This window comes from Holdemania sp. 1001095H_141210_F2, assembly GCF_015558105.1.
GTDB lineage: Bacteria > Bacillota_I > Bacilli_A > Erysipelotrichales > Erysipelotrichaceae > Holdemania.
The window spans coordinates 57672-145571 of sequence record NZ_JADNPO010000008.1 but is presented as its reverse complement, the minus strand read 5'-3'; the positions used below and the strand labels follow the sequence as shown (position 1 = coordinate 145571).

At 51.1% G+C, this 87900-nt stretch carries 75 protein-coding genes (1 of these 75 cut by a window edge); 13 read left to right on the top strand and 62 right to left on the bottom strand.

Features of this window, described 5'->3' with window-relative positions:
* Window positions 1-488 precede the first annotated feature (488 nt).
* The 8 genes from I2G61_RS07425 to I2G61_RS07390 form a co-directional block, all read right to left on the bottom strand.
* On the bottom strand, window positions 489-1661 hold the full coding sequence (locus I2G61_RS07425; RefSeq protein ID WP_072685067.1) for a phosphoribosylaminoimidazolecarboxamide formyltransferase: 1173 nt from the start codon (window positions 1659-1661) through the stop codon (window positions 489-491).
* A 215-nt stretch (window positions 1662-1876) separates the two neighbouring features.
* Entirely contained in the window at window positions 1877-2452 is a 576-nt protein-coding gene (locus I2G61_RS07420; RefSeq protein ID WP_072685068.1) for a TetR/AcrR family transcriptional regulator C-terminal domain-containing protein, read from the bottom strand.
* Between the two features lie 11 nt (window positions 2453-2463).
* Window positions 2464-3036, bottom strand: a complete 573-nt coding sequence (locus tag I2G61_RS07415) for a manganese efflux pump (protein ID WP_072685069.1) — start codon at window positions 3034-3036, stop codon at window positions 2464-2466.
* Window positions 3037-3335: 299 nt separating this feature from the next.
* The gene (locus tag I2G61_RS07410; RefSeq protein ID WP_072685070.1) at window positions 3336-3752 is read right to left on the bottom strand and encodes an Hsp20/alpha crystallin family protein; all 417 of its coding nucleotides are present in this window, start codon (window positions 3750-3752) and stop codon (window positions 3336-3338) included.
* A gap of 69 nt (window positions 3753-3821) precedes the next feature.
* Window positions 3822-4241, bottom strand: a complete 420-nt coding sequence (locus I2G61_RS07405) for an Hsp20/alpha crystallin family protein (protein WP_072685071.1) — start codon at window positions 4239-4241, stop codon at window positions 3822-3824.
* A 132-nt stretch (window positions 4242-4373) separates the two neighbouring features.
* Window positions 4374-4799 (bottom strand): YdeI/OmpD-associated family protein, encoded by a 426-nt coding sequence (locus I2G61_RS07400; RefSeq protein ID WP_195548094.1) that lies wholly within the window; start codon window positions 4797-4799, stop codon window positions 4374-4376.
* A gap of 266 nt (window positions 4800-5065) precedes the next feature.
* Window positions 5066-5698 carry a hypothetical protein gene (locus tag I2G61_RS07395; protein WP_195548093.1) on the bottom strand — a complete coding sequence of 211 codons (633 nt, stop codon included), beginning with the start codon at window positions 5696-5698 and terminating at the stop codon, window positions 5066-5068.
* A gap of 128 nt (window positions 5699-5826) precedes the next feature.
* On the bottom strand, window positions 5827-7200 hold the full coding sequence (locus I2G61_RS07390; protein WP_072685074.1) for an MATE family efflux transporter: 1374 nt from the start codon (window positions 7198-7200) through the stop codon (window positions 5827-5829).
* 208 nt (window positions 7201-7408) lie between these two features.
* Between I2G61_RS07390 and I2G61_RS07385 the strand changes: the two genes are divergently transcribed.
* On the top strand, window positions 7409-8017 hold the full coding sequence (locus I2G61_RS07385) for a YigZ family protein (RefSeq protein ID WP_072685075.1): 609 nt from the start codon (window positions 7409-7411) through the stop codon (window positions 8015-8017).
* Between the two features lie 221 nt (window positions 8018-8238).
* Complete coding sequence (locus tag I2G61_RS07380; RefSeq protein WP_072685076.1) at window positions 8239-9618, top strand: MATE family efflux transporter; 1380 nt, start codon at window positions 8239-8241, stop codon at window positions 9616-9618.
* A 251-nt stretch (window positions 9619-9869) separates the two neighbouring features.
* Here the strand turns inward: I2G61_RS07380 and I2G61_RS07375 are convergent, their stop codons facing one another.
* The 3 genes from I2G61_RS07375 to I2G61_RS07365 form a co-directional block, all read right to left on the bottom strand.
* Complete coding sequence (locus I2G61_RS07375) at window positions 9870-11111, bottom strand: alpha-L-fucosidase (RefSeq protein ID WP_072685077.1); 1242 nt, start codon at window positions 11109-11111, stop codon at window positions 9870-9872.
* Window positions 11112-11310: 199 nt separating this feature from the next.
* Window positions 11311-11874 carry a chromate transporter gene (locus I2G61_RS07370; RefSeq protein ID WP_072685078.1) on the bottom strand — a complete coding sequence of 188 codons (564 nt, stop codon included), beginning with the start codon at window positions 11872-11874 and terminating at the stop codon, window positions 11311-11313.
* Window positions 11871-12476, bottom strand: coding sequence for a chromate transporter (locus tag I2G61_RS07365; protein ID WP_229056729.1), 606 nt, complete (start codon window positions 12474-12476; stop codon window positions 11871-11873). Before I2G61_RS07365 ends, I2G61_RS07370 begins: the two co-directional genes overlap by 4 nt.
* Window positions 12477-12591: 115 nt before the next feature.
* Here I2G61_RS07365 and I2G61_RS07360 point away from each other — a divergent pair, with 115 nt between their 5' ends.
* The gene (locus I2G61_RS07360) at window positions 12592-13482 is read left to right on the top strand and encodes a LysR family transcriptional regulator (RefSeq protein ID WP_072685079.1); all 891 of its coding nucleotides are present in this window, start codon (window positions 12592-12594) and stop codon (window positions 13480-13482) included.
* 275 nt (window positions 13483-13757) lie between these two features.
* Here I2G61_RS07360 and I2G61_RS07355 read toward each other — a convergent pair whose 3' ends face one another.
* From I2G61_RS07355 to srtB, 6 genes are all read right to left on the bottom strand, one after another.
* A complete protein-coding gene (locus I2G61_RS07355) occupies window positions 13758-14888 on the bottom strand; it encodes a toxic anion resistance protein (RefSeq protein WP_195395563.1) in 1131 nt (376 codons plus the stop codon).
* Between the two features lie 311 nt (window positions 14889-15199).
* Window positions 15200-17323 (bottom strand): AAA family ATPase, encoded by a 2124-nt coding sequence (locus I2G61_RS07350; protein ID WP_195548092.1) that lies wholly within the window; start codon window positions 17321-17323, stop codon window positions 15200-15202.
* A gap of 10 nt (window positions 17324-17333) precedes the next feature.
* Window positions 17334-17921 carry a hypothetical protein gene (locus I2G61_RS07345; RefSeq protein WP_072685081.1) on the bottom strand — a complete coding sequence of 196 codons (588 nt, stop codon included), beginning with the start codon at window positions 17919-17921 and terminating at the stop codon, window positions 17334-17336.
* An 8-nt stretch (window positions 17922-17929) separates the two neighbouring features.
* Window positions 17930-18880 (bottom strand): hypothetical protein, encoded by a 951-nt coding sequence (locus I2G61_RS07340; RefSeq protein ID WP_195548091.1) that lies wholly within the window; start codon window positions 18878-18880, stop codon window positions 17930-17932.
* Window positions 18881-19127: 247 nt separating this feature from the next.
* On the bottom strand, window positions 19128-20393 hold the full coding sequence (locus tag I2G61_RS07335) for a hypothetical protein (protein WP_195395560.1): 1266 nt from the start codon (window positions 20391-20393) through the stop codon (window positions 19128-19130).
* A gap of 224 nt (window positions 20394-20617) precedes the next feature.
* Window positions 20618-21391 carry a class B sortase gene (gene srtB / locus I2G61_RS07330; protein ID WP_072685084.1) on the bottom strand — a complete coding sequence of 258 codons (774 nt, stop codon included), beginning with the start codon at window positions 21389-21391 and terminating at the stop codon, window positions 20618-20620.
* 129 nt (window positions 21392-21520) lie between these two features.
* Between srtB and I2G61_RS07325 the strand changes: the two genes are divergently transcribed.
* Window positions 21521-22066, top strand: a complete 546-nt coding sequence (locus I2G61_RS07325) for a signal peptidase I (RefSeq protein ID WP_159432814.1) — start codon at window positions 21521-21523, stop codon at window positions 22064-22066.
* A 174-nt stretch (window positions 22067-22240) separates the two neighbouring features.
* Here I2G61_RS07325 and I2G61_RS07320 read toward each other — a convergent pair whose 3' ends face one another.
* From I2G61_RS07320 to I2G61_RS07290, 7 genes are all read right to left on the bottom strand, one after another.
* Window positions 22241-23200, bottom strand: coding sequence for a MucBP domain-containing protein (locus tag I2G61_RS07320; protein WP_195548090.1), 960 nt, complete (start codon window positions 23198-23200; stop codon window positions 22241-22243).
* A 1-nt stretch (window position 23201) separates the two neighbouring features.
* Entirely contained in the window at window positions 23202-23972 is a 771-nt protein-coding gene (locus tag I2G61_RS07315; RefSeq protein ID WP_072685086.1) for a hypothetical protein, read from the bottom strand.
* Between the two features lie 13 nt (window positions 23973-23985).
* Window positions 23986-24702 carry a hypothetical protein gene (locus I2G61_RS07310; RefSeq protein ID WP_072685087.1) on the bottom strand — a complete coding sequence of 239 codons (717 nt, stop codon included), beginning with the start codon at window positions 24700-24702 and terminating at the stop codon, window positions 23986-23988.
* 3 nt (window positions 24703-24705) lie between these two features.
* Complete coding sequence (locus I2G61_RS07305) at window positions 24706-25218, bottom strand: hypothetical protein (RefSeq protein ID WP_195548089.1); 513 nt, start codon at window positions 25216-25218, stop codon at window positions 24706-24708.
* A gap of 12 nt (window positions 25219-25230) precedes the next feature.
* Window positions 25231-29961 (bottom strand): Cna B-type domain-containing protein, encoded by a 4731-nt coding sequence (locus tag I2G61_RS07300; protein WP_072685089.1) that lies wholly within the window; start codon window positions 29959-29961, stop codon window positions 25231-25233.
* A gap of 79 nt (window positions 29962-30040) precedes the next feature.
* Entirely contained in the window at window positions 30041-30400 is a 360-nt protein-coding gene (locus I2G61_RS07295; protein WP_195548088.1) for a hypothetical protein, read from the bottom strand.
* A 385-nt stretch (window positions 30401-30785) separates the two neighbouring features.
* Window positions 30786-31592, bottom strand: coding sequence for a hypothetical protein (locus I2G61_RS07290; protein WP_072685091.1), 807 nt, complete (start codon window positions 31590-31592; stop codon window positions 30786-30788).
* A 170-nt stretch (window positions 31593-31762) separates the two neighbouring features.
* Between I2G61_RS07290 and I2G61_RS07285 the strand changes: the two genes are divergently transcribed.
* The 4 genes from I2G61_RS07285 (at window position 31763) to I2G61_RS07270 (ending at window position 39731) form a co-directional block, all read left to right on the top strand.
* Window positions 31763-32101: a PadR family transcriptional regulator gene (locus I2G61_RS07285; RefSeq protein WP_072685092.1), complete on the top strand. Its 339-nt coding sequence runs from the start codon at window positions 31763-31765 to the stop codon at window positions 32099-32101.
* Window positions 32079-33737, top strand: coding sequence for a DUF1700 domain-containing protein (locus I2G61_RS07280; protein WP_072685093.1), 1659 nt, complete (start codon window positions 32079-32081; stop codon window positions 33735-33737). The genes I2G61_RS07285 and I2G61_RS07280 overlap by 23 nt, the downstream gene beginning before the upstream one ends.
* A gap of 113 nt (window positions 33738-33850) precedes the next feature.
* Complete coding sequence (locus I2G61_RS07275; RefSeq protein WP_072685094.1) at window positions 33851-36520, top strand: PD-(D/E)XK nuclease family protein; 2670 nt, start codon at window positions 33851-33853, stop codon at window positions 36518-36520.
* Complete coding sequence (locus I2G61_RS07270; protein WP_195548087.1) at window positions 36501-39731, top strand: exodeoxyribonuclease V subunit beta; 3231 nt, start codon at window positions 36501-36503, stop codon at window positions 39729-39731. The genes I2G61_RS07275 and I2G61_RS07270 overlap by 20 nt, the downstream gene beginning before the upstream one ends.
* A 570-nt stretch (window positions 39732-40301) precedes the next feature.
* Here the strand turns inward: I2G61_RS07270 and I2G61_RS07265 are convergent.
* The 27 genes from I2G61_RS07265 to I2G61_RS07135 all read right to left on the bottom strand — a co-directional run bounded on the left by I2G61_RS07265 (window position 40302) and on the right by I2G61_RS07135 (window position 68780).
* The gene (locus I2G61_RS07265; protein WP_072685096.1) at window positions 40302-41345 is read right to left on the bottom strand and encodes a transaldolase family protein; all 1044 of its coding nucleotides are present in this window, start codon (window positions 41343-41345) and stop codon (window positions 40302-40304) included.
* 5 nt (window positions 41346-41350) lie between these two features.
* Window positions 41351-42013 carry an aspartate/glutamate racemase family protein gene (locus I2G61_RS07260; RefSeq protein WP_195395552.1) on the bottom strand — a complete coding sequence of 221 codons (663 nt, stop codon included), beginning with the start codon at window positions 42011-42013 and terminating at the stop codon, window positions 41351-41353.
* Window positions 42010-42885 carry a ketose-bisphosphate aldolase gene (locus I2G61_RS07255; protein WP_195395551.1) on the bottom strand — a complete coding sequence of 292 codons (876 nt, stop codon included), beginning with the start codon at window positions 42883-42885 and terminating at the stop codon, window positions 42010-42012. Before I2G61_RS07255 ends, I2G61_RS07260 begins: the two co-directional genes overlap by 4 nt.
* Before the next feature lie 22 nt (window positions 42886-42907).
* Window positions 42908-43999: a PTS fructose transporter subunit IIC gene (locus tag I2G61_RS07250; protein ID WP_195395550.1), complete on the bottom strand. Its 1092-nt coding sequence runs from the start codon at window positions 43997-43999 to the stop codon at window positions 42908-42910.
* Between the two features lie 150 nt (window positions 44000-44149).
* Window positions 44150-44467 carry a PTS fructose transporter subunit IIB gene (locus tag I2G61_RS07245; protein ID WP_072685100.1) on the bottom strand — a complete coding sequence of 106 codons (318 nt, stop codon included), beginning with the start codon at window positions 44465-44467 and terminating at the stop codon, window positions 44150-44152.
* A complete protein-coding gene (locus tag I2G61_RS07240; RefSeq protein ID WP_195395549.1) occupies window positions 44464-44925 on the bottom strand; it encodes a PTS sugar transporter subunit IIA in 462 nt (153 codons plus the stop codon). Before I2G61_RS07240 ends, I2G61_RS07245 begins: the two co-directional genes overlap by 4 nt.
* A gap of 14 nt (window positions 44926-44939) precedes the next feature.
* Complete coding sequence (locus I2G61_RS07235) at window positions 44940-46460, bottom strand: PRD domain-containing protein (protein WP_072685102.1); 1521 nt, start codon at window positions 46458-46460, stop codon at window positions 44940-44942.
* A 292-nt stretch (window positions 46461-46752) separates the two neighbouring features.
* A complete protein-coding gene (locus tag I2G61_RS07230; RefSeq protein WP_195395548.1) occupies window positions 46753-47376 on the bottom strand; it encodes a DUF4230 domain-containing protein in 624 nt (207 codons plus the stop codon).
* 198 nt (window positions 47377-47574) lie between these two features.
* Entirely contained in the window at window positions 47575-48531 is a 957-nt protein-coding gene (locus I2G61_RS07225) for a ribose-phosphate pyrophosphokinase (RefSeq protein WP_006058059.1), read from the bottom strand.
* An 11-nt stretch (window positions 48532-48542) separates the two neighbouring features.
* Window positions 48543-49910 (bottom strand): bifunctional UDP-N-acetylglucosamine diphosphorylase/glucosamine-1-phosphate N-acetyltransferase GlmU, encoded by a 1368-nt coding sequence (gene glmU / locus I2G61_RS07220; protein ID WP_195395547.1) that lies wholly within the window; start codon window positions 49908-49910, stop codon window positions 48543-48545.
* Between the two features lie 585 nt (window positions 49911-50495).
* Entirely contained in the window at window positions 50496-51368 is an 873-nt protein-coding gene (locus I2G61_RS07215) for a 4-(cytidine 5'-diphospho)-2-C-methyl-D-erythritol kinase (protein WP_072685105.1), read from the bottom strand.
* Complete coding sequence (gene rsmA, locus I2G61_RS07210) at window positions 51340-52215, bottom strand: 16S rRNA (adenine(1518)-N(6)/adenine(1519)-N(6))-dimethyltransferase RsmA (RefSeq protein ID WP_072685106.1); 876 nt, start codon at window positions 52213-52215, stop codon at window positions 51340-51342. The genes I2G61_RS07215 and rsmA overlap by 29 nt, the downstream gene beginning before the upstream one ends.
* Window positions 52208-52756 (bottom strand): ribonuclease M5, encoded by a 549-nt coding sequence (rnmV, locus tag I2G61_RS07205; protein WP_072685107.1) that lies wholly within the window; start codon window positions 52754-52756, stop codon window positions 52208-52210. Before rnmV ends, rsmA begins: the two co-directional genes overlap by 8 nt.
* 209 nt (window positions 52757-52965) lie before the next feature.
* Window positions 52966-53724 (bottom strand): response regulator, encoded by a 759-nt coding sequence (locus I2G61_RS07200; RefSeq protein ID WP_072685108.1) that lies wholly within the window; start codon window positions 53722-53724, stop codon window positions 52966-52968.
* Window positions 53717-55399 carry a sensor histidine kinase gene (locus tag I2G61_RS07195; RefSeq protein ID WP_072685109.1) on the bottom strand — a complete coding sequence of 561 codons (1683 nt, stop codon included), beginning with the start codon at window positions 55397-55399 and terminating at the stop codon, window positions 53717-53719. The genes I2G61_RS07200 and I2G61_RS07195 overlap by 8 nt, the downstream gene beginning before the upstream one ends.
* 39 nt (window positions 55400-55438) lie before the next feature.
* Window positions 55439-57094 (bottom strand): iron ABC transporter permease, encoded by a 1656-nt coding sequence (locus I2G61_RS07190; protein WP_072685110.1) that lies wholly within the window; start codon window positions 57092-57094, stop codon window positions 55439-55441.
* Window positions 57095-57097: 3 nt separating this feature from the next.
* On the bottom strand, window positions 57098-58183 hold the full coding sequence (locus tag I2G61_RS07185; protein WP_072685111.1) for an ABC transporter ATP-binding protein: 1086 nt from the start codon (window positions 58181-58183) through the stop codon (window positions 57098-57100).
* 81 nt (window positions 58184-58264) lie between these two features.
* Complete coding sequence (locus I2G61_RS07180) at window positions 58265-59311, bottom strand: extracellular solute-binding protein (RefSeq protein ID WP_072685112.1); 1047 nt, start codon at window positions 59309-59311, stop codon at window positions 58265-58267.
* A gap of 281 nt (window positions 59312-59592) precedes the next feature.
* Window positions 59593-60834: a hypothetical protein gene (locus I2G61_RS07175; protein WP_195548086.1), complete on the bottom strand. Its 1242-nt coding sequence runs from the start codon at window positions 60832-60834 to the stop codon at window positions 59593-59595.
* Window positions 60821-61678, bottom strand: coding sequence for an ATP-binding cassette domain-containing protein (locus I2G61_RS07170; protein WP_195395536.1), 858 nt, complete (start codon window positions 61676-61678; stop codon window positions 60821-60823). The genes I2G61_RS07175 and I2G61_RS07170 overlap by 14 nt, the downstream gene beginning before the upstream one ends.
* A complete protein-coding gene (locus I2G61_RS07165) occupies window positions 61675-62073 on the bottom strand; it encodes a GntR family transcriptional regulator (RefSeq protein WP_195395535.1) in 399 nt (132 codons plus the stop codon). The genes I2G61_RS07170 and I2G61_RS07165 overlap by 4 nt, the downstream gene beginning before the upstream one ends.
* Before the next feature lie 312 nt (window positions 62074-62385).
* Complete coding sequence (locus tag I2G61_RS07160; RefSeq protein ID WP_195395534.1) at window positions 62386-63204, bottom strand: hypothetical protein; 819 nt, start codon at window positions 63202-63204, stop codon at window positions 62386-62388.
* A 45-nt stretch (window positions 63205-63249) separates the two neighbouring features.
* Window positions 63250-64038, bottom strand: coding sequence for a TatD family hydrolase (locus tag I2G61_RS07155; RefSeq protein ID WP_195548085.1), 789 nt, complete (start codon window positions 64036-64038; stop codon window positions 63250-63252).
* Window positions 64023-64445 carry an RDD family protein gene (locus I2G61_RS07150; protein ID WP_072685118.1) on the bottom strand — a complete coding sequence of 141 codons (423 nt, stop codon included), beginning with the start codon at window positions 64443-64445 and terminating at the stop codon, window positions 64023-64025. Before I2G61_RS07150 ends, I2G61_RS07155 begins: the two co-directional genes overlap by 16 nt.
* A gap of 10 nt (window positions 64446-64455) precedes the next feature.
* Complete coding sequence (gene mnmE / locus I2G61_RS07145; RefSeq protein WP_195548084.1) at window positions 64456-65799, bottom strand: tRNA uridine-5-carboxymethylaminomethyl(34) synthesis GTPase MnmE; 1344 nt, start codon at window positions 65797-65799, stop codon at window positions 64456-64458.
* 579 nt (window positions 65800-66378) lie between these two features.
* Entirely contained in the window at window positions 66379-67779 is a 1401-nt protein-coding gene (locus I2G61_RS07140; protein WP_229100705.1) for a glycoside hydrolase family 1 protein, read from the bottom strand.
* A 206-nt stretch (window positions 67780-67985) separates the two neighbouring features.
* Window positions 67986-68780 (bottom strand): IclR family transcriptional regulator, encoded by a 795-nt coding sequence (locus I2G61_RS07135; protein ID WP_195548082.1) that lies wholly within the window; start codon window positions 68778-68780, stop codon window positions 67986-67988.
* Window positions 68781-68924: 144 nt separating this feature from the next.
* Here I2G61_RS07135 and I2G61_RS07130 point away from each other — a divergent pair, with 144 nt between their 5' ends.
* A complete protein-coding gene (locus I2G61_RS07130; RefSeq protein ID WP_195548081.1) occupies window positions 68925-70154 on the top strand; it encodes a M20 family metallo-hydrolase in 1230 nt (409 codons plus the stop codon).
* Between the two features lie 358 nt (window positions 70155-70512).
* On the opposite strand, the gene I2G61_RS07125 is transcribed toward I2G61_RS07130, so the two are convergent.
* The 6 genes from I2G61_RS07125 to I2G61_RS07100 all read right to left on the bottom strand — a co-directional run bounded on the left by I2G61_RS07125 (window position 70513) and on the right by I2G61_RS07100 (window position 75063).
* The gene (locus I2G61_RS07125; protein ID WP_195548080.1) at window positions 70513-72162 is read right to left on the bottom strand and encodes an FAD-dependent oxidoreductase; all 1650 of its coding nucleotides are present in this window, start codon (window positions 72160-72162) and stop codon (window positions 70513-70515) included.
* Window positions 72159-73040, bottom strand: coding sequence for a MerR family transcriptional regulator (locus I2G61_RS07120; RefSeq protein ID WP_195548079.1), 882 nt, complete (start codon window positions 73038-73040; stop codon window positions 72159-72161). Before I2G61_RS07120 ends, I2G61_RS07125 begins: the two co-directional genes overlap by 4 nt.
* Before the next feature lie 82 nt (window positions 73041-73122).
* The gene (locus tag I2G61_RS07115) at window positions 73123-73761 is read right to left on the bottom strand and encodes a hypothetical protein (RefSeq protein ID WP_195548078.1); all 639 of its coding nucleotides are present in this window, start codon (window positions 73759-73761) and stop codon (window positions 73123-73125) included.
* Window positions 73754-74413 carry a hypothetical protein gene (locus I2G61_RS07110; RefSeq protein WP_195548077.1) on the bottom strand — a complete coding sequence of 220 codons (660 nt, stop codon included), beginning with the start codon at window positions 74411-74413 and terminating at the stop codon, window positions 73754-73756. The genes I2G61_RS07115 and I2G61_RS07110 overlap by 8 nt, the downstream gene beginning before the upstream one ends.
* Before the next feature lie 15 nt (window positions 74414-74428).
* Window positions 74429-74626, bottom strand: a complete 198-nt coding sequence (locus tag I2G61_RS16425; RefSeq protein WP_229100704.1) for a hypothetical protein — start codon at window positions 74624-74626, stop codon at window positions 74429-74431.
* 251 nt (window positions 74627-74877) lie between these two features.
* Window positions 74878-75063, bottom strand: a complete 186-nt coding sequence (locus I2G61_RS07100; RefSeq protein ID WP_195395525.1) for a hypothetical protein — start codon at window positions 75061-75063, stop codon at window positions 74878-74880.
* Window positions 75064-75246: 183 nt separating this feature from the next.
* Between I2G61_RS07100 and I2G61_RS07095 the strand changes: the two genes are divergently transcribed.
* Window positions 75247-76671, top strand: a complete 1425-nt coding sequence (locus tag I2G61_RS07095) for a DEAD/DEAH box helicase (RefSeq protein WP_195395524.1) — start codon at window positions 75247-75249, stop codon at window positions 76669-76671.
* A 141-nt stretch (window positions 76672-76812) separates the two neighbouring features.
* On the top strand, window positions 76813-77286 hold the full coding sequence (locus I2G61_RS07090) for a hypothetical protein (protein ID WP_195548076.1): 474 nt from the start codon (window positions 76813-76815) through the stop codon (window positions 77284-77286).
* A 436-nt stretch (window positions 77287-77722) separates the two neighbouring features.
* On the opposite strand, the gene I2G61_RS07085 is transcribed toward I2G61_RS07090, so the two are convergent.
* Window positions 77723-79177, bottom strand: coding sequence for a sodium-dependent transporter (locus I2G61_RS07085; RefSeq protein WP_195395522.1), 1455 nt, complete (start codon window positions 79175-79177; stop codon window positions 77723-77725).
* A 231-nt stretch (window positions 79178-79408) separates the two neighbouring features.
* On the opposite strand from I2G61_RS07085, the gene I2G61_RS07080 reads away from it, so the two are divergent.
* Window positions 79409-80230 carry a histidinol-phosphatase gene (locus tag I2G61_RS07080; RefSeq protein WP_229100703.1) on the top strand — a complete coding sequence of 274 codons (822 nt, stop codon included), beginning with the start codon at window positions 79409-79411 and terminating at the stop codon, window positions 80228-80230.
* A gap of 187 nt (window positions 80231-80417) precedes the next feature.
* Entirely contained in the window at window positions 80418-81296 is an 879-nt protein-coding gene (locus I2G61_RS07075) for a VIT1/CCC1 transporter family protein (RefSeq protein WP_072685132.1), read from the top strand.
* A gap of 405 nt (window positions 81297-81701) precedes the next feature.
* Here the strand turns inward: I2G61_RS07075 and I2G61_RS07070 are convergent, their stop codons facing one another.
* The 4 genes from I2G61_RS07070 to I2G61_RS07055 all read right to left on the bottom strand — a co-directional run.
* Window positions 81702-82781 carry a hypothetical protein gene (locus I2G61_RS07070; protein WP_195548074.1) on the bottom strand — a complete coding sequence of 360 codons (1080 nt, stop codon included), beginning with the start codon at window positions 82779-82781 and terminating at the stop codon, window positions 81702-81704.
* Window positions 82782-82886: 105 nt separating this feature from the next.
* Complete coding sequence (locus I2G61_RS07065) at window positions 82887-84080, bottom strand: hypothetical protein (RefSeq protein ID WP_072685134.1); 1194 nt, start codon at window positions 84078-84080, stop codon at window positions 82887-82889.
* A gap of 191 nt (window positions 84081-84271) precedes the next feature.
* Window positions 84272-86128: an ABC transporter ATP-binding protein gene (locus tag I2G61_RS07060; RefSeq protein WP_072685135.1), complete on the bottom strand. Its 1857-nt coding sequence runs from the start codon at window positions 86126-86128 to the stop codon at window positions 84272-84274.
* Window positions 86094-87900: the 3' portion of an ABC transporter ATP-binding protein gene (locus I2G61_RS07055; protein WP_195548073.1), read on the bottom strand. It continues 14 nt past the right edge of the window; only the last 1807 of its 1821 coding nucleotides appear in the window; its start codon lies beyond the right edge, outside the window — the gene reads right to left on this strand; it ends in the stop codon at window positions 86094-86096. The genes I2G61_RS07060 and I2G61_RS07055 overlap by 35 nt, the downstream gene beginning before the upstream one ends.

Sequence of the window (87900 nt, the reverse complement as noted above, 5' to 3'; positions counted from 1 at the left end):
TTATGAATTGACGTTGTATTTGTGCTTTTCTTCCTGTTTAGTTTTCAAAGATCGACGCCCTCTCGCGAGGTGCTCATTAATATTACCAAATCACCCCTTTTCTGTCAACATCTTTTTTTATTTTTTTTGTATTTTCTCCCCTCACTTTGTTTCCCCCTTATTTTAAAGCCTTTTTGCTTATTTGTTCATTTTTCGATCGAGGGGTAATTCTCGTTTTGCTTCATTTCTTGACTCGCCATTTTTAATTCTTTCTTCCAATTTGAATCACGCTGTTTTCTTTATTCAATCAATCGTCTTCTTCAATTTAAGCCCGGTCAGTTTCATTCAAGATCATTTCTTCTTTTCCGTATAAAGAAAAGAATATCCTTTTCAGCCAATGCCGGACACCACGCAGTGTCCCCGGTTGATCAGGATATCCTTCTCTTCGCTTTTTTATTTTCAGAATGACAAACTTGAATGCTTGTTCTTATTTTTAATGATGGAACTTTTTAATGATGGAACAGCCGCACGCCGTTAAAGATCAGAACGATACCGTAGCGGTTGCAGGTATCAATGACATGATCGTCGCGGACCGAGCCGCCTGCTTCAACAATATAGGACACGCCGCTCTTGCGGGCCCGTTCAATATTATCACCAAACGGGAAGAAAGCGTCGGAAGCCAGGGAGACGCCGCTGACCTGTGCCAGCCAGGCTTTCTTTTCTTCTGCCGTCAGGACCTCAGGCTTTTCCGTGAAGACTTCCTGCCAGCTTCCCTCGCGCAGCAGGTCTTCCCATTCGTCGGAAATATAGACGTCGATCGCGTTATCGCGGTCAGGCCGCCGGATCTTCTCTTTAAACGGCAAGCTCAATACCTTCGGATGCTGACGGAGATGCCAGATATCCGCTTTGTTGCCCGCCATGCGCGTGCAGTGAATACGGGACTGCTGGCCGGCGCCGATCCCGATCGCCTGGCCGTCTTTGGCATAAACAACGGAATTGGACTGGGTATATTTGGCCGTGATCATCGCGATCAGCAGATCGCGTTTGGCTCCCTCCGGCAATTCCTTATTTTCAGATACGATATTCTGAAGCAGATTTTTGTCGATCTTCACATCGTTGCGCTGCTGATGGAAACGCACGCCGTACACTTCTTTGCTTTCCATTGGTTTGGGCGTATAGTTGGGATCCATCTGCAGGACCAGATAGGTTCCCTTGCGTTTTGCGCGTAAAATTTCAAGCGCTTTTTCGCTGTAAGACGGAGCGATTACACCGTCGGAAACTTCCTTAGATAAGAAACGGGCCGTGGCTTCATCACATTCCTCAGACAGCGCCGCAAAATCACCATAGGAAGACATCCGGTCAGCACCGCGGGCACGGATATACGCGCAGGCAATCGGCGTCAGCTCGATTCCTTCGCAGAAATAGATCTTTTTCATTGTTTCATCCAAGGGCAGCCCGATCGCCGCGCCGGCTGGAGATACATGTTTAAAGGAAGCCGCGGCGGCCATGCCGGTCGCTTCCTTCAATTCCCTGACAAGCTGCCAGGCGTTGAGAGCGTCCAGCAAATTGATATAGCCGGCCCGTCCATTTAAAACGGTAAAGGGCAGGTCGCCTTCTTCAATATCAACGCTGGCTGGTTTCTGGTTGGGGTTGCATCCGTATTTCAGCTGATACTCTTTCATCTGTTCTCCTCCTTTTACGAAAAAAAGCCGCACTGCTGGTCCACAATGGCCCAGACGGTCGGCTCTGCTTAGCATTAACTTCCCTGTGGTCAATTCCACTTCCGTCAGTCGGTTAACTGTCTAAAAATTATCACGCTTCCGTCTTTGTGTCAAGCCTTCTTCCGTGAAGTTTTCCCCATTTTGAAAGGGAACTTTACAAATGGCCTGCCCAAAACTCACAGCCCGCTGCCGCCGCTTTGCGGCATATCGAGGAAATCGAAAATCGAGCTGGTGACCACCGCGCCGTATTGCTTCAGAAACGTCTCGCTGTCCATGCTGCGGTTGTGGCACAGCCAGTGATTGACCGTATAGCACAGACTGTTGCCGAAGTATCCGGCCAGCTCTTCCTCGCTCATCGTACCTAACTGCTCCGGCCGGCCATAACGGCGGAACATCTCGGTAAACAGCTGCTGGACGTTTTCTTCAAACAAGTCTTCAAAGCTGTTCTGACCTGTGATCCGAAATGCGATCTGATAGAATTCGCGGTTTTCCACAAAGTTATCGAGCATCGCTTTGACAGCTTGAAGGAATTGCTTCTTTTCAATATACGGGAGTGCGGTTTCCACCGTATCCAGATAGATGATGTAGCTTAAAGCGGCGTACTTATCTTCGAAGTAATTGTAAAACGTCGCCCGGATGACGCCGGTTTTGTCGCAGATTTGTTTAATCGTGATCTTCTCAAAACTTTTCTGCAGCATGAGTTCTTTCAGGCTTTCAGCCAGAAAGCGTTTCATCATCCCCCGTTTTTCCATGCTCGTCCCCCCTACCGCAGATGCGTCAGCACCTGGAAAAGAATCTTGAGACTGATCAAAAAGAGAATGACGCTGCCCGCCGTGAAGATCGTCCGACGATAGGCCAGCCCCAGCCGATAGCCGATCTGTTGTCCCAGCTCAACGCAGACCAGCGTAACCAGCGTTGAAATCAGACATACCTGAATCGAGTCTGTCTGAAGCAGTGTCATACTCGTGCCCAGCAAGAACACGTCGACGCTGGTAAGCAACCCCAGGATGAGTACTTTTTTGTAGTTAAAGCTTTCGTCGTGACGTTCCTCGAAAGCTTTTTGACGAAATGCCTGAATCAGCAGGAAGCAGCCCAGCGCAAACAGGATCAGCGCGGCGATCACCTGATTGACATGCAGCACCAGCTGGCTCTTGATCAGAGAACCGGCCAGCGACCCCAGCACGATCATCAACAGACTGGATCCGGCGAAGATCAAACTGTTCATCAGCGAACGGCGATGTTCCTGAGGATTCATCATCGCGCCCCGCGCCATCATGACCACAAAGCAATCCAGCGACAAAGCCAGGCAGGTGACCAGAATTTCGAGTGTATTCACCTGATTCTCCCTCCTTTATTGTTTACAGACCCAGTATAGCCGAAGGGGAACAGGGATGCGATAGACAATCGTCAGATTCTGTCAATTCTTCCGGATTCCCAGCCTGCTTTTTAAAACGGCAGGCATGGCGGCGGATTAACTCAGCCTTCAGCAAGACGGATATTTTCCATTCGCTGCAATCTTATGAAAATGGATTGCTTACTTCCAACAGCCGAAACACCGGGCTTTGTCCCTGAATAGACAAAAGCGCAAAAAGAAAAAATCAGCGGCACTTGCGATCCGCTGATTCTAAGCCCGGGTTATTCAATCATAATGGTTTTCTTGTTTTCCACAGCCGGCGCATCCTTCTTCGGCAGAACGATCTTCAGCTCGCCGTTTTCATAGTGAGCTTTGATATCCTCCGGTGTCACCGCCTCGCCGACATAGAAGCTTCTGGAGCAGGAGCCCTGAACCCGCTCCTGGCGGATTACGTTGCCCTGATCATCCTTTTCTTCCTTATTGGTATTGCGGATAGCGGAAACCGTCAGATAGCCGTCTTCCAAATCCATCTTAATGTCTTCCTTGCTGCAGCCTGGCAATTCAATGTCAAGCAGATAACTGCCGTCCTTCTCATGGATGTCACAGCGCATCGCCGTAATTGCGTTGCGGTGGAGCAGCGGTTCGTCAAACACGTCATCAAAGAAGTCGTCAAACATCATTCTCGGTAGTAATCTCATACATCACACCTCTTTCTGTTTTCAACTTATGCGATCCTGCCTGATCAGAACTCTGATTGCTCAGAGAAGTTATTCAATCGAAATGGTCTTTTTGGTCTGCATCGCCTGCGGATCCTTCTTCGGGACGAAGACCTTCAGTTCGCCATTCTCATAGCGGGCTTTAATATCCTCGACATTCATTTCCTCACCGATAAAGTAGGTCCGGGTGCAGCTGCCGCTGAAACGTTCCTGGCGAACGAGCTTGCCCTGTTCGCTTCGTTCTTCATTGGAAGCTGTGCGGGCGGCCGCAATCGTCAGATAACCGTCTTCCAGTTCCATTTTGATTTCTTCCTTTTTAAATCCAGGGAGTTCAATATCCAGAAGATAGCCATCTTCTCGCTCACGAATATCGGTTTTCATGACAGCCGGGACGTTATTCTTTCTGAAAAATGGATCCTTAAGAACCTCGTCGGCCAAGTTGTCCATCCAGGTGTTCGGTACAAATCTCATCTTGAATCGCCTCTTTCTATCTGTCTTATTCCTGGCTTCATTGGGTCTTTCCCAACTTGCAATTTTAGTATATCACAGTTTTTAGCACTGTCAATAGATAAGTGCTAATTTTCTTATTTTACTTTCACAAGTTCACAAAGTACGTCTTTCATAGAGCATCGCGATGATTTTGTCAATCCGGCGAATTCGTTGTTCCTCTGCACCTTGTTCAGCATAATTCATGATTCGTTCCCGCTGCCAGGGATCAAGCAGCTGAAAAAAATAACAAGCGCTTCGATTGGCCAGAAGGGCTTCCTGCAGGGCTTGAGGACAGCGCGTCAGGCATTCGCCGACTTCCGGAGCCAGCCAGATTTCAACGGTGCCGCCGGCGGTGAGCGGCTGCAGGGAAAAAGCTTCCGCAGGGAGTTCCAGTGTCCAGAGACAGCCTTTTCTTTCCGCCTTTTGTTTGAATAACAGGGTTCCCAGCATGACGATCAGCGCCCCTTCCGGCATGGTCTCCGTCTTGATTTCAAGGTGCGGCTGCGGAACAGCGCGGACGATTCCTTCAATCTGCATCATGATTTCCTCCTGGCCTCTAGTATGCCTCGGCGGATTTAATTTATTTTTATTTTCCCGCCTTTCTGCGGCAGAACCGTCTGATCTGCGCTGTTCGATTTTGCCATCTTTACGTAAGAGGGCAGAGGATCAGGGCGGCGGTTTCTCCGCTTTGTCTGAATTTTAATCCTGCTTTTGTCTTTTCCCGCGAAGAAACGCTTGTAAAAACGAAATAAAAACTGCCAGTCTTCTGCGTAGAAGTCCCTGACAGTTTTTAATCGGCCGCTTTTTTAACGGTCTTTGAGATTGGTTTGATAAAACGTCTTCAGCGAAGCGGTCAGCGGATCGTTTTTTCCTTTGCGCTCATGCCGCGTCAGCAGGGTCAGAAAGACAAGGCCGCCTAAGAAGCAGACGATCATATCTGTCATCGTATCATAAACGCCCTGGGTGTAGTGATTGATCGCGTCGATCTTCAGAAAGATCAGGCAGGCGAATTCAAAGCATTCCCACAGAAAGGCGATCATCATGTTGATCCCCTGAATCGACAGACATTTTAAAAGGTAATGGCGCCGCGAGTCTTCCGTCCATTGTTGTTTCAGCCAGCAATAAACCAGTGTGATCCCGGCGCAGATCAGAATGCCGGAGCTGAAATGCAGAACTTTGTCAAAGCAGGGAATGGCATAGCCGTTAAGCGTATTGCCGATAATCATCGCGACGGCGATGAACAGCTGCGTCCAGAACAACAAACCCCAGGCGTCTTTTAATTTCAACCCTTTGACCGCCAGCGGACCGATCAGCTGCACGCCCAGCGCCATTGCCAGATAGCTCAGCTTGGCGTAGAGGTGATGCTGCAGCTGAAAGATTGTGCTGATAATCATCAGCGCCGCCGAAGCGCCGTATAAAAAGATACATGCTTTTTTCATGATCAGACTCGCGACCTCCCTGTCTGCGTTATGCCGGCTGTTTTTTTAAGCTTACCGGAATTGGAAATCCAAAGTTTTCAATGACTTTCACAACGCGGATCATGTCTATGCGCCGCGTCGGTATTTTATTAATATGCCCCGGTTTCCTGCCGTTCCGCTTCAAAACTTTTCTTTATTGTTTTTAAAGCGATCGGCACGAAAATCAGCGCGACGAGCAGCTCCGCCGCCGGATAACAGAACCAGACAGCGCCCAGGCCGCCCAGCTGGCCGAGTATCCAGGCCAGCGGAATGATGAATACCAGCTGGCGCAATAACGACATGACCAAGCTCATCATGCCTTTGCCTAACGCCTGGAACATCGTCGTCATGATGATGCTGCAGGCCGCCGGCAAGAAGCACAGCGCCAGCACCCGCAGCGCATAGCCGCCCAGCTGAAGCATCTGATCAGAGCCGTTGAACAGCTTCAGCAGCATCTCCGGCATCGTCCAGAACAGCACCGTGCCGACAAGCATGATCGCGACCGCCACGCCGAAAGAGAGCGCCAGCGTGCGGGTGAAGCGTTTTTCATCCGCCGCGCCGTAGTTGTAGCCCAGAATCGGCATGGCACCCTGGTTTAAGCCGAAAATCGGCATGAAGACAAACGACTGAAGCTTAAAATAGATGCCCAGAACCGCCACTGCCGTTGCAGAAAAGCTCATCAGAATGGCGTTCATCGCAGTCGTCGTCAGGGAACCGATCGCGTTCATGACAAACGTCGGAATCCCGACGCGGTAGATATCCTTGGCCGCCTGCATCTGCGGATGATGCCGCCATGGCGCGATATCGACCTCATGCGTGCCGACTTTCAAGACGATCAAGACGAAGATCATCGCCAGGATCTGACCGATAACCGTCGCCACCGCCGCGCCGGCCACGCCCATTTTCGGTACGCCGAAATAACCGAAGATGAAAATCGGATCAAGAATAATATTGGTAATCGCGCCGATCAGCTGCGAAATCATCGGCACGATCATGTTGCCGGTTGCCTGCAGCACGCGCGAACAGGTCATTTCAATCATGACGCCGACTGAGAATACCATGACGATCATCAAATACTGCGACCCCATCGCAAACACCGCGGCGTCCTGCGTAAACAGGCCGACAAACGGCTTGGCCAGAAACAGACCGACGAGCATGCACAGCGCCATGTTGATCAACGACAGCACGATTCCGGTATTCGCCGCAATATTCGCTTCCTCCCGGCGTTTCTCGCCTAACCGGCGGGCGATCAGCGCATTGGTGCCGACCCCGACGCCCAGCGCCAGCGCGATGATCAGCATCTGCAGCGGAAAGGCGATCGAAACCGCGACCAGCGCGTCTTCGCTGACCTGTGCGACGAAAATACTGTCGACAACGTTGTATAACGACTGAACCAACATCGAAAAGATCGCCGGCACCGACATGCTGAAAAGCAGCTTGCCGACCGGCATGGTCCCCATTTTATCGGAATTGAATTTACTCATAAAACCCCTGCTTTCTTAAATCAATAGTCTTATTCTAGTTGAATTGGGCTTATTCTACAAGTCTTATTTCAAAAGGATTTCGCCGGGAATGGGTGTTCCGGTTTTTCTTTTGTTTTATAGAACAAGCTTCGATCCCTAAAACGATGAAAACGGGAAGGATTGTTTGCGGCTTGAAATCATGATAAGATGAAAACCAAGAGGTGATCGCATGCGGCTGAAAGAAGATTTTCATCACACGATCGTGATCGAACGGTCGGAATTTATCTGTTATGTACGCAAATGTCTGGATGAAGTGCAGGCCAAGGCGTTTATTCAGGAAATCCGGAAGCTGCATCCGGAAGCGAATCATCATTGTTACGCGTATATCGCCGGGCAGCACAACGAACTGCAGCGTTCCAACGACGCGGGAGAGCCCGGCGGGACTGCGGGCGTCCCGATGCTGGAATCCTTGAAGCTCAGCGGCCTGCAGGATTGCTGCGCCGTCACGGTGCGGTATTTCGGCGGAATCAAACTGGGCGCGGGCGGCTTGGTTCGGGCGTATTCCCGATCGGTCAGCGAAACGCTGAAGCTGGCGCCGAAGGTGGAAACGATCCAGATGGACCGCTACACGCTGACGTTTTCCTACGACCTGATCGGCAAGCTGGATTATTTATTAAAGGATCAGGCGGACATCGTGGCAAAAGAGTATGGCGAACAGGTGGTCTACGAGTTTTTAACGACAAATTCTTCCTTAATCGAAAAAATTCAGGAGCTGACCAGCGGACGTTACCCCTGCCGCTGGCTGGCGCGGGAGCTGGTGGAAAAGGATTGCGGCTGACGCTTCATTGGTTTCCCCAGACAATCCGGCTAACGAAGTAATGCTGTGTATCCCGATTCATTGACAGCCGGCACTGCCGGCTAACGAAGTAACCGGGTTTCCTCAGAATCGTTCAGCTTGTTCAAAAGCAGACTTTTTTCTTGTGCTTCCCGCAGCGCAGGGGCGGTGTTATAATAAATTAGATTTTCAGACACTGTGTCTGAACGATAGAGGAATAACGAATGAATTTAAAGCTTCAGCCGTTTCTGCCCTCCGGCTTCGATCCCCAGGAAGGCAGACATTTATTGAAAGAAACGATCGACCTGGCCTGGCCGGCGACGGTGGAATCGATCTTCGTCGGATTGGCGTCGCTGGTCGATACGATCATGGTCAGCACTCTGGGCACAACCGCGATTGCGGCGATCGGCCTGACCAACCAGCCGAAATTTATTGCGATTGCGTTCATCGCTTCCCTGAACGTCGGCATCACGGCGATCATTTCCCGCCGGATCGGCGCCAACCGGCTGGACGACGCCAATACCTGTCTGCGGCAGTCGTTGTTGATGTCCGTGCTGATCTCGGCGCTGGTCTGCGGTTTATCGTTTCTGTTTGCCCGGCCTTACATCCAATTCGCGGGCGCGCAGGCGGACACGATTGATCTGGCGGTGCAGTATTTCCGGATTGTCATCGTCGGCCAGTTCTTCGGCAATATCGGGATGACGATCAACGCCGCCCAGCGCTGCGCCGGCAACAGTAAGATCTCGATGCGCACCAATCTGGCGGCCAATGGGATCAATGTGGTTTTCAATTATCTTTTGATCGGCGGACATTTTGGCTTTCCGCGCTTAGAGGTGGCGGGCGCGGCGATCGCGACGGCACTGGGCTGCTTCATCGCGTTTTTAATGAGCGTCCAGTCGTTGGTCAGTCCCAAAAGCAAGCTCCGGCTGACGTTGAAAAAAAGCTGGCTGCCAAGCCGGGAGGTGTTGGCGCCGGTCGGCGAGATTTCGTTCAGCGCGTTTGTGGAACAGCTGTGCATGCGGCTGGGTTTCTTCCTGTATGCCTTAATCGTCGCGGGCCTGGGTACCAAGATGTTTGCGACACATCAGATCTGCATGAATATCTGCAACATCTGTTTCAGCTGCTACGACGGCTTTGCGGCCGCCGCGGCGGCCTTAGTCGGCCAGAATTTAGGCCGCAGGCGCAGCGATCGGGCGGAGTGCGTCACTGTGATCTGCAACCGGCTGGCGATGACGATGGCGGTTCTCATGGTGGCCGGGCTGATCCTGTTTCGCGCGCCGTTGATTCAAATGTTTACCGCGGATCCGGAAATCATCCGGCTGGGATCGTGGATTATGATACTGTTCGCGCTCAGCGTCCCTTCTTTAAGCGCGATGACGGTGTATGGCGGCGCGCTGCGCGGAGCCGGGGACACACGCTTAATCGCGGTGTATGCCTTAGTTTCGACCACGATCATCCGCCCGGCCCTGTCCTGGCTCTTATGTTATCCGGTCGGATTGGGTGTGATCGGACCGTGGATCGGCTTGCTTGTTGACTTTGTGCTGCGGTTTGTGCTCTGCCGCCGGCGCTATCAAACCGGCCTGTGGAAGCAGCGGGTTTATTAATATCGCTAAAACAGACTTGGAATTTCACGAAACTTAAAAGCCTTGGATTCTGCGCTCGAATTTTCATTCAAACCAAAACAAAAAGCTGGTCATGCTCAGCCTGAATTCAGGCTGGATATGGCCAGCTTTTATATCATTGCTTCCACTATAAATTAATTCGGTCTCCTATCCCAGTTTAATTCTCAGATCTTGGAAAGCGTTATCTTATGTTTTGTTGAGTTAAGCTTGCTTAAAAGTTACGAAGCCCCGGCTTATTCAAACTCCACTTTGGCGACACGCACAATCCAGTGGCTGCCATATGGGAAGCCGACAGCGCGGTAGCTGCAGACGTCATCCTTCTGGCTGAACAATAATTCCTCGCCGTTGTCGATCCAGCGGATCGATTTGACCTTGCGGTGCAGTTTGGACAGCGAATGATCCTCATCGGTGCTTTCATACGCCGCGACGACGTCCTTCGGCCCCAATAGCGGAAGATCGTGGACATACACATACGCCGCCCCGTCTTTTTCCAGCACGAAGTCTTTTTCATGGCTGCAGCGGATATCGCACACCTTGCCATCGTACAGCGAATCCTTCGCCATCGCCGTCCACTGGCCGATGACTTCCAATAACGCTTCCGTCATCTTCGTAACGCCGCCCTGGCCGGTCAGCCCGATGTTCAGCAGATAGTTGGCCCCGACCTTGCGGGCATGACACAGCCGTTCGATCATCTGACGCGGACTCTTGTAATCCAGATCATGCGCCGCGATGCCCCAATGCCGGTTCATCGTCTGGCACATTTCCGCCGTGATGTATTTGGCCTTGCCTTCGCGATCCATCGGCGTCGCCTGACCCTGTTCAAACGTAACGGAATCCAGCTCAGGATGACCGGCTTCGCCCTGACGGGACAGACCGGTGTTGTTGATGATCATCGCATCCGGCTGCAGCCGCCGGATCATGCCGTAGAACTCATCCAGCTTCCAGTCCGCATCGCGCTTGGACCAGTTGCCGTCGAACCACAGCCCGCCGATTTTCCCATAGTGTGTGCACAGAATCTCCACCGACTTGGACAGATATTCCAGATAAGCGTCGAAATCGGCGTCAAAATCCGGATGAACCCAGTCTAAGGTCGTGTGATACAGGATCGGCAGGATATCTTCCTCGCGGCAGGCCTCGACAAATTCTTTGACCAGATCCCGTCCGCACGGTGTATGCATGACGTCGTAATCGGTCAAACCGCGGGTATCGTACAATGAAAAACCGTCGTGGTGCCGCGTCGTCAGCGTGATGTATTTCATGCCCGCCTGTTTGGCCAGCGCCACAATCTTCTTTGCATCGAAGTCCTCCGCCGTAAAGTTGTTGAACAGCTCGGTGTACTTTTCCTGGGAAATATGATGCAGGTTCATCGTCCATTCCCCTTGCGCTAACTGGGAATACAGTCCCCAGTGGATAAACATGCCGAAGCCGCGCTTTTCAAAGTCGGCGATGTATTTTGCCGGTACAGGAATACTCATAATAACAGCCCTCTTTCTTTCTCTCTGCTTTTATTGTATCAAAATTTCAGGGGCAAAACGACTGGAATTTCGCGATCTGTCCAAAGCGGGCGCCGTTGCGTGGCAGCCCTCAGCGCTTCTCAAAGTCCGCAGCCGGTTTTCTGACATAACAGGTAAAAGAAAAGAACGGCGTGTGTCCGTTCCTTTCAAAAGAAATGGATTAAATAAAGCTCAGCAGCGCGCTGATCACGCCCACGCCGACCATGACTTTGATCGGGCTTGGTTCCCATTTGCGCAGAATGAAGAACGCCGCCGCAAAGAAGATCAGATTCTGCGGGTCAAGAAATTCCAGACCGAAGCCCGCCGCGCCTTCTTTGAAGAACGCCAGCTTGCAGATCGACAGCCCCGCCGAAGCGATCAGAGCGATGACGACCGGGCGCAGACCGGACAGAATGCCTTTCATCAACGACAGGTTTTTATATTTGGTATAAACGTAAGCCAGGGATAAGACGATGATGCAGGAAGGGGCCACGCAGCCGATCGTCGCGATGATCGCGCCCGGCAGACCCGCGATATGCGTGCCGACAAACGTCGCAGAGTTGATCGCGATCGGTCCCGGCGTCATTTCCGCAATCGTGATGATATCCGCAAACTGCGTCATCGTCAGCCACTGATGAATTTCAACGACCTGACTCTGGATCAGCGGCATCGCCGCGTAGCCGCCGCCGATGCTGAACAGGCCGATCTGGAAAAAGCTCAGAAACAGCTGGATAAAGATATTCATTTCTGTTCCTCCCCTTCTTTCGCTTTCTTCTCCCGCGTCATGTAATCCACTGTCCCGATTGCGCCGCAGACGACGATGATGATCAGGATGTTAACCTTAAAGTAAACGCTGGCGATGAACGCCGCGACCAACAGGAAATACTTGACGACGTTCTTTTCTTTCACTAATCCCTTTAACATGTTCCAGACGACGTCCAGAATGACCGCCGCCACCGCCGCCTGCATGCCGCGCATCACGGCGCTGACAATCGGCGAACTGCGGAACGCCGCATAGAAATAAGAAATAATCGTTAAGATAATTAACGGCGGCAGCACCGTCGCCACGATGTTGACCAGCGCGCCCGGCACCCCTAACAGCCGGTAGCCAATGATGATCGAACCGTTGACCGCGATCGCGCCCGGGGAACTCTGGGCAATCGCCACCATGTCCAGCATTTCTTCCTCGTCGATCCAATGCAGCTCATCGACAAACTTCTTTTTCATCAACGGGACAATGACGAACCCGCCGCCGAACGTAAACATGCTTAACGTAAATGTCGAAGCGAACATTTTCGCATACATTTGTAATTTTGAAGGCTTTTTCTTCTCTTCCATTTGTGTCATCTCTTCTTCCTCCCGCTCTATTATAAGACTTGTGTTCTCATAAAGACAATAATATAATTTTATAAATAACATATCATTTTTGATATGAATTCGATTTCAGGAAGGAGCGTTGATTATGACCCTGCGTCATCTGCGGATTTTTGTTGAAGTCTGCCGCACGGGAAGCATCACCAAGGCCGCGGAAAGCTTGCATTTGAGCCAGCCGGCGGTCTCGCTGGCGATCCGGCAGCTGGAGGAATACTATGGAATTCTCTTATTCGACCGGATCTCCAAAAAGTTGTATCTGACGGAATCGGGCAATAAGATGCTGAGCTATGCGAGCCACATCATCGAATCGTTCGACGATATGGAGACGCAGCTGAAAAACTGGGACAGCGCGGGAACGCTGCGGATTGGTTCCAGTATCTCAACCGGGACGCAGATGCTGCCGCAGTTAGTCCGGCGCTTCAACCTGCGGTTTCCCCAGATCCGCACGCAGGTTCTGATCGACAATTCACGGATCATTGAAGACAAAGTGCTGACGAACCAGCTTGACCTGGCGTTAGTGGAAAGCTTGTCGTATTCGCCGGATATCGTCTGCGTACCGTTTTACACCGACCGGCTGATCGTCATTACGGCCCCAATGCATCCGCTGACTCAAAGTCCCAAATGCACAGTCAAAGCGCTTGCCGATTACCCGGTATTATTAAGAGAACCGGGCAGCGGTACCCGCGAGGTCGTCGACGCCCTGCTGGTCACGGCCGAGGTTCAGATCACGCCGCTGTGGGAAAGCACGAGCACCCGCTCGATCATCAACGCCGTCAAGGAGAACATCGGGATCTCGATTTTGCCGTATGAGCTGGTCAAAAACGAAATTCAAAGCGGTGCGATCGCCGGGCTGCCGCTGGCCTCCCCGCTGCCCAACCGCACCTGCAGCATCATTCACCACCGCAACAAATACCTGACGCCCTCCGCTCAAGCATTTATTGAGGTCTGTCAGGAATACTCCAACCTTTCCCCGCAATAATTCCAGCCGATCCTGACGCAGGATTGCACGATGCCGCGGGGTCTCGCTATTTTTAATCCAGGGTTGATCACTGCGCAGACATTCGCAAACAGATCTGCCCGCAGCAAAAAGTGTAAATATAAAAAAGAATTCCGCTCCGTCCGGGTTTCACTCCGGCAAAGATAGGAATTCTTTTTGTTTTAATCCTTGATCTCTGCGCACAAAAACGCCTGCGAAACAAACGGGAACTCCATCCGGACTTCCGTTTTGTTTTGACGTATCTGAAAACCGCCGGCTCAGCGGTTGATTTCCAGCAGCTTCTGATTGAGCTCTTTTTCGATCTTGCGCAGCTCGGCTTCGGCTTCGATCCGCTTCTGGCGGCCTTCCTTCTGAATCTGAGCGACTTCGTCCAGCGTCGAGATCAGCGCTTCGTTGGTATGCTGCAGCGTTTCGATATCGACGATGCCGCGCTCGGATTCCTTCGCGGTTTCGATCGTTGCCATTTTCAGCGTGTCGGCGTTCTTCTTCAGCAGCTGGTTGGTCATCTCGTTGACCTCGCGCTGAGCTTCCATCGCCTGCTTGGAGTGGTTCAGGCCCAGCGCCAGCACCATCTGACTTTTCCACAGCGGAATCGTGTTGACCAGCGTCGACTGGATTTTTTCCGTCATCAGCGTATCATTATTCTGAACCAGACGGATCTGCGGCGCCATCTGCAGGGCGACCGTGCGCGTCAGTTCCAGATCGTGAATCTTCTTTTCAAACCGATCGCAGGCGTTGGCCAGATCGTTCGCCTTCTGCGCGTCTTCCGGCAAACCGCTCTTCTGCGCGGCGGCGATCAGCTGCGGCAGATCCTTGCTTCGAACTTCCTGCAGCTTTTTCTTGCCCGCTAAAATATACATCGTCAGTTCCTTGAAATGAACCATGTTTTTCTCATACAGCTGATCCAGAAGAGCGATGTCGCGCATCAGCGTGATCTGATGATCCTCCAGCGCCTTGGAAATCTTATTGACGTTTACCTCGGCCTTGTCATACCGGGCTTTCATCTTTTCCATCTTGTTCGTCGTTTTCTTGAACATGCCGAACAAGCCTTTTTCTTCTTCTTCATCGGCAGAGAAGCCTTTCAGCTCGCCGACCAGATCCGCCATCATCTCGCCAACCTCGCCTAAATCCTTCGTTCTGACGTTCTGCAGAGCGGAATCGGAGAAATCCGCGATTTTTTTCTGGGCTTCCGCGCCATACTGCAGCACGGTTGTGGACGAGGTAACGTCGATCTGTTTGGAAAAGTCGTCGACCATTTTCTGTTCTTCCGGACTTAATTTCACTTCCTGCTGCTGATCGGCAGTCTCCAGCTGCACAGCCGGCTCCGCAACGGTTTCTTCTTCTGTGATCTGGGGATTCAGCGTCAGCGTAATTTTCTCTTCAGCCATGGATAATTCCTCTTTTCTATCAATTTATTTATCTACCTCTTTAATCTTAGACGGTCGCTTTCCGCTTGTCAAGAAACTCAGGGATGTCGGCCGCAATCAATTTTGTTCATTTGCGAAACTTTCCAGTTTCTCAAGGAAACAGCGGCAGACGATCAAACCCTTTCCCCTCCCTTCCGCGCTTGCCACAATTTCTGATTTTAAACCTTGGCCCGCAGCGTTCAACGAAAAAGCTGCCGCAGAGGACAGCTTGTTTTAGTCTTGGAGACTTCGCTGATTTATCATCTTTCTCACCGCTGTTCATAGACCCGCATTCATGCGGACAGTTCGAGATCGAAATCTTCCCGAAGCAACAGATCCATTCGTGCCTGCGGGTCGCTGAGAATGCGGCGGGATTGGTTCAGGATCGCTTTTTCCACCGTGTTGCGGGCCAGACGGCCGTTGCCGCTGCGGGCGGCGGAATTCATCTGGACGGCGTTGAAATAAATCGTCAGATCATTCAGACAGCTCTCGTCGATCACATAATCTTTGCCCTGCGCCAGCGAAACAGCGATCTGCGTCAGTTCGCTGCCGGTGTAGTCGGCAAAATTCAGAATATTCGGGAACCGGGATTTCAAGCCGGAATTGGCGTTGAGGAATTCTTCCATCTCACGGCTGTAACCCGCGAGAATGACGATCAGATCGTCGCGGTGATCTTCCATGCCCTTAACCAGCGTATCGACGGCTTCCAGACCGAAGCTGTCGTCCTTGCCGCGGACTAACGAATAGGCTTCGTCGATAAACAGCACGCCGCCCAGCGCGGATTCGATGATCTGCTGGGTCAAAGGCGCGGTATGGCCGACATAGCGGCCGACCAGATCGCTGCGGCTGACCTCGATCAGCTGCCCCTGCGTTAACAAGCCGAGCGCCTTAAACAGCCGGGCGACCAGCCGGGCCATCGTCGTCTTGCCTGTCCCCGGATTGCCGGTAAAGATCATGTGGCGGGACAGCGGGGCGGCTTTTAACCCTTGTTTCTGCCGCAGCTGCGTCACTTTGTAATGTTCTTCCATCGACCGCAGCGTGTCCTTGACTTCCTGCAGACCGACGATCGCGTCCATTTCCTTGCGGATCGCGTCAAGATCGTCCTTTTCCAGCCGGATCAGATCCGAAATCGCCAACCGCTGGCCGTTCACTTCAAAAACCCATTCCCGTCCCGCTTCCGCACGAACCTCCAGAACCGGCTCCGGCTGCTTCAGGCACAGCTCGTTTAAGGCTGCGTTCAGCTGACGCACATCTTTTTCCAGAGCCAGTGCCCCGGCAGAGGTTTCCAGAACCGCCAGCCGTTTCTGCGCCGCATCGTCGTCCAACAGGAGCGTCACGTTCAGCTGTTTCTTCGCGGTCTGTACGCTTTCGTTTAACAGCCGCTGATAAATCGTCAGCAGCACCTCCTGACTTAACGGCTGGGTTGCCGGCTGATCAAGAATCTGTTCCACCATCGAATTCGGGAAGTTCTGCATCAGTGCCTTGCGTGAAGTCGTCAGAAAGACGATATATTTGTTCGTCAGCTTCAAGGTGGACACCGTCTGCGTCACTAATGAGCTGCCGGCTTCCACCAGCTGTTTTCCTTTATTCAAAACATAGCGCTTGTTTAACGTCACTTCTTCATTTTGACACAGCTTCATCAGCTGGTTGAGAAACGGCGGATACAGCGCTTCCGCCTGTTCGATCACGATCACTTCCGCCGGTGCGCAGGAAGCGGCGTAAATGTCCTGAATGAAGACTTTTTCCTGATCGCTGCCGGCATAATGCGAGCCGTTGATCGTCACGACCTCCGCACTGGCCAGCCAGTGTTTTTCCGCCAGAATGTTGATCATCGTGGCCAGGGCCAGATGCCGGCCGCTGCCGGCCGGGCCGCTGATCACAAACACATTGCGCAGCTGGTCCTCCGGCTGCCCGCTGGCCAACGGGCGGAAAAAAGCCCGCGCCAAATCCGCCAGAAACGGTTCCTGACCTAAAACGACGGTCTCCGTCTGTTTTGCGGCTTCCTGCATTCCATTCAGCACGGCCCGCAGATCCTGAGCCTGCCGCTTCTGATGATTCTCGACGTCGACCGAAATCCCGAAATCCTTCTGCACCTCGGCCTGCAGCTTCGCAAAATCCTGATCGGTAAACCCCAGATCGCGGGATTGATCGCGCAGGGCCTCTGCTTGTTTCTGTAAATCCTCGCTCTGCTGATGCAGGATCGCGTTGAGCTGATCGACGGCGTTTTCCGTCGTGCTCAGCGTATCCTCCACTTGTTTCTGATGTGACTGTGCCTGATCCAGACCCGTCTGCACTTCATTCTGACTTTTTTTAACCTGTTCAAGATAGTCTTCGGCCGAAACGGTATTCAGCCGGTGACCGCGGAACATCGAATTCATCAACTGTTCCAGATCTTTTTTTTCATTATCCTTTGCCATGGATTATCCTCTAATAGACTTTCAGCGCGGCCGCAAGCCGGTCGCTGATCTCTTCCATCATCAAATCGCGTGACTGCTTCAACGCGCGCGCGACGAGCTTCAGGCCGTCGTAATAGCCCTCGTCATATTTATTGCTTCGCTGACGGGAATTCTGTTGGTAATATTTGCGGATTTCCTCGTCGACGATCTTTTCATACATCATCATATCATTCTGGTTGATCGCCATGCGGCGCAGATAGCGCTGAAGTGCATCCTGATGCCCATCGCGGTAATAGCCGCGCTGACGCGGAGGATACACGACGTTTTCCAGCATCTCCCGCACATACTCATAGCGCGTGCGGTAACGGCCGTGACGGCGATGCACGGCGGCGCTGACCGGACGTTTGCGGGTCCGGCTGCTGCCGCTGAGACCCTCCTGAATCTCGCCGCTGATCAGATCGCTCATCGTATCGTAGCCCTGTTTGCGGGCTTCCTCATTGATCGTGTCGCGCACCATCTGTCCGAAATCGGCGAGGTTGGTATTCATGAAATCTTTATCATTGAAGTGTTTATCAAACAAATCATCTAAATAATCGGTGTTTTTACGTTTCTGACTCATGGATTCACCTACTTTCTGACGCCGGAGAGCGTGCCTTCCTGAACCAGACCATCTTTTTTCAACAGGGCTTCCAGCGTGGTCATGTCAGCGGATAAACTCATCAAATCGTCTTCCGCCATCGTCGCGCTGATCGTTTTCATCGCTTCGTTGATCAGAATGATCGTCTTGTTCAGGCGATCCTCCGCTTCATGGAAATCTTCATGATTGGACGCAGACTGGCCGATGTTCTTGTAATTTTCCAGAATGTCCAGCAGAATCGGCAGATAGTATTGATAGAGCTTGTCGAGCTTATCTTTATTCTCCGGGAATTTTTCCTCAGCGATCGCCAGATGTTTCAACAGCGCGCAGGTCTGGTACAGGCCGTTAGTGATGGACTCGTTGGCAATCTCGGTATTCAGAGCGTTGATTTTTTCAATATAGGCTTCCGCCCGATCCAGCTCCGGCTGAGCCGGCTCTGCCTGCGGCAAATCGGCTTCTTCCGCCGGGACTTCTGGTTTCTGATCAGCCGTGGTCTGCGGTTTTTCTTCCGTCTGCGGCTGTTTGGCGAACTCCACCAGTAAGCGCAGAATCTCGTTATACAACCGCGGATAGCGTTCGCCGAACTCGTCGAGCGTGCCGATGCAGTCGTCGTCCTTCAGCAGGACCAGATTGCGCAGTCCGGTGTATTCCGCCTTTTCCGGCCGCAGGCTGATTTCTTCCAGCAGCGGCAGCTTTTCATGCGTGCGGAAATAGCGGCTCAGCGCTTCGTTGACCAGATCGCTCTGCCGGCCGGACAGACGCGTGCGGCTTTGCCCGGAAGAAGAACGCCGGCGGATTGTCTGCCGCTCCTCATTATTCTTTGTCACTGATTTATAAATGATGAAAAAGATGATCAGCGGAAAAAGCAAGCCGCTGAAGATCCCGCCAAATCCAAAGATAACCATAAAAAACAACACCGGAAATATCCAGGAATTTCTCATTTTGTTCCCCCTTGCTCAAGTTCTGGAGCGCTAGTCTGATTTTATAAACTCGCGTTTATTATACCATGATTTAAAACGTGTGCGCGGGAAATCGTTCACGCTTATGACGCTTCAAACCGCACTCAAGACAAAGATTTGAAAAGCGGCCTGAAACAGGCCGCCCGCAAATCTCAATCACCGATGAAATAAAGCTGAAATCCATCTATATCCTCCGGATTCCTGTTCTGCCCCATTCCGGGAGTTCTTTCTATAACGTTGCCAGCCAGTCGCCGATCTCACGGATCAGCTGTTCTCCGGCGCCCTTTTCAAACGGACTGCTCATCGCTTCGTAGAACTGCTGGTCATAGGCGTTTTCATCCGCCATATACAGCGAATAGCCGTTGGTGTAGCCGATGAATTCCGCGTTCCAGCGCGCCTTCACCGGATTGCTCAGCTTGCTGAAAAGCTCGACCGGCACGGTGATCAGCTTGACGGAAGGCAGCTGAATGCAGGAAATTGACAGCGGGATCTCGCGCAGACCGGAAGCGTTGCGGCAGGACAGTAAATTATTCTCTGCACCTTCTTTCAGCGATTCCAATAAACGCAGTGCTTTGGCATCAGCGCCTTCCCTGCGTGCCTGTTTGACCTGTGCGCTCAGCGTCCTTACTTTTTCTTCCGCGACTTCAACCGAATCGAGGACCTTGGCCTTAACCATGAAGGTTTTCTGATGAACCTCAAGCGTCAGATTCGCGCCCGGGGACAGCGGCTCCGGCTGGTTCAGCAGCGTTTTCAGCTGATCGGCCGCCAGCTGCGCCATTCGCTCCATTTCCGCAAAGCTGGATTCCCGGCGGGTAAACCGTGTGCTCATATCGCCGCAGCTGCCGTTGACGAAGGCGACCATCTCCGCATCCGCGAAGCAGCTTTCCAACGCGCCCGGAAAGTCTGCGCTCAACATCAGATTTTCACCGTTGAGCACCGTCGGATGACAGGCCATGCGCGTCCACAGACAGCGTTTCTTATCCTGCGTGATCAGTTCCAGAACAAACGCGTCCTGATCGCTTGGCAGCGTTGGATCATGCCGGTCGGTCCCCAACCCGCTGACGGTACCGCGCAGAATCCGCCACGCAAACGGTTGTTTCTGCGTCCGCAGCCGCTCGACACCCGCCGCAATCCGCCGGGCGGTTTCCGTTACATAACAGGCGTTATACTCGCCGAAAACAGGTTCCAGTCCCTTTAGAATTCCCTGATCGCAGCGCACCGTGCCGCAGGGGCCGGAATGCGTATGCGTCGAAGAAAGGATCAGATGCGGCGCATGAATCCCCGTTAATTCCGCAATCTGTTGGTAAAGCATGGCGTCCGCCGCACACCAGTCGATCTGGATCCACAGCGTCTCCTGTTCCCCGCTGAACAAAAGCAAACGGGCATACAGCGGATCATGGGCAGTCTGTGCCCAGCGGATCTTGCCGAAGCCGGAAAGCCGGACCGGCAGCGCCGGGGTGACGTCGATTTTTTCAAAGCTGACCTGCATTGTCATATCAAAGTTTCCTCCCTTTTCCTTAGTCTATCATGGAGGCGCAAACCTGTCGAATAAATTATTCACAAATCATATATAATTATAGAATTTATTATTTTCTCCTGATAAATCTTTCCTCAATGTCCACAAGACGTGTTAAACGCGAGCACAGGTTTCAAGGATTTCCACGAAGCTCCGGTTTCACGATGCGGTAAAAAAAAGCAGAGCTGGATCGCCCTGCTTTCTCATGAATTATGCGGCTGGACAGACTCCAGCCGGGCATGAACGACAAACCGGCGCTCCCCGTTATCCGAACAGGTCGACAACGTCAGAACCGAATCCGCCCGGGTTGCTTCCACATCGGTTTTGTATAACGCCCGTTCATGAAAGCCCTGGATGAACTCCGCGTAGGTTTCATCGTGACCAAAGCCGATCGTATAGACGTTAAACGCGTCCGGCTGCGCATATTCAACGGAAAATATCCGATATCTCCGTGTTTCCGCAGGCAGGCTGATCGTAATCTCTCCGCCGAATTGGGAATAGAAATCCGCATTGGCATACTGCTTCAAGCTGCCGAACATACTTCCGTCGTTCATACTGTGACCATAGAGAATCGTATGCAGGTCGTTAAAGTCCGGCTGATTCTCCCATTCCATGAAAATCGCTCCATACCGGCTGACGCGGTCATCCCAGGTATGGCGCAGATAATATGTATCATCAGAGCCTTGAACGATCGGATAATCAATAACTTCCAATCCGGCAATGCGGATCCAGCCGACCACATGCTTTGACACGCAGCGCAGTCCGGCAAAATCCACAGAAAAGTCCGCAGCATCTTCAGAACCCGCCGGCTGCGCGCTCACATAGCGGCTGACAGCCTCTTCCCGGGCTTTCTGATGATTCCGGCTTTCCTCAATATAACGGCTAAATTGAAAAGCGCAGTAAACCAACACGCCGATGCAGACAGCCATACCGGCAAAGATCAAACGCTCCTGTCCGGTTTTTTTTCGTTGCTTCATCCTGCTCCCCCCTTTCTGTCTGAAGCGCTGACAACGCTCACTGACGTTTTCCTCGCTTCCCTCTGTCTTTTAATTTGACACTGCCCGTCAAATCGCTTTACAATGAAGATAAACGTTAGGAGTCTGAATATGAAAATACAACCGCAAATCAAAACGGATTTATCCTCGCCAGGACAGCGCCGGCTGAGCGTTGTCTATCATGGCGCCGGTCTGATTCTGATTTCAGTTTCACTGTTTCTGATTTTATTTTTGACCCTGCCCCCGCTTTCCGGGCTTCATCTTTACGCCATAACCAGCGGCAGTATGGAACCGGGTATTCCCACCGGCAGTCTGGTCTGCGCAAAATCGGCGGATCCCGCTGCCGTTTCCAGCGGCGAGGTCATCGTTTTCCGCGCAGGCGCGGCTTCATCCTCCGTCGTCACCCACCGGGTCGTGGAAAATCAATCGGAACATTCACAGTTGATCACAAAGGGCGACGCCAATCAGGCGGAAGACCGCGAACCGGTCGCGTATGCCCGCTTCATTGGCAAAGTCGTCGCGGTCTTTCCCGGGCTGGGCCCTCTGGCTTTGTTTTTATCCAGTCCTTCCGGCAAATTCATCATGCTTGCGCTGTTGGCGGCCGCCGCCCTTCTGATGTTTCTGGGCGATCAGCTGAAAAAGCCTACCCGGTCTTAGCAAGTTCATATTTCCATTCCTCTTAATCAGTCAGACAACAGAAGGACACCCTGCGATGTCCTTCTGTTTTTACTTCTGTTGTCCGTATCGTTTTTTCAGAATGGACCCGCCGGAATCCTTTCCATTTTAAATCATTCTGACGAGGAAATAAATCCGGACCGACTCTTTTCTCCTTTATTCCTCGCTGTCAGCTTCTTTTTCCTTCTTCATAACCACGATAATCAATCCGATTACAGCGATCAGGGCAACGATACCGCCGATCATGAAGAGATTCATTCCGCCTGCCGCCTGGCCGCCGCTTTGCGGCGTTACCGCTTCTTCCACCGTTTCCTGCTGCGGAACTTCCTGGCCGCCGTTTGTCGGGGTGTTGTTATCTTCTACAACTTCTACCGGCTGCTCCTGTTGGCCGTTATTGACCGGCGGCTGCGGATTGTTGACCTGAACCCCGATTGTATTCGTCACTTCTTCCGTGCGCGTTACGGTCTCCACGTTCGTGTTGGTCGTCGTGCGGACGGCGGAGGCTTCGTAGACAAACGTAAATTCATTCTCCGCGCTCTCCGCAGCCAGACGCGTGTTCTGAATCAGCTGCTGGCAAGCCGGCGTCGGCACATAGCCGTCGATGTTCAGCATGGCTGCCGAAATCGGATCGCCGATCGTGCCATAGAATGTCTGGGAAGCAGCCAGCGTCTGTCCTTCGGCGTCTTCGTAATGAATCGTGTAAGCCACCAGATTCCCCGGTACGCTGTACGCCACAACGTAGCTGGCGTCGCCTTTTACCGTAATGACTTCATTGTTTTCCACGACGGCGTCGCGCCCGCTCAGGCGGTAGCCGCGGACATGATATCGACCATCCGCGTGCGTCACCGCGCCTGCAGTTTGAACATTCAGCTGCACGGCGTCGCCATAATGCAGTCCGGAAATCGTCACTTCATGATCCGTTGCGGTTGCCTGAACCGGATTACCGTTGACCGTCACCGCATCAGCCATGATTTCAGTAAAGGCTCCGGAACCGGAGGACAGCGTAAGCGAATAGCCATAGCCCTGATTTTCTTCCGCCCTCAGCGCCGCAGCCTGACTGGCGATCAACGAGCATAACGTCAAGAATGTGACAAGCGCCCGCATCATTTTCTTCATCTTACCGTTCCTCCTTTGCTTTTCTGCGTTTATTGATTCCGATCAGCACGATCAGCACGATCACCGCGCCTACGGCCAGTGCGCCGAGCAGCGGCAGCGAGCTTCCATCGGAAGTCAGCGGGGAAACAATCGTTTTCACCACGGTATTCACGATCGTGTTCGTTTTGGTTTCATTGACCGTTACGGTCGTCTCGGCAATCTCTGCCGCGAAGTACAGCGACAAAGCCGCTGATTTGCGCTGATAGGCGTTTAACAGCGTTTCCCCATCCAGTCCCAAGGTTAACGTTACCCTGGCCTGTTCGCCATCCGCCAGCGTATCCAGATACAGATAATCGCTGCCCAGCGTCGGATTGATCTGATTTAAGCCCGCGCCGCCTTCCGTGCTTTCCCCGCCGACTGAGCGGCTGTCGTACAGCACCTGGGTCACAGCTGAAGCCCCCGGTTCCGTATAGGTTAACTGATAGGTATACGCGCCATCGGCCGCATCCGCTTCTTCAAAAATATCCAGAATATTGTTCTGAATGTACCAGTCTGCTTTTTCCCCGCAGACATTCTTCAGTGTAATCTCAATGCTGACGGTATCGCCCGGCTGCAGATCACTGAAGGAGTCAGCGAAATCCGCGGCGGTATAATTGGCTTTCATCTTTTGCCCGTCAAACGCGACCTGCCATTGATCCGATCCAGTCTGACTTTCTGCGGATACCGGCGTTGCCAGCGTGATCAGAAACCCGGCGGCGATCAGAAAGCTCATGGCTTTTTTCATCATCTTCATGTTAACTTTCCTCCTATTCCGCCAAACTTAAAGTTCCATCATCCGCAATGTTGACCTTCACGCCCCAGGCGCTTAAGATCGCGTCCTGTGCGTTATTGACCTGCACGGCGTCCACTTCGGCGATCAGCTGCAGCTGCACGCTGTCCGCATCGTAATCATAAGAAGACACGACCGATCCATTTTCCAATTCGGTGTGGGTCAGGATTGAAGCGACTTTCGGATCGACGGAGATTTCTGTATTGAACATCACCGTTTCCGAAGCTTTTACAATGTGTTTTCCATAGAGAACAACCTGTTCTTTGTTTCCGGAGGCAGGAGCAACAATCCAGTCGGTATCCTTCAGCGACAGCCGAATCAGCGCCGGATCCAGTTCCGTTTCCGGAATCTCGGTCACCGTCGTTGATCCATCTTCGTTTTTGACCACTTTGACCCAGCGCCGGGTCACGATGACGCGGATATATTCCTCGACCTCGCCGGTATTCACAGCGCTGAGTTCTTCGGTGTAATTCTTGCCGGGAATGACGTTTTCCTTAAACGTATTCGTCAACAGTTCGCCTTCATTGGGGATCAGCACGCCGTTTTCCACAAGCCCGACCGTTAGTTCGCTGGTCGCGATTTCAGCCGTATATTCTTCATTGCGGGCTGCCGGAACTGCCCGGGCCGCACCGACGCCCAAGGCGATGACCAGCACGGCCGCGCAGGCGATCAGACCATATTTTATTTTACGCACCGCTTATTCCCCCTTTTCCATTCCATGGGACCAGCTCAGGTTCCAATCCGGATGATCGCCGTCATAGAGCGCCTGAACGCTTTCATGAACGACGACGATCTGGAAATCCTGCGTCAGGCTTCCGGCCTTCGTTTCGTCGACATCCACCTGAACGACCGTGGTGCTCGCTTGCGGCTTCAGCACTTCTGTATAAATCCAGCAGTTTTCCGCTTCCTCCCAAACCCAGCCGGCGCCGGCAGTGATCTTGACATCCAGATTGTCCAGCGCAGGATAGAAAATCCGCAGCCGGACAAACGCTTCCAACGTTCCGGTATTTTTAATTTGAATCTGTTTATCCAATCCGTTTAAGATCTCGATGATCTCCGTATGGGAAGGCTCCAGCGCAACCGGAGCGGTGCCGGCAGCCGTCGTATAATCCGTGAAATAAGCCAGCGACGGATTGACGGCGAAGCCCAGAACGAGTGCCATGATCAAGGCGATTGCTCCGTAGGGCTTTTTCCAGAAATTCTTTTTCATTGGTACTCCTCCTTATTCAGCCTTCTCGTAAACCGGCGTGACTTCGATCTTTCCGTTGTCAACGGCATACTTGTTGATCACGCCGCTGCCGCTGTTCTGATTTTCGTTGAAATCGTTGACGGCCGTCACCTTCAAGCCCAGCCGGCGTCCGTTTTCATCACTCATCAGCGTAACGCCTTCCGGCATCTGATCCGCCGACGCGCTCCAGAGCGAGACCGGCAGCTGGAAGGTATCCGCCCCTGCGGCATCATACACGCTGCCGCTGTAAATTTCTTTCACTGTGTAGTTCAGTCCGTAAGGGAGATCGTTGATTTCCACGGTTTCAGAACCCGCGCTGTTGAAAGTGAGCGCGACGATGTTGTTATAGGCTCCTGCCGGATTGTTTTCATCCTCCGGTGTGCCGGTGATTTCAAAAACGAAGGTTGCGCCTTTGTACGTTTCGCTGTAACGCTGCAGCTGTTTCTCAATCGCCAGGTTGACCTTGGCAATGTTTGTGTAGGCAATCTCGATCGCCTTGTTCATCACGACGCCGGAGGCCGTGCGGTCTTCCGTGAAGACCTCGTCAATGTAGACAAGATAATCACCTTTGGCTTCTTCGATGGAATATTCCGTTCCCTGCGTAAGACCTGTTAACGTAAACTGCTCGCCGCCTTTTAAGACGATCGTCAGGTTTTCCGAATCGTAGACCGGCTTCAGCTTGCCTTTCTGGCCGTCGGCCGACGTGATATAATAGGACAACTTGTTTTTTGTCGGACCCAGCTTGACTGTAAATTCAAACACCGCGTCGGAAGGCTGCGGCTCGATCACCGTTTTTCCAACAGAGAGGGTATAGTTTTTGACCTGCGCATCCTTGCGGTTATCCAGTTTGACCTGATAGAAATTTTCAACTTCGAATTCGCCGTTGAACGGTGCGTCGGCCTTGACCTTTTCGCTGATGATCGCCGAGTATCCGTCGATTCCCGCTTCCACGATCGTCCAGTCATGGCCAGGTTCCAGATTCGTCCAGATATAATTCCAGTTATTGTCCTCGGACAGGATGACCGAGGCGTCTTTGCGGGTCGTTTCATCGATCGATACGCCATCGCGCATGAGGTAGACCAGCACCTGATCCGGATGTTCTTTTAACGGTTTGCCATTGGCGTCAGTCCAGGTCTTGATCACCTGCAATGCCTCGGTATCGGAGCCGATCTGTAAATGACCGTTGTTGGCGATCGCGAAGCCCGGGCCGCCGCCCCGGTTTCCGGTCACGACGACGCCGTGCGCTTCGGCCGCTTCTTTAGCCCATTGTCGGGTCTGCTCGGAAGCCTGGCTGATCATCGAAAAGGAATTTGACGTATACTGGTAAGCGCTGCGGTCGAGCACTTCATCCGGATTGCTGCTGCGGACAAATGTGATCTCGCCGCCGCCCGGCGCTACGTCGGAAACGTAAACTCGATTGCCGTCCCGGCCGCTGTTGTGATAAATATCCGTAGTTCTGTAATTGTTCTTATCTTTGTTGTCGATGATCAGTGCGCCGTTGATCTCAAAGATCGCCGTTTCCCCAGTCGGGCAGGTATACAGCGCGCCATAGTGCGCATAACCGCTGGTCGAGCGGTTGCCGCTCGCATACAGGTTCTTCATTTCTACCGAAGCGTTCTGCTGGATCGAGATCGCACCGCCGCTGACATACATGGAATTGGCCGTGGATTCATTGTCGGTAAAGGTCGCAAGATAGATCTTGCCCTGCGACGAATATTCGTAACAAATACCGCCGCCTTCGCTGACGCTGGTATTCTGGGTAACAAGCGTCCGGCCGTCATACAGACCGAAGTTCACCGTTCCTTTATCGCTTACGTTGACGCCGCCGCCATAAACCGCGGAATGGTTGCCGATAATCGTGCCGCCGTCAAAGTTAACGACCGCCTTATATCCCTGGACATAAACGCCGCCGCCCAGCTTTGTCGCATGATTGCCGCGGATTGTACCGCCGGTCATGTTCAGCAGGCCCTGATTCACGATAATTCCGCCGCCGTAGTCCGCAACGCCGTTTTCAATCAGCGTCGTTCCAGTGATGTTCAATTTGGCGTTGCTGCCGACCGAAATCAGCGAATTCCGGCTTTCAATGCTGGCGCCGTCCAGATGCGCGCCGTCCAGCGTCACTTCGCCTTTGATCTCAAGCAAAGAGGAGTCGTGGTGCTCGCTGCAGCGGACCAGCGTCAGTCCGCGCTGATTCAGAATTTCCTCATCGGCCGCCGTGACCGTGACAGTAGTGCAGACATAAATTTTATTCAGTCCCTGATCCTGCGCTGCCTGCGCCGCTTCCGCCAACGTCCGGGTTACCTGGTCGTTTTCGCCGGTATGGAAGGTTTCGTCGGCTGCTAAATAAATTCGCTTCGGTACTTCCACCAGACTGTAATAGCCCTGATACAAGTCCTTTAAATTTTTCTGCGTATAGAGGTTCAGCGTATAGATCGCGTCTTCCGTTTCCGTTTTCAAGGCCGATTCCGCGATGTTGATGGTCGCTTTGGCGGACGCGGTGTTCGCCGCCAGAATTTCAGAGGAAGCGCCGACAGCGCCGGCCTGACTGTTGACCATTGTATCGTGCGGCGTAAAGTTCTTGTAGATCCGCGTGCCGTCGTTCAAGTTCAGAACGGCTCCGGAGACCGGCGCCAGAAACAGGCCGCCGCCAACGCCTTGAAACGTCTTGTTCGCGGTATTGCCGGTAATGATCACATCCGCCAGTGTCGTCGTTTTGATCTTATTGAGATAAATCCCGCCGCCGTTATTTTCCGCCGTGTTGTTTTCAATCCGGCCGCTGATCTCGACGTGAATCTCGTTGGCGCCGCTGGCATTCAACGAGAGCGCGCCGCCATTGTATTTGGCACTGTTGTTGATCGCCGTGATGTTCTCGAATTGAAGATTCCGGTTATTCGGGATGGCGTTGATCAATACGGCGCCGCCGCCGTTGGTTGCGAACTTCGACGTCGCGGTCGACTGGTTCCCGTCAAAGAGCGTGTTCTGGAACAGGCAGTCTGCCGTCGGTTTATTCAGATAAATCGCACCGCCGCTGGACGCGGAATTTTGTTTGAATTCGGAATCCTTCACTACCAGACTGCTCTCGGTTACGTAGACCGTACCATTGCCTGAGGTCATATTGTCGTTGATTTTAACGTTTGTTAACGTCACCGGAATTTTCTCGGCAGAGATCGCTGCGCCATAGCTGCTCAAGGCTTGCGAACCGGTGATTGTCGTGCCGGCAATCTTCAGCGAAGCGTCAGCGTTTGTCTGTCCCTGGATACTCAGCGCACCGCCGTTGCCTCTGTTGGCCAGCGGTTTATTGTTTGCAAACTGCCCGCCGTTGATCGTGACGTTGAAGGTCGGGTTGGAGTTGGCGTTATTGATTGTGGCGTAGAGCGCGCCGCCGTTAGACAGATACCGGTTATCGGCAAACTCGCAATTTTCAACTGTCAGATCAATCGTTCTGCCAGCGGCCTGACCGTCGATGATCAGGGCTGCTGCGCCGCCATACTGCGCCAGATTTCCCCTGAACGTTGAATTGGTCAATGAGAACGCCAGCGTTTGATCGGCGTCGTCGGAGATCATGGCGACCGCGCCGCCGTAAACGACGTCACTCACCATTCCTTTGGCTGCGCCGTCAAACGTACAGGCGTCCACGGTCAGATTTCCGTTAACCACCAGCACCATGCCGCCTGCGGATTTTCGGTTGCTGTTGATCAAGATTGTTTCTTCGTTGTCAATGTTGTATCCGCCCAGAAATGTAACGTTCGTTACCGATACATCGGCTTCGTTGGCGGTAATCAGACGGTAAACATCCGCCGCCTCCATCGTTCCGTTTTCAATTTTCAGGGAACCGCTGCCGACGGTGATCGCCGATGCGCCGTTTGTCGTCCAGGTCTTTTCGTTCAAATGAATCGTCAGCTGCGCAAATTTCGCCTTCGGTACGGTCACGCTTTCGGCAACGTCAGTTTGAAGCTCGATCACCGGATTGGCATCGTTTGCCTGCGCGGCGGCGTTGATGGCCGCCTGCAGCGTCGCGTAAACGTTATCGTTATACCCGGCTGCCGCCTTCGTCGTCATCGTGATGACATAGGTGGAAAAGCTTTCTGTTTCAAAGGTAATTTCAGTAGTTTTGGCATTTTGCGCAGAGGCGACGACTTCAGCCGCCGCGTCGTCCGGCACGTGCACAACCTGCACTTCCGACTCCTGAGCAACTTCTGAAAGGGTTTCCGTCAGCGGCGCTTTCAAGCTGATATTGACGGAAACACCGCTGTCCGGCTCCACTTCTTCCCCACTGTTCACCGCGTAAAATGTAAGATCATAAGCGGCCAGAGCGACGAGGAGCTGCGTTTCATCCAGCGCGTCTTCAACCTGATCGGCCACGGCTTCCAGTGCCTCCGGCTGCGTAATCTTTTCAGCCTGCAGCCGGACTTCTTCACTAAATGCGCCTTCCGGTGCGGATACCGTGATGATTGCGTCTTCCGTTTCAGCGGTATAGACGGCGGCAGGCATGCGGGTTTCCTCTTTTTCCAGTGCTACGACGACAGTGACATCGTCTTGCGCTGAGGCAATGGAATATTGCACGGCTACTTTTTCAGCGCCGTCTGTTTCTGTTTCATCCGCCGTATTCATCGGCTCTGTCAGTTCATCGTTCACCATGACGCTGACGATCTGATATCCCTGAGCCGGTTCAACCGTGAAGACAGCTTCGTCTTCCGCATTCATGCCGGATGGGCCTTCGATCATTGCCGCTGCTTCCGGCTCGATCACATAGGTGATCTTGTAATCGAATGTTTGTGAATTTTCAAGATCGGGATTCAGGATTTCATCGCCCGCCGGCGTCGAAGTCGGTGACTTCCGGGGTGGCTTCCTGCGTCGAAGTCGGCGTTGTTGCCGGGGTGGCCTCCGGAGTCGAGGTCGGCATGACTTCCGGGGTTGCCGTAGGCGCGACTTCCGGGGTCGGCGTCGGCGAATTCACCGGATCAGCCGTCGCCGGAGTGTTCCCGGCTTCCGATTCCTGATCATTATTCTGACCCTCCCGCATTTCCGTATTCCCTTCGCCCGGCTGTTTCGGCTCAGCGCCTTCCGCCATGACGGACTGATAGTTTATTGCGGTCAGAGCCAACATCATGGCTACGCCGGTTTTCAACAGCTTATTCATCAGATTTTGTAGACTTCTTTGCATTTTCCTGCTCCTCTCAGAATATTTGAAACTTTTATACCGTGGAATCCGAATCCTTTGCACTCAGGATACCGGTCCTGGCGGATTCTTCTCTGTCAGTCCGTTACGGAAGTTCATCCTGGACCTCTGCGCGGACTGCCGCAGCGTCATTTTTTGATCAGATTTCCCGGGAAGGGGAAAGATCATTCGGTTTAAGAACCAGAATACCCGTTCTTTTTGCACTCGATGCACCTCCTGATGGTTATATCCTATCAAAGCGAGGTTATTTTTTGGTTAGATTTTCTACTTATTCCGGATTTTTTAAGCGATTGCTCAATGAAAAATGCCGAAACACAAAAAAAAGACAGTCATGAGTGATTTTCCCATGACTGCCGCTTGATTTACTGGATTAGATGCTTCTCCACAGTTCGCTGTAAGAGATGAACGGGATTTCGTCAGCGTTGATCTTCGCCTGATTGCGCTGTTTCTTGATGTTGCCTTCATGAACGTTCTGAAGCATGTCTTTATTGACCATGTACTGAACGTAAACCACTTTTTTCAACAAGAACCAACGAACAACCAGCGAATAGATCGCCGCTTCTTTGTCTTCCGCTTCGTGCAGCTCGGTTTCCGCATTTTCCCTGACGGCTTCCGCTTCGTCCAGCGCATCCTTCTTCAGCTGTTCATAGTTGGAGAAACGGCTGCGGTCCGCTTCCCGCTGCAGTGCGCCGGCCTTGACGCTGAACAGCTTGCGGAACGTCGCCAGAACGCCGTCGACACTCTCGGCGGTCACTGCGACCAGCTCGTTCTTGCAGTCGGCCAGGAAGCTGTATGGCTCCGTCAGCGTATAATAGAGACCCTTGGCATACAGATAGCTGCGGTCGCTGTGCTTGACTAAGATCAGCGCGCGTTCGGCATCGTCCTGCTTGCCATAAACGATGATCGGGCAGATCACCGGATGCCCCTGCAGCTTAAATGCATCTTTATACCGGATGATCTGATTGGAAATCACCTGCCGGTTGATATCGGCGCGCAGATTCACGCAGATCTTCAAATCATGATTTTCTTCAAACAGTGCGTGCAGGATATCCTTCATCGGCTGATCTTCGGAAGAATCAATGACTTCCAGGTAATCTTCCAGGTAGCCGTTGAACTCGCACAGCTCTCCTTCTTTTCTGACATCTTTAATTTCTTCTAAGATTTGATAAATTGCCATTTCGTTTGGTCCCCCTGTTTCGTTTCTTCTATATCTGTTTTATCACAATCAGGCAATAAAAAAAAGTAAAATTTGTCCCCAAGCCGTAAAAACTGGCAAAATTATCTTGTTTAGCTACTTGACAATGCAAAGTAGTGGGTTTAGCATGGTAATCAGAAGGAAGGATCGCCATGAACGCACAATTTAAAAAAGGCGTGCTCGATCTGGTCGTCATGGTTGTCGTCAGTCAGCACGACATCTATGGCTACGAATTGGTCAAGCGGGTCTGCGAAGTCGTCGAAGTCAACGAAGGCACGATTTATCCGCTGCTCAAGCGGATGACCAACGAAAAGTATTTCGAAACCTACCTGGTGGAATCTACCGAAGGACCGCCGCGCAAGTATTACCGCATCACCGCGCTGGGATTGACAACGATGAATCAGCTCAAAACGGAATGGCTGGCATTTTCCAAGCAATTAAATCTATTCCTGGAAGGGGGAAATCACGATGACCAAGAAGGAATTTCTTGATAAATTAGAACACAAGCTGCATCTGCTGAAACGCGATGAAATCCAGGATATTCTGGACGAGTATTCCGGGTATATCGACAACAAGCTGCAGGAAGGCAAAACCGAGGATGAAGCGGTCGCCGACTTCGGCAACCTCGACGATCTGGCGCGGGAAATTCTCAGCGCGTACAAAATCAACGAAAAGTACACCCGCGATTCAAGCCGGGATATCATCGACAATGTGGTGGACGTGATGACCCAGGGGATCGACTCCGTGGTCAGCTACTTCGCCGGACACTTCAACACCCTCAGCGTCGAGGCCATGATCCGGCTGATCGCGCTGGTATTGATCGCACTGGTGATCGTCGGTTTGATGAAAATCCCGTTTTCCCTGCTGGAAGCCCTGATCGTCAGTCTTCTGCGCGCCATCCTGCCGGGCTTTTTAGCGGCAGCTTTGAACTTCTTCGTTCGTCTGGCGATCAACCTGATTTATCTCTGCCTGGTCGTCCTGCTGATGGCGAGCTTTATTTCTCAGGGTTTGGAAAACAAGCCGGTCACCCTTCGGGATTTGTTTGAAAAACCGCTCCGGTTCAATTTCGGCAGGCGCCATGACGACGCCTGCTCTCCCCAAAGCGGCGTCCCGCAAACTGTAAATTCAAATCTTGCGAAGACGGAAAACGAAGCAGCGCAGCAGCGCAAAGAGGAAGAAGCCTTTGCCCAGGCGGAAACGGCGGCGAAGACGGAAGAGCAGATCGCAGCGGAAATCGACGAGGCGTTCAGTCAGGAATTCGACGAACCGCGGATTCTGGAAGATCCGATCGATCCGCTGATTCAGCCGCGCGGCCGTTACCCTTATTATAATAATGAGGAAAAAACGGCTGAAAAGCAGGGCTGGGGGATTGGAAAAATTGCCGCCCGGCTGATGATCGGGATCGTCCAGCTGATCACGCTGATGATTCTGATTCCGCTGGGACTGGGCGAGTTTGCGTTCTGCTTTGCCTTCGGCTTGTTGGTTTTCCTGTTATTTCAAGGCGCGAAGCTGTGGGGCCTCATGTTGATCTGTCTGGGTTTGATCGGGATTTTCCAGACGGCGGTCGCCGCCTTGTGGCGGATCGTGCATCCGGCGACGAAAAAACGGCCGCTGTTGATCGCGCTGATCATCAGCGTGGTGATCACAGGCATTGGCGTCCCCTTGACGATGGTCGAATTCTCCAGTTTTAAAGAGGTTCCGATCCGCCAGGATTTCCCGGAATTGTTTCAGCCGCAAATCATCCATCTGATGGAAACGGATGATCTGGACAGAGTTTATTTATCGTTTGCTTTTGACGAGATCGTTTTCCGCGAGAATCCAAAGCTGGGCTACGGCAGTTTGCAGCTGATCCTGCCGCCGGGCGAGTATGAACCACGCTATAACGACCAGCTTAATCCGCCGAATTACGAATATGTTAAAACCGTCAATATCGTTGCGATTCACGGCAGTTCGGACAAATTCCGCACGGCGCTGAAGATTCTTCTGCGGGGCATGCGGGAAGGAAAAACATATACAATGGACGACGATGGCATGCGATCGGCCCCATTGATCGTTGAAGCTTCGCATCCGACGCTTGAAAAACTGGCGATGGACGAGAATCAGACACTTTTGTTGATTAATCGCTGACAGACGAACCTGAAATTCGTCTGTTTTTGCGTTTTCAGGCAAGTTCTGGCTTTTGCCGCGGACGGGCTTCTATGATAAAATGAAGCATATTGAAAACAGCGGAGGCGATCATCATGAAAATTCCAAATTTACTGGCGCCGGGGTATTTGCACAGCCTGTTGATCAAAGCGAAGATTCAGGAACAGAACGGGCGGTTTCTGACGCATTATGCCCTCGGGACGGTATCCGGACTGATCCGTGCGCAGGCGATGGCAAATGAAAACGCGACGCGGGACAGTCTGATGGCGTCGATGCGGATTCAGGGGGCAGAGAGCGTTTGCCGGGTCTATCGCAAAATGGTGCGTTATCCTGATTTTCATCGCCAGCTGATTGCGTTTCGGCGACTGATGCAGGATTACGGGCTGACGTTGGCTGAGCTGCCGGAAAAGAGCGAAGGGCAGCGGGAATTGAAGGCGTTATTGGCCTTGATCGCCGATCTTCCTTTTACACATTTGCAGGAAGAACGTTTTCTCGCCGAAATCCAGACGCTCGATTTCAGCGGGGCCGAGTGCACGCCCGGCTGGATCGAGGATCTGCATCAGCAGCGTTTACTTGATGCTTTGAAGGCGCAGGGGCTGCGGTTCAAGCCGCTGAAGCAGGCGCAGCCGCGGACAACGCGGTTTTACAAGGCGCTGAATTCCCGGCAGGAAGCAGAGGGGCTGGCCCAGCTTTTGCTGCGCGAGCAATGGAAGCCGGAGGAAGTCATGATCATTCTGTGCAACAGTCAGCGCGACGGCGGGCTGGTCCGCTCCGTACTGACCCGTTACCAGCTGCCGGCGGCCCAGGTTGCTTATCAGAAACCATCGAAAATCCTGCGCTGCTTTGACGCTTTGGTGTCGCTGACCCGCGCGCCGTCAATCGCGGCGGTTCTGACAACGCTGCAGCTGAAAACCTATCCGACGTTGATTTCCGAGGCGTATGTTCAGTATCTGACACAGTTTGTTTTTGACCTGAACGATCTGTGCAAGCCGGTTTTCACGCATGTACAGCAGGCGCTGGAAAGCAACACACTGCTCAATATCATTGAAAAAGAAAATCTGCTGCGGCTGGAATCGCAGGCTCAGAGCGTGCATGAACAGCTGCTTCCCTGGCTGCTTCCGCTGCTGGAGGATGTCCCGCTGAGCGAAAAGCTCACCCGCTGCTATGAACTGCTTCGTCAGCATTCTTGCTTAAATGACGAATTGGAACGGCGGGCGTTATTAAATCTGAAGACCACGCTGGAGGATTGCTGGGATCTGCTGGAACAGCCGGGAGCTCTCGACATGTTCATGGCGCTGCTTGCGCAGAAAAAGCTGGAAATCAGCGAAGAAGTCGACGGCCGAATCGCGATCACCGATCTGAAGCATCCGCTTCCCTGCCGGCCGCTGACAATTCTTTTCGGCGCGGATCAGAATAGTTTCCCGGGAAATATCGCAGCCACCGGGATCTTTGACGAGGATTATCTGAAGACCACTTCGATGCCATCCCAGGCTGAGCGCTACGATCATTACACTCGCCAGCTGGAATGGATCTACACCAGCGCATCCCACTGCCTGATCTATTCTTACGCTGCCGGCAACTACGAAGGCAAGAGCTGGGACGTCGCGTTTGAAATTGAACAGCGCGCGGCCACCCGCGCCGTGCTGTGGCCGCTGGTTCAAAACGAGGTCTATTCCGATCAGCGGCATCAGCTATCGCCGGATACCGCCCGCCGTCTGTTTGCCCCGGATCATGTGCTGCGCGGCAGTATTTCTTCCTTTGAAACTTATTTCCAATGTCCTTATGCCTACTTCCTCAAAAGCGGTCTGCGCTTATCCAGAGGCAGTTTGACAACGGTAGATGCCGCCATAACCGGTACGATCCAGCACGCGCTGCTGGAACAGGGTATCCGGTCTCAGGGCAAGGCTTACGCCAGCCTCAGCGAAACAGAAATAAACGCGATCCTGAATCCTTATTTCCAGCAGCTCGACGCTCTGTTTCCTGATCAACATGCCGAAATCGACCAGATTCAGCGGCGGATGCAGCTGAATTTAAAGCAGCTGCTTCAGGCGCTGGCCGCCATGGAGGAAAACACTTCGTTTGCACCCGCCTTTCAGGAACTCCGCTTTGAAGAAGATCTGCTTGAAACCGGCGGCGTCACCGTGCGCTTAAATGGAATTATCGACCGCATTGACACCTGCCTCAACGACTTGCGGATTCTGGATTACAAAAGCTCCGCCAAAACACTCAGCGAAGCCAGGGTCAAAGCCGGACTCCAGCTGCAGCTGTTAACCTACCTGATCATTGCCGTCCGCAAGCTCGGGCTGCAACCGGCCGGCGCGTATTACTGTTCCTTAAAAAATGAAACGATCAGCGTCAGCGAAGCTTCGCTGAACGGCCGGCGTATGGAAATTGAAGACGTTGACCGCGATGAATGGATGAGCGAATTGCAAAGCAGCCATCAGCTCAAGGGCTGGACGATGAAGGAGTGCGAAGGTTTGGATTACGACGGCACGCACGTACAGGGACTAACCTGTAAAGACGGTCAGGTCAAAGTCCGAAGCCTGAAAGACTTCGACAATGTCCAGGCACTGATTCTGGAACTTTACCAGCTGTTGGTCCAACAGCTCAGCGCAGGCCGGATAGAGCTGGATCCGGTTGAAGGCGCATGTTTATTCTGTGATTTCAAACCTGTCTGCCGGCTGCGCAAAGCGCCGAAAAAACCGGCGGCGCTGGTTGGCAAAGAAGAAGGAAAGGAGGTGCGGGATGGCGATTCAATGGAGTGAGGAACAGCTCAAGGCGATTCATACGACCGATCATAACATTCTGGTTTCTGCTTCAGCCGGAGCGGGCAAGACAACCGTCCTGGTCGCGCGGTTAATGAAACGGATGCTCGAAGACCACATCAGCATCGACCGCATCGTCGCGATGACCTTCACCGAAGCAGCAGCCAGCGAAATGAAAAAACGACTGCTGCAAAGTCTGAACGACAAGCTGCAGGAACCCGATCTGGACGAAGAGGAAGCGCAATATTGCCGCCAGCAGCTGATCCTGCTGCAAAGCGCGCATATCAGCACGATTCACTCGTTCTGTCTGTCGATCATTCAAGCCGACTACGCCCTGATCGGACTAAACCCGGCCCGCATCCAGCGGATTTTTGACGATGCGGCAGTAGCGCAGATGAAGGAGCAGGCGTTTACCCACGCCTGCCGGAAGCAGATGGCGCAGGATCCCGGGCAGTTTACGACACTGCTGCAAACATTTTCCAGCCGCAGTGAGGATGTATCCGAGCTGAAGAAAGCGGTGCTGACGATCTCGGCCAAAGCGTCCGGGTCGCAGGATCCGCAAGCCTGGATCCGAACGGCAGCGGAAGCTTACGCGCCGATCGCCCGTCTCGATCAGCTGCCTTCCCCGGCAAAAGAAGCTTTCTTTGAAAGCTGCGCCGTAGAAGCGGGACGGCTGGAAGACTGCGCCGTCCAGATGCAGCGGATATTATTCGACGCGTATCCCGACAAAGAAAAGCAGGCCAACGAGGTTCTTCTATTCCTTGGCAAGCTGGCGCCGGCGATTCAAGCTGCGAAAAATTACGATTACCGGGAATACCGCCGCGCGTTGTTCGGCGCGATCCAGACCAAGATCAGTACGCTGAAAGACGCGCTGGATTTCAACGCGCTGCGCAAACAGCTCAACGCGCTGGCAAAGGATCTTGTCAGCCGGACCTATACCGAGGAAACCCTGCTTTCCGACCTGACATTGACCTATGCGATCATAAAGCCGTTAACGGCGCTGACGCTCGACTACCTTGCGCTGTATGCACAGCTGAAGGAAGCGCAGGAAGGGATCGACTTCGATGATATGGAACATTTCGCCTATCAGATTTTAACCGCGGAAAACAATCTGGCCGCGAAGCGGTATCAGGAGCGCTTTGATGAAATCATGGTCGACGAATTCCAGGATTCCAATGATCTGCAGAATGCGATCATCAATCTGATTTCCCGCGGCGCAAACGTCTTCCGCGTCGGCGACGTCAAGCAGTCGATTTACCGGTTCCGCGGCGGAAAGCCGCAGATCATGCGCAATTTGATGAACGACGCCCGGCCGGAAAATTGTTTTATTCACCTTTCCAGCAATTACCGTTCCAAGCAGATGATCGTCGATTTCAACAATGATCTGTTTCTGCGGCTGATGAACATTCCCGGCTGTTCCGATCAATACACCGATCACGACTGCGTAAAAACCGGCGCTCCGGCTCAGAAGCAGGACAACTATCCGGTTGAATTCCATGCGCTGATGACCAAAGCGCTGAAGGATCAGGATGAGGGGGCGGAAAATCTCGCCGCCAATCAGATCAAAGCGCAGTACATCGCCCAACAGATCTTAACGATGCACGAAACCTCAGACTTCCGGCAATGGAAAGATTACGTCGTGCTCGTGCGTTCCCATGCGGTTAAATCCCATTTGAAGCAAGCTTTCGATCAGGCAGGCATTCCTTATTACATCGACGCGAAAGCAGGGTTCTATCAATCGGAAGCAATGCAGATTCTGCTTTCCTGGTTTCGAATTCTGATCAATCCGGCCGATAATTTATCGTTAACCGCCGTGTTATCCTCTGACTTTTATCAGGCGGATGACGAGGAATTGGCACGTCTGGCAATGAAGCGGGAGCGCCGGCCGATCTTCGATATCCTGAAAGAAGAACATCATCCGCTGGTCGCTGACCGGCAGCGGTTAAACGACATCGCACAAAAGCTGGGATTGTGCGCTTTGCTTGACGCGCTGTTTCAGATTCATCACTTTTATGAAGAGCATTGTACCGCTCAGCAGCGGACCAACTGTGACCTGCTTCGCCAGAAAGCGGAACAATACAGCGCCGAGCATTCCGATTCGCTGACCGGCTTTCTCGCGATGATCGACCAGGTGAGCGAGGAAAAAACCTCCGAAGCCATTCCCGTTGGCAATGAGGACGACGTTGTCAAAGTGATGACCATTCACCAATCCAAAGGTCTTCAGTTTCCTGTCGTCTTTTACTGGGCGAGCAGCCGGATCGACATTATGGATAAAAAAGAAACGTGCATTGCGGATGCGGATCTGGGGATCGGCCTGCCGGCGCTGGAGCTGCCATGGCGGTTTAAGCGGCCGACCGCGATCCGGCAGGCGATCGAATATAAAATCACGCTGGAAGAATTGGAAGAAAATATCCGGATTCTCTACGTCGCCCTGACCCGGGCGCAGAATCAGATGATTCTGGTCGATACGATCAAAGGCGAGCTGCCGCATAAACCGGTAACGATGAACACGCTGCTGGAACGCAAAGGGACGACGGACCTGATTTTATCCGCGATGTGCGAAAGTAACTCCAGCTTCTGGAAAGTCCGGACGATTGAAGATCGCTGGGAGGTCCAGCAGCTTCAGCACCGCCGCAAAGCGGTCATCTCCCTGCCGCGCTATACGGAAGAAAAGCCCTTACCGGTCACCCTGACGCCGTCGGAAACAGAACAGACCGCATATATTCCTGCGCTGTTTCCAAAAAGTAAAGCTGTCCGGCCAGCTCAGCGGGGCATCCAGCTGCATGAAGCGGTGGAACACCTGCCGGAAGGAGATTGGACGGAAAGTCAGATCCGCGGCCTGCTTCCGGAAATAAGACGTTCTGACATCCTTCTTTTGCTTCAGCTGAACAAACAGCCGTTATTTCAGCACTGTCAAACAATGTCCGTTGAAAAGGAATTCTCCTTCGCCGTCCTTTCCGGCAACGAATTAATTCAGGGGCAGATGGACTATGTCGCACAGGATGAAAATGAAGTTATACTGATTGATTTCAAGAGTGATCGTCATGCCCAGGCCGACCAGTTAAAAATGTTGTATGCCCGGCAGATTTCAATTTATCTGCGCTGTCTGCGCGAAATGATTCCGGACAAAAGAATCCGCGCCTATCTGTACTCATTTGATCTTGATCAGTTCATCGAAATGACGCCTGAAGCTGAATTGGCAGCTGCGTAAAAACCGAACCCAAAGAAAAAGCGATCTGATCATCCAGCTTCGCTTTTTTTCATCTTCTTAAAATTAAACTCATGGGAACAAATCACAATTTTTCCCAATTCACTCCATGACGCTCAATGCTTAAGGATCGTTTCCTCCCGGGTCGTTTAAGCTGAAAGAATACCAGCCTTCACCCTGCGGATCATCAAAAATACTCTTTTATCAGAGCCACATTGATCATAAAAATAAATTATACCATGAAATGGTAACTGTTTTTTAATTTTAAATGATCACTGAGAAATTCATTGTTTATCGTTGATTTTTAATCCAAGCATTCATAAAAAAGCCAAATAGTATATCACTTTTTCTAATTCGTGCACGTTTTTGAATGATAACTCTGAATTTCATCGTTTATCGCCGATTTTCAAGATTATCATTCAAAATTAAGCGCAAAAATAAAAGCTAATATTATAACATATTTTTAATTCTTCGCACGATTTTGAACGATTGCGCTGAAATTCGTCGTTGATCGTTGATTTCCGGGGGAATCATTCAAAAAACCCTGACTGTTTTCAGCCAGGGATAATCAAATTAGCCGATTAAACTGTCAATCAAGGACTGCGCCTGTTTCCACGCCGATTCAAATGACGAACGGAACAGGACGACCGGTCCGAAAGCTTCGTATTCCGAAGGTTCGATCGCATGCAGGCAATAACTCTTACGGAAATCCGGGAGCTTCTCAAGCAGCTCATCCAGCACGGCGGGCGGCGTTGGCTGGGCAAACCGCTCGATCACCGGCGGATTCTGATCTATCAACTGATCGGCAGTCCCCTTCCAGTTGATCGTAACGCAAGCCTGAGCGCCTACCATCTCTGTGAAATGATGCAGTCCCCGCGCACCGCCGCCGATGAAGCCGACATCCGGATATTGGGTCCGGGTCATCGCATAGGTCTTTTTCGTAGCCGCAATACCGGCCTGAAACAACACATCTGAGGCGATGGCGACCTCCGTTTCCTGTACTGTTTTATACAGATATTCGTCCAGAATTCCCGTGATGTGCGAGTAATAGATTGGTGCCTTCCTGACGCAATGGCTTGTCGCTTCCGCATATACCCGACCGACATCCATGGCCTGACGAACCGACATCACCTCCGTCGCATTGATCGGTACGCCCTGAGCCGCCAGAATACTGATGGCTTTTAACCCTTCTTCCGTAACAGGAATCTTAATCATAATATTCTCGCCCGCTTCCCGATTGAACAACCCGGTCTTTACAATCGAATCGCAATCCTCATGGAACGGATCCCCCTGAATACTGACATATCCCCATCGCCCCTGCGACTGTTGATAAAGCGGTAAAAAGAGTTTGGCGATGCGGCCGACCAGCTCCCGCTGCACGGCGATCAAAATCTGATCCCGGGCGACGCCTTGATCCCGCAGCCGCATTATTAACTGTTGGATTTCCGGCAGCTCGCTTTCCCGCTGCATCATCTTCCAGACATACGCCGGATTCTGCGTACAGCCGCACGCCCCTTCCGCCAAGGCCCGCTTCGCCTCTTCCTGCGTCACATTATTGATCCAGAACCGCGTCGGCGTCAGTTCATTCACTCTGTGAAAATAAGTTTTTTCTTCCATGGACTTCACTCTTTCTCCTGCAGCATCGACCAGGCGCGCTCGATGCCTGAGCGCGGGCTGGTCAGCACTGGTATGGTCATTTCATTTAAATAAGGAAGCAAGGTGATCATGCTGCCCTGCGCCAGCACAACGACGTCGTTTTCTGCCGCTGCCCGCTGAATCATCGCCAGAACAATCCGGTTATGCTTATCCACATCCTTTTCTTTCATCAGAATGTCCAGCGCTTCCGCCGCCAGATATTCCTGCACGGCCACTTCCTTGCCCAGCCGTTGGGCAGTCGTCCGGATCAGATCGCAGCTGGGTTTTACCGTCGACGCCACCGTCGCGATTACGCCGATCCGCGCACCCAGACTCACTGCCTTTTCCGCCATCGGTTCGTCGACTCTCAGCGTGGGAATCGCCGTACACCGGCTGGCAATCGCAAAGGCTTCCCCGACCGAGGAACACTGATTGAAGATCAAATCAACACCTAATGATTCCGCCGACTGAACATAACGGCACATCCGGCTGATCACAGCCGGGGTGATCCCGGTGTTCCGCTTGACCTCCGCTAACAAACTATCGTCGATGATGTTGATGATTTCCACCTCCGGCATGATCTCTTGACACAAGGCTGTCAGATCCTGCAGCGACACGGCGCTGGTATGGATGATCGCCATCTTTTTCATAGAAATTTCTCCCAATAAGCAGACGCTTTGCCGACGCTGCCGAACAGCTCCATCTTGTGCCGGATGACCGCGCGCGCCGCTTCAAAACCCTTCGGCATCAAGGTTGAGAACTTGAATTCGCCGGTTTCATTCATGATTTCGTTCAGTTTCCGTGAATAGGCTGCCTTGTAATCGCTGGCAATGTTGACCTTGCGGATACCGATCTGACATGCCTGACGGATTTCCTCATCCGGATTATCTGAACCACCGTGCAGCACCAACGGCACCGGACTGACCTGTTTCAATTCTTTCAACAAGTCCAGCTGCAGTTTCGGCACGAAGCCTTCCGGATATAAGCCATGCGAAGTCCCGATCGCGACCGCCAGACTGTCGACGCCGGTTTTCGCTGTGAAATCAATGACTTCTTCTGGCCGGGTGTAGATGATATGATCGACTCCCCCTTCATCGGAATAGTTCATAATCCCGATCGTTCCGACTTCCCCTTCGACGGAAACGCCGACTAGATGGGCGAGATCGACAACCGCTTTCGTCTGGCGGATATTCTCCTCATACGGCAGCTCGGAACCGTCGAACATAACGGAAGTGAATCCGGCCTGAATCGCCCGCAGAATATCCTGCAGCGTGCGGCCGTGATCCAGATGCAGCACAAACGGAATCGGACTTTCCAACAGCCGCGTGCGGACATAGCTGTAAAATTCAGGGCCGCAGAAGTCAAGCTCATTGACGGCGATCGCGATGATCGTCGGCGCTTTCTGCGCTTCTGCTTCTTCCATGACGCAGCGGAAATTCGCGACCTCGGTAACATTGAAGGCGCCGGCCGCGAAGTGATGTTCTTCTGCGACGGCTAAAAATTCCTGCATGTTCATTAACATGATAAATCCCTCCTGTTTCTGATCAAAACGTGATGTTGACTTCGGCGACTTCGCCGTCGTCAGCCTGCGTATAATCAATGCCGTAAGCTTCCTGACTCGGTGTTAAACGACGCTTGAGAACAAACAATGCGACGCCCATGATGATGCTGCCAATCGCTAAAGCCGCGACGAATCCCAACGGGTTAGTGAAAGTTGGAATAACGAACCAGCCGCCATGGGCAACCGGACTCTCGACGCCCCATACCATGCACAGACCACCCGCAATCGAACCGCCCAGAACACTGGACAGCACCACCCGCCACAGATCGTTCATCGCCAACGGAATAACGCATTCGGTAATCATACATACCCCCATCGGGAAGCAGGCCTTCAGATTTTCCTTTTCATCATTCGTATAAATCGGCTTGCGGAAAATCTTCGCTAATCCCCAGGCGATCAGCACGCCCATCGGCGGAATCATGCACGCGACCATGTGGCACGCCTTCGGCCCATAAATTCCATCCGCCAACATCGCTGTCGTATATAAGGAAACCGTCTTGTTGACCGGACCGCCGAAGTCGAACGCCGAACCGGCCGACATGACGAAGCCGTAGACAAACTTGGAACCGGTTGACAGATTCGCCAGAAACTGCGTCATCGCCTCCATGAAATACGCGATCGGCGTCCCCAGCACCGTAAACATCAGCACGCCGCAGATCAGCGAAGCGAAGAACGGAATGATCAGAATTGGCATCAGGCCCTTCATCGAATCCGGCAGATGAATATATTTTTTCATGGCGTTGACGACATATCCGACTAAAAACGCGCCGACCAATCCGCCTAAGAAGCCTGCCTTGATTTCCGCGCTCACCAAACCGACGACCAGCCCCGGCGCAATGCCCGGCTTATCCGCGATGGAATAGGATATCGCGGCGCAGATGACCGGAATGATCATCGTGGACATCCCCAGATTGCCGACCTTGTAGATGATGTATGCGAAACTGCCGACGGCGTCCTTGACATTCGGACCGCCGAGAATGACGCCCAACGCCTGGCACAGCCCGGCGCCGACGACGACCGGAACCATAAACGAAATCCCGGTCATGATGTGTTTCTTGATGATTTTCCAATTCATTAAACTCTCCCTCTTTTCTTTTTAAGCTGGTTTGTTTTCAGACAAGGCCGGACCACCGTGAAGTCCGTTACGCCAATCGCTTCATGATCCTGTGGGGGACAAGTGTTCTTGTCCCGGACTTTTCACGGCGATGATCCGCCGCCATAGATCTCAGCGATGGTTTTTCAACGTCGCTTCGATCTTCTTTAAAAAGCCTTCCGTGTTGCGCATGACGTCTTCCGTCCGGCAGCGCACGACCGGTTTGCCTTTAAAGCGTTCTTCCCCGGTAATCTTGACGTCAACCGCTAGCAGCACGACGTCGGCCTCTGCAATTTCCTGCGCCGTCAGCTCGTCTTCCGCGCCGATCGACCCCTGCGTTTCAATCCGGCAAGGATAGCCGCAGACTTTCGCCGCTTCGATAATTTTCTTCTTGGTGATGTAAGTGTGCGCGATCCCTGTTGGACAGGCTGTAATTCCGACGATCTTCATTCCGATTCCTCCTTTCTTAAAACAGTGACGATTTCCTCAACCGTCCGGGCGTGATGGAGCGTGTCGATCACGTCCTTATCCAATAACAGCTGGGCGACATGGGACAGAAGCATGATATGCTGCGACATATCCACATCGCGAATCGCAAACATAATAATGCAGCGAACCGGTTTGTCGTCAAACGTTTCCCAGCTGACGTCGGCACGGGTGCGTCCGATCGCAATGACGCTGCGGTTCACGACAGCGGAACGGCCATGAGGAATCGCGATCCCCTCGCCGATTCCCGTCACGCCTTCCGCTTCGCGGTGAACCAGCTCGTCGATGAACGGCTGTTCCTCCCGGATCGCGCCGTTTTCATAAAGCATGCGCGTCATCTGCGTGAACACTTCCTCCTTGGTTCTGGCTTCCAGTTCCAGATTGACGTTTTCTTCCATTAATACTTCTCTGATATCCAACATAAGAGTCCCTTTCTTTATCCGTTCAGCAAGCGCCGGACTTCCTCGATATCCTTGGGATCCAGCAGCGCGGATACCGTCACGCTCGGACAGGAAATTTCAAAATCAATACCGACGGTCGTTAAGATGAAATCCAGATCGGCTGCCTTTCGGTGCTTCAGCTGCCGCAGCGAGATCACATCGACGATCTCCAATTCCGGAAAGACGGTCGCTACCCGTTTCTTCAACAAATGTGAGGTGCCGATACCGGTCGAACATACTAACAGTACCCGCTGGCGCGGTGTCTTCGGCTCCAGCGCCAGCTGGAAATACAGGCAGAGATAACACAGCTCATCCTCAGAAATAAAATGTTTTGGATAATACTTTTGCTTAAGCTCCAGCACCGCGGTTTTCACCTGCGCGTACATCTGCGGAAATTCCGCGATCGTCTTCTCTTTTAACAGACAGACGATCCGGACGTTGTACTGAATTCGCGTGATCATCGAATTGATATGCAGAAGCAGGCTGTAAAACAGATTCGCGTCCTGTGAAAACTGAACCTGCGTTTCCGCTTCCATCCGCTGAATCAGTTCCTCGCAGAACGCAAGAACTTCCGGCTGGGAGCATTGCAGCGTCTGACCGATCACTTCCCGCTGCGGCAGCTCACCGACCCCGCAGCCCATAAAATGGGTGTAAATATATAACAGCTCGTTAGGGGGAAACGTAATCTGTACTGCTTGCGAGAAATTCTGGATGCATGCGGCAATCTTTTCATAAATCAGCGGATTGATCAGCTTCGGATTCATCACGCCGCCGGGATTGATGTAGCGCCGGCGGCGCATCCGTTCCATCGCGATCAGGATGTGCGTAACAATATTGATATAGTAAATATCGCCGAGAATCACACCGATCGCTTCCTCGATCTCACCCACGCACTGTTCTACCTGACGCAGCGATTGAGCGCCGTAGATTCCGCTCAGCACCATCCGGTTTTCCTCGTTCAGGCGTGTTGGCAGTCCGCTTGGCGGCAGCAGTTGGAAATGGCGGCTTTGGTTCAGCACCTCCGTAACTTCATTGCGGATCGTCAACTCGCCTCCGGTGATGTACGTTCCCTCGCGCGTGCGGTTCAGCGTCAGTCCGGCTTCGCGGATCCGCTGCTCAATGGCGGCCAGATCGTTCACAATCGAACTGCTTCCGACATAATACGCTTCCGAAAGGCTGCGGATTGTCGTGGGCTGAGGCGCGTTGAGAAGCAAACCCAGATAAATCCGGCGTCGCCGGTCTTCCACGGAATCTCCCGAGCTCAGCCGATCCCCGCCGTAAATCCAGCGGTTCAGTCGGCCGCGATCCGCATTGCCGCAGTCCAGCACAATTCCCTGACTGCTGCGTAAGAGCGTATATCCCAGCGACAACCCCAGAATTTCAATGCGCTTGAAATCCCGTTGGATCGTTTTGATCGAACACCCAAAGCGCCGGGCCAGTTCCGGATTCCGCAGCGGTTCCGTCTGCCCCGCCAACAATCTCAAAATCTGAATTTGGCGTTCATTGAGATCTTCCATAGGCATTTCCTTTCTTCGGTTTCATCATAATCAAAGTCCAAACAAGAAACCATACCAAAACATGTCGCGGTTTCCCGGACAATTTTGGTGCTTCTTCGACGTTAAACTTCATCATGACACGGAAACTGCCGTGAAAAAAGTGGTAATTTTTTTCCATAACCAGAAACGTCCTTCGTGTTTATGCACTCTTTCAAAAGCGAAATTCAAACAAAAAAAAGGTTCCCCACTTCACAGGGAAACCTTGCTTCTTTTTATCTTTACCCTTTTGGATGCCGCTATTTGAAGCTGTACCTTACGCCGCTTTCGCTTCCTGAACCTGAATCGTATATTCCGGATTGGCCGTTGTCAACAGCTGGCTGATCACCTCGCCTGCTTTTTTTCGCGCTTCCTCAAGCAGACCGCCGTCAATCACCTTGTCTTCCATGACGATTTTCTGCTGCTTCGAGAATGCGGCGTAATCCGAAATACTGATCGGATTGAAGAGATTGTTGGATTCATCGTAGACCTCAATGCTCGCCTCGTCGACCTCATGGCTTAAAATCTGAGCCGGCGGCAGTGTGATCGTGATTGTCTTGTCCACAACTTCGATCTGAACGTCGTCCAGCCGCACCCCGGCTGTAATTTTACCGTCATACGCCAAAATAAAGCTGGCTTTGGTCAGCGGAATCGTCCAGCCGTTGAGATCAGCGTTTTTTTCAAATTTGCCCATATTCGTGTAATGATATTCCACCGTTGTCAGCTGACTGACGGAACGCAGCTGCTGAAACAAGGTGTCGCTGGTCACCGTCGTCTTGCCGGAATGACTGCGCTGCGCCAGCAGGACGCCGCCTAAGAAGCAAACTGCCCCCAGAATCAAAGCGACGATGGTGATGCTGATCATCTTGCGGATGATCGACTGATTTTGTTTTTTACTCATGAACCTGCCTCCAGCCCGGAATCGACAACCTGCGTCGAACTCTGTCGGTTTCTGTCGCTTTCATTATACCACGTCCGCTTTCCTCACGCTGACGCTTTTGCGTTTGACCAAAGAAAAAACGGGCGTTTCCTGAACCCGCGGCCCCGTTTTGCACAAGGGCGCGTCGTTTTCGGAAATTCCCGTTTTTGAGAAATCAGTTTAGTCGTTGAACAGATCGTAAACGGCGCTGACCGGATTCTTCAGCTGGATCGCTTCGATCGTCTTCGCCAGCATGTAGCCGACGGACAGCAGCGTGATCTTATCCGTGCCGTTCTTCTTTTCTTCGCTTAACGGAATCGTGTTGGTGATGACCATTTCCTTAATGTAGGAATTCTGAATCCGTTCGATCGCCGGTCCGCTTAACAAACCGTGCGTGCAGGCGAAGTAAATTTCCTTCGCGCCTTTTTCCTTCAGGATGTTGACGCCGGCAATCAGCGTGCCGCAGGTATCCGCCATATCGTCGACGATGATCGCGGTCTTGCCTTCAACCTCGCCGATCACGTTCATCGCTTCCGCGACATTCGGTTTCGGCCGACGCTTGTCAATAATTGCCATCGGCGCGTTCAGGCAGTCGGCCAGACGGCGCGCCCGAGTGGTTCCGCCATGGTCCGGCGAAACGACGACGACATTCTCCAGATTCTTGGAACGGAAATACTGGCCGATCATCGAAACGGCGCTCAGATCGTCGATTGGAATATTGAAGAAGCCCTGAATCTGGGTCGCATGCAGGTCAATCGTCACGACGCGGTTCGCCCCAGCAGTCTGAAGCAGATCCGCAACCAGCTTCGCGGTGATCGGCTGGCGCGCACGCGCTTTGCGGTCCTGGCGCGCATACCCGTAATACGGCATGATGACGGTGATTTCCCCTGAGCTGGCGCGCTTGCAGGCGTCGATCGCGATCAGCACTTCCATCAGACGGTCGGAAACCGGCGAACATGTCGACTGGACGATATAAACGGAACGGCCGCGAACTGTTTCCTCCGGCTCCACCATAATTTCTCCATCGGCAAAATGCTTAACAGAAATCTTTCCCATTGGTAAGCCCAGGTATTCTACGATTTCCTGAGCCAGTTCAACACTGCTGGACAGTGCGAAGACAATTGCATTCTCGATCATGTTTTCTCCTTTTATTTTTTCTCTTTGTTTTTGTAGATAAGACCATAACCCGGCTTGTTTTCCTGGCGTACGCGACCGATGGCCATATCCCCATCCGGCACATCCTGAGTCGCAGTCGATCCCGCAGCGACGACGGCATTTTCGCCGACCGTCACCGGCGCGATCAAATTGACGTTGCTGCCAATGAAGGCTCCGTCCTTGACAACTGTGTGGAACTTGTTTTTCCCGTCGTAGTTGACGGTGATGACGCCGCAGCCAATGTTGACTTTCGATCCGATCTCGCTGTCGCCCAGATACGTCAGATGCGCACAGCGGCTGTCGAAGCCGAACTTGGTGTTTTTGAATTCGACGAAATTGCCAATCCGGTTCTTACTGTCAACCTCGCAGTTCATCCGCAGATGAGCGTAAGGACCAATTTTAACTTCGTCATGAACGATGCTGTCGGTAATGCGCGAGCTGTCGACCGTGCAGTTCTTTCCGATCACGGCGTTAACCAGAAACGACTGCGGAAGGATTGTCGTCCCGTCGTTGATCACAGTGTTACCTTCCAGATAGACGTTCGGATACAATGTGACGTCTTTGCCCAAGACGACGTCCGGTCCGATATACGTGCTGTCCGGATTGATCAGCGTGACGCCTTCCTCCATCCAATGCTCGTTGATCCGCTTCTGCATCCAGCGGGTTGCCTGCGCCAGCTCTTTTTTGTCATTGACGCCGCTGGCTTCAAAGCTGTCTTCCACAATCTTGGCCTTCACGCCTAACCCATGGCGGTTGAAAATTTCAACTAAATCCGTAATGTAATACTCCTGCTGCGCGTTGTCATTACGGATTTCTTTGAGATGCTCAAACAAAGCCTGATTGTCGAAGCAATAGATGCCGGTGTTGATTTCCGTGATTTTCCGCTGTTCCTCTGTGCAGTCTTTGAATTCCACGATCTTCTCAATCATGCCTTCAGCGTTGCGGATAATCCGGCCGTACTGTTTCGGATCGTCCAGCACTGCCGTTAACACGACCATGCCGCACTGATCCAGGGCGTCCAGCATCCCCTGATAGGTTGCGCTTTGAATGCAGGGACAATCCCCATTGACGACTAAGGTTTTTCCTTCTGCCTGGCTTAGAATCGGCGCCGCCTGCATGACCGCGTGGCCGGTTCCCAACTGAGGGGATTGAAGCACAAACTCACACTGCCCGCTCATTGCAGCTTCCACCTGTTCGTGGCCAAAACCGACAACAGTTACAATCTTGTCGACCTGAATTTTTTTCAGATTGTCAAGGATATGCCCCAGCATCGGTTTCTGGCAGACCGGATGCATCACCTTCGGCAGCTCGGAGTGCATACGCGTCCCCTTGCCCGCCGCCATAATAATTGCAGATTTCATTATCCATCGTCCTCCATAGTCTATTTTACTCAAACTCGCCCTTTAAAAAAAGCCTAAAGTGATGTTTTTTCCCTGGATTTCCTGTTTTTTACAGTTATTCCCGGCCTGTTTCCTTAATTCCTGTCCCGGGTTTCTGAATGAAGGGGCTTACATTCCGTTTTCATGTTCTCTTCCGGCTGACTGGATACCTGAAAATCGTTCAGGTCAATCCTTCAAAAATAAAAGAACACAGTGTTCGTCACTGCATTCTTCAGGGGTATAATCAGAATCTCCATCCTTTATCTCAAACGGATTTAATTTTAACATTACACGTACGTTTCCCGGATTCCGCCTGTGACAGGAATTCATATCCATCCTTCCGGATTGGCTTCCTGTCAAGACGAAATCAAATGTTTTTAATTTGTCATTTTCCTGTTCTTTTTCGATCTATTTGATGATTGCCGCTTCATTTCTGCCGTTCTTTCTCTTTGATGGAAGATTCATATTCACTGCAAGGACCTCAGCTTCATTCCTGTTTATTTCCTTTTTCCAACCTCTGCGATCAATCCCAGTTTTGCAGTAAGCAATCATTCTTTTCTTCTGAATTTACCTGTCATAACGCTTATAGGGAAACTCTTCCTGCGGCCGCAGTTCCGTCTTGCGGATAAACGCCGCTTTCTTCCGCATCGCCGCCGCTCCTTTTTCCAACAGCTCCGGATCGCGTGTTAACGCGAACACCGTCGATCCGCTGCCCGACATCAGCGCCCCGTCGAAGCCCAGCGCCAACAGCTCCTGCTTGATCGTCGCGATCTGCGGCACCAGCTTAAACGCGCTCTGTTCCAGCGTGTTGCCCAGAGATTGAAGCACACCGTCATAGTCGTTGCCGATCAACGCTTCGCGCATCCTGCGGCAGTCAGGATGTTCGGCACAGCTGAAATCGAGCGTTTCAAAGGCCACCTTCGTGGACACACCCTTATATGGCTTCACTAACAAGAGATAAAACGGCGTATGCACGCGGAAATGTTCCAGATTCTCGCCGATGCCCGTCACAAACGCCGGGCGGCTGCGCAGGCAGAACGGCACGTCCGCTCCAACCTTCTTGGCGATTTCGACCATCTTCTCATTATCCATTCCCAGCTGAAGCATCTTGTTCAGCGCCCGGATCGCCGCCGCACCATCCGTGCTGCCCCCGGCCATGCCGGCCTGCGTCGGAATGTGCTTCTGCAGCGTGATCTCAAAGTTCTCCTTGAAACCATATTCCTCACGAAGCAGCTCGATCGCTTTCACAATCGTATTCCGCCGGTCTAACGGAAGATAGGGCACATTGCTTTGTAAACGCAGCTCGTCGCTGAATTCAAAGTTCAGCGTATCGTAGAGATTCACTGGGGCCATGATCATTTCCAGTTCATGATACCCATCCTCTCGCCGGCGCACGACGTCCAGGCAGAGGTTAATTTTCGCGTAAGCTCTTTGTTTCATACGTCACCTCATACAGATCGAGAAATTGATCCAGCGTCATCGTTTCCGCCCGCAGCGAAGGTTGTAAGCCAGCTTCCTTCAACAGTCGGGCAGCTTCATCCTTATCCTGCAGATATTCGCGGAAGTTGTTGTAAAGCGTCTTGCGGCGCTGTTTGAAGCACCCTTTGACCAGCGCGAAGAACTGTGCTTCATCCCGTGCTGCACGCTGGGGCAGTTTGCGGGTAAACTGCACGACGGCCGAGTCCACCGCCGGGCGGGGATTGAAAATCGTCTTGGGAATCTTCATCACTGTCTGAACCTGATACTGATACTGCACGATCACGCTCAGTGCATTGTAATCCTTCGTCGAAACCGCGGCGGTGAAGCGGTCGGCGACTTCCTTCTGCATCATCACGGTGATCACCGGGATATCCGCCTTACTTTCAAAGATTTTAAATAAGATGGGAGTCGTAATATAATACGGTAAATTGGCGCAGACCAGAACCTGATCCGACTGCGTTTTCAGCTTCGCCACCGTCGCATTCAGGTCTGCTTCCAGAAAGTCCTGATGTTTGACCTCAACGTTCGGGTAATCGGAAAGCGTATCGGCCAGCACCTCGATCAGGCGGTCGTCGATCTCAAACGCCAGCACCTGTCCGGCCACTCTCGCTAACTGTTCCGTCAGAGCGCCGATCCCCGGACCAATCTCGATCACGGCGCTGCGCGCATCCGCCTGGGATAACCGCGCGATCTTTTCCACGATTCCCGGTTCGATAATAAAGTTCTGACCAAAATTCTTTTTTGCGTACAGGTCATATTTCGCTAAGATTTCATTCGTTCTGGCCATTGTAGCAATGGGCTTATTCACCGGCGTCCCTCCGTTCTTCCAACATCGCTTTTGTGATTTTCAGCATATTCAGACGCTTCCACAACGTCTTGGCATTGGCTTCACCGACATGCCATCGGTTTCCAACTTCCCTGCGCCGCAGAGCGCTGTCCGGCAGGCCGGTTAATCCCAGCTCTACAAACTCCGACCAGCTCAGCGTATTTTCCCCATCCGCTTCATAAGTCAGGCAATGCTCCAAAGCGGCCAGAATTTCCTGTTTCCCGGCATGTTCCACACCGACCTTCCGTTTTCCGCGCACGATTTCCCACGCCTTACCCGAGGGCAGAAAAGCATTCTTGCAGCCGGGAACCGCATTGTTGATGCGCTGGCGAATCTGATCGCCCGGGGTATCCGGATCGGTAAAGATGATCACGCCGCGGGTCGTTGCCCACTGGCGGATCTGTTCCAGCGTCGCTTCACTCAGACCGGTGCCGCTGGTTTCCAGCGTGTCCACATCCAGCCAGCGTTTTAAATTAGCCGTATCTTTTTTTCCTTCAACGACGATAATTTCCTTGATCTTCATATCTGTTCCTCATTCCGATCTTTATTTTATCATAGTCTGGGATAACCACCAAATCAAGAATCAAAAGTCATTCCGTTTTTCCCAGATGATAAAGAAATACCCGCTATTTATTTGATATTTCTCAGTTTTAAGTTCAAATTCTTGCGTCATCAAAAAAACCGCCTGAACTATCGGCGGTTTTAAAGTATGATTATTTATTAATCAAATGTCTACGGATGATTCTTCTTATATTGCGTTGGCGAAACACCAATTAATCGTGTAAAGACTTGGAAGAAATATTTATAATCATTAAACCCAACTTGCTCGGCAACCTCATAAATTTTATCTTTTCCTTCAAGAATCCGCAAACAAGCTTGAGCGATGCGATAATGAATGAGGTAGCGATGCAATGTCAGACCGGTTTCCTGACGGAATAACCGATTAAGATAATCAGCAGAGACACCCATGCGTTCTGCTACTTCCTCATCCCGCAGACGCGATGCAAAATGATCCTGAATCCATTGAGCAGCTCGACAAACATAATCTGAACACCCCTCTGGAATCGTCATCAGTTCAAGTACAGACTGAGGCAGCGAAGCTCCTGTTTCCGTCTGTTTTTTATGGATCCGATCTATCAGTTTGATCAGAACGCTCTCCAGTTCTTTCCTGTTGAATGGCTTTAAAAGATATTCTGCAACCTGTAACGAAATCGCCTCCTGCGCATAACTGAATTCTCCATATCCTGTTAAAATCACAGCTTCATATTGTTCTTGTTCTTTTGATAAACGCAACATTTCCAATCCATCCATCACCGGCATCTTTAAATCTGTAAAAACAATGTCAGGATGATACTGATAAATCTTTTCCAATCCCTCTTTTCCATTCCGTGCCTCGGCGCATATCTGACAACCTAAACGGGAAAAATCCAAAGATTGACGAAAACCCTGACGCAAAATAATTTCATCCTCTACGATTAAAATTTTAATCATCCTTTTTTCCTCCCACTGCACGCATGGTCATTGTTATCGTTGTTCCTTCATGCAGCCGACTGTCGACCTGTACTCCGCAGCCGTTTCCAAAATGCAGTCGAATTCGTTTGTGACTGTTCATAATTCCGATATGTCGGTAATCCTCATGCAGCGAATCAAGATTTTCACGAATTCGCATAAGCTGGGCAGCGTCCATGCCTTCGCCATTATCTTTAACGATGACTTGTAATTTTTCCGCTTTTTGTACGATCTGAATATCCAGATGAAATGGTCTATCCTGAACAAATCCATGGGACAAGCTGTTTTCAATCATGGGCTGGATCACCATCTTTGGAATCCTCAGATTCGAGTGGATTGGAGCTTGAATTGTATAAAGGAACGAATCGCCAAGACGGATTTTCTGCAGCTGCAGATAGTCCTCAATATAGGCAAGGTCCTGATCCAGATCAACCATAGAATCCTCGGAGGCATCAAGCGAGTAGCGTAGTAATTTCGATAATCTGACAATCATATCTTCCGCTTTATCCTGATCAAACATAATCATATATTTAATCGTATCAAGCGTATTGAAAATAAAGTGAGGATTAAATTGAGATTGCAGCTGTCTGATTTGTGCAATCCGCGTCTGCTTCTGCAATTCATCATTTTGATCAATCAACTGCTTAACCTCATCAAGAATGCGATTATACTGTTGAGCGATCGGACGCATTTCATTTTCCTCTACCGGCAGATATTCCAGTTTGCCACTTTGCGCGTAATTTTGCAAAGAAAGGAAGAGGTTATCAACACTCCTCAGACTCGTCCGCGCCGTCATCCGACTGATCTTATTGATGAATATCGCACATAACGCAAATACCAGTAAGTATACAATTAATTCCATCCGCATTAAAGCATAAACGGATTCCAGCGGTTTAAGGATGCAGAGCGATAACCCAAACAGAGGAAGCTCAATCTGTTGTTTAAGCATTGTCTGTCCCTGTATTTGCACCAACTTCCAGAAGAGTGGTTTTTCATCCAATCGCTGATAGGGGATGAATTTCTGATCTTCGCTGAGCAGGACACGCTTGCTTCGATTAATTAAGACAAAATCGGAACTGACACGACTTAAAATTGAACTCAGCTGCCTCTGTGTGAAGTGATAAAACAGATATCCCAAAGTTTGTTCATCATCCCTGATACTGCAAGCCAGTGTAAAAACAATCGGATCCGTCGTCATCATTCCGGAATTCGTTGTACTTCCAATAATCCCTGAATGTTCATCAATTTCATAGTGCAGGACGGGATTTCCCCGATTATCCGGGATCGGTGATTTGTGAGTCGCAAGCACTTGCCCATCCCGACTTTCCAGATCAAAATAGGCCTCAAGCGGAAGACGGTTACGCAGAGAATATAAAATCTGATATACTTCGATAGCATCTTTTCCTTCTTTTAAAAAAGATCGGATATGGGGTTCCTTGCGGATGTCTTCCATTCCCTGACGGTAAGCCTGAAAATTCTCTGTAAGTTGTTCTGAAGCCTGTCTGGCTTCGTCAGCTGTCTGATTTGTCATCAGAAAAATCAACAGAAAAGGAGTGAAAACCAACAGGCAGAATCCCGATATTGCCACCGGGATCAAAATGGATCTAACCAGCTTCTGTTGAATCACTTTATGATAAGGAAAGCAGATTTCTTCCATACAGCTCCTCCTTACTATGTTTTCATTATATCAAATCATTTACAGTTCAATCTCACGCTTACCGGTAATTTTAAACACCAGCAGTAAAACAACAATAGTGGAAGAAATCAAAATTGTAGAAAGCGCGCTGGCAACACCGTAATTACCACGAATAACTTCCGTATAAATCGCAATGGTCATCGTTTTTGTTCCGCCTACATATAACATAATTGATGCACTCAGCTCACTGATGATGGATACCCAGCTCATCAGCGCACCAGACATAACACCGGAGAACATCATGGGCAGCGTAACCTTGATAAAAGTTTCAAATCGGTTGGCACCTAAACTTTGCGAAGCTTCTTCAACATTCAAATTAATCTGATGAAGAATCGCACTGCTGGAACGGATTGTATAAGGCAGTCGCCGAATGACGTAGGCTGCGATAATAATCATTGCGGATCCGCTGAGTAAAAAAGGTTTTTTGTTAAAGGCCAGAAGCAAGGCAATGCCCATAACAGAACCCGGTATAATATACGGGAACATTGTAATTGTATCCAATACTTTTGTCAGTTTGCTTTTGCGGCGTACGGAAGTATAGGCAATCAGCACACCCATAATCACAATCAGAATGATCGCGGCTGTAGAGAATACATAAGTATTGCGGATCGCATTTCCCATCGACGAGAATGCTTTACGGTAACTGTTGAACGAATATCCTTCCACGAATAACATGCCGTTGGTATTCTGGAAAGAATTGACCAATACAACAAAGATCGGAAGGACTGCCAGAAAAGCACATAAGTAGGCAAACAAATGTGACAGGACATTCTTTATTCCACGAGCAGGGCGAGGCTCAATCGGACGCAGCGCCGACATCTCTATTGTCTTTCGGTTGGAAATATACTGTTGGAGCAGGAAAATGATTGTCGTAAAAATAACGATAATCACGCTGATTGCGGCCGCAAATGCTTTATCCCTTCCCATTTCGCCAACAAACGAATTATAGATTAAAACCGGCAGTGTACGATAACCTTCTCCAATCAGCATCGGTGTTCCGAAATCCGCCAGCACCCGCATAAACACAAGTAAGCCTGATGCCAGCATCGTCGGCAAAATCAGCGGAATAACAATCTGAAATATTTTCCGGATCCCAACACATCCCAGACTTTCAGCGGCTTCATTTAAGGAATTATCCATATTTTTTAAAGCCCCCGTTACATACAAATAAACCAGCGGAATCATTTTGATCGTAAATACCAGCAGGATTCCTGAAAAACCATAAATACCCGGCAGCGTCACATGAAAGAATTGATTGAATACCTTTGTTACAACTCCGGCCCGCCCCAGCAAGACGATCCAGGCATAGGCGCCAATGAAAGGAGGGGACAGGACAGAGATGATCATTGCGATATCCAGCGCGCCTTTAAATCGAATCTTGACCGTGCGTGTAATGTAAGCCAGTGCCGAACCAAAGATCACTGTTAACAGGGTTACGGTCGTTGTAACCTTGGCACTGTTGATTATTGTATTTGTATAGTAACTTTTTGAAAAAAACTTTTGGAATGCTGCCAATGAAAAAACACCCGTATCAAAGTCATAAATGCTGCCAATAAAAATACGGGAAATTGGATAAATGAAGAAAAACGCAAAATAGGCGAAGCAAAGTAATGTGATCAGCGTCCAGCCGTCAATTTTCCATTTCCGGGTGCGCATATTCTACACCGCTTCTTTCATTAAGGAAAGTTCAGTTTCCTGATCAAAGATATTGACATGGTGAGGATCAAACGCAAGCCGGACATCTTCGCCAATTTCGTGGATCTTCTCACGCGCATCTTTCGATACCTCTATCACCTGTTGGTTGGGTAATTGGATATCGTATTTCATTGTCGTCCCTAAAAATGTCCGATCCATTATCGTCCCTTTAACTCCGCTATTACTGAAATCCATTTCATTAGGGCGCACACAAACTCGAACGGATTGCGCTTCTTTGCAGGCATCAATCAGACGATTAGTCGCAAGAATTTCGCCATCTTCCAACATTACCTGTTTTTCATTCTGCCGTATCACGATTTTTCCATTCAATAAATTACTTTGTCCGATAAACGTCGCGACGAATAAATTCTTCGGATGGGCATAAATTTCTACAGGTGTGCCAATTTGCTGGATAACGCCGTGCTTCATGACCGCAATGCGATCTGACATGGACAAAGCTTCTTCTTGATCATGTGTAACATAAATCGTCGTAATTTTATATTGATGTTGAATTTCCTTGATTGCTGAGCGCATCTCAATCCGCAGCTTGGCGTCCAGATTGGACAGTGGTTCGTCCATTAACAGGACATCCGGTTGGATGACAATCGCTCTTGCCAGCGCAATTCGTTGCTGCTGACCGCCAGACATATTCGAAGGCATCCGGTCTTTCAAATCCGAAATTTGCACGACGTTTAACATCTCGTCCACCCTTCGGGACAGCTCTGGTTCTTTCACTTTTCTTTGTTTTAAGCCATATCCTACATTCTTCCCCGCGCTCATGTGCGGAAAGATTGCATAGTTCTGGAAAACCATCCCAATATTGCGCGTATGCGGTGGGAGATCGTTAATTCGCTTATCATTAAAGTAAAAATCTCCGCCTTCAATAGTATTAAACCCGGCGATCATCCGGAGCAAGGTTGTTTTGCCGCAGCCGCTGGATCCCAGCAGTGTAAAAAATTCGCCTTCTTTGACATGCAGGCAGAGGTCAGGAATGATTGTTTTATCGCCGAAACGTTTTACAGCATGTTCGATATTTATAGCTACACTCATCGTTGTTCTCCTTATTTAAAATAAGGAATTGAACTCCCATTCGATTCCTTATTTCCCATCGGTAATGATTCAAGGTCTTGATTATTCAAAAATAGAAGTATATAAATCAGTATATCGTTCAACAATTTTTTCTTTTGCTTCAGAAGACCACTGACTGGTAATTTTAATTGTTTTTACTTTCGTGATATCCTGCTTGTAATCTGCAAGTTTCACACCTGGACGAACCGCATTGGCCCCTGTAACTTCTGTCCCCATTAATGACTGACCATATTCACTGGACATAAAATCAACAAACAGCTTGGCATTTTCCATGTTCTTTGCGCCTTTGATTACTGCGACGCAGCTCATTTTAGGAACAACGCCTTCTTCCATATAAACAACACCGATATTGTCAATTCCCTGCGATAAATAGGTCTGTGCCGGTGTATCCCAGGTTAATCCTACAGCGTATTCGCCAGAGACTACACCTTTATGAATGGTTCCGGAACTATCAATAATTTTTCCATCCAGCTGAGTTAAAAATTGTTCAACATAATCCCAGCCTTCCTGTGATTCTACCAATTCATCATTAGTCGAGCCTTTTCCCATCGCAAGAAGCATGTTTTCCAGATGATTGTAAGCAGAAGATGAGTTTGCGGAATTCCCCATGGCAATCTTACCTTTGAGCTCCGGATTCAACAGATCGGCATAGCCTTTGATTTCAAAGCTGACCAGATTCTTATTATAAAGAATAACTGGAACATTGTAGTCAACAATCGTAGCATAACCGGTTGCATTCTTGAAATCGCCCATATCCTTGTCATTTTCAGAAATATATTCTTCAAAATAACTGGTATCGCTGACGACGTAATATTCGCCAAGCCATGTCACATCGGCATAGGGATTATCTTTTTCCGCCTGAATACGGGAATAGATTTCGCCTGAACTCGCTGTCACCGTTTCTACTTCAATTCCATATTTCTCTTCGAAAGCTGGAATCATGACATCCAGATTATCCTGAGCAGTTGGTGTGTATAAAACCAGTTTATTACTTTTGGTTTCACCGGTGTTTGGATTATCAGTCTTGGGAGTAGAACTACATCCGCCTAATACAAGTAGAGCACATAGAATCGCAATCAGTTTTTTCATATTTCCTCCTTTACGTTCCTTTGACTTCATTTTATGTGAAATGTAAGCGCTTTACCATGTGGAAAAACAGTCATTTTATCCTAAAATTCCGACTTTCACCTTGAATTCTCTCTCAATCTCCGTCAAACCTGATCTGAAAATCTCCGATCAGAAAAACCGTAAAACTGTTTCCTTATTCGTGATGTTCCAAAAAGAGGAAAATAGATGCTGAACAAACAAAAGAAGTTTCCCGGGATTTTTGATCCGCAGAAAACTTCTTCACTTTAAAAACTTCGGCAAAACTAAAGCGCTCCCCGTCTGGCCTGAATTCCAAGCCATCTTCCAATCAGAATCAGACTGATAAGCAACAAGCCTGTCCAGAACCAGCCCGAATGCAAAAATAACAAGGCTCCCGCCGACGCTCCTGCCGCACCGAGGTTGACCGCAAAGAATCCGAAGAAATAACAGATCGATCCCTTATCCAGGTCATATCCAGACCCAAACGTCAAACTATACGCGACAAACGCCAGTGTGGCGCAAAGCGAAATCCAAACAGCCTTCCAGGTCAGCGGCAGAGCCAGGCTGCCGAAGGGAATGAACAGCTGCGTTCCCAGGATGATCAGATCCATAATCCACAGACTTCCAAGCACGAAGCCCTGCGCGATCAGCTGACCTGCCAGCCGTTTTTTCCGCGAGGCCGGGATCAGGTTCAACGCATAACCTCCGCTTTGAAACTTTTTCGTCAGCTGCCAGCTGGCCGCAAAGTCGCCGACAAAGAACACCAGATAGACATAGCTTCCGTTCAGAAAGATCAGGAAGAGCAAGGCCACCAAGAGTTGAAGACCCTGATCCCGGGTGCGCCGGCGTTGATTTTTGCCATGCAGCCTGATTTCCGCCAAATCCAGAATCCCGCGCAGTGGTTCAGAAATACCCGGAAATTCCAGCTTGTCGAAGGAATCCTGCTTCTCTTTTCCCATCAATTCGATGCGGGTTAATCCGATTGTCAGAGCCAGCACGACCGCCGCAGCCAGGATTAACGATAAAGACAACGCTTTATTACTGATTTCCAGCGCACCGATGACAACGATTAAAATAAGCGCATTGTAAATCATCGCGGTTTTCCAGGTACTGAGCGCTTGTTTTTCTTTCTCCCAACGCAGGACAATCCAGCCATACATCGCCCAGAAAACAACGGCGATCCACGCCAAGACACCGGTCAATCCCGGACGGCGCATATTCATCACCAGACCGCAGCCGCCGACTAAGCCGATCCAGGTCATCGTTACTGTAACAAGCAGAATGATCTTGCGATCCCGGTTGGAAAGCGGCAGCGTCTCCAGCATCCTTCCGCTGGCTTCCTCCTCGCCATCACGCCAGTCCAGCATTTTATTGGTAAAAATGATCGCGCCGAACAACAACGGAAACAGGGCAAGCGCAACACTCCCCGAAGTCAGAATCAGGGAGAAGATGACCATCCCCAACAGACCGCCGTTGCATTGAAACCAATACCCCCTTGCCAGATGCAGCCGATCAGAATTCTTCATACGTCAGATCCTGCGCCAACATGATTTCTTCCAGTGTCGCGGGGGTAAAGACTACCGGAAGATGCCGCAGCTGCGCCGCCTGGGTACACATGCCTTCCCAGCCGGTCTCCGTCGGTTTCGGTTTCAGCACAAAATCCTTCATTTCCTTCGGCATTTTTCCTTCGCAGCGGAAATGCTGCCAATTCTCCATCAAAATTTCCCTGGACGCGGAGAACTTCACATGGCCGTTTTCCAGACAGGTCACATAGTCCGCGATTTTATCCAGATCCGCTGTATTGTGCGTGGAAAATAATAACGAATGATCCTCCTGCTGCATGAACTCATATAACAGATCCAGCACTTCCCGCCGCGACACCGGATCAAGATTCGCCGTCGGCTCATCCAGAATCATCAGCTTGGGATGATGCGATAAAGCGAAGATAATCGAAAGCTTCACTTTCATCCCCGCTGAGAATTCGCCGAACGGTTTGCCTAACGGCAAGCGGAACCGGTTGAGCAGCGTATGATACAGAACTTCGTCAAACTGATCGTAAAACGGTCCGATCCGGCGCATCAGCTTCATCGCATGGTAGGAATCCGGAAATACAAACCGGTCGCTGACTACGCCCAGCTGATTTTTAATCTGCCGCTCGTTCTGATCCATCCGCATCCCCAGCAGCGCGCAATGCTGAGCACGTGCGGGCGTACTGTCCAGCAACGCTTCAATCAGCGTCGTTTTTCCCGCTCCATTGCGGCCGATCAAGCCCATGACATAACCGCATGGCAAGTCAAAATGATCAATGAAAAGATCAAAGTCCGGATAATGCACCCGCAGATTCTCTGCGGAAATCGCGTTTTCAGTCATAACTTCTCCCTCTTTTCCTGAATGACAGTTTTTTGTGCCTGATCAAACAAGGTCTGGATCTGCGGCAGCGTAAGTCCCAGCTTCAATCCCTTATCCAGTGTCGCCTGGAATTCTTCGATCAGCTGTGCTCCCGCCTGTTCCTGTACCCGTTGAACATCCAGCGGACAAACGAAACAGCCCTTGCCCTGACGTGTCTCAATCATCCCCGCTTGTTCCAAATCATCATACGCCCGCTTTACGGTGATGATCGCCACCTGCAGCTGTTTCGCCAGCTGGCGGATCGAAGGCAGCTGATCCTGCGGACGCAGCTGTCCCTGACAAATTGCCGATCGAATCGCGTTTTCGATCTGCAGATAATTCGGATCATTTGAGCTGGAATTCAGAAATATGCGCATCGTTCTTCCTCCACTGTTATTATAGAATAGACACAGTTGATTTGCAATAGACACCCCAGAATATCGGCTTGAAAATTCAACGGTATTCCCCCTGATGCAAATCTTTCTTCTGTATTCAACTTAATTCCTTTTAACAAAATTCCTTAAAATTCCCATTGCTTCATACAAAAGTATAAAATAAGGATAATGAAGAAGGAAAATAAAAATCGCTTTGCAAAAAATAAAAAAGACATCCTGCCCCGCAGAATGCCCTCGTTCTCTTATGCCTGGTTTGATTTTATTTAGCCGCGCCCGCGCCTGCCTTCAACGCTCTCAGTTGAAGCGGCAGCCGTTGGCCCGTTTGCGGCCGAAGTCCACGATCGAAACTTTGACGTTGGAGCGTTTCCCGTTGCGCACGCTTGGATAATATTCTGATCCGGTGAACAGGTCGATCGTCGATCCCTGCACCGCGCCGCCCCGGTCGGCCACCACTGCCAGGAAAGGTTCTCCCGGCGTCAGCCCCTGACCGTTGAACTTGTGATCGCTGATTTCCACTAACGTGCATAACGGCAGCGTTGAGGATGCGGCGATCAGATAATAGCCGTCGTAAGTAATCCCGTCTTTCCATGTACCGTCAGACTGACGCACCCCGGTCGTGCTGATCGCGATGCCGGCCGGCGTTCCCCCGCCGCACCCGACGCAATCCGCCCCATAGGAAGTCACGCGGCTGGAATAGAAATACGCTTCCTCCTTGACCTCGGAGCCATAGCTCATAACGATCGGCCGAGCTTCGATGACTTCTGTGGAATAGGGTACCAGGACACGCGACAACAAGTTGCCCTCCTGGTCGTAGGTCATTTCATAGGTATCGTTTTGAACCTTCGGACTTCCGTCGTCCGTTTTGGAGATCATCCAGGAAACGCCGTTTTCCGGAATTTCCTCGGGATGGACAAATACGGTATCCTGCGCTTCCAGAAACGTCGTGATCGTCTCCTGCGCTGTCCGGTACGGAAGCGGTTCTTCGCTCGCGGCTCGCGAATAACTAAAGGTCTGCAGGATCAGTGGTGTCTTGACTTCTTCCGGGATCATGATCAATGCGGTCATGCCCAGACCCAAGCATACTAAAATTCCAAAAAGCACTGCTTTTTTCATTTTATTTTCCTCCTTTCACCAGAGATCGTAGACTCTTCTCTTATTTCAGAGTTCGTCTTGCGGGTGGAATAAAGCTTGATAGTTATCCCAAAGACTCTGTTTCAACGTTTCTTCCTCCATTCCGCGCAATTCCAGAATGGTTTTCGCGGTCAGCGGAAGATACATCGGCTCGTTCCGTTTTCCCCGATAAGGAACGGGCGTCAGATAAGGACAATCGGTTTCAATCTGCAAATGTGCCAGATCCACGTCCGCCGCCACCTCTTTCGGGGTCTTGGCGTTTTTGAACGTGACCGGTCCGCCCAGACCGATCATGTAGCCGAGCTTGACAAATTCCCTGGCCATTTCCCGGCTGGAGCTGAAGCAATGGATGATCCCGCGGCGAGTAACGGGATGCTCGCGCAGAAGGGCCAGCGTATCGCCGATCGCGTCGCGGCTGTGGACCAGAATCGGTTTGTTGACCCGGTTCGCCAGCTCGATCTGACGGATAAACGCCGCCTGCTGCTGAGGATGATTGTCTTTATCCCAATAATAGTCCAGGCCGATCTCACCGACGGCCGTGACATTCTCATTATAGACCAGAGTTTCGAGTTTATGCCAGTCTTCTTCCGTAAAATCGCGCAAATCACTGGGATGAAAGCCCACCGCGACGTCAAAACGCGCGTCTTCGGCCTTCATTTTCAAGGCGGCTTCCGCTTCTTCCAGCCGGCAGCAGACGATCATCATCCGCGCGACGCCGGCATCCAGCGCCCGCTGGCGAACATCCTGAGCCTCGCCGATCAGATCCGCGCAGGTCAGATGACAGTGCGAATCTATCCAGCCTAAAGCTTTTCCCATACCGAGGTGCCTGCCATCCGGTCATGCAGCGAGCTGTGCTGATCGGAATACGCGAGAATCGCGGAGAACAAACCCAGAATCCAGATCTGCAGCGAGAACGCCTTCATCACCCCGCGGATCAGGCAGTCGCCGAAGGACAGCGACCCCTGTTCCTTCTCGACTTCCAGCTTCATGATCAGCTTGCCAACGGTACCGCCGGCGAAGTAAACCATCGCCGCCTCATACAAAGCATAGACAATCACGAACAAAAACGATGTCGAAAACAGGAATCGGAAATGATGGAGAAACGGCAGCCAGCTTAAAATCCAGCGGATTAAGGAGAACGCCATTTCGATAATGCCGACCGGAATTCCGATCAACAGACTGTCGATAATCAAAGCGATAACACGGTTGATAAATAATTTCATGAATGATTCCTCACTTTCCTAAACAAAACTTGGAGAACAGCGCATCCAGCAGGTCTTCCCGGCTGGCTTCACCGACGATTTCTTTGAGCGCCATATAGGCGGCCTGCAGGTCGATTGTCACTAAATCCAGTTCCGCGCCTTCCTGCAGCGCGTTGACGGCCTGCGCCATGGACTGACGGGCCTGACGGGCCAGCGCGATCTGACGCTCATTCGCCAGCGACGGCAGCTCCAGCATCGCGTGATGGTGTTCGTAGCGTTGGTTGATCTGATCGATCAACGGTTCAATCTGATTTTGCGCGGCACAGATAGAAATTGTACCCGAACGATCCTCCGCCTGCGGCGCGAGATCTTTTTTATTAACAACGACGATCCGGTTGCGGCCCTCGGTCAGATCCAGCAGGCGGCGGTCCTCGTCGTCCTGCGGGCGGCTGGCGTCCAGCACGATCAGGATCAGTTCCGCTTCCTCCAGCGCCTTCATGGAACGTTCGATCCCGATCTGTTCCACACGATCCTCGGTTTGGTGAATTCCGGCGGTGTCGATCAGATGAAGCGTGACGTTGCGCAGATGGATTTCCCCTTCAACCAGGTCGCGGGTCGTCCCGGCGATCTCAGTCACAATCGCCTTGTCTTCCTCCAACAGGGCGTTGAGCAGACTCGACTTGCCGACGTTTGGCTTGCCCAGAATGACCGTCTTTACGCCTTTTTTCATGATGCGGCCGCTCTCGGCGCGCTGCAGGATTTCATCCATCCGGATTAACCAGGACCGCGCCTGGGGCAGAACGCTTTCCCAGGTTAATTGTTCGGCATCCTCATATTCCGGATAGTCGATATTGACCTCGATGTTGGCGATGATGTTGAGCAGCGCTTCGCTCAGCGGCTCGATCAGACGGCGGATACTGCCGCGGATGCCCTGAATCGCCAGCTGCGCTTGTTGGGAAGAATCGGCGTCGATCATATCCATGACCGCTTCGGCCTGCGTCAGATCAATGCGTCCGTTTAAGAAGGCCCGGCGGGTAAATTCCCCCGGATCGGCCAGCCGCGCGCCTTCCGCCAGTACCAGCGCCAGAATCCGCCGAGTGATGTAGCGTCCGCCATGCCCGCTAATTTCCACAACGTCTTCACGTGTAAAAGTTTTCGGTGCACGGAAAACCGTCAGCAGCACCTCGTCGACAGCTTCCTTACTGATGGGATCAATGATATAGCCATACCGGACGGTATGTGTCGGCTGATCGTCCACCCGGCGGCTGAACAGTCGTCCGGCAATCGCCAGACTGTCCGGGCCGCTGATCCGGATCACCGAAATCGCGCCGTCCTGCAATGCGGTAGAGATCGCCGCTATCGTATCGTTCAGCATTCTCTCACCTCCGAAATGTTCATGGTACAGTTTACCATATTTTTTGGATTTGCCTAGTGAAATCCTTCAATCTCCCTTTAAAATAAGGGATTCTTAAGATCTTTTGGAAATTATTTCCGACGATTTAAGAACTTTTTAAGATTTTATTCCCTCTGTGTCCGCTGAGTCTGAAGATCAAAATATCCACTTTTTACAAAACAATGGGAGAATCGTCATTCCCTGAAATCCTTCTGTTTGAAAAGACGCCGCGCCGTTTCCGCACAACACCGGGGATGTTTCTTCCTTCTGTGCAAAAAAAACGGTCAATCCCCTGCCGTCTCAGGTACTGACCGTTTTGAATGACGTGAAATGATTTTCAGGCAGAGCGCCGGCCATTTTCAGAGTCCTTCGCCACGCTTGCCCTGATACTGCCAGAAACTTTTTACGGCTTCTGGCATCCGCCTGATTTCTCAAGGTGCCCGGAAATGATCTGGGCCTAATCCGGCTTGGACAGCGCCGCAAACCCTTTGCTTTCTGAATCCGCACGCCGATCCCTGCAAATAGCCGGTTGCTTGCCGCTGGACACGGCGAATTGCAGCGTTAATCCCGATCGCTGTGAGCGATAAAGTCGCGGTACCAAAACCAGCTTTTCTTTGGAATCCGCTTCAGATCGTGATCAAAATCGACATAGACCAGACCATACCGCTTTTTATAACCGTTAATCCAGCTGTACACGTCGACGTTGCTCCAGGCATAATAGCCGATCACATTGCAGCCTTCCTCCCGGGCCTTCAACATCCAATGGAAAACATTTTTCATGAAATCGATTCGCTTGTCATCGTGGATCTCGCCGTTTTCATCGACCTCGTCGTACAGCGCGCAGCCGTTTTCCGTGATGAATACCGGAATATCGCCATACCGCTTCTGAATCCCCTTAAGCATGTCATAGACCGTTTTATGATAGATTTCCCGGCCCCATTCATCCCGCGGCAGAGAGAAATCATAGTCGCTTTCAAACCAGTTTTTGACAACCAGTCTTTCCAGCACTTCGCCTTTTCCTTCATAATCGCGGTAATAGTTCGTTTCGCCGCTGACATACGGCTTAACCAGCGTCCGGGTATAACAGTTCTGACCCAGAAAGTCAATCGTGTTCTCGCTGAGAAGTTTCAGGTCTTCCGCTTTAACAAAGCTCAGATCAATGCCCGCTTCCTCTAACAAACCAGGTAAATCTTCCGGGAAATGTCCCAGAATCGCCGGATCGGTCACCCACAGATTTTTAAACAGGTCGCCGCGATGGCGGGCAATCCGATATTCCTCGGTGTCCAGCAGCGTCTGAACGGTATTGGTCGTATGCACGATGCCAATTTTAGAGTTCAGCTTCCGTTTTCTGAATTCCGCAACCGCCCGGGCATGCGCGATCACCAGATTGTAACCGACGTGGCAAAGCTCCTGCACGCTGTGATGATTCGGCGGATACTTTCCCTGCAGATAAGCACAGTTCGCATTGTGCGTTATTTCGTTGATCGTGACGTAATACGGAATGGAATCGCCGAACAGATCGAAAACCATCCCGGCATAGCGGGCGAAATAGGCCGGGAACTGATCGTTGAGATATCCGCCTTCCGCCTCGATCCATTGCGGAATATCGTAGTGCAGCAGTGTCACATTGGCGGCAATGCCGTGCTTGCGGCATTCTTCCAGCACGCTGCGGTAAAACGCCACGCCTTGAGGATTGATCTGCCAATTTGACGACGGGATGATCCGGCTCCAGGACAGGGAGAAACGGAAGGTGTTCTGATTTCCCTTTGCAAGCAATTCGATGTCTTCCTTATAGCGATGATAAAAATCATTGGCGACGTCGCCGGTGATGCCTTTGGGATTTTTATCCGGATCGTGGACAAACGCATCCCAGTTGCTTTCCCCTTTTCCTCCTTCGTTCCACGCGCCTTCACATTGATAGGCCGCAGTTGCGGATCCCCACAGAAAATCTTCTTTTTTCATGATTACCTCCATTACCGCGCATAATGCGGTTGCAAATATTGCATGAAAGCAAGCTAAGTGGCTTTGCTTTCCCACTTTCTGCTCCTGTTTATACTTTGACCCGCCTGTTGGGCTGGCTTAAACACAAGACTTTGAATTGATGTTTCATTCGGGTCTGACGGTTTTTCTTTCTTTTCCTTTTATAAAAGAAAGCTCATCCTTATGGATTAAAATAACGAATCAACTTCCTGTTGCCAGAGATGAGCGGCGATCGCCTGACACGCAGCGAGCAGCTCCGGCAAAACGTCTTCCTGCTTCATCCGTAACAGCGGTGTCGGCGCCACCGTGCTCAGCGTCCCCGCCAGATGCTGCCTCGCCGTGATGATCGGTACGCCCACAGCGCTCATGCCGATATCGGTTTCCTCATTGACCGTCGCATAGCCCTGACGGACTATCTTCTCGATTTCCTGCCGGAAAACCGCGCGGTCCGTGATTGTATTCGGCACAATCGCTCTGAGATCCAGCGCCGAAACCAGAAGATTCCGTTCCGCTTCCGCCAGCGATGCGACGTACAGCTTGCCGGACACTGAAGCGTGCAGCGGAATATCTGCCCCCATTTTAGGACTGTAAGTATAAAACGTTTGGGTTGGTTCCACGACGTCTACCGTATAGATCCGGTTGTGCAGAACAATCTGAAGCCAGATATTCATCTGATGCTTTGCCGCGATGCGATCCATATATGGAAACGCACAGGTCCTGAGATAACGGACATAACCTTCGCTGACCCGATTGGCCTTCATCAGAAATTCATAACCGAGGAAAAAGCGGTTGTTCTTCTCACTCTTGATCAGATAACCGTTATTCAGCAGCGTCATCACCAGACCCCGCACCGTGCCGACGTTCAGATTCAACATTTCACTTAATTCTGTCAACGTCAATCCGTTGGCGGATTGATCAATGCACTGAATGATGCTCAGCGCCCGTTCAACGGACTGAATCGTCTTGCCATTCTCCTGATTCATAACACACCTCATCTTCAAATCTTTATCCTTGTTCCAGGGCTGATAAACGACATTGACTTTCCCTGGGCTTATCGTTATAATAAAACCAAAAGTTGATATTGTCAATTTTTTCTTGACATTATCATAAAAACAGGAGGTTTATCTATGGCTGATCGATTCCGTATTCAAAACAATCTGGAAACACTCCGTGATTTCAGCGCACCGGGCGAGGAAGGGACGACCCGGCTGAGCTATACCCCGGCTTACCTGCAGGCCGTCGATTATCTGAAAAAAGAAATGGAAGCTGCCGGATTGCAGACCTGGGAAGATGGCGTCGGCAACGTCTATGGCGAATTGAAGGGAACCGATGAAACCGCCCCGGTAATTCTCTCCGGTTCCCATCTCGATACCGTCCGCTGTTCCGGTTATTTCGACGGTCAGGCCGGCATCGTCTGTGCTTTGGAAGCCGCAAGAATGTTGAAGGAAAGCGGAAAACCGTTAAGAAGCTCCTTTCAGGTTCTGGCGACAATCATGGAGGAAGGCGCCCGGTTCCCGAATCTGACCGGCAGCCGCTATATCGCCGGTGAAAATGGCGAAGCTCAGCTGGATACCTTGCGGGATCAGGATGGCGTTACACTGCGGGAAGCAATCCGGCAATGCGGCTTTTCAGGCAATCTGGAAATGACTTGCAGAAAAGCGGATTCGATCAAGGCATTTTTGGAGCTGCATCTCGAACAGGGAATTCGATTGGAAAGCACGCACACCGATCTGGGCATCGTGGAAACGATCTATGGCTGCCGCTGGTTCACAGTCGCGGTGAACGGTGCGACTTCTCACCCTTCTACTCCGATGAATTTAAGAAAAGATGCGGGCATCGCCGCCTGCACCTTGATCAGCGAACTGGCCGCGCTGGTTGAAGAACATTATCCAAACCGGGCGACGGTCACCTTCGGAAAATTTGAAAATCATCCAAACGAGATCAATGCCGTGCCCGGACGCACTGTGTTCTCCGTTGATTTCCGCAGTGGAAAACCGGAAATTCTAAATGAACTGGAAGCTTTGTTAAAAGAGAAGCTCAAAGCGATGGAATCCCGGTTCCGCGTTAAAACGGAGCTGACGCTGTATTCGGACGTTCCGCCGACGCCTTGCTGCGCAGAATTTTCAAAGATCTTGGAAGAACAGGCGGCAGCCCTGCATTTCAGCACGCTCAGGATGGATTCCGGAGCAGGCCATGACGCGATGATCTTCGCCAAACATTGGCCTGCGGCCATGATCTTTGTGCCGAGCCATAACGGACTGACCCACTGCCCGAAAGAATGGACAGACTATGGAAATCTGGCCAAAGGAGCCGATGTTCTCTGTGCCGCTATACGTCAGATCGACAAGCTGGATTAATCGCATCCGTAAGCTTCAAAACAGGATGCCGGCTTGATCACAACCCTCTCCGCTCCCGATTTTACCGGTTGGATTTCTCACGGAATCCAACTTTTTTTCAGCGATTTCCGCTTATACGCAGCTGGCTGTGGGCACTGATGTCCCCCGGGTTTTCTTTTCGGCCGCAAAAAGATCGCAGCTTGCCCAACCTGAGGGACATGGGATATCCGATCAGATCAACATCAGCCTGTTTGATCTGATCGGAATGGGAAACGCAAGGAAAGCAAGAGAGAGCGTTTAGACAAACAAAATTCACGGAAAGATAAAATAAAAACTGGAATCACATGGACTCCAGTTCGTTTAATCATTGGGATTGCACTTATTTTTTCAGCAGTTCGCTGACCGCTTCGCCGACAAACTTGCCAGTGTTGACGGAATAGCCCATCGTGTTGCCTGGAAGCAGGAACATGTAGCTGTCGCCGTAAACCGTGCAGGAATCGGTGCCCGCCGAATACAGACCGGTGATGACCTGATCGTTCTGATCGAGCACTTCCAGATTGGAATTGACCTTGATGCCGCCCAGCGTGCTATAGCTGGATGGATAATACTGCGCCGCATAGAACGGAGCGGTCGTGATCGGCTTGAGATACGCCGCACCCTTGCCTAACGGATCGTAACCGTCGGCGCACAGCTGATTGTATTCCTCAACCGTTGCCGCCAGGCCCTGCGGATCAATGCCCATCTTGTTCGCCAGTTCTTCCAACGTATCAGCTTTGACGATCGCCGTGTAACCGGATTCTTCCATCGTCTTGAAGTTCGCGTCAAATTGTGTGAAGTCGTCGGTATTCCAGACCCGGCTGGTGAAATCGACATGATTCGCCTCAACATAGCTCTGTTTGATCGCCTCATCGAGAATCATGAAGCCGGTGTTGCCTGTCTGATTGCGCAGCGAGTTGCCGGTATAGGTCGTGTTCTGCACCTGTTCCTCGTTGAAGAACCGCTTGCCTTGTTGATTGACCATCAGGTTCGGCTGCTGCATGACAAGCTTGATATCGTTGGTATAAGCTCCGGTCGAGCCTGGCTGGAAGATATCGAAGATCATTTCCTCGATCATCTCCGATTGCTTCACGCCGGCATTCCACGCCATCTGGATGCCGTCGCCTTCATGTCCCGGGAAGCGCATGCCGAAGAAGTCCTGATCGAGATTCAAAGCGAATTGTTCCTTAACCCATTCTTCGTTGTTGCCAAAGCCGCCGGTGGCGATCAAGGCCGCATTGCACAGGAAATGATAGCCTTGCTTGCCATCCGTGCTGACGGCGCAGACGCCGCTGACCTTGCCGTTTTCCGTTTCCAGAAGGCAGGCCGGGGTTTCCAGGTAGAACTCCACGCCCAGTTCGCGGGCCCGAGCTTCCAGATGATCGGTCATGGTCTTCGCCTGACCGCCGCCGATCACACCCGTTTCTGATTTGACAATGTGCCAGGTCGGATAGGATTTTTCAAAATAACGCGCGGCTTCTTCAAATTCGACGCCCATTGATTCGATCCATTCCAGCGTTTCCTTCGATTCCTCGAAGTACCGGCGCATCAGCACGCAGTCGGTGCGGTAGTGCGTGTACTCCGTGAACATGTTGTACATCGCGTCCAGATCCAGTTCTTCTCCCTGCGCTTTCTGCAGCTCAGTGCCGATCGCGAGGATGCCCATGCCGAATTTTGCACAGCCTCCGGTCGCGCCGGTTTTCTCTACCACAGCGACGGACAGGCCGTTTTCCGCAGCTTTCACGGCGGCGCACAGGCCGGCCGGCCCGGCTCCGACAATCACGAAATCCACGGTTTTCTCTGTGATCGCATCTGCGGACAGCGCGGTATATGGCGCATCTAACGCAGCGGCGATGGTGTCCCCCGTGACTTCCGGCGATGGTGTCGATGTTGTGTTTTCATTGGTGCTGCAAGCCCCCAGCAACCCCAGTGCGCCCATGCCCGCGGCCGCGGCCAGGGAGCTTTTCAGAAACTCTCTGCGAGATAAGTTCATCTCTGATTCCCTCCTAACGTTTCTGGAACCATTTTAGGGTATACAGGTACTGTACAGGCAAGTGATATTTTTAACAATCCTGAAACGGAACGTAACATTTGTGATATTCGATCGTCTTGCCCTCCTGGGTGTGGACCAGAATCAGACTGGTGCTGACAAACGAGTGCACCGTCTTGCCGGAGGCGATCACCTCGTGCCGAAACGCCAGCGCTTTTTCGATCAGCTGCCCCGGCATCGCGTCCCATTCGCAGCACACGCAGCGAACCGCTGCTTTTGAGGCTTGCAGCTTGCGCATTTTCGGATGCAATGGAATCCCTGCCGCCCGCATTGGCTTCGATGATCCCCAGACTGGTGACTGAATGCCAGCCGGAAGGTCCTTCGATCAGATCGGCATGAACACTGGTCAGAGGCATTGCCGCGATCAGCGCTTTGAGCGCCGACAGATCGGCAGCCGTCATCTTTGCGAAAGCATCCGCGCTCAGAACATAATAATCCGGACATTCCTCAATCACCGTGCGCGGGAATTGGCACTCCCGGAGAACCCGCTGGTATTTTCGCAGCTCTTCCCGCTGACGCATCAGCCGTTCAATCTGCACATCCAGTTCCTGTTCGCGTTTCGTGATCTGAGCCTGAATTTCCGGCAGCGTCAGTTGGGCTTTTTTGACAAAGGTATGCAATGTTTCATCCAGCGAAAACGACATCGACGCATAACGTCTTAAATAGAACAGCTGAAAGATATCGTCGACGCTGTACCAGCGGAAATCATGTTCGTCCCGACGCGGATGAATCAACCCTTTCTCTTCATAAAAGCGAATGGCTCCGCGCGTATTATCAAACAAATCGGAAACTTCCTTGATCGTAAACCAACCGTTTTTCACGACGATCACCTCGTTTTGATTGTATCATGAAAAGGCTTGAAAAAGGCGTTATAAAGCAGTGATTAAGTTGGGCGCTGGTTTTTTACGGCTTTGGGTTTGCGGAGAAGTCCAGTCCCAGCCAGGGAAGCTCCGCCAGCCAGATCAGATTGAGCAGATCGAAAAAGCTAAGCATCCATTCGCCGTTTAATTCAGGATAAAAAACGAATAGCCCATAAACGCTGACGATCGCCAGCTTGACCGCAACAAATCCCCAGCGGATCTTTTTTGCCTTGTTTATATACAACGCCGCCAATCCTGCTTGAAAAAGAAACGCGGCGGACTGCGCAAGTCCGATCGGCAATGCAAGGCCCAGCATTCTCTTCAAAAATTTCAGAATCAGCGTATGTGGAATTCCGGGGATCTCCAGCAGCAGCGACGCCGCAAAATAACCGTCATCCAGCGGCATCAGCGTCATTAAAAACAGGAGAACTGCCAGTCCAGCCGCAAAGCTTGCGATGTGGTATTTTGCATCGCTGATCCAGAATAAATAAAGGCCCACGATCATCAACCCGACCGAAATCATGATAAAAGAAATCCCCGGCTGAACCCACGGCTCGCCATAGAATCGCAGGGAATGAAGTTCCGGTCCCCAGCTCAGCCAATAGCCCAGCGACAGCGACAAATAGATCAGCAGCCAGCTGCCCGCCCGGTATAAGATCATTCTGTATCGCGAATTATTCATCTGTTGATCCCTTTTCTGCTTTCAAACTCCGCTTTGCAGGAGTGTCCACCCAAATCCACGGAATTTCCGCCAGTCTGACCAGCGTCAGCATGCTGAAGAAGCTGAGCATCCAGGTTTCAAGGACATTGTCGTAAAAACAGAACAGCGCATAACCGCTGATCACCACCAGCCGGGATGCGATACATCCCCAATGGAGCTTTTTAATATATTTGAAACTCAGCCCAATCAAAACAAACTGAAGTAAAAATAGAATTCCTGTGACCGCTGAAATGGGGATGATAAGACCGGTAATCACTTTAATGATCTTTAAAATTATCAAATAAGGAAGTGCTGGTAAGGTACAGATCAGAAGAGCACCTAAAAGTCCATCATCGTAGACTGCCACCGTTAATAAAACGAGCTCCAATACCAATCCCGCAGCGAATCCTGCCAAAGCGTGTATGGAATCGCTGAGGATAAATAAGACCGCTCCCAGAATCGACATTCCTATAAGAATAAAAAGCGTCAACGTCCCCGGAATGATGCGGACATCTCCATAAAAGTGGAAAAAGCGACATCCCCCATAAAACTGCCAGCAGCCCAGCACGAGGGATAAATAGATTAGCAGCCAACTACAAATGCGGCATAAAATTGTCGGTCCTTGTGAGTTCATTTTTACTTCCCACTTTCATTTTTCAATCCAGCGCTGTATCCCCTGAATGATTTGTTCCGCAATGAGAATTTCGATCAGAACTTCCAGAACATAAGGATATAACGTAAGCATTCCGCCATGGATCGTACCGATCGCAAATACATTCGCCAGAATCGTCATGCGAACCGCCGTCCAGCTCCAATGAACTTGTTTTCTGACAATCAAAACAGACAAAAGAATTCCGCAGAGCATACAAGTCAGAATGAAAGAAAGGTAGACATCAGTCCAATGCGCACGACTTTGAGAAATAAACAGATATCGCATGCTTAACGGTGAGAGGAAAGCAAGGATACTGGGAAAATCAGATTCGTTAGCCCATTCCATTGCCCTGATCAAAACAAGCGTCGTCATAATCCCCGCCACGGCTGTCCGCAACTGAAAAAACGGAAGTTTCTTTCTGAATAAGAAAACAAAGATCCCGGCGGTCAATCTGCGGTCAAAACGGTAAAGACCAATGCAGGGGAAGGCTTTTGCAGCATCGGTGAGAAAGGACTTGTTCCTAAAATTTTCTGATACTGCGATGCATATCCCCACCAGACGACGCAGACGCCGGCCAGGATCACAGAAAATAAAATGGCTGACGAAATAATCCGGTCTTTCCGCTGTTTCATTCGATATCACCCCAGATTCTTCCTTTTTTCATTGTAGCATGGCCGCTCATCAGAAAACCTTACGATAACATTACATTTGTAGACCTGATTTAATCCTTGTGTTTTTAGTCTTCTGCTGATATGCTGAGAGCCAGACTTATTGATCTTATTCTTTATTATAAGAAATGACAGGAGGTTCTCCCGATGAATAGCAACAACGTATTTGAACTACTGGAAGCCGATTTGCGTCAGGCGGTTGAAGCGCTGCACTACACGCAACCCACCCCGGTTCAGGAACAGGTGATTCCCGCTTTTCTTCAGGGACGGGATTGTCTGGTCCAGGCGAAGACCGGCTCAGGAAAAACCGCAGCCTACGCCCTCCCGGTTTGCCAACAATGTCATTTTGAAGACCGGCTTCCGCAGGCGTTAATCCTCGCTCCGACGCGTGAGCTGGCTGATCAGATCACTCAGGAAATCCAGAATTTCAGTTTGTTCCGACGTCTGACGTGTGTACGGCTGGTTGGCCGGCAGCCGATGAAAAGTCAGAAATACCAGCTGAAGCAGCGAGTTCAAATTGTCGTCGGTACCCCGGGCCGGGTGTGGGATCATATAGAACAGGGAACGCTCGATCTCTCTCAGCTGAAAATGGTCGTTCTGGATGAAGCGGATCAGATGTTCTCGCTGGGGCTGACAGAAACCGTTCATCAGATTTTAGAAAAGCTTCCTTTCCCCATTCAAACTTGTTTGTTTTCCGCAACCCTAAGTCCGGAAATTTTACAGTTGGCGGAAATCACGGTTCACGATCCTTTGATGATCCAGATTGATTCGCCTCGCCAGACAAATCAGAATATCCGCCTGACCTCGTTGACGGTTTCCAACACTGAAAAACTCACGGGTCTGCTTCATGTCTTCTCCACAATCCAGACACCCTCCGCGATTGTTTTCTGCGACCGGCAGGTGATGGCGGAAGAAGTCGCAGAACAGCTCAAGAAAAAAGGGGTTTGTGCGGATGCCCTGCACGGCGGGATGGAACAGGATCAACGGTTTGCCGTGCTGAAACAATTTCGTCAGGGACAGCTGCGGATTTTATGCGCGACTGACGTAGCGGCGCGGGGTCTGGATATCGACGGTTTATCGCTGATCGTGCATTGGGATCTGCCATTGAATCTGGAATCCTTCATTCACCGCTGCGGGCGCTGCGGACGGATTGATCAGCCGGGTACCTCGGTTGCCCTCCTCACGCCCAATCAGCAGAACCGCTACTCGTCCTTTCTGGAAACGTTGGAAATTCAGGATGAAACTTTCGAACTGGATCCGTTGGATGATCACTCAGGATTAGCGCATTGGAAAACAAAAAATCAAAGCCAGCCGGAGAAAGCGGCTGAACTGAAACAAAACAAAGCGACGATCTTAATCCGGGCCGGCCGGCAGCATAAGCTGCGCCCTGGTGATTTTGTCGGCGCTTTATGCAGCGTGGGGTATCGTGCAGAACAGATCGGAACGATCGAAGTACAGGAACGGGTGACCTTTATTACGCTGATTCAAGCCGATCCACAGCCGTTAATCCGAGCGGGAGAGCTTTCTGTCAAAGGCAAGCTCCGCCGGGTTGAGCGCGCCCGTTCTCTCTAATCAAACGAAGTTCATTTATGCCAAATTCTTAAAACAGAAGTTTTTGTATTGGCTTACGTTAAACACAGAACTTCTGTTTTTTGTTGATATGAAAGATGGTATAATTTCTCCATCAATGAGAACTGGATAGGGAGTAGGAACATGCTTACGAGTGAAGAAGAACTCTGGAAACAAGCCATGCAGTTGATTATTCCTGCAGCGCCGGCTTTGCTGACCTTTGTCATGGTATGGATTATTGAGATCATTTTGCTTAATAAAAAAATTATCGGATGGGGACAAGAAAAGAAAATTGAAAAAGCAAAACAATCAGGGCAGGTTGTTGACGCAACGATAACAGGCAGTCAAAAAAGCTACTATTATGCGGATGGTAGTGGAATCGAAGCTGTGCGGTATTCGTATTCAATAAAGGGCAGACGAAAGAGAACTAAAATAGTCCAATTTCGAGTAGATGGAAGAACTACTTTTCCAGAAACAATCAAAATTTACTATCTGGGAAAGAGAATCTATACAGATTACGACAATCCAAAAGGAATTCCCAACTTTCTGTTCGTGGCCTTGCCTTTTATAATGGCCATGTTGGTTTTAATTTTGACTCAGCCTGAACTCATAGGCTGATCTTCAAATATTCATCAAAACAAAACAGAAAACATAAGATAACTCGCCACTGAGCTTGAAAGGAAAATCTGGGATAGATATTGGTTGTATTTTTTCGATCAAGAGAAATAAAAATCCACAAAAAATATCTTTATGCGGACATTGGGAAGCGGTCGTTGGAAATTATTTTCTTACTCAGGCAGGCAATCCCAAAGCATTTTTCCGTGAGTCATTTCGTGAAGTATTGCCGGCTGGACAAAGAATAAACTGGCTGGAAAAGGAAAGAGAAATTGAATTTTAGAAAACATGGAATCAGTTCAGTCCCATATTCCGGCGTGAGTCTCGATTCCCGCGAAGTCTGGCTGTTCCAAATGAAAAGAACGTCCGCAAAGCACAAAGAAAACCCCCGTCCAAAATCAACTCCCTGATAGAAGAGTCAATTAGACGAGGGTTTTTATTACGATTTACGCTGACTCAGCCAGGCGCTCAGCGGGAACATCATGATGCCGGCCACGATGATTAACGGCAGCCAGAACTGCGCGAAACCGGTGAACTTGGCATAGTAGCCCTGGAAAAAGATGAAGATGACAATGCACGGCAGACCCCAGCGCAGATAGCCGCGGATCTTCTCTGGAAAGCGCAGTCCTTTTCCGGCGTTCGCTTCCTCGATGAACGCATCCCAGCCCCACCCGCATTTCCGCGTACAGAACATCAGGTAGATCAACGAACCCAACGGCAGAATGTTGCTGGAAACGATAAAATCCTCCAGATCCTGAATCGTGCTGCCGGCGCCCAACGGCTGGAAGCCGCTCCACAGATTGAAGCCCAGCGCACAAGGCAGTGATAAGACCAGAAGCAGAATAATATTCATCCCTACCGACATCTTCCGCGACATCCCTGAATCCATTGCGAAGGCCACGATATTTTCAAATACCGCGATGATCGTCGTCAGCGCGGCAAACGACAGGAAGATGAAGAACAACGTTCCCCAAATCTGCCCGCCGGGCATTGAGTTGAAGATATTCGGCAGCGTGATGAACACCAGTCCCGGTCCGGAATCGACAGGTATGTTGTAAGCCGCCGCGGCCGGAAAAATGATCAGCCCGGAAAGCAGCGCAACCACGGTATCCAGCGCCATGATATTTAAGCTCTCGCCGAACAGGCTGCGTTCTTTACCGATGTAGCTGCCGAAGATCGCCAGCGATCCCATACCGATCGACAACGTGAAGAATGCCTGACTCATCGCCGCGAAAATGACGTTGCTGATGCCCGCCTCCAGCATCCGGTTAAAATCCGGAATCAGATAAAACTTTAATCCTTCGATCGCATTCGGCAAGGTCAGCGAACGAACGCACAGCACGATCATGATCAGAAACAGGCAGGACATCATGACCTTGGATACCCGTTCTACACCGTTCTTCAAGCCTAACCGGCAGACCAGAAATCCCAGCAGGACCGCCAGCACCATAAAACCGATCTGCTGCGCCGGGGATTTCAACATGGCGTCAAACACCCCGGACACGTCCGCCGCTTCCAAACCGTTCAGACTGCCGGAACTCATTTTAACCACATAGTTCATCATCCAGCCGCCGACCACCGTATAGAACATCATCAGAATGTAGTTGCCGCTGACCGCCATCGCTTTAAACCCATGCCAGCGCGTCCCTTTGGGTTCCAGGACGTCGAAGGAATGCGAAACTGATTTGCGAGACGCCCGGCCGACAGAAAATTCCATGACCATAATCGGCAACCCCAGCAGGATCAGGAAAAACAAATAGATTAAGACAAACGCGCCGCCGCCATATTGGCCCGTGATGAACGGAAACCGCCAGACATTGCCCAGACCGACCGCGCAGCCAGCCGATATTAAAATAAATCCCAGCCGGGAAGATAACTTTTCTCTTTCTTTCATGGTTGATAAAATCCCCTTTTTCTCCGCTATTGTATCATAGAATACAGGCGCTGTCTTTAGCCAAAATAACCCGGAACTCCCGGATTCTGATCGCATTCTCCGCTGAATCAGCCTGCTTTTCAAAGTTCGGGATCAACCGCTGCCGCGGAATAGGAAATAGGATTGCTTTGATGCCGGACATCCGTTACACTGAACTTAACCTGCACGATGCCGGTCAAAGGAGAACTTACCATGCAGAAATTCAATTTGCACACGCACACCTTCCGCTGCGGTCATGCCAGCGGAACTGATGATCAGATGGTGCTCAGCGCGATCGAGGCTGGTTTTGAGCAGCTCGGTTTCAGCGATCACATGCCCTATCCCGAGCTGCATCTGCCAACCTGCCGCATGGCCTATGACCAGCGTCAGGAATACGTTGATTCCATGATCAAGTTAAAAGTCAAATATCAGGATCGGATCATGCTGCGGTTTGGTTATGAAGCGGAGTATCTCGAGGATCATCAAAAACTGTTAAAACAACTCCACGGTGAAGTGGACTATCTGATTCTCGGTCAACATTTCAAAGCGATCGAAACGAATCCAGCTTATGAGCTGGTCTATGATTACGACGCCTATAATAATGATGAAGACGTGCTGTTCTATGCCGATCAAATTGAAAAAGCCGTAGCGATCGGCTGGTTCAGTCTGATTGCCCATCCGGATTACTTCATGCTTGGCCGCCGCACCTTCACCCCCGCCTGCGCGGAAGCGGCCAAGCGGATCTGCACGGTCAGCGCAAGGACGGGGATTCCGTTGGAAATCAACCTGAACGGCGTACATTACGGCCAGCATAAATACCGGATCAGCACGACTGATCCAGCATCCACGGAAACGACCTGCGCCTATCCGTTCCGGAAGTTCTGGGAGATCGCCGCCGCCATGCGGTGTCCGGTATGTTATGGATGGGATGCGCATGCACCGCTGGTACTTCAGGATTTCAGCCGGGTTGCGATGGCGGAAAAGCTGCTTGAAGGACTGCCGCTGAACTTTATCGACTGCTCGCCGGTTGATTGATTCTCCCCTGACTGCCGCTCTGATTTTCGTTTTCCGTCCTTGCCGCAGCCGCTTATTTTAAGCTGGGAGAACTTCCGCGGTGTTTTCGCTTTTGTTTGCCGGCTGTCCGCCCGTTTCTTTTCCATTCCATTTTGAATTCTTCCGTCAAATAGTGTAATATGAAGTACAGAAATAGGGGGTAAACCACATGAATGAATGTTCCGGAGCTGCCCTGAAAACCCTGATTCGGATGCAGCAGAATGAAATTGACGAATATCATATCTATCAAAAAATCGCAGCGACGGTCAAGTCGGAGGAAGACCGCAAGATCCTGATTCAAATTGCCCAGGAAGAAGCCTCGCATGGCAAGCTGTGGGGAAAATATACCGGCTTGCAGCCCAAGCCGAACACCGGCAAGGTGTTCTGGTACAGCCTGCTTTCTAAAATTTTCGGCTATACCTTCGCTCTGAAACTGATGGAAAACGGCGAGGACAAGGCGGATAAAGCCTATACGAGCTTAATTCAGGAAATTCCGGAAGCCGAGAAAATCGCCGAGGATGAAGAGCGGCATGAACAAGCCTTGCTGGCGATGCTTGATGAGGAACGCCTGCAGTTTGTCGGTTCGATGGTGCTGGGCATGAACGATGCCTTAGTCGAGCTGACCGGAACGCTGGCCGGCCTGACCTTCGCCCTGCAGAACAACCGGCTGGTCGCTCTGTCCGGCTTGATCACCGGCGTTTCCGCGACCTTCTCGATGACCGCTTCGGCCTATCTCTCCGCCAAGAGTGACAATGACCCGCAGGCTGTCAAATCGTGTCTGTATACCGGCGTCATGTATATGATCACCGTCGCTTTGATGAGCCTGCCGTATTTACTGCTTCCGGCGGAAGCCTACATCCCGGCGCTGATCGCGCTGTTAGTCACGGTGACGCTGATTATTCTGGTTTTCAATTATTATATTTCCGTCGCCAAGGACTACAATTTCAAGCAGCGGTTTCTTGAGATGTTTGTGATTTCCGGCTCGGTCGCCGTGATTTCCTTTCTGGTCGGTCTGGCGATCAAAGCCTGGCTGGGCATCGACATTTGACCGCAGACATCACAAGTTCCTTTTCCTGCCAGCCAACCGGGTTAAAACAAGCCCGGTTTTTCTTTTTCCCTCTGTCTCTGCTTTTTCCGGCCTACGCCTTATAATGAGGACAGGAACACTGATCTATCAATGAACAACATCCACCCCGGGATCCAGGGAGGGGGAGTGAAGAATGAACCCTCTTTTCTTTAGAAGGATGATTCATGCCTGATCAACGGTTTATCCTGTGTGTCAAAAAAGGCTGCGCCGTCAGTGGGGGTGGAAAAGCAGTGCAACGCGGGCGTGAGAATTCAGATCTTTCCTTGCACTGCTTTTTTTAAAATCATGTTTTTCACTGCACCTCAGACTAACTCGTTTTAACAAAAAAAGCAAGGCGGAATTTTAATCCATCCTTGCTTTTTCTGTTTATTTTCCAATCTGGTTCGCGTAGAAATCGACCAGCTGTGTCCGCATTTGCGCTACGACCTCTTTCGCCCAGGCGTAATCCTTTTTCTTTTCCTTACTGCCGACGGCGTTCGCGAAGCGTTCCGCCAGATCCTGGCCTTCATAGAACGGAACCGCAACGTCGACCACCTTCCGCTCCGGTGTTTCTTCAAGAACCGCGTCGCTGCTCAGCTTGGTGATCAGCACGGTCTGATCCTGAAGGTTGAAATAGCTTTCCGGTTTCAGGGTGTCCTTGTTGTACTGCTGAACGATGAAGACCGGCAGCGATACCGTTTCTTTTCCCTTTTTGTTAAAGCTCAGGGAAACGACATACCCATCGCCGTTGAGCGTCAGTCCGTCAATCGACTGGAATGTGCGTTCAATTCCGGACGGGAAGGATGTCTGCTTGAGATACGCGACCGTCACTTTCAGATTTTCGATCTGCTTGCTTTTGGCGTCCAGATCGCTGAATAAAGCGGGACTCGGCACGCGGTAATCCTGAAGCATTTCGCCGACCGCGGCAGTTTCGTCGTAAACCCAGCGCGTCATCTGATCCGCGATTGTCCGCTGATCTTCGCCTTCTGTGCGTCCGATCAAATTGTTCATATTGACTAAAGACACTGTTCCGTTAGTCCAGATCTGATGTTCTTTTAACTGTTCCGCGTTCCAGCTGCCCTTGCTTGTGGTCAGCGGTTTGGCACTCATCGCTTCCGCAGTAAACAGCTGGAAAATAGACAGCCCCGGATTCATTTTGGTTCCAGCCAGGATGACCGTGCCTTTCAGCCCGGCCTTCTTCGCTTCCTCGCCCGCGTCCATCGTACAGCCGTCCAGTGTTTCCTCGCTGATCGACAGCCGGACGGTTTCCGAAGCGATCCGGATTGGCGCGGTCTGCGTGATCTGCAGCTTCGCCGACGCCAGGTCAATTCCCGGCAGTTCGTTGTTGATCACTTGTTCCTCGGGTGCCGGAAGCATGCCGTCCTCGGTGGGCTGCGGCTTCTCCTTATTCTGACAACCGCTGATCAACAAGATCAGCACCAAAGCTGCTGCGACTGTTTTTTTCATTTCCTGCACCTCGTTTCCGCTTTTATTATAAAGGATAACGTTAAGGAATATCTTAAATTTTACTTACGACTTATGAAATTTTTATTAGTAAATTCTGGCTGGCGCTCAGCGGAAGCGGAAGAACTCCTGCACGCGGCGGGCATAATGACCCAGCACGATCAGATGATGATTCCCGATCGGCTCGCGCAGCAGCGTGTCCAATCCCTGCGGCAGGGAAACCCGGATCTGCGTGCGGCACAGGTGTTTTTCGTTCAGATTTTCGACAATTTCGCCATCCTGGACAAAGTAACGGTCCATCAGCGCGGAACACTTGAAGACCGTCGCGTCGCCTTCTCTTAAATGGCCGGCCAGCGCAACGCCCAGATCGGATTCAAAGTGCGTCATCAGCCGGAAAGCGCTCGGCATGGTCAGCGGCAGCGTGCAGTGCGCGAAGATGATCTGTTTCTGCCGGGAGAGAATCCGCGACGGATTGCACATGAAGACCGGCTGATCCGTCAGCTTGCCGATCAGCGTCATCGCGATCAACGACGGCATATCGCCTTCGCAGCCGCCATAAACGCCCTCGGCGTTGAGAATTGCCAAGGCAAGACATCCGGTGCTCTTGACCGGACCTAACAGATCGAAGCAGCGCACCGTGACTCCGGCCAGCTGATATTTCTGACAGATCCGCTTGAGCGCGCCGTAGATTTCCAGTGATTTCTGCATTTCCGCTTCCGGCCACGGTTGCTGGCGCAGCTGCCGGGTATATTCGTTTTCCTCGACCTGATGTTTTTCAATCTCCGCAAAGAATTCGTCCATCGAAATCGTAACGAGCTCAATTCCGGTCTTCTCCCGGACTTCCCGAGCGTCCACATGACTGGAGATCAGCCAGTCTGAAGGCTCGCCGACGCTGCCCAAGCGCAGCCCCTGCAGCTCCCGCTTGACTTTGAACACCTGAACCAGATCCGCTAACCGGGCCGCGGTATCGTCCAGATCCCCATGCAGGATTTCCGCCTGCACGCCCTTCTGGCGCAGATAGGACAGGATTTCCATCGACGCCGCCAGCGAATTATTTTCGCCGGAGGTCAACAGGAAAACCGGTGCCTTTAAATATGGCTCCAGCTTGAGGAAGCGACCCTCCGTTCCGCCCCCACCCACAAACACAACGGTCATCGCTTCGTCTTTCAAGGCTTCCGCCGGTACGATTTCCAACGTGTGGCCGCAGCGTTTGGATAATTCCTGCAGATAGTTCCGGTTCAGCACATCGCGGTCTTCCATATCCGCGTTCATACTTTGTAAATAGCCAATTCCAATCTTCATGATAACCCTTCTTTCTTTAGTTTCATTGTAACCTTACCCCGGCTAAAAAACAATCAATCTGCCAGACTTCATCCTCTGCTTTCCCACTTTGCCCACTCTTTTACCACTTTTCGTCAGGATAAGAAAAAGACCGGGAAAGCGAACAGTTTCTCTTCGCTTTTCCGATCCGTAAGGCGTGGCCTGCCTTCCGTTTATGCTTGCGATCCAATCATTTCCAGCGTCTGCGGAGGATGCCTGTAATATTGCGCCTGCGCTTCCCACAGTTCCTGATACAAGCCCGGCTGCCCGGCCAGCTGATCATGGGTTCCGCGCTGGACGATCTGTCCGTGGTCGAACACGACGATTTCATCACAGAACTTACAGCTGCTCATGCGGTGTGAAATAAAGATCGAAGTCTTATCCTTCACCAGTTCGTTGAAATTTTCATAGATTTCCGCTTCTGCCAGGGGATCCAGCGCCGCCGTCGGTTCGTCAAGAATCACGACGGGCGCATCCTTATACAGCGCTCGGGCGATCGCGGCTTTCTGAGCTTCCCCACCGCTGAGCAGGATGCCTTCACCGTTTTCTTTGCCCAGCAGCGTCTTCAATCCTTTTTCCATACCCGCGACTCTGGCGCTCAGTCCGACTTCCTCCAGTACCTGCATCGCCTTCTGTTCATCGACATGGGCCGAGGCCGCCAGATTTTCGCCCAGCGGCATTTCCATCAGCTTGAAATCCTGGAAAACGACGGAGAAGATCTGGACGTATTCTTCAAACGCGTATTTCCGGATATCAATTCCATTCAGCAGGATTCTTCCCTCTGTCGGTTCCGCCAGCCGGCACATCAGCTTGATGAACGTCGTTTTGCCCGCGCCGTTGCGCCCGACGACCGCAAAGTGTTTCTTCAGTTCCAGATCAAAGGAGATATCCTTCAGCGCGTTTTCACTCTGGCCCGGATAGCGGTAAGAAACATGATCGAAGGTCAGATGATATTCGCCGTCATCCCGTTTCTCCACCGGCAGCGTCCCTTCATAGCTCATATTCGGACGTTGAATGAAGGCTTCATAGCTGTTGAGGTATTCGTAACGATAGGCGATGTTGTTATAGCTGGCCGCCAGTGTGACTAACGAGGTCGTGAAGCGCAGGATCGCGTTGGCGTACAACATGACCTCGCCGATGCCGATGGTACCCTGCATCGCGATGATGCCGATGACCAGATAGGTCATCCCGGAAGCCAGCTGCGTCAGAAAGGTGATGACGCCGTTGATCTTGCCGTTGGTTGTGCCCCAGGCAATATAAAGCCGGGAGCTTATCAGCGTCTTGTCAAAGAGTTCCATCAGGAAATCCTTCATTTGATATAACCGGATATCCTTGCCATTTTGAATACTCATTCCCAGATTGCCGATATACCCGCACATCGCGTTGTTATGGACGTTATCCCGTTTCATTTTCTGAAGCAGTCTTCCTGCTTTCGCGCTCAATCGTGATCCGATCACAATGACCACCACATATACAACGAAAAGGAAGATTAAACAGCCTATCGGCATCCAATAGTCCTGCGCCCGCGTAAAAATCTGAACTAACAAAACAGCGACAAAGACCAAAGAATAAAGCATGGAGAAGAACATCGTCAGAAATTGAAGCAGATCCCGAAGCTGTTCCCCCGTACCGCCACCGCCGTTACTGCCTTGATCCGCCTTGCGGATTTCGTCGATCGTTTCTGCTTTTTCCAATTCTTCATACTCAATCTGATAAGCTTTTTCAAGAACACGCTGACGGATTTTGTATTTCGACAGATCGCGCAGCTTAAGAAAACGTTGATTCAAAGCCTTACTGCTCAACCCCAGAATAACGCTGAAACCGATCATCCAGTAAACGTTCTGCATTGCCTGCGGAAATTGACCGGCGATCAGGAAATTTAAAATCTGAGCGGAGAAGTAAATCGGCAGAAAGGGCACGGCCGCCGTAATCGCAGCGGTCAGGATCAGATAGGCGATCACATGGGGTTCGCTCTTCTGCATCATCCGGATGAATTTACAGGTTTCCTGCCAGGCTGTTTTCAAACTCATAGACTTCCCCTCCTTCCTGATAATATTGGCTTTGAACTTCAAACATCCTGGCATATTTGCCTTTCCACTTCATCAATTCCTCGTGGGTGCCATCTTCCACAATCATCCCGTGTTCAAGAAACAGGATCCGATCGCAGAACTGGGTGGAGGACAGACGATGGGATATAAACAACGCCGTGTGGTCTTCGACCAGATTGTTCACCATTTTATACATCTCGCTTTCAGCGATCGCATCCAGCGCGGCGGTCGGTTCATCCAGGATCAGCATCTTCGCTTCCTTATATAAAGCACGTGCCAGAATCAGCCGCTGAACCTCGCCTCCGGAAAGTTGAATTCCGTCCGCGTTCAGATCTTTTCCAAGATAGGTTTTCTCCTGCAGCGGCAGACGACTGACCTTCTCCCAGAGATTCGCCCGCTTCAATACCTCGACCACTTTTTCGCAATCCGTGTTTTCCAGATTTTTGCCGGAGATGTTTTCAGCGATCGTCACCGACATGATCATCGCATCCTGAAACACCACCGCCAGTTGTTTTTGGAACGCTTCCCGGTTGTTCTCCATTAGCTCCCGGCCATTCAGTAAAATCCGGCCGCTGTCCGGCCGATACAGGCCGCACAACAGCTTGACCAGCGTCGTTTTGCCAGCCCCGTTAATTCCTACCAGCGCAACTTTCTGCCCCGCTGGGATCGTCAGATTAAAATCATCCAGAACCTTGCGTTGTTTGTCATATTGAAACGATACATGATCAAAGGTAATGGCCATGGATTCCGATGCATCCTGAGGTTCCGCATGTTTTGCATGAACCACTTCCGATTCCGTATAATTGCGGTAATAACCAATCCGCATCAGATCGTTGCTCAACAACGATATCATTTCGCTGATTGTGGAAAACCATGTGGAAAAGCCGCTGATCACGCCTAACAGAAAGACAAATTGCGCGATGCTCATACCGTGCATCAGACTCAGAATCAGCCAGCTGTAAGCCGCCAGATCCCGGACCGCCTGAATGAAAATACCCGCCATGTCATAAATAAAATAAGCGCTCCGGACCTTTCCTTCAATCTTTTCCAGCCGGCGGATCAGGCTTCGATAGAATTCAGCCATCCAGTTTCGCATTCCATATAAGCGGATATCCTTCCCCGTTGCCACATTGTAGGTTTCCTTATGCAGATACCAGATTGACCGCACGATCTGACCGGATTCCTCCATGGTCGCCGCTTCTTTTTTCCAGGCATAGCGATAAATAAAATATTGAATTACCGATAACCCCAATAACAGGCCGATCAGCTGAATGTTCGTCTTCCCGATAACCAGAGAGTACAACGTTAAGCCGAAAAGGTTCACGGCCAGCTTGATGTTGTGATGGCAAAAGCCTTCCAAACCATGATCGTTGGACGATAAACATTCCTCCGTTTTCGCAATCTGGATCTGTGTTTTATAATCTTCCACATTCTGATAGTCCCGCGTAATCGTGCTGCGGAACATTTCACTCCAGAACTTTTTTAAACGAAAGAGGATAAACTGTGTCGACGAGCGACTCTCTAAAAAGGTCTGAATCCCGTTGATCACGCCGTAGACTAAAAACGCGCTGAGACAAACGAGGATCAAAGTCTGCACGCCGGCCTGTTGTTCCAGACAGGCAATGATCAGCGATGGCATGAACACTCCGACCAACGGCGTTATCGCAGAGAACAACACCTCGGCGATTCCGTAATAAACTAATTTCCGGTCAAAGTCCCACATTTTGGAATAGACCAGATGATAGGTGCTGCGC

Bases quoted from the DNA above. Each gene is read 5' to 3' on its own strand.
- I2G61_RS07245 (WP_072685100.1), bottom strand. From the start codon at position 44,467: ATGAAGATCGTCGGAATTACAGCCTGTCCAACAGGGATCGCGCACACT.
- I2G61_RS07130 (WP_195548081.1), top strand. From the start codon at position 68,925: ATGGCTGATCGATTCCGTATTCAAAACAATCTGGAAACACTCCGTGAT.
- mnmE (WP_195548084.1), bottom strand. From the start codon at position 65,799: ATGCTGAACGATACGATAGCGGCGATCTCTACCGCATTGCAGGACGGC.
- I2G61_RS07085 (WP_195395522.1), bottom strand. From the start codon at position 79,177: ATGAAAGAAAGAGAAAAGTTATCTTCCCGGCTGGGATTTATTTTAATA.
- I2G61_RS07115 (WP_195548078.1), bottom strand. From the start codon at position 73,761: ATGAATAATTCGCGATACAGAATGATCTTATACCGGGCGGGCAGCTGG.
- I2G61_RS07135 (WP_195548082.1), bottom strand. From the start codon at position 68,780: ATGAATCAGGAGAATGGCAAGACGATTCAGTCCGTTGAACGGGCGCTG.
- I2G61_RS07265 (WP_072685096.1), bottom strand. From the start codon at position 41,345: ATGGAAGAAAAAACTTATTTTCACAGAGTGAATGAACTGACGCCGACG.
- I2G61_RS07390 (WP_072685074.1), bottom strand. From the start codon at position 7,200: ATGAGTAAATTCAATTCCGATAAAATGGGGACCATGCCGGTCGGCAAG.
- I2G61_RS07295 (WP_195548088.1), bottom strand. From the start codon at position 30,400: ATGCAAAGAAGTCTACAAAATCTGATGAATAAGCTGTTGAAAACCGGC.
- I2G61_RS07400 (WP_195548094.1), bottom strand. From the start codon at position 4,799: ATGATGCAGATTGAAGGAATCGTCCGCGCTGTTCCGCAGCCGCACCTT.
- I2G61_RS07235 (WP_072685102.1), bottom strand. From the start codon at position 46,460: ATGGAAGATCTCAATGAACGCCAAATTCAGATTTTGAGATTGTTGGCG.
- I2G61_RS07240 (WP_195395549.1), bottom strand. From the start codon at position 44,925: ATGTTGGATATCAGAGAAGTATTAATGGAAGAAAACGTCAATCTGGAA.
- I2G61_RS07090 (WP_195548076.1), top strand. From the start codon at position 76,813: ATGCTTACGAGTGAAGAAGAACTCTGGAAACAAGCCATGCAGTTGATT.
- I2G61_RS07395 (WP_195548093.1), bottom strand. From the start codon at position 5,698: ATGAAAAAAGCATGTATCTTTTTATACGGCGCTTCGGCGGCGCTGATG.
- I2G61_RS07075 (WP_072685132.1), top strand. From the start codon at position 80,418: ATGAATGAATGTTCCGGAGCTGCCCTGAAAACCCTGATTCGGATGCAG.
- I2G61_RS07315 (WP_072685086.1), bottom strand. From the start codon at position 23,972: ATGAAGATGATGAAAAAAGCCATGAGCTTTCTGATCGCCGCCGGGTTT.
- I2G61_RS07375 (WP_072685077.1), bottom strand. From the start codon at position 11,111: ATGAGTATTCCTGTACCGGCAAAATACATCGCCGACTTTGAAAAGCGC.
- I2G61_RS07355 (WP_195395563.1), bottom strand. From the start codon at position 14,888: ATGGCTGAAGAGAAAATTACGCTGACGCTGAATCCCCAGATCACAGAA.
- I2G61_RS07385 (WP_072685075.1), top strand. From the start codon at position 7,409: ATGCGGCTGAAAGAAGATTTTCATCACACGATCGTGATCGAACGGTCG.
- I2G61_RS07165 (WP_195395535.1), bottom strand. From the start codon at position 62,073: ATGCGCATATTTCTGAATTCCAGCTCAAATGATCCGAATTATCTGCAG.
- I2G61_RS07350 (WP_195548092.1), bottom strand. From the start codon at position 17,323: ATGGCAAAGGATAATGAAAAAAAAGATCTGGAACAGTTGATGAATTCG.
- I2G61_RS07345 (WP_072685081.1), bottom strand. From the start codon at position 17,921: ATGAGTCAGAAACGTAAAAACACCGATTATTTAGATGATTTGTTTGAT.
- I2G61_RS07305 (WP_195548089.1), bottom strand. From the start codon at position 25,218: ATGAAAAAGAATTTCTGGAAAAAGCCCTACGGAGCAATCGCCTTGATC.
- I2G61_RS07290 (WP_072685091.1), bottom strand. From the start codon at position 31,592: ATGGCAATTTATCAAATCTTAGAAGAAATTAAAGATGTCAGAAAAGAA.
- I2G61_RS07100 (WP_195395525.1), bottom strand. From the start codon at position 75,063: ATGAAACAGCGGAAAGACCGGATTATTTCGTCAGCCATTTTATTTTCT.
- I2G61_RS07250 (WP_195395550.1), bottom strand. From the start codon at position 43,999: ATGAATTGGAAAATCATCAAGAAACACATCATGACCGGGATTTCGTTT.
- I2G61_RS07325 (WP_159432814.1), top strand. From the start codon at position 21,521: ATGAAAATACAACCGCAAATCAAAACGGATTTATCCTCGCCAGGACAG.
- I2G61_RS07155 (WP_195548085.1), bottom strand. From the start codon at position 64,038: ATGGGAAAAGCTTTAGGCTGGATAGATTCGCACTGTCATCTGACCTGC.
- I2G61_RS07380 (WP_072685076.1), top strand. From the start codon at position 8,239: ATGAATTTAAAGCTTCAGCCGTTTCTGCCCTCCGGCTTCGATCCCCAG.
- I2G61_RS07340 (WP_195548091.1), bottom strand. From the start codon at position 18,880: ATGAGAAATTCCTGGATATTTCCGGTGTTGTTTTTTATGGTTATCTTT.
- I2G61_RS07200 (WP_072685108.1), bottom strand. From the start codon at position 53,724: ATGATTAAAATTTTAATCGTAGAGGATGAAATTATTTTGCGTCAGGGT.
- I2G61_RS07230 (WP_195395548.1), bottom strand. From the start codon at position 47,376: ATGAGTAAAAAACAAAATCAGTCGATCATCCGCAAGATGATCAGCATC.
- I2G61_RS07320 (WP_195548090.1), bottom strand. From the start codon at position 23,200: ATGAAGAAAATGATGCGGGCGCTTGTCACATTCTTGACGTTATGCTCG.
- I2G61_RS07300 (WP_072685089.1), bottom strand. From the start codon at position 29,961: ATGATCGAAGGCCCATCCGGCATGAATGCGGAAGACGAAGCTGTCTTC.
- I2G61_RS07360 (WP_072685079.1), top strand. From the start codon at position 12,592: ATGACCCTGCGTCATCTGCGGATTTTTGTTGAAGTCTGCCGCACGGGA.
- I2G61_RS07095 (WP_195395524.1), top strand. From the start codon at position 75,247: ATGAATAGCAACAACGTATTTGAACTACTGGAAGCCGATTTGCGTCAG.
- I2G61_RS07280 (WP_072685093.1), top strand. From the start codon at position 32,079: ATGACCAAGAAGGAATTTCTTGATAAATTAGAACACAAGCTGCATCTG.
- I2G61_RS07365 (WP_229056729.1), bottom strand. From the start codon at position 12,476: ATGACACAAATGGAAGAGAAGAAAAAGCCTTCAAAATTACAAATGTAT.
- glmU (WP_195395547.1), bottom strand. From the start codon at position 49,910: ATGAAATCTGCAATTATTATGGCGGCGGGCAAGGGGACGCGTATGCAC.
- I2G61_RS07110 (WP_195548077.1), bottom strand. From the start codon at position 74,413: ATGAACTCACAAGGACCGACAATTTTATGCCGCATTTGTAGTTGGCTG.
- I2G61_RS07225 (WP_006058059.1), bottom strand. From the start codon at position 48,531: ATGATCGAGAATGCAATTGTCTTCGCACTGTCCAGCAGTGTTGAACTG.
- I2G61_RS07410 (WP_072685070.1), bottom strand. From the start codon at position 3,752: ATGAGATTACTACCGAGAATGATGTTTGACGACTTCTTTGATGACGTG.
- I2G61_RS07405 (WP_072685071.1), bottom strand. From the start codon at position 4,241: ATGAGATTTGTACCGAACACCTGGATGGACAACTTGGCCGACGAGGTT.
- I2G61_RS07215 (WP_072685105.1), bottom strand. From the start codon at position 51,368: ATGAAACAAAGAGCTTACGCGAAAATTAACCTCTGCCTGGACGTCGTG.
- I2G61_RS07175 (WP_195548086.1), bottom strand. From the start codon at position 60,834: ATGAAGAATTCTGATCGGCTGCATCTGGCAAGGGGGTATTGGTTTCAA.
- I2G61_RS07060 (WP_072685135.1), bottom strand. From the start codon at position 86,128: ATGAGTTTGAAAACAGCCTGGCAGGAAACCTGTAAATTCATCCGGATG.
- I2G61_RS07080 (WP_229100703.1), top strand. From the start codon at position 79,409: ATGCAGAAATTCAATTTGCACACGCACACCTTCCGCTGCGGTCATGCC.
- I2G61_RS07150 (WP_072685118.1), bottom strand. From the start codon at position 64,445: ATGAAATTATTTATCAACCGTGTTATCGCTTTGATTATCGACAGTCTG.
- I2G61_RS07070 (WP_195548074.1), bottom strand. From the start codon at position 82,781: ATGAAAAAAACAGTCGCAGCAGCTTTGGTGCTGATCTTGTTGATCAGC.
- I2G61_RS07285 (WP_072685092.1), top strand. From the start codon at position 31,763: ATGAACGCACAATTTAAAAAAGGCGTGCTCGATCTGGTCGTCATGGTT.
- I2G61_RS07425 (WP_072685067.1), bottom strand. From the start codon at position 1,661: ATGAAAGAGTATCAGCTGAAATACGGATGCAACCCCAACCAGAAACCA.
- I2G61_RS07275 (WP_072685094.1), top strand. From the start codon at position 33,851: ATGAAAATTCCAAATTTACTGGCGCCGGGGTATTTGCACAGCCTGTTG.
- I2G61_RS07370 (WP_072685078.1), bottom strand. From the start codon at position 11,874: ATGAATATCTTTATCCAGCTGTTTCTGAGCTTTTTCCAGATCGGCCTG.
- I2G61_RS07125 (WP_195548080.1), bottom strand. From the start codon at position 72,162: ATGAACTTATCTCGCAGAGAGTTTCTGAAAAGCTCCCTGGCCGCGGCC.
- srtB (WP_072685084.1), bottom strand. From the start codon at position 21,391: ATGAAGCAACGAAAAAAAACCGGACAGGAGCGTTTGATCTTTGCCGGT.
- I2G61_RS07185 (WP_072685111.1), bottom strand. From the start codon at position 58,183: ATGAGTGTAGCTATAAATATCGAACATGCTGTAAAACGTTTCGGCGAT.
- I2G61_RS07195 (WP_072685109.1), bottom strand. From the start codon at position 55,399: ATGGAAGAAATCTGCTTTCCTTATCATAAAGTGATTCAACAGAAGCTG.
- rnmV (WP_072685107.1), bottom strand. From the start codon at position 52,756: ATGAAGATCAAGGAAATTATCGTCGTTGAAGGAAAAAAAGATACGGCT.
- I2G61_RS07180 (WP_072685112.1), bottom strand. From the start codon at position 59,311: ATGAAAAAACTGATTGCGATTCTATGTGCTCTACTTGTATTAGGCGGA.
- I2G61_RS07335 (WP_195395560.1), bottom strand. From the start codon at position 20,393: ATGACAATGCAGGTCAGCTTTGAAAAAATCGACGTCACCCCGGCGCTG.
- I2G61_RS07170 (WP_195395536.1), bottom strand. From the start codon at position 61,678: ATGACTGAAAACGCGATTTCCGCAGAGAATCTGCGGGTGCATTATCCG.
- I2G61_RS07270 (WP_195548087.1), top strand. From the start codon at position 36,501: ATGGCGATTCAATGGAGTGAGGAACAGCTCAAGGCGATTCATACGACC.
- I2G61_RS07190 (WP_072685110.1), bottom strand. From the start codon at position 57,094: ATGCGCACCCGGAAATGGAAAATTGACGGCTGGACGCTGATCACATTA.
- I2G61_RS07160 (WP_195395534.1), bottom strand. From the start codon at position 63,204: ATGAAAAAAGCAGTGCTTTTTGGAATTTTAGTATGCTTGGGTCTGGGC.
- I2G61_RS07255 (WP_195395551.1), bottom strand. From the start codon at position 42,885: ATGTTAATGAACATGCAGGAATTTTTAGCCGTCGCAGAAGAACATCAC.
- I2G61_RS07140 (WP_229100705.1), bottom strand. From the start codon at position 67,779: ATGAAAAAAGAAGATTTTCTGTGGGGATCCGCAACTGCGGCCTATCAA.
- I2G61_RS07420 (WP_072685068.1), bottom strand. From the start codon at position 2,452: ATGGAAAAACGGGGGATGATGAAACGCTTTCTGGCTGAAAGCCTGAAA.
- I2G61_RS07260 (WP_195395552.1), bottom strand. From the start codon at position 42,013: ATGAAAAAGATGGCGATCATCCATACCAGCGCCGTGTCGCTGCAGGAT.
- I2G61_RS07065 (WP_072685134.1), bottom strand. From the start codon at position 84,080: ATGAAGATTGGAATTGGCTATTTACAAAGTATGAACGCGGATATGGAA.